Source organism: Rhodococcus sp. 66b, from assembly GCF_002076325.1.
GTDB classification, from domain to species: Bacteria; Actinomycetota; Actinomycetes; order Mycobacteriales; family Mycobacteriaceae; genus Rhodococcus_F; species Rhodococcus_F erythropolis.
The window spans coordinates 115344-230686 of record NZ_MUZB01000008.1 but is presented as its reverse complement, the minus strand read 5'-3'; the positions used below and the strand labels follow the sequence as shown (position 1 = coordinate 230686).

At 62.4% G+C, this 115343-nt stretch carries 111 protein-coding genes, 3 tRNA genes, 1 other RNA gene, 3 pseudogenes and 1 riboswitch (2 of these 119 cut by a window edge); of the genes and pseudogenes, 52 read left to right on the top strand and 66 right to left on the bottom strand.

The window, feature by feature from the left end; all coding sequences use genetic code 11:
- The 5 genes from sucB to B0E55_RS17205 form a co-directional block, all read left to right on the top strand.
- On the top strand, positions 1 to 1228 hold the 3' portion of the coding sequence (gene sucB / locus B0E55_RS17225; RefSeq protein WP_080910124.1) for a 2-oxoglutarate dehydrogenase, E2 component, dihydrolipoamide succinyltransferase. 551 nt of this gene lie to the left of the window's left edge; only the last 1228 of its 1779 coding nucleotides appear in the window; its start codon lies off the left edge, out of view; its stop codon occupies positions 1226 to 1228.
- Between the two features lie 120 nt (positions 1229 to 1348).
- Positions 1349 to 2236, top strand: a complete 888-nt coding sequence (locus B0E55_RS17220) for a TIGR01777 family oxidoreductase (protein WP_080910094.1) — start codon at positions 1349 to 1351, stop codon at positions 2234 to 2236.
- 29 nt (positions 2237 to 2265) lie between these two features.
- A complete protein-coding gene (gene lipB, locus B0E55_RS17215; protein ID WP_021344606.1) occupies positions 2266 to 3027 on the top strand; it encodes a lipoyl(octanoyl) transferase LipB in 762 nt (253 codons plus the stop codon).
- Between the two features lie 51 nt (positions 3028 to 3078).
- Positions 3079 to 4089 (top strand): lipoyl synthase, encoded by a 1011-nt coding sequence (gene lipA, locus B0E55_RS17210; RefSeq protein ID WP_003941610.1) that lies wholly within the window; start codon positions 3079 to 3081, stop codon positions 4087 to 4089.
- A 76-nt stretch (positions 4090 to 4165) separates the two neighbouring features.
- Positions 4166 to 4921, top strand: a complete 756-nt coding sequence (locus tag B0E55_RS17205) for a DUF4191 domain-containing protein (protein ID WP_003941625.1) — start codon at positions 4166 to 4168, stop codon at positions 4919 to 4921.
- Between the two features lie 73 nt (positions 4922 to 4994).
- On the opposite strand, the gene B0E55_RS17200 is transcribed toward B0E55_RS17205, so the two are convergent.
- Positions 4995 to 5468 carry an RDD family protein gene (locus tag B0E55_RS17200; protein WP_019748923.1) on the bottom strand — a complete coding sequence of 158 codons (474 nt, stop codon included), beginning with the start codon at positions 5466 to 5468 and terminating at the stop codon, positions 4995 to 4997.
- A 213-nt stretch (positions 5469 to 5681) separates the two neighbouring features.
- On the opposite strand from B0E55_RS17200, the gene glnA reads away from it, so the two are divergent.
- Positions 5682 to 7118 carry a type I glutamate--ammonia ligase gene (gene glnA / locus B0E55_RS17195; protein ID WP_003941609.1) on the top strand — a complete coding sequence of 479 codons (1437 nt, stop codon included), beginning with the start codon at positions 5682 to 5684 and terminating at the stop codon, positions 7116 to 7118.
- 144 nt (positions 7119 to 7262) lie between these two features.
- Here the strand turns inward: glnA and B0E55_RS17190 are convergent, their stop codons facing one another.
- Positions 7263 to 7880, bottom strand: coding sequence for a YdeI/OmpD-associated family protein (locus B0E55_RS17190; RefSeq protein WP_080910093.1), 618 nt, complete (start codon positions 7878 to 7880; stop codon positions 7263 to 7265).
- Positions 7881 to 8002: 122 nt separating this feature from the next.
- The gene (locus B0E55_RS17185) at positions 8003 to 8968 is read right to left on the bottom strand and encodes a helix-turn-helix transcriptional regulator (RefSeq protein ID WP_080910092.1); all 966 of its coding nucleotides are present in this window, start codon (positions 8966 to 8968) and stop codon (positions 8003 to 8005) included.
- Positions 8969 to 9078: 110 nt separating this feature from the next.
- Between B0E55_RS17185 and B0E55_RS17180 the strand changes: the two genes are divergently transcribed.
- On the top strand, positions 9079 to 10020 hold the full coding sequence (locus B0E55_RS17180; protein ID WP_051296033.1) for an alpha/beta fold hydrolase: 942 nt from the start codon (positions 9079 to 9081) through the stop codon (positions 10018 to 10020).
- An 86-nt stretch (positions 10021 to 10106) separates the two neighbouring features.
- Here the strand turns inward: B0E55_RS17180 and B0E55_RS17175 are convergent.
- The 3 genes and pseudogenes from B0E55_RS17175 to B0E55_RS17160 all read right to left on the bottom strand — a co-directional run.
- Positions 10107 to 10389: pseudogene (locus B0E55_RS17175) on the bottom strand (ATP-binding protein); the annotation flags it as partial.
- A 769-nt stretch (positions 10390 to 11158) separates the two neighbouring features.
- Positions 11159 to 11617 (bottom strand): DUF5994 family protein, encoded by a 459-nt coding sequence (locus B0E55_RS17165; protein ID WP_003941615.1) that lies wholly within the window; start codon positions 11615 to 11617, stop codon positions 11159 to 11161.
- Positions 11618 to 11713: 96 nt separating this feature from the next.
- The gene (locus B0E55_RS17160) at positions 11714 to 12022 is read right to left on the bottom strand and encodes a F420-dependent protein (protein WP_080910091.1); all 309 of its coding nucleotides are present in this window, start codon (positions 12020 to 12022) and stop codon (positions 11714 to 11716) included.
- Positions 12023 to 12205: 183 nt separating this feature from the next.
- On the opposite strand from B0E55_RS17160, the gene B0E55_RS17155 reads away from it, so the two are divergent.
- The 5 genes from B0E55_RS17155 to B0E55_RS17135 all read left to right on the top strand — a co-directional run bounded on the left by B0E55_RS17155 (position 12206) and on the right by B0E55_RS17135 (position 15568).
- The gene (locus tag B0E55_RS17155) at positions 12206 to 13393 is read left to right on the top strand and encodes an inorganic phosphate transporter (protein ID WP_003941590.1); all 1188 of its coding nucleotides are present in this window, start codon (positions 12206 to 12208) and stop codon (positions 13391 to 13393) included.
- A 14-nt stretch (positions 13394 to 13407) separates the two neighbouring features.
- On the top strand, positions 13408 to 13689 hold the full coding sequence (locus B0E55_RS17150) for a hypothetical protein (RefSeq protein WP_003941641.1): 282 nt from the start codon (positions 13408 to 13410) through the stop codon (positions 13687 to 13689).
- A gap of 34 nt (positions 13690 to 13723) precedes the next feature.
- Positions 13724 to 14050 (top strand): DUF3349 domain-containing protein, encoded by a 327-nt coding sequence (locus tag B0E55_RS17145; RefSeq protein WP_020908123.1) that lies wholly within the window; start codon positions 13724 to 13726, stop codon positions 14048 to 14050.
- Between the two features lie 11 nt (positions 14051 to 14061).
- A complete protein-coding gene (locus tag B0E55_RS17140; RefSeq protein ID WP_021344618.1) occupies positions 14062 to 14373 on the top strand; it encodes a DUF3349 domain-containing protein in 312 nt (103 codons plus the stop codon).
- Between the two features lie 151 nt (positions 14374 to 14524).
- Entirely contained in the window at positions 14525 to 15568 is a 1044-nt protein-coding gene (locus tag B0E55_RS17135) for an alpha/beta hydrolase (protein ID WP_019748933.1), read from the top strand.
- A gap of 72 nt (positions 15569 to 15640) precedes the next feature.
- Here B0E55_RS17135 and B0E55_RS17130 read toward each other — a convergent pair whose 3' ends face one another.
- The gene (locus B0E55_RS17130) at positions 15641 to 16033 is read right to left on the bottom strand and encodes a VOC family protein (RefSeq protein ID WP_019748934.1); all 393 of its coding nucleotides are present in this window, start codon (positions 16031 to 16033) and stop codon (positions 15641 to 15643) included.
- Positions 16034 to 16089: 56 nt separating this feature from the next.
- Here B0E55_RS17130 and B0E55_RS17125 point away from each other — a divergent pair, with 56 nt between their 5' ends.
- On the top strand, positions 16090 to 16869 hold the full coding sequence (locus tag B0E55_RS17125; protein WP_202022306.1) for a helix-turn-helix domain-containing protein: 780 nt from the start codon (positions 16090 to 16092) through the stop codon (positions 16867 to 16869).
- 2 nt (positions 16870 to 16871) lie between these two features.
- Complete coding sequence (locus B0E55_RS17120; RefSeq protein WP_019748936.1) at positions 16872 to 17222, top strand: inorganic pyrophosphatase; 351 nt, start codon at positions 16872 to 16874, stop codon at positions 17220 to 17222.
- Here B0E55_RS17120 and B0E55_RS17115 read toward each other — a convergent pair.
- Genes B0E55_RS17115 through B0E55_RS17105 form a run of 3 tightly spaced genes read right to left on the bottom strand, consistent with a single transcriptional unit; the run spans position 17215 to position 20133 of the window.
- Positions 17215 to 18324 carry an LLM class flavin-dependent oxidoreductase gene (locus B0E55_RS17115; RefSeq protein WP_020908129.1) on the bottom strand — a complete coding sequence of 370 codons (1110 nt, stop codon included), beginning with the start codon at positions 18322 to 18324 and terminating at the stop codon, positions 17215 to 17217. The two genes, B0E55_RS17120 and B0E55_RS17115, sit on opposite strands and share 8 nt — an antisense overlap.
- Positions 18324 to 19169, bottom strand: a complete 846-nt coding sequence (gene thiM / locus B0E55_RS17110; protein WP_080910090.1) for a hydroxyethylthiazole kinase — start codon at positions 19167 to 19169, stop codon at positions 18324 to 18326. The genes B0E55_RS17115 and thiM overlap by 1 nt, the downstream gene beginning before the upstream one ends.
- Positions 19170 to 19212: 43 nt before the next feature.
- The gene (locus B0E55_RS17105) at positions 19213 to 20133 is read right to left on the bottom strand and encodes a sulfurtransferase (RefSeq protein ID WP_080910089.1); all 921 of its coding nucleotides are present in this window, start codon (positions 20131 to 20133) and stop codon (positions 19213 to 19215) included.
- A gap of 128 nt (positions 20134 to 20261) precedes the next feature.
- Here B0E55_RS17105 and B0E55_RS17100 point away from each other — a divergent pair, with 128 nt between their 5' ends.
- Complete coding sequence (locus tag B0E55_RS17100; protein ID WP_020969908.1) at positions 20262 to 20948, top strand: GntR family transcriptional regulator; 687 nt, start codon at positions 20262 to 20264, stop codon at positions 20946 to 20948.
- Positions 20949 to 20996: 48 nt separating this feature from the next.
- Here the strand turns inward: B0E55_RS17100 and B0E55_RS17095 are convergent, their stop codons facing one another.
- The 4 genes from B0E55_RS17095 to B0E55_RS17080 form a co-directional block, all read right to left on the bottom strand.
- Entirely contained in the window at positions 20997 to 21518 is a 522-nt protein-coding gene (locus B0E55_RS17095; RefSeq protein WP_080910122.1) for a hypothetical protein, read from the bottom strand.
- An 18-nt stretch (positions 21519 to 21536) separates the two neighbouring features.
- Complete coding sequence (locus B0E55_RS17090; RefSeq protein WP_020969910.1) at positions 21537 to 22568, bottom strand: cupin domain-containing protein; 1032 nt, start codon at positions 22566 to 22568, stop codon at positions 21537 to 21539.
- 43 nt (positions 22569 to 22611) lie between these two features.
- Complete coding sequence (locus B0E55_RS17085) at positions 22612 to 23433, bottom strand: alpha/beta fold hydrolase (protein WP_019748943.1); 822 nt, start codon at positions 23431 to 23433, stop codon at positions 22612 to 22614.
- 189 nt (positions 23434 to 23622) lie between these two features.
- Positions 23623 to 24750: an NDMA-dependent alcohol dehydrogenase gene (locus tag B0E55_RS17080; protein ID WP_020908136.1), complete on the bottom strand. Its 1128-nt coding sequence runs from the start codon at positions 24748 to 24750 to the stop codon at positions 23623 to 23625.
- A 166-nt stretch (positions 24751 to 24916) separates the two neighbouring features.
- Between B0E55_RS17080 and B0E55_RS17075 the strand changes: the two genes are divergently transcribed.
- Positions 24917 to 25777, top strand: a complete 861-nt coding sequence (locus B0E55_RS17075; RefSeq protein WP_080910088.1) for a fused MFS/spermidine synthase — start codon at positions 24917 to 24919, stop codon at positions 25775 to 25777.
- A gap of 9 nt (positions 25778 to 25786) precedes the next feature.
- On the opposite strand, the gene B0E55_RS17070 is transcribed toward B0E55_RS17075, so the two are convergent.
- From B0E55_RS17070 to B0E55_RS17060, 3 genes are all read right to left on the bottom strand, one after another.
- Positions 25787 to 28801, bottom strand: a complete 3015-nt coding sequence (locus tag B0E55_RS17070; protein ID WP_020969911.1) for a bifunctional [glutamine synthetase] adenylyltransferase/[glutamine synthetase]-adenylyl-L-tyrosine phosphorylase — start codon at positions 28799 to 28801, stop codon at positions 25787 to 25789.
- The gene (locus B0E55_RS17065; RefSeq protein WP_003941637.1) at positions 28798 to 30138 is read right to left on the bottom strand and encodes a glutamine synthetase family protein; all 1341 of its coding nucleotides are present in this window, start codon (positions 30136 to 30138) and stop codon (positions 28798 to 28800) included. The genes B0E55_RS17070 and B0E55_RS17065 overlap by 4 nt, the downstream gene beginning before the upstream one ends.
- 107 nt (positions 30139 to 30245) lie before the next feature.
- Positions 30246 to 31817 (bottom strand): alpha/beta hydrolase, encoded by a 1572-nt coding sequence (locus B0E55_RS17060; protein ID WP_030537557.1) that lies wholly within the window; start codon positions 31815 to 31817, stop codon positions 30246 to 30248.
- Between the two features lie 207 nt (positions 31818 to 32024).
- Between B0E55_RS17060 and panB the strand changes: the two genes are divergently transcribed.
- The 3 genes from panB to pip are packed head-to-tail and all read left to right on the top strand — an operon-like array spanning position 32025 to position 34351.
- On the top strand, positions 32025 to 32876 hold the full coding sequence (panB, locus tag B0E55_RS17055) for a 3-methyl-2-oxobutanoate hydroxymethyltransferase (RefSeq protein WP_003941624.1): 852 nt from the start codon (positions 32025 to 32027) through the stop codon (positions 32874 to 32876).
- Positions 32877 to 32927: 51 nt separating this feature from the next.
- Complete coding sequence (locus tag B0E55_RS17050; protein WP_020969914.1) at positions 32928 to 33368, top strand: hypothetical protein; 441 nt, start codon at positions 32928 to 32930, stop codon at positions 33366 to 33368.
- A complete protein-coding gene (gene pip, locus B0E55_RS17045) occupies positions 33368 to 34351 on the top strand; it encodes a prolyl aminopeptidase (protein ID WP_080910087.1) in 984 nt (327 codons plus the stop codon). Before B0E55_RS17050 ends, pip begins: the two co-directional genes overlap by 1 nt.
- Positions 34352 to 34355: 4 nt before the next feature.
- On the opposite strand, the gene B0E55_RS17040 is transcribed toward pip, so the two are convergent.
- The 3 genes from B0E55_RS17040 to rnpB form a co-directional block, all read right to left on the bottom strand.
- A complete protein-coding gene (locus tag B0E55_RS17040; RefSeq protein ID WP_060938885.1) occupies positions 34356 to 35765 on the bottom strand; it encodes an RNB domain-containing ribonuclease in 1410 nt (469 codons plus the stop codon).
- A gap of 77 nt (positions 35766 to 35842) precedes the next feature.
- Positions 35843 to 36028, bottom strand: coding sequence for a hypothetical protein (locus tag B0E55_RS17035; RefSeq protein WP_007735457.1), 186 nt, complete (start codon positions 36026 to 36028; stop codon positions 35843 to 35845).
- Between the two features lie 320 nt (positions 36029 to 36348).
- Positions 36349 to 36763: RNase P RNA component class A (gene rnpB, locus B0E55_RS17030), an RNA gene on the bottom strand.
- 54 nt (positions 36764 to 36817) lie between these two features.
- On the opposite strand from rnpB, the gene B0E55_RS17025 reads away from it, so the two are divergent.
- Positions 36818 to 37345, top strand: a complete 528-nt coding sequence (locus B0E55_RS17025) for a DUF1697 domain-containing protein (protein ID WP_047887979.1) — start codon at positions 36818 to 36820, stop codon at positions 37343 to 37345.
- Positions 37346 to 37373: 28 nt separating this feature from the next.
- The gene (locus B0E55_RS17020) at positions 37374 to 38609 is read left to right on the top strand and encodes an SLC13 family permease (protein ID WP_080910086.1); all 1236 of its coding nucleotides are present in this window, start codon (positions 37374 to 37376) and stop codon (positions 38607 to 38609) included.
- 29 nt (positions 38610 to 38638) lie between these two features.
- Here B0E55_RS17020 and B0E55_RS17015 read toward each other — a convergent pair whose 3' ends face one another.
- The 4 genes from B0E55_RS17015 to cobC form a co-directional block, all read right to left on the bottom strand.
- A complete protein-coding gene (locus B0E55_RS17015) occupies positions 38639 to 39763 on the bottom strand; it encodes a bifunctional RNase H/acid phosphatase (RefSeq protein ID WP_046378730.1) in 1125 nt (374 codons plus the stop codon).
- Entirely contained in the window at positions 39760 to 40497 is a 738-nt protein-coding gene (locus B0E55_RS17010) for a zinc ribbon domain-containing protein (RefSeq protein WP_020908144.1), read from the bottom strand. Before B0E55_RS17010 ends, B0E55_RS17015 begins: the two co-directional genes overlap by 4 nt.
- A 108-nt stretch (positions 40498 to 40605) precedes the next feature.
- The gene (locus tag B0E55_RS17005) at positions 40606 to 41739 is read right to left on the bottom strand and encodes a Nif3-like dinuclear metal center hexameric protein (protein WP_080910085.1); all 1134 of its coding nucleotides are present in this window, start codon (positions 41737 to 41739) and stop codon (positions 40606 to 40608) included.
- Positions 41736 to 42770: an Rv2231c family pyridoxal phosphate-dependent protein CobC gene (cobC, locus tag B0E55_RS17000; RefSeq protein ID WP_080910084.1), complete on the bottom strand. Its 1035-nt coding sequence runs from the start codon at positions 42768 to 42770 to the stop codon at positions 41736 to 41738. Before cobC ends, B0E55_RS17005 begins: the two co-directional genes overlap by 4 nt.
- A 56-nt stretch (positions 42771 to 42826) precedes the next feature.
- Here cobC and B0E55_RS16995 point away from each other — a divergent pair, with 56 nt between their 5' ends.
- The 3 genes from B0E55_RS16995 to B0E55_RS16985 are packed head-to-tail and all read left to right on the top strand — an operon-like array spanning position 42827 to position 44987.
- On the top strand, positions 42827 to 43522 hold the full coding sequence (locus tag B0E55_RS16995) for an HAD hydrolase-like protein (protein WP_019748958.1): 696 nt from the start codon (positions 42827 to 42829) through the stop codon (positions 43520 to 43522).
- The gene (locus B0E55_RS16990) at positions 43509 to 44000 is read left to right on the top strand and encodes a low molecular weight protein-tyrosine-phosphatase (RefSeq protein WP_021334191.1); all 492 of its coding nucleotides are present in this window, start codon (positions 43509 to 43511) and stop codon (positions 43998 to 44000) included. Before B0E55_RS16995 ends, B0E55_RS16990 begins: the two co-directional genes overlap by 14 nt.
- Positions 44001 to 44048: 48 nt before the next feature.
- Positions 44049 to 44987 (top strand): SURF1 family cytochrome oxidase biogenesis protein, encoded by a 939-nt coding sequence (locus B0E55_RS16985; RefSeq protein ID WP_080910083.1) that lies wholly within the window; start codon positions 44049 to 44051, stop codon positions 44985 to 44987.
- On the opposite strand, the gene B0E55_RS16980 is transcribed toward B0E55_RS16985, so the two are convergent.
- From B0E55_RS16980 to B0E55_RS32210, 6 genes are all read right to left on the bottom strand, one after another.
- The gene (locus tag B0E55_RS16980; RefSeq protein WP_080910082.1) at positions 44928 to 45947 is read right to left on the bottom strand and encodes a cobalamin biosynthesis protein; all 1020 of its coding nucleotides are present in this window, start codon (positions 45945 to 45947) and stop codon (positions 44928 to 44930) included. The two genes, B0E55_RS16985 and B0E55_RS16980, sit on opposite strands and share 60 nt — an antisense overlap.
- 65 nt (positions 45948 to 46012) lie before the next feature.
- Positions 46013 to 46237 (bottom strand): hypothetical protein, encoded by a 225-nt coding sequence (locus B0E55_RS16975; RefSeq protein ID WP_003941648.1) that lies wholly within the window; start codon positions 46235 to 46237, stop codon positions 46013 to 46015.
- 90 nt (positions 46238 to 46327) lie between these two features.
- Positions 46328 to 46402 (bottom strand) — tRNA-Val (locus B0E55_RS16970).
- 32 nt (positions 46403 to 46434) lie between these two features.
- Positions 46435 to 46899, bottom strand: coding sequence for a peroxiredoxin (locus B0E55_RS16965; RefSeq protein ID WP_019748962.1), 465 nt, complete (start codon positions 46897 to 46899; stop codon positions 46435 to 46437).
- A 35-nt stretch (positions 46900 to 46934) separates the two neighbouring features.
- A complete protein-coding gene (locus B0E55_RS16960) occupies positions 46935 to 47360 on the bottom strand; it encodes a DUF3052 domain-containing protein (protein WP_003941575.1) in 426 nt (141 codons plus the stop codon).
- A 177-nt stretch (positions 47361 to 47537) separates the two neighbouring features.
- Positions 47538 to 48098, bottom strand: a complete 561-nt coding sequence (locus B0E55_RS32210) for a hypothetical protein (RefSeq protein ID WP_020969928.1) — start codon at positions 48096 to 48098, stop codon at positions 47538 to 47540.
- 233 nt (positions 48099 to 48331) lie between these two features.
- Between B0E55_RS32210 and aceE the strand changes: the two genes are divergently transcribed.
- The 6 genes from aceE (at position 48332) to B0E55_RS16920 (ending at position 56811) form a co-directional block, all read left to right on the top strand.
- A complete protein-coding gene (gene aceE, locus B0E55_RS16945) occupies positions 48332 to 51187 on the top strand; it encodes a pyruvate dehydrogenase (acetyl-transferring), homodimeric type (RefSeq protein WP_007735476.1) in 2856 nt (951 codons plus the stop codon).
- Between the two features lie 99 nt (positions 51188 to 51286).
- On the top strand, positions 51287 to 52615 hold the full coding sequence (locus tag B0E55_RS16940) for a PucR family transcriptional regulator (RefSeq protein ID WP_019748966.1): 1329 nt from the start codon (positions 51287 to 51289) through the stop codon (positions 52613 to 52615).
- Between the two features lie 127 nt (positions 52616 to 52742).
- Complete coding sequence (locus tag B0E55_RS16935) at positions 52743 to 53651, top strand: ACP S-malonyltransferase (RefSeq protein WP_020908154.1); 909 nt, start codon at positions 52743 to 52745, stop codon at positions 53649 to 53651.
- Between the two features lie 84 nt (positions 53652 to 53735).
- Positions 53736 to 54011 (top strand): meromycolate extension acyl carrier protein AcpM, encoded by a 276-nt coding sequence (acpM, locus tag B0E55_RS16930; RefSeq protein WP_003941649.1) that lies wholly within the window; start codon positions 53736 to 53738, stop codon positions 54009 to 54011.
- A 7-nt stretch (positions 54012 to 54018) separates the two neighbouring features.
- Complete coding sequence (locus B0E55_RS16925) at positions 54019 to 55269, top strand: KasA/KasB family beta-ketoacyl-ACP synthase (RefSeq protein WP_003941591.1); 1251 nt, start codon at positions 54019 to 54021, stop codon at positions 55267 to 55269.
- A gap of 108 nt (positions 55270 to 55377) precedes the next feature.
- Positions 55378 to 56811, top strand: a complete 1434-nt coding sequence (locus B0E55_RS16920; RefSeq protein WP_003941597.1) for an acyl-CoA carboxylase subunit beta — start codon at positions 55378 to 55380, stop codon at positions 56809 to 56811.
- A 110-nt stretch (positions 56812 to 56921) separates the two neighbouring features.
- Here B0E55_RS16920 and B0E55_RS16915 read toward each other — a convergent pair whose 3' ends face one another.
- From B0E55_RS16915 to B0E55_RS16855, 13 genes and pseudogenes are all read right to left on the bottom strand, one after another.
- Positions 56922 to 57431 carry a DUF3145 domain-containing protein gene (locus tag B0E55_RS16915; protein WP_003941617.1) on the bottom strand — a complete coding sequence of 170 codons (510 nt, stop codon included), beginning with the start codon at positions 57429 to 57431 and terminating at the stop codon, positions 56922 to 56924.
- Between the two features lie 128 nt (positions 57432 to 57559).
- Positions 57560 to 58399 carry a serine hydrolase domain-containing protein gene (locus B0E55_RS16910; RefSeq protein ID WP_080910081.1) on the bottom strand — a complete coding sequence of 280 codons (840 nt, stop codon included), beginning with the start codon at positions 58397 to 58399 and terminating at the stop codon, positions 57560 to 57562.
- A gap of 36 nt (positions 58400 to 58435) precedes the next feature.
- Positions 58436 to 59563 carry an NDMA-dependent alcohol dehydrogenase gene (locus B0E55_RS16905; protein ID WP_080910080.1) on the bottom strand — a complete coding sequence of 376 codons (1128 nt, stop codon included), beginning with the start codon at positions 59561 to 59563 and terminating at the stop codon, positions 58436 to 58438.
- Between the two features lie 308 nt (positions 59564 to 59871).
- A pseudogene (locus B0E55_RS16900) lies at positions 59872 to 61175 on the bottom strand (DUF222 domain-containing protein).
- A 64-nt stretch (positions 61176 to 61239) separates the two neighbouring features.
- Complete coding sequence (locus B0E55_RS16895; protein WP_019748972.1) at positions 61240 to 61914, bottom strand: response regulator; 675 nt, start codon at positions 61912 to 61914, stop codon at positions 61240 to 61242.
- Positions 61911 to 63113: a sensor histidine kinase gene (locus B0E55_RS16890; RefSeq protein ID WP_019748973.1), complete on the bottom strand. Its 1203-nt coding sequence runs from the start codon at positions 63111 to 63113 to the stop codon at positions 61911 to 61913. Before B0E55_RS16890 ends, B0E55_RS16895 begins: the two co-directional genes overlap by 4 nt.
- A gap of 18 nt (positions 63114 to 63131) precedes the next feature.
- Positions 63132 to 65348 carry an MMPL family transporter gene (locus B0E55_RS16885; protein ID WP_080910079.1) on the bottom strand — a complete coding sequence of 739 codons (2217 nt, stop codon included), beginning with the start codon at positions 65346 to 65348 and terminating at the stop codon, positions 63132 to 63134.
- A gap of 95 nt (positions 65349 to 65443) precedes the next feature.
- Entirely contained in the window at positions 65444 to 66361 is a 918-nt protein-coding gene (locus tag B0E55_RS16880; protein WP_080910078.1) for a carbohydrate kinase family protein, read from the bottom strand.
- 95 nt (positions 66362 to 66456) lie between these two features.
- Positions 66457 to 67551 carry an ABC transporter ATP-binding protein gene (locus tag B0E55_RS16875; protein ID WP_019748976.1) on the bottom strand — a complete coding sequence of 365 codons (1095 nt, stop codon included), beginning with the start codon at positions 67549 to 67551 and terminating at the stop codon, positions 66457 to 66459.
- 27 nt (positions 67552 to 67578) lie between these two features.
- Positions 67579 to 68445, bottom strand: a complete 867-nt coding sequence (locus B0E55_RS16870) for a carbohydrate ABC transporter permease (protein WP_020969937.1) — start codon at positions 68443 to 68445, stop codon at positions 67579 to 67581.
- Entirely contained in the window at positions 68445 to 69395 is a 951-nt protein-coding gene (locus B0E55_RS16865; RefSeq protein WP_019748978.1) for a carbohydrate ABC transporter permease, read from the bottom strand. The genes B0E55_RS16870 and B0E55_RS16865 overlap by 1 nt, the downstream gene beginning before the upstream one ends.
- Positions 69392 to 70746: pseudogene (locus tag B0E55_RS16860) on the bottom strand (ABC transporter substrate-binding protein). Before B0E55_RS16860 ends, B0E55_RS16865 begins: the two are co-directional and overlap by 4 nt.
- 63 nt (positions 70747 to 70809) lie before the next feature.
- Positions 70810 to 71808 (bottom strand): sugar-binding transcriptional regulator, encoded by a 999-nt coding sequence (locus B0E55_RS16855; protein WP_021334180.1) that lies wholly within the window; start codon positions 71806 to 71808, stop codon positions 70810 to 70812.
- Positions 71809 to 71947: 139 nt separating this feature from the next.
- Here B0E55_RS16855 and B0E55_RS16850 point away from each other — a divergent pair, with 139 nt between their 5' ends.
- On the top strand, positions 71948 to 72958 hold the full coding sequence (locus B0E55_RS16850) for an NAD(P)-dependent alcohol dehydrogenase (protein ID WP_080910121.1): 1011 nt from the start codon (positions 71948 to 71950) through the stop codon (positions 72956 to 72958).
- Positions 72959 to 72965: 7 nt separating this feature from the next.
- The gene (locus B0E55_RS16845) at positions 72966 to 74438 is read left to right on the top strand and encodes a mannitol dehydrogenase family protein (protein ID WP_080910077.1); all 1473 of its coding nucleotides are present in this window, start codon (positions 72966 to 72968) and stop codon (positions 74436 to 74438) included.
- Here the strand turns inward: B0E55_RS16845 and B0E55_RS16840 are convergent, their stop codons facing one another.
- A complete protein-coding gene (locus B0E55_RS16840) occupies positions 74439 to 74957 on the bottom strand; it encodes a DinB family protein (RefSeq protein ID WP_080910120.1) in 519 nt (172 codons plus the stop codon).
- Positions 74958 to 75200: 243 nt separating this feature from the next.
- Here B0E55_RS16840 and B0E55_RS32205 point away from each other — a divergent pair, with 243 nt between their 5' ends.
- Positions 75201 to 75542 (top strand): hypothetical protein, encoded by a 342-nt coding sequence (locus B0E55_RS32205; RefSeq protein WP_241896078.1) that lies wholly within the window; start codon positions 75201 to 75203, stop codon positions 75540 to 75542.
- 1165 nt (positions 75543 to 76707) lie between these two features.
- Here the strand turns inward: B0E55_RS32205 and B0E55_RS31695 are convergent.
- The gene (locus B0E55_RS31695) at positions 76708 to 77424 is read right to left on the bottom strand and encodes an SGNH/GDSL hydrolase family protein (protein WP_157902083.1); all 717 of its coding nucleotides are present in this window, start codon (positions 77422 to 77424) and stop codon (positions 76708 to 76710) included.
- Positions 77425 to 77790: 366 nt separating this feature from the next.
- Between B0E55_RS31695 and B0E55_RS31690 the strand changes: the two genes are divergently transcribed.
- Positions 77791 to 78282 (top strand): hypothetical protein, encoded by a 492-nt coding sequence (locus B0E55_RS31690; RefSeq protein WP_020969946.1) that lies wholly within the window; start codon positions 77791 to 77793, stop codon positions 78280 to 78282.
- Positions 78279 to 79241, top strand: coding sequence for an HTTM domain-containing protein (locus B0E55_RS16810; RefSeq protein WP_080910074.1), 963 nt, complete (start codon positions 78279 to 78281; stop codon positions 79239 to 79241). Before B0E55_RS31690 ends, B0E55_RS16810 begins: the two co-directional genes overlap by 4 nt.
- Before the next feature lie 827 nt (positions 79242 to 80068).
- On the opposite strand, the gene B0E55_RS16800 is transcribed toward B0E55_RS16810, so the two are convergent.
- Positions 80069 to 80142: transfer RNA gene (locus B0E55_RS16800), tRNA-Ile, on the bottom strand.
- A 177-nt stretch (positions 80143 to 80319) separates the two neighbouring features.
- Between B0E55_RS16800 and B0E55_RS32200 the strand changes: the two genes are divergently transcribed.
- Together B0E55_RS32200 and B0E55_RS32560 are read left to right on the top strand one after the other, a co-directional pair.
- Positions 80320 to 80517, top strand: a complete 198-nt coding sequence (locus B0E55_RS32200; RefSeq protein ID WP_003941659.1) for a hypothetical protein — start codon at positions 80320 to 80322, stop codon at positions 80515 to 80517.
- A 181-nt stretch (positions 80518 to 80698) separates the two neighbouring features.
- On the top strand, positions 80699 to 80935 hold the full coding sequence (locus B0E55_RS32560) for an HAD-IA family hydrolase (RefSeq protein ID WP_241896077.1): 237 nt from the start codon (positions 80699 to 80701) through the stop codon (positions 80933 to 80935).
- Between the two features lie 56 nt (positions 80936 to 80991).
- Here the strand turns inward: B0E55_RS32560 and B0E55_RS16785 are convergent.
- Positions 80992 to 81064 (bottom strand) — tRNA-Asn (locus tag B0E55_RS16785).
- Between the two features lie 136 nt (positions 81065 to 81200).
- Between B0E55_RS16785 and B0E55_RS16780 the strand changes: the two genes are divergently transcribed.
- Positions 81201 to 81452 carry a hypothetical protein gene (locus tag B0E55_RS16780; protein ID WP_046378744.1) on the top strand — a complete coding sequence of 84 codons (252 nt, stop codon included), beginning with the start codon at positions 81201 to 81203 and terminating at the stop codon, positions 81450 to 81452.
- Between the two features lies 1 nt (position 81453).
- Here the strand turns inward: B0E55_RS16780 and dnaG are convergent, their stop codons facing one another.
- Positions 81454 to 83373 carry a DNA primase gene (gene dnaG / locus B0E55_RS16775; protein WP_003941578.1) on the bottom strand — a complete coding sequence of 640 codons (1920 nt, stop codon included), beginning with the start codon at positions 83371 to 83373 and terminating at the stop codon, positions 81454 to 81456.
- Between the two features lie 72 nt (positions 83374 to 83445).
- Here dnaG and B0E55_RS16770 point away from each other — a divergent pair, with 72 nt between their 5' ends.
- A complete protein-coding gene (locus B0E55_RS16770) occupies positions 83446 to 84996 on the top strand; it encodes a serine/threonine-protein kinase (protein ID WP_080910072.1) in 1551 nt (516 codons plus the stop codon).
- Positions 84997 to 85009: 13 nt separating this feature from the next.
- On the opposite strand, the gene B0E55_RS16765 is transcribed toward B0E55_RS16770, so the two are convergent.
- Complete coding sequence (locus B0E55_RS16765) at positions 85010 to 86308, bottom strand: deoxyguanosinetriphosphate triphosphohydrolase (RefSeq protein WP_019748992.1); 1299 nt, start codon at positions 86306 to 86308, stop codon at positions 85010 to 85012.
- Between the two features lie 5 nt (positions 86309 to 86313).
- Positions 86314 to 87003, bottom strand: coding sequence for a YdcF family protein (locus B0E55_RS16760; protein ID WP_007731109.1), 690 nt, complete (start codon positions 87001 to 87003; stop codon positions 86314 to 86316).
- A gap of 69 nt (positions 87004 to 87072) precedes the next feature.
- On the opposite strand from B0E55_RS16760, the gene B0E55_RS16755 reads away from it, so the two are divergent.
- A complete protein-coding gene (locus B0E55_RS16755; protein ID WP_021344666.1) occupies positions 87073 to 89139 on the top strand; it encodes a TPM domain-containing protein in 2067 nt (688 codons plus the stop codon).
- A 99-nt stretch (positions 89140 to 89238) separates the two neighbouring features.
- Positions 89239 to 89976 (top strand): polyprenol monophosphomannose synthase, encoded by a 738-nt coding sequence (locus B0E55_RS16750; protein ID WP_003944487.1) that lies wholly within the window; start codon positions 89239 to 89241, stop codon positions 89974 to 89976.
- Here the strand turns inward: B0E55_RS16750 and B0E55_RS16745 are convergent.
- The gene (locus B0E55_RS16745) at positions 89951 to 90757 is read right to left on the bottom strand and encodes a helix-turn-helix domain-containing protein (RefSeq protein ID WP_019748994.1); all 807 of its coding nucleotides are present in this window, start codon (positions 90755 to 90757) and stop codon (positions 89951 to 89953) included. The genes B0E55_RS16750 and B0E55_RS16745 overlap by 26 nt on opposite strands.
- Before the next feature lie 137 nt (positions 90758 to 90894).
- Here B0E55_RS16745 and B0E55_RS16740 point away from each other — a divergent pair, with 137 nt between their 5' ends.
- Positions 90895 to 91260 (top strand): nuclear transport factor 2 family protein, encoded by a 366-nt coding sequence (locus tag B0E55_RS16740; RefSeq protein WP_080910117.1) that lies wholly within the window; start codon positions 90895 to 90897, stop codon positions 91258 to 91260.
- A 48-nt stretch (positions 91261 to 91308) separates the two neighbouring features.
- Entirely contained in the window at positions 91309 to 91770 is a 462-nt protein-coding gene (locus B0E55_RS16735; protein WP_080910071.1) for a MepB family protein, read from the top strand.
- Here B0E55_RS16735 and B0E55_RS16730 read toward each other — a convergent pair.
- Both B0E55_RS16730 and B0E55_RS16725 read right to left on the bottom strand, forming a co-directional pair.
- Positions 91745 to 92326: a dihydrofolate reductase family protein gene (locus tag B0E55_RS16730; protein ID WP_080910070.1), complete on the bottom strand. Its 582-nt coding sequence runs from the start codon at positions 92324 to 92326 to the stop codon at positions 91745 to 91747. The genes B0E55_RS16735 and B0E55_RS16730 overlap by 26 nt on opposite strands.
- A 92-nt stretch (positions 92327 to 92418) precedes the next feature.
- Entirely contained in the window at positions 92419 to 93810 is a 1392-nt protein-coding gene (locus B0E55_RS16725) for a glycine--tRNA ligase (protein WP_003944491.1), read from the bottom strand.
- Between the two features lie 198 nt (positions 93811 to 94008).
- Between B0E55_RS16725 and B0E55_RS16720 the strand changes: the two genes are divergently transcribed.
- Both B0E55_RS16720 and B0E55_RS16715 read left to right on the top strand, forming a co-directional pair.
- Positions 94009 to 94392, top strand: coding sequence for an ArsR/SmtB family transcription factor (locus tag B0E55_RS16720; RefSeq protein WP_003944457.1), 384 nt, complete (start codon positions 94009 to 94011; stop codon positions 94390 to 94392).
- A gap of 11 nt (positions 94393 to 94403) precedes the next feature.
- The gene (locus B0E55_RS16715) at positions 94404 to 94835 is read left to right on the top strand and encodes a Fur family transcriptional regulator (protein WP_020908177.1); all 432 of its coding nucleotides are present in this window, start codon (positions 94404 to 94406) and stop codon (positions 94833 to 94835) included.
- Between the two features lie 12 nt (positions 94836 to 94847).
- Here the strand turns inward: B0E55_RS16715 and B0E55_RS16710 are convergent, their stop codons facing one another.
- From B0E55_RS16710 to recO, 3 genes are read right to left on the bottom strand one after another with little or no spacing between them, the layout of a single operon-like run.
- A complete protein-coding gene (locus tag B0E55_RS16710) occupies positions 94848 to 95270 on the bottom strand; it encodes a YbjN domain-containing protein (protein WP_019749000.1) in 423 nt (140 codons plus the stop codon).
- A complete protein-coding gene (locus B0E55_RS16705; protein ID WP_019749001.1) occupies positions 95267 to 96085 on the bottom strand; it encodes an isoprenyl transferase in 819 nt (272 codons plus the stop codon). The genes B0E55_RS16710 and B0E55_RS16705 overlap by 4 nt, the downstream gene beginning before the upstream one ends.
- A complete protein-coding gene (gene recO, locus B0E55_RS16700; protein ID WP_019749002.1) occupies positions 96042 to 96857 on the bottom strand; it encodes a DNA repair protein RecO in 816 nt (271 codons plus the stop codon). The genes B0E55_RS16705 and recO overlap by 44 nt, the downstream gene beginning before the upstream one ends.
- A 96-nt stretch (positions 96858 to 96953) precedes the next feature.
- Between recO and B0E55_RS16695 the strand changes: the two genes are divergently transcribed.
- A complete protein-coding gene (locus B0E55_RS16695; RefSeq protein WP_007731095.1) occupies positions 96954 to 97703 on the top strand; it encodes a TetR/AcrR family transcriptional regulator in 750 nt (249 codons plus the stop codon).
- Here B0E55_RS16695 and B0E55_RS16690 read toward each other — a convergent pair.
- Both B0E55_RS16690 and B0E55_RS16685 read right to left on the bottom strand, forming a co-directional pair.
- Positions 97700 to 98689 (bottom strand): AurF N-oxygenase family protein, encoded by a 990-nt coding sequence (locus B0E55_RS16690; protein WP_019749004.1) that lies wholly within the window; start codon positions 98687 to 98689, stop codon positions 97700 to 97702. The genes B0E55_RS16695 and B0E55_RS16690 overlap by 4 nt on opposite strands.
- A 104-nt stretch (positions 98690 to 98793) precedes the next feature.
- On the bottom strand, positions 98794 to 99234 hold the full coding sequence (locus B0E55_RS16685; protein WP_060939209.1) for a DoxX family protein: 441 nt from the start codon (positions 99232 to 99234) through the stop codon (positions 98794 to 98796).
- A 138-nt stretch (positions 99235 to 99372) separates the two neighbouring features.
- Positions 99373 to 99466: riboswitch (TPP riboswitch) on the top strand.
- A 17-nt stretch (positions 99467 to 99483) separates the two neighbouring features.
- Between B0E55_RS16685 and B0E55_RS16680 the strand changes: the two genes are divergently transcribed.
- On the top strand, positions 99484 to 100248 hold the full coding sequence (locus B0E55_RS16680) for a 3-oxoacyl-ACP reductase (RefSeq protein ID WP_419789806.1): 765 nt from the start codon (positions 99484 to 99486) through the stop codon (positions 100246 to 100248).
- A complete protein-coding gene (locus B0E55_RS16675) occupies positions 100248 to 101528 on the top strand; it encodes an LLM class flavin-dependent oxidoreductase (protein WP_080910069.1) in 1281 nt (426 codons plus the stop codon). Before B0E55_RS16680 ends, B0E55_RS16675 begins: the two co-directional genes overlap by 1 nt.
- On the opposite strand, the gene dinB is transcribed toward B0E55_RS16675, so the two are convergent.
- Entirely contained in the window at positions 101525 to 102823 is a 1299-nt protein-coding gene (gene dinB / locus B0E55_RS16670; RefSeq protein WP_080910068.1) for a DNA polymerase IV, read from the bottom strand. The genes B0E55_RS16675 and dinB overlap by 4 nt on opposite strands.
- A 121-nt stretch (positions 102824 to 102944) precedes the next feature.
- On the opposite strand from dinB, the gene B0E55_RS16665 reads away from it, so the two are divergent.
- Together B0E55_RS16665 and B0E55_RS16660 are read left to right on the top strand one after the other, a co-directional pair.
- Positions 102945 to 103406: a MarR family winged helix-turn-helix transcriptional regulator gene (locus B0E55_RS16665; protein WP_080910067.1), complete on the top strand. Its 462-nt coding sequence runs from the start codon at positions 102945 to 102947 to the stop codon at positions 103404 to 103406.
- Positions 103403 to 104383, top strand: coding sequence for a zinc-binding alcohol dehydrogenase family protein (locus B0E55_RS16660; protein WP_080910066.1), 981 nt, complete (start codon positions 103403 to 103405; stop codon positions 104381 to 104383). The genes B0E55_RS16665 and B0E55_RS16660 overlap by 4 nt, the downstream gene beginning before the upstream one ends.
- Positions 104384 to 104406: 23 nt before the next feature.
- Here B0E55_RS16660 and B0E55_RS16655 read toward each other — a convergent pair whose 3' ends face one another.
- Genes B0E55_RS16655 through kdpF form a run of 6 tightly spaced genes read right to left on the bottom strand, consistent with a single transcriptional unit; the run spans position 104407 to position 112174 of the window.
- Positions 104407 to 105087 carry a response regulator gene (locus tag B0E55_RS16655; protein ID WP_069146814.1) on the bottom strand — a complete coding sequence of 227 codons (681 nt, stop codon included), beginning with the start codon at positions 105085 to 105087 and terminating at the stop codon, positions 104407 to 104409.
- The gene (locus B0E55_RS16650) at positions 105084 to 107624 is read right to left on the bottom strand and encodes a sensor histidine kinase (protein WP_020908184.1); all 2541 of its coding nucleotides are present in this window, start codon (positions 107622 to 107624) and stop codon (positions 105084 to 105086) included. Before B0E55_RS16650 ends, B0E55_RS16655 begins: the two co-directional genes overlap by 4 nt.
- Before the next feature lie 7 nt (positions 107625 to 107631).
- Positions 107632 to 108282, bottom strand: a complete 651-nt coding sequence (locus B0E55_RS16645; protein ID WP_019749013.1) for a potassium-transporting ATPase subunit C — start codon at positions 108280 to 108282, stop codon at positions 107632 to 107634.
- Positions 108283 to 108288: 6 nt separating this feature from the next.
- Positions 108289 to 110394 carry a potassium-transporting ATPase subunit KdpB gene (gene kdpB, locus B0E55_RS16640; protein WP_080910065.1) on the bottom strand — a complete coding sequence of 702 codons (2106 nt, stop codon included), beginning with the start codon at positions 110392 to 110394 and terminating at the stop codon, positions 108289 to 108291.
- The gene (gene kdpA, locus B0E55_RS16635) at positions 110391 to 112076 is read right to left on the bottom strand and encodes a potassium-transporting ATPase subunit KdpA (RefSeq protein ID WP_020969964.1); all 1686 of its coding nucleotides are present in this window, start codon (positions 112074 to 112076) and stop codon (positions 110391 to 110393) included. Before kdpA ends, kdpB begins: the two co-directional genes overlap by 4 nt.
- Positions 112076 to 112174, bottom strand: a complete 99-nt coding sequence (kdpF, locus tag B0E55_RS16630; protein ID WP_007731078.1) for a K(+)-transporting ATPase subunit F — start codon at positions 112172 to 112174, stop codon at positions 112076 to 112078. The genes kdpA and kdpF overlap by 1 nt, the downstream gene beginning before the upstream one ends.
- 329 nt (positions 112175 to 112503) lie before the next feature.
- On the opposite strand from kdpF, the gene B0E55_RS16625 reads away from it, so the two are divergent.
- Positions 112504 to 113922, top strand: coding sequence for an amidase (locus B0E55_RS16625; protein WP_042450174.1), 1419 nt, complete (start codon positions 112504 to 112506; stop codon positions 113920 to 113922).
- 4 nt (positions 113923 to 113926) lie between these two features.
- Positions 113927 to 114481, top strand: a complete 555-nt coding sequence (locus B0E55_RS16620) for a TetR/AcrR family transcriptional regulator (protein ID WP_019749017.1) — start codon at positions 113927 to 113929, stop codon at positions 114479 to 114481.
- A 49-nt stretch (positions 114482 to 114530) separates the two neighbouring features.
- Here B0E55_RS16620 and era read toward each other — a convergent pair whose 3' ends face one another.
- Positions 114531 to 115343, bottom strand: the 3' portion of a protein-coding gene (era, locus tag B0E55_RS16615; RefSeq protein ID WP_019749018.1) for a GTPase Era. 105 nt of this gene lie beyond the right edge of the window; 813 of the gene's 918 nt are visible here — the last part of the coding sequence; the start codon falls outside the window, past its right edge; the stop codon is at positions 114531 to 114533.

The following is a 115343-nucleotide window of genomic DNA, read 5'->3' as shown; positions in this document are numbered from 1 at the left end:
AATCCTGCTCGAGATCAATGCGCAGGAAGACGACACCGTCGAGATCGGTGGCCAGCTGGCCGTCGTCGGATCCGGCGCACCCGCCGCGGCTCCGGCACCCAAGGCCGCTCCCGCAGCACCGGCCGCTCCGCCGGCACCCAAGGCTGAAGCACCGAAGGCTGAGGCACCCAAGGCCGAGGCACCCAAGGCCGAGGCACCCAAGCCTGCTGCCGCACCAGCCGCACCCGCTCCGAAGCCTGCTGCAGCTCCCGCACCGGCGGCCGCACCCGCAGCTTCCGGCGACAGCAGCCCGTACGTCACCCCGCTCGTGCGCAAGCTCGCCACGGACAACGGCGTCGACCTCGCGACCGTCACCGGCACCGGCGTCGGCGGCCGCATCCGCAAGCAGGATGTGCTCGCCGCTGCGGAGGCCAAGAAGGCTCCCGCCGCCGCTGCTCCTGCTGCAGCACCCGCGGCCGCACCGGCCGCCACCGCAGCCGCAGGCGTCCGACCGGAACTGGCACACCTGCGCGGAACCACGCAGAAGGCCAACCGTATTCGGCAGATCACGGCCACCAAGACGCGTGAGTCGCTGCAGAACACCGCTCAGCTCACGCAGACCTTCGAGGTGGACGTCACCAAGATCGTCGCCCTGCGGACCCGCGCCAAGGCCGGCTTCATCGAGCGCGAAGGCGTCAACCTGACGTTCCTTCCGTTCTTCGCCAAGGCAGTCGTCGAGGCGCTGAAGTCGCACCCGAACATCAACGCCAGCTACGACGAGGCTGCCAAGCAGATCACCTACTACGACGCTGAGCACCTCGGCATCGCAGTGGACACCGATCAGGGCTTGCTCTCCCCCGTCATCCACAACGCCGGCGATCTCGGCCTTGCCGGTTTGGCTCGCGCCATCGCCGACATCGCGAAGCGTGCACGCTCGGGTGGCCTGAAGCCGGACGAGCTCTCGGGTGGAACCTTCACCATCACCAACATCGGCAGCCAGGGCGCGCTGTTCGACACCCCGATCCTGGTACCGCCGCAGGCGGCCATGCTCGGAACCGGCGCGATCGTCAAGCGCCCGATGGTGGTCACCGACGAGAACGGCAACGAGTCCATCGGCGTTCGCTCGATGATCTACTTGCCGCTGACCTACGATCACCGTCTGGTCGACGGCGCCGACGCCGGCCGATTCCTCACCACTGTGAAGCAGCGGTTGGAAGAAGCCTCGTTCGAAGCTGATCTGGGCCTGTAAGCAACTGCTCGGCCGGCCGGGGCGTCATCTCCATCAGGAGGTGGCGCCCCGGCTTTTTCAGTACGGTCGGATATACACGGTCGGATATCGAAGCAGGCTGAATCGAAGGAGGCTTTCCGAATGCGAGTAGTCATCGCCGGCTCGTCCGGTTTGATCGGAACGGCCTTGGTGTCATCGTTGCGCTCCGACAACCACGACGTCGTACGTCTCGTGCGACGCTCGACCGCTGGACCCGACGAATCGCGTTGGGACCCGGACCAGGACCGTCTGGACCTCTCCGTCCTACAGGGCGCTGACGCCGTCGTGAACCTCTGCGGCGTCGGCATCGGCGACAAACGGTGGTCGGGTTCCTACAAGCAGGCGATCCGTGACAGCCGCATCGTCGCGACCGATGTCCTGGCCGAAGCTGTCGCAAGTCAGAAGGTTCCCGTACTCGCCAACGCGAGCGCCGTCGGCTACTACGGTGACACCGGCGACAAGATCGTCGACGAGGATTCGCCGGCAGGCACCGACTTTCTCGCCACGACGTGTCGCGATTGGGAAGTTGCCACCGAGCCCGCACGCAAGGCGGGAGCCCGCGTGGTCAATCTGCGCTCGGGCGTCGTGATTTCACCCCACGGCGGCATGCTCGGTCGGCTTCGGCGCATTTATTCGTTCGGTCTCGGCGGGCGACTGGGCAACGGTCGCCAGTACTTTCCGTGGATCTCACTCGAGGACGAGTGCGACGCGATCAAGTTCGCGCTCACGAATTCCGAACTCTCCGGTCCCGTCAACCTGACCGGTCCGGCCCCTGTCACCAACGCCCAGTTCAACGACGCCATGTCCCGTGCGGTCCACCGACCGGCTCCCTGGATCGTTCCCGGGTTCGCACTCGAAGCGTTGATCGGAGAATTCGCCAAGAGTGGCATCCTCGGTGGCCAGCGCGCCATTCCCGCGGCCTTGGAAAAGGCGGGATTCTCCTTCCGCCACAACACGATCGGCGAAGCGCTGGCGGCCGCACTCGGATGATTCCGAAGTCGGGCGTAATCTCTACGTCCATGAGCAGCGCTGACGTTTCCGCCCGGTTCTCGAAACTGCCGATCACCGTCGAGCAACTCGGTTTGACTGACTACAACGCCGCGTGGGACCGCCAGCGTGAGCTCGCGGCAGCGCGGGCAGACGACATCGGAACGGACACGCTACTGCTCCTCGAACACCCGCCGGTGTACACGGCAGGTCGACGCACGGAACCCGAAGACCGTCCCGTCGACGGCACACCTGTCATCGACGTCGACCGCGGTGGGAAGATCACCTGGCACGGCCCCGGCCAGCTGGTCGGATATCCGATCGTGAAACTGGCCGAGCCGATCGACGTGGTGCGGTATGTCCGACGCATCGAGGAAGCACTGATCACGGTGTGCACGGACCTCGGGCTGAATTGCGGGCGCATCGACGGCCGCTCCGGCGTCTGGCTGCCCGCCGAACTCGCAAACGGGCAATGGAAGCCCGAGCGCAAGGTTTCTGCCATCGGCGTGCGCGTCCAACGTGGCGTGGCACTGCACGGCTTCTCCCTGAACTGCAATTCGGTCCTGACCGGATTCGACAACATCATTCCCTGCGGCATCCGTGACGCCGGGGTGACGACGCTGTCGCATGAACTCGGTCGCGACGTAACCGTGGACGAAGTCACTCCCGCTGTGACCGAGGCAGTGATCGCTGCTCTCGACGGAACCATGCCCGTCACCGAACGGAACGTCGAGCGCGTCACCTTCGAAAGCGCCTCGCCTACTCCGACTTTTACTACCGTTCAGTACAGCTGACGGGCTCGCCCGAACCCCGTTGCAGTAATCACCGGGCGTAGGATCACTGTCGTGACTATCGCCCCAGAAGGACGTAAGCTGCTCCGTCTCGAGATCCGAAACGCGGAGACGCCCATCGAACGCAAACCCAACTGGATCAAGACCCGCGCAAAGATGGGCCCCGAGTACACGGAACTCAAGGGCCTGGTCAAGCGCGAAGGTTTGCACACCGTCTGCGAGGAAGCGGGCTGCCCCAACATCTACGAGTGCTGGGAAGACCGCGAAGCCACGTTCCTGATCGGCGGCGAGCAGTGCACACGCCGCTGCGACTTCTGCCAGATCGACACCGGCAAGCCCGAAGCCCTCGACCGCGACGAGCCCCGTCGCGTCGCGGAAAGCGTTCAGGCCATGGGGCTTCGGTACTCCACGATCACCGGCGTCGCCCGCGACGACCTCCCCGACGGAGGCGCCTGGCTCTACGCCGAGACCGTCCGCAAGATCCACGAACTCAACCCGGGCACCGGCGTCGAGAACCTGGTTCCGGACTTCAACGGCAAGCCGGAACTGCTCGACGAGGTCTTCGCCTCACGCCCCGAGGTACTCGCACACAACCTCGAGACCGTCCCCCGCATCTTCAAGCGGATCCGTCCGGCATTCCGGTACCAGCGAAGCCTCGACGTCATCACCGCAGCACGCGACTACGGACTGGTCACCAAGTCCAACCTGATCCTCGGTATGGGCGAAACCCCTGAAGAGGTCACCGAGGCGATGGCAGATCTGCACGCCGCCGGTTGCGACATCCTCACCATCACCCAGTACCTGCGACCCTCGCCCCGGCACCACCCCGTCGAGCGGTGGGTCAAGCCCGAGGAGTTCGTCGCACACTCCAAGGCTGCAGAAGAGATGGGCTTCGCCGGCGTCATGGCCGGTCCGTTGGTTCGCTCGTCGTACCGCGCCGGCCGCCTGTATGCGCAGGCCATGGCACATCACGGCCGTGAACTTCCCGAGGCGCAGCGTCACCTGACCGAGGGCGGAGACGCTTCCCAGGAAGCCAGCTCACTCATGGCGCGCCTGAATCGCTGATCCACTTTTTGCTGTGCGCCTTTATTAACCGCGGGCGGTTAGTAAAGGCGCACAGCAATGGACGTATCCTGGGTACATGGCGAACGGCAGCAAATCCGGTAAGGGCAAACCCACCAAAGAGGCAAAGGCTGCAGCGAAGGCTGCCCGCAAGCAGGCTTCCAAGGAACGTAGAACTCAGCTCTGGCAGGCATTCCAGATGCAGCGCAAGGACGACAAGCTCCTCCTGCCGCTGATGATCGGCACCCTCGTCGGTGCTGCTCTGGTCTTCTTCCTGGTCGGTCTCATCTGGGGCCTTCAGTGGTTCCTGCTGCCGATCGGCATCGTTCTCGGTCTCCTCGGCGCCTTCATCATCTTCGGTCGCCGCGTCCAGAAATCGGTGTACAAGAAGGCTGAAGGCCAGGCCGGTGCCGCTGCGTGGGCGCTCGACAACATGCAGGGCGCGTGGCGCGTCACGAATGCCGTCGCCGGCACCACCCAGCTCGATGCCGTTCACCGCGTCGTCGGACGGCCGGGTGTCATCCTCGTCGCCGAGGGTTCGCCGCAACGCGTCAAGGGCCTCCTCGCGCAGGAGAAGAAGAAGACTGCCCGCCTCATCGGCGACACCCCGATCTACGACATCATCATCGGCAACGACGAGGGCCAGGTTCCGCTCTCGCAGCTCCAGCGCTACTTGAACAAGTTGCCCCGCAACATCGACACCAAGCGCATGGACAACATCGAAGGTCGCCTCGCTGCGCTCAGCGCACGCGGCGGCGGAGCAGCGCTTCCCAAGGGCCCGATGCCCGGAGGCGCGAAGATGAAGGGAATGCAGCGAACCATTCGTCGTCGCTGACACTCCCCCCACAGCAAAACGAAAGACCCGGGCCCATACGGACCCGGGTCTTTCTTCGTTCGAGAAGTTTGTGTCAGCGCGACTTCACGAGCAAAGTGCCGGTCGCGCGGTCCTGCATACCGCGACCGTCGATGTCGGTGATGGTCGCGGGAATGACGAACACCAGCAGCGCCTGACGCCCCAACGCGCGCACGAAGCCCACACGGATCGGGCCTTCGATTCGCGCAACCTGAAGTCCGAGGACGAACTGCCCCGGGGTGAAGTTGAACAGCGCCACGGTGACGACACCGACGGCGAACCACACCATCAGTGTGACAGTCGAGGTCATACCGTCGAAGAAGTCTCCGGTGATGAGCGAGGCCACTCCCACGGCCATGACCCAATCCACCAACAGTGCGGCGATACGACGGCCCGAACCGACCAGCGAACCCGGCCCCTCCTGAGGGAAACCGAGGAACTCGCCACGGTACGACTGCTCACGGCCGTCCGTGCTCTTCGGCAAAGCTGCTTGCGGCCCAGAGAGCCAAGTTCCGGTGATACGTGCCATGCTGTCCAGGATAGGCGTCGCAGCACCGTAGTCCAGATTTGCCGGGTTTTAACTGTGTGGCCGGTCACATGGACTTCGGAAATCCCCAGGATGCTGCGACGCGTAACACTGCCGAAACAAAGGGTTGACGAGCGGGCAACACCAGCTCCCTACCGTCTGCCTCGACGGATTCAACCGACATCACTTGGCTGAAGCGACTTAAGGAGCACAAGCGTGGCGTTCACCACGGCCGAAGAGGTCATCAAGTACATCGCGGACGAGAACATCGAGTACGTCGACATTCGGTTCAGCGACCTGCCCGGCGTCCAGCAGCACTTCTCGATCCCGGCGTCTGCTTTCAACCAGGACGTGTTCGAGGACGGCCTCGCATTCGACGGATCTTCGGTCCGCGGATTCCAGTCGATCCACGAGTCCGACATGATGTTGCTTCCCGACGTCACCACGGCGCAGATCGACCCCTTCCGCAAGGCGAAGACCCTCAACATCAACTTCTTCGTGCACGACCCGTTCACCCGTGAGTCCTACAGCCGCGACCCGCGCAACGTTGCCCGCAAGGCCGAGGAGTACTTGGTCAGCACCGGCATCGCGGACACCGCATTCTTCGGCGCCGAGGCCGAGTTCTACATCTTCGACTCGGTTCGCTACGACTCCGGCATGAACTCCGCTTTCTACGAGCTGGATTCCATCTCCGGTTCCTGGAACACCGGCGCAGAGACCAACGCCGACGGCTCCCCGAACCTCGGCTACAAGGTTCGCGCCAAGGGCGGCTACTTCCCCGTCGCTCCGTACGACCACTACGTGGACCTGCGCGACGAAATCTCCACCAACCTGACCAACGCGGGCTTCGAGCTCGAGCGCGGCCACCACGAGGTCGGCACCGGCGGACAGCAGGAGATCAACTACAAGTTCAACACGCTGCTCGCAGCTGCTGACGACCTGCAGCTGTTCAAGTACATCGTCAAGAACACCTGCTGGCAGCACGGCAAGTCCGCGACCTTCATGCCGAAGCCGCTCTTCGGTGACAACGGCTCGGGCATGCACGTCCACCAGTCCCTGTGGAAGGACGGCAAGCCCCTCTTCCACGACGAGTCCGGCTACGCGGGCCTCTCGGACATGGCTCGCCACTACATCGGCGGCATCCTGCACCACGCTCCGTCGCTGTTGGCCTTCACCAACCCGACGATCAACTCGTACCACCGTCTGGTGCCGGGCTACGAAGCCCCCATCAACCTCGTGTACAGCCAGCGCAACCGCTCGGCAGCTGTCCGTATCCCGATCACGGGCAACAACCCGAAAGCAAAGCGTCTCGAGTTCCGCGCACCCGACTCCTCGGGTAACCCGTACCTCAACTTCGCTGCACAGATGATGGCCGGCCTGGACGGCATCAAGAACAAGATCGAGCCGATGGCTCCGGTCGACAAGGACCTCTACGAGCTTCCCCCGGAGGAGGCTCGCAACATCCCGCAGGCTCCGACCAGCCTCGAGACGGTCATCAACCGCCTCGAAGCCGATCACGAGTACCTGACCGAGGGTGGCGTCTTCACCACCGACCTGATCGAGACCTGGATCTCGCTCAAGCGCGAGCAGGAAATCGCTCCGGTCAACCTGCGTCCGCACCCGTACGAGTTCGAGCTCTACTACGACGTGTGATCCGCATCCTGACGTAAGTCAGACCTGCGAGTACCGAGTCCACCCGTCCCGCTTCTGCGGGGCGGGTGGACTTGTTTCGGTCCGAGGGAAACCCCTCGGACAGATGATGACCGGCCTTCATACCGGACGCGGTCGAATCGCGGATCAGCCGCGAGCACGTTCGCCGATGGCCGCATTGTTGACGATATGGGCGATTCGACCTGCCCGTGTTGCGTCTCGAGCGGCACAGACTATCCACCACAGCATCTGTTTGCGGGCGCTGGGCGGAAAACTGTCCCAGTTGCTTCGAGCTTGCGGGTCCAGGTCCAGCGCCGCCTGCAAGTCAGATGGTTCCTCGAGGTCTTCGACTTGGTCGAGAATCGTCCACCAACCAGTGGATTTCGCGGCAGCAATTGCACCGCGACCAGCAGCGGTCATAAGGCCACGCGCTTCCATATCAGCTGCGCGTTCGCGGTTGAGACGGGTCCAGGAACTCTTGCGTCTACGAGGCGTGAACAGTTGCAAATTGCGCTCTTCGTCGAGGATGGTGTTGGTGGAATCGATCCAACCAAAGCAGATGGCTTCCTCAACGGCCTGAGGGTAGGGGCAGCGTGGTCGGCTGGTGGTGGTGCGCCAGGAGCACAACCACACACCTCGGCCTGACGTGTGATTGTCCGTCAACCAAGTTCGCCACTGTTCCCGAGTCTCGGCGTGGATGATCGGGTAGTCGAACTTCCACGTCGGGGGGTGGATGGAAGCCGGCGATGATTTCGAATTGGTCACTTACTCTCCAAGCTCACAGGGGAACGGATACGTGTCTCGATAGACGAGGGGCCTGCGCGGGGAACACGTCCCCGCGGCAACCTGGACATGAATGGTTCTGTCGCACAATCCTCTTCTGACTGTCATGGTGGCGAGACCCTGAGGTGAAGGGCGAGCCGACTGACGGTGTCGGCAAGCTCGGTTGGTTCGATGACGACCACTGGGGCGGTGAGCGCAATGCGCGCAACCGTCATGGCGAGCCTGCCGAGATCTTCGCTGCGGATCTCGACAAGGCAGCGGTCCGCTGCCACCTCGATCGGTGTGTGGTCAATCCATCTGAGTACGCCGTCGAGGTCGGCGAACGTGGCTTCGATGGCGAGTTTTGCATCGTGGTGACGGGGTGGCGAGCCGACTGATCTCGCGACGAAGGCTGCCGCGTCACCGCCCGGGATCTCGCGTGGCGTGAAATGACTGCCTGCCGGCCAGGGCTCCGAGAGCCGGTCCAGTCGAAATGTTCGCCAATCCGCACGATGGTGGTCCCATGCTACGAGGTACCAACGACGTCCCGCCGTGACAAGGCGGTGCGGCTCGACGAGCCGTCTGCTGCTCTCGCCGTCACCTCGCCGGTAGTCGAAACGAACGTGCTCGTGGTCGCGACATGCCGCAGCGAGCACACTGAGTGCTTCGGGGTCGACGATGTCGTCATCTGCCCGCCGCATGGAACTGACGCTCGAATGCAGTGCCGACACACGTCGGCGTAGTCGATGGGGCAGGAGTGCTTCGATCTTGGTCAGCGCGCGCAGCGATGTTTCTTCGATGCCTCCGATGGCGGCCTCGGCGGCGTAGCGCAGTCCGACGGCTACCGCCACGGACTCGTCATCGTCGAGGATCAGGGGCGGCACGTGTGCCCCCGTTGCAAGTCGGTAGCCCCCGTACTTTCCGGACGTGGAATCGACCGGATAACCGAGGTCGCGTAGGCGATCGATGTCGCGGCGCACCGTCCGCTGCGTGACATCGAGTCGTGCGGCAAGTTCGGCACAGTGCCAGAAGCGATGGGTCTGAAGGAGCGAGAGCAATTGCAGTGCTCGGCCTGTGGGATCGTTCCGCATTTCTTCAGATTGCCAGCGATCTAGGACTTTATGTGTCCACGATGCTCCCTAACGTCGGAGCAACCGGTCGATCCAGACACGAGATCGGTACTCAACTCAAAGGAGCATCCGTGAATCCATCCGACTTCCCCAGGCCCGTCCTCATCCAAGTCAACGGCGTGGAACTCGAAGTCTTCGAGGCAGGGCGACACAATGCCGGGAAACCCATCGTGTTGTGTCACGGATGGCCAGAGCACGCCTATTCCTGGCGATACCAGGTGCCCGCCCTTGTCGAGGCGGGCTACCACGTCATCGTCCCCAACCAACGCGGCTACGGCAATTCATCACGTCCGACCGAAGTGACGGACTATGACATTGAACATTTGGCGGGTGATCTCATCGCACTTCTCGATCACTACGGCTACGAAGATGCCACCTTTGTCGGTCACGATTGGGGTGCCTTTGTCGTGTGGGGCCTGACCCTGTTGCACCCGGACCGGGTAAACAAAGTGATCAACCTGAGCCTGCCCTACCAGGATCGCGGAGAGCAGCCCTGGATTGAGTTCATGGAAGCCGTGCTCGGCGGTGATTTCTACTTCGTCCATTTCAATCGACAGCCGGGCGTCGCGGACGCGGTGTTCGAAGACAACACCTTCCGGTTCCTCCGCAACCTGTACCGGAAGAACGAACCCCTCAGGGAGCCTCAGCCGGGTATGGCACTGATCGATCTCGCCAGAGCAGAGACACCACTCGGTGAGCCTCTGATGAGCGATAGCGAATTGGCCGTTTTCGTCTCCGCCTTCGAATCGACAGGATTCACGGGCAGTGTGAACTGGTACAGGAACCTTGACCGCAACTGGCATTTGCTGGCGGAGGTGGACCCGATTATCCAACAGCCCGCACTTATGATCTACGGCGACCGTGACGCGATCGCGAGAGCTGAGAACCTGACAGAGTTCGTGCCCAATGTGGAAGTAGTCAATCTCGACTGCGGTCACTGGATCCAGCAAGAAAGACCCGAAGAGACCAACCAAGCGATCTTGAACTGGCTGGAGCGGCAGGATGCCACATAGTTTCAAGGCTAGGTGCGGGTCTCAGTGAAAATGTCAGTCTCATTCAAGTCCGATAGGGCGTGATCCGGACCCACCTTGTGTGTGTATCAAGCGGATTGCTGAGCTCGGATGTGGACGAGTCGGTAAGAGTCGGTGGCGGTTTCGATGATGTTGCCGCCGCAAGGTGAGCCGATCCACGATGGCGGCGCAAGGTCGTGGGTCGGTGAACGTTGTCGTCCAGCCGGAGAACGACGCGTTGGAGGCGATGGCGACGGAGTTCTTTTCCTCCCGTTCGGTCAACACCTGAAAAAGCAGCTCGGCGCCTCGTTTGTCGAGTTCCATGTAACCGAGTTCGTCGATGCCGAGCAGATCCACTCGGCCGTAGCGGGCGGTCCCGACCACCCACTGCCAGTTGGCCCAGGCCCAACCAGTTCCGGCATGGCCTGGATGGACGTTGTCGCCTGCTGCATCGACAAGAGCCTCTCGCCACATTTTCAAATCGCCTCTGATCCAACAAGTTAACGGGTTCCGGAAACGCGTCTACCTCTCCGGCTCCACTTTCGAGAATCAACGAGAGCGTCGGAAAACAAGCCATGCACTCAACCCGGCGATGGGCACAAGCCAAATCCCGAAAAAGAAGGCGACTGCTCGCCACACACCAATTCGCCGGGACACGGAAACCACATCGGCCGTTCCGACAAGGCACACGGAAATCCATATCAAGGCGAGAGTGAATCCGCCGACGTACAGAAGAACGAACGCCCCAAATCCGTCCATACAGTCCATTCCACTGTCGGCGCAGTCCTGAAGCCCCGCCGCACCGAGTAGAGAAATGTTCACAGTGGCGATGCTACGGACCAGGGCGTCCCGAACTTCCGAACGACCCGGCGGATTCGGCGATGCGAACGCCGGTCAGCCCGTACAAAGTAGAAGCCCCACCCCCGTGGGGAGGGCGGGGCTTCATTCGATCCGGCGCTCACGCACAGTGGGAGGGTGGTGGACATGCCGGACCGACGACACGGCAGGGAGTCAAGCTGCCGCGCCCAAGCGCTGACCTGAAGGAATGCGCCTGAGATTGTGGTTACGAGAACCATCAAACCAGACAAACTGGACGCATGTTCAGGAATCGAAAGATTCGACCCCGCACGTCAGAAAGATCTCACTGCACCCGATAGGTTTCGCTACGGCCAGGATCAACCAACCGCCGCATGATCTCGTACGCACGGTCCGGATCCGTGTACGGCGGAATCATCATCAGAACGAGTTGACGACCATAGATGTCGTCGAGATACATCAAATCGTGAGGCTGGCCAGGGTACGGACCCCGCACTTCCAGTCCGTCGACCTCGTCGATACGACGCTGCGCGCTGCTGATCGTGTTCCAGTCGAACGCAACCCGCGCGATCGGCCCCAACCTCAGCGAAAGTGCGGATATCAGATCGTGAAGCTCCGCCGTGACGTTGGTGGTCCATGGGAACCACGCGCCGTCTACCGATGCCTTGACGGCGCCTTGACCACGAAGCAGGAACCGCGGAGTCCGCGTCGGCGACGGGAAAGGTTGCCCGACATGGCGCTGCGGCGCTTCCATTGCATAGTCGAGAGTGCTGATGTGCGCCATGACGAGGCTCCTTAACGGAGGATTCGTGGAACCGTCAGGCAGAGGCGCCCGGTCGTGGGTTCCATACTTTCAGGCTACTCCGCTGCGCAATCCCGACTACGCATCGACGGAAATGATCACGCCGTTGTCGCCGTACGGGAACGGACCATTACCGATGTGACCGAGGGTGTTGAAGGATTTCGAAATAGGCACCATCACACCGTATTTCGCTTTCACTTTGCTGCGGATCTCGTCGAATTCAGGTCCGCCGCTCACCAAGTGAGCGGTCCCTGCAACCGGCGAAGAGCCGTCGGCAACCTTTCCGTGGTTGTTGCACGGCACGACGGTGACGCGTGGGTTGTTCCGCAGCCGCTTGGCCTTACCCGATTTCGAGGAAGTCCAGAACCCGATACGTCCGTCCGGCAATTGGCGTATGCCTCCACAAACTCCACGACCATGCACACGAATGAATTTTCTATGCCTCACGCGTTTCGAAACGGACAATTATCCGGACGAAGATGAACAACAGGTGCCGAGTGATGGAAATGTCGCGGAACCACCACGTCTCAGGTCGATTTGTGGCCCGCAGGTGTTGGAACATGACTTCTCGTGAATGCGGAACTCATCGTTCTCCTCGTCGTCGTCGTAACCGCTCTGGGGTTCGACTTCACCAACGGTTTTCATGACACTGGCAACGCTATGGCCACGTCGATTGCAACCGGCGCCCTCAAGCCCAAGGTGGCAGTCGCTCTGTCTGCTTCCTTGAACCTGGTCGGAGCTTTCCTCTCGGTAGAGGTTGCTGCCACCGTGGCCAAGGGCGTGGTGAACCTCGGAAATGTGGGTGGCCAAGCGCTGCTCACCATCGTCTTCGCCGGCCTTGTCGGCGGCATCATCTGGAACCTGGCAACGTGGTTGCTCGGCATCCCCTCGAGTTCCTCACACGCACTGTTCGGCGGCCTGATCGGCGCCGCCATCGCGTCCCTCGGAATGAGCGGTGTCGCCTGGAGCGGCGTGCTCAGCAAGGTTGTCATCCCCGCAGTTCTCGCTCCCGTCGTAGCCGGCTTGGTTGCAGCGGCCGGAACCTGGCTCATCTACCGCATCACCTCCAACGTCGGTGAGGAAACCAAGGACAAGGGTTTCCGACTCGGCCAGATCGGTTCGGCTTCACTCGTTTCCCTCGCCCACGGCACCAACGACGCTCAGAAGACAATGGGCGTCATCTTCCTCGCCTTGGTCGCCCATGGAACCATCTCCGCCGACGCGGACATGCCGTTCTGGGTCAAGCTCACCTGCGCACTCGCGATCGCTGCCGGAACCTACCTCGGCGGGTGGCGAGTCATCCGCACACTCGGCAAGGGCCTGGTCGAGATCGCCGCGCCGCAGGGCATGGCGGCCGAAGCATCTTCTGCTGCCATCATTCTCACCTCCAGCCACCTCGGTCTTCCACTCTCGACCACCCATGTGGCGACGGGTTCCATCATGGGAACCGGTCTGGGACGCAAGGGCGCCGAGGTTCGTTGGGGCGTCGCCGGACGTATGGCGGTCGCCTGGTTGATCACTCTCCCGTCCGCTGCGATCGTCGGCGCTCTGTGCTGGGGACTGGCCAACATCGTCGGCGGCCTGCCCGGTGTCCTGGTCGTCTTCGCTGTGCTCATCGCCCTGGCCGGTTGGATGTACCTGCGCTCCCGCAAGGAGCCCATCGATCCGAGCAATGTCAACGCCGAGTGGGACGGCGGCCTGGTGCCTGCAGAGGTCCCCGGTCCGGACGCCCGCGTCACCACCGACGTCAAAGCCTGAAAGAGGGAATCGACATGGATATCTTGAAAAACACCGTCGACTCGCTCTGGCAGGTCGTGCTTGTCGGCCTCCTGCTTGGCGCCGGACTTCCGGCGATCTTCGCAATCGGCCTGAAGTCCCTCGACGCCGGGCAACGTGGCAGTGGCGGCGGGAGCACTGCCGTCGCGGCTCGCAGTCCGTTGGCCGTGGCAGGCGCAGTGGTGTGCTTCGCGGTAGTGCTCATCGCAATCGTCACCGGAATCCTCTTCATCATGCAGGGCTTCCTCAGCCACACATTCGGCATCGAGATCTTCTGATCCCTTGCGCCCTCACGAGCGGAAAGACATCACCGTGACTGCACCGACTCCATCCCTTCCTCAGTCCATTCTGGAATGGCTTCGCGCCGGCTACCCCGAAGGCATACCGCCCAAGGACCGCATTCCGCTGGTCGCATTGCTACGACGCAAGCTCTCGGACGCGCAAATTCGAGACATTGCCATCGGCGCTGCACTCGCAGAACTGAGCGACGTCAACAGCGACCAGGTGATCTCTAGCGACGAGATCAGCGCTCAGATCGCCGATCTCACGAGCCAGACTCCCTCGGACGAGGACATCGCGCGCGTTGCCTCCGTCCTGGCCGCCGCCGGGTGGCCCCTCGCTGATCTCGACAACGACTGAAGCTCGATTCGTTGAGTCTTCCACCACTTCTGGCTTCGATACTCGGCTGGCTCCGTGCCGGGTATCCGAACGGCGTGCCGGAGCAGGACTACGTCCCTTTGATGGCCCTGCTCCGGCGACAGCTGTCCGACGACGAGATCGCCGTTCTTGCCGACGATCTCGTCGCCGACTTTCCGGTTCCAGTCGATCCGATCGACATCGGCGTCCTCATCACCAAGGTCACCGACGATATTCCGCACGAATCGGACGTCGCCCGGGTACGTGAACACCTGATTCGTGGAGGGTGGCAAATCGACGCGCAACCTCCGGTCGACGACGCATGACGGCACTACCTGAATCAGACCAGTTTGATAACGAAACAGTAACGGAGCCGTCGACGTCAATACAGACCACTTAGTGTCATCAGGAATTCCGTGCCTCGGGGGGCTCGGTCGGATTTCGGTGTGCAAGCACCTTTTGGGGCGGGAGTAATACATGCACGAGGCTCACACAGATTTGGCGAAGAACCCAGATATTTCGAACCCGGATATTTCGAGAAACCGCATTTCGAAACGAATCAAGCGTCGGATCCTCGGCCTCGCCGCGACAGCACTCGCACTCCCCCTGACCGCAGGCCTGATCAGCGGATCAGTAGCGACCGCAGCGCCCGCGCGCACCGCCCCGGCCGGTGGATACGAGGAAGTGTTCGTCGACTCCTCGATGGGGCCGATCAAGGTTCAGATCCAGTGGGCTTCGCGCGGCGGCAACGCGGCGCTCTATCTTCTCGACGGTCTACGAGCACGCGACGACCGAAACGCATGGAGTTTCGAGACCAACGCTCTCGAGCAGTATCGCGGCGACAACGTCACCCTGGTCATGCCGGTCGGCGGGCAGTCCAGCTTTTACTCGGACTGGTATGCGAACAGCAATTTGAATCGCCAGCCGGTCACGTACAAATGGGAAACCTTCCTCACCCAGGAACTTCCCGCATATCTGGAATCGCGCGGCGTCTCCCGAACCAACAACGGTGTGCTCGGATTGTCCATGGGTGGCAGCGCGGCACTGACGCTCGCCGCCTATCACCGCGATCAGTTCAAGTTCGCCGGATCGCTCTCGGGATACCTCAACATCTCAGCTCCCGGCATGCGTGAAGCAATCCGCGTGGCCATGGTCAGCGCAGGGTCCTTCAATGTCGATGCCATGTGGGGACCGCCATGGAACCCCGCTTGGCTCCGCAACGACCCCTTCGTGTTTGCACCCGAGCTGGCTGGGCTCTCTCTGTACATCTCCGCCGCGAGCGGCCTACCCGGGCAGTTCGATCAACCGCGTCGTCCCGTCGACTTCGTGAATACCGGTAGCGCCATCGGCCTCGAAGCCCTTGCCCTGATGAACTCACGGGCATTCCAGCTGCGCATGAACTCCCTGGGAATTCCGGCAACGTACAGCTTCCCGGCCAACGGCACTCACTCGTGGCCGTACTGGGGCGCGGAACTGTGGAAGGCCCGAGGCCAGATCCTCGACACCCTCAACGCTTGGTGAACTGACAACGACTCGATCACCGACAATCGCAGGCCCCGACCGAATTTCGGTCGGGGCCTGCGTCGTTCGAAATCAGAGCGCGGCAAAGAGATCCACGGTATTGCCATCGGGATCGAGAAGAACGGCGTAGCGCTGGCCCCACACGGCATCAAATGGCTCTTTGTGTCCGGGGAAGTCGGCTGTGATGCGCTGATACGCCTCGTCGACTGCAGCGGGTGTCCCGAAATCGAAGGCCAAAGCGACGGGGTGTCGACCTTCCCCGACAACGAAGTCAGGATCGAAGCTCGCGATGGTGGACAGCGCGTCCCAGGCCAGCCGAAGCCCACTGTCGAAAGTGAACTCCACGTGTGGAGCGTCAGCGGGTGTTTCCGGAATGTCGAGCCCGAGGGTTCGGTAGAACGCGAGGGAACGCGCGAGATCGTTGGTGACGATTCCGACGAGATCGAGTCTCGGAGAGACGGACACGGTATTTCTCCTGTTTCGGGTCGAGAAGTGCTCGGCGAGTGTGTGACGATGATCTGATGACCGGCACTGACACCCTCGCTCTTGACGGTAGTCGGACGGTAGCGTCGAGTCTTGAACAAAACGGCCACACCTATGTCGAGACTCGGATCACCGGTTCGGCCGGCCTCTTCAGTTGCGCGTGGAAAAGCACTACCGACCCCCATGCGCCCACAGAAGCAAAGCGGATTCTTCCCGATCTCTGCGCAGACTTCATCGTCGACAGCACCGGAAAGTCGTGGCTCGTCGGACCCGCAACCGGTGCCGATCTGGTTTCGGTCGCCGCCGGTACAACCATGTGGGGCATCCGGATCAATCCGCCGGCTCTGCGGAGCCTGCTCGGCACAGCGGCCGACGCGGTGCAGGATTCGAAGATCGCCTTCGACGACATCCTCACTTCCAGACAAGCGCGGGTACTTGCCGACGCCCTTAGCCACGAGGCAGTCGACGCTCACCTACTGGGCCAGTTGTGGCGCGGACTGGAACCCGACCACGGAATCGAGCGTGGTTACTCCGCGCTCATCTCCTCCCCTTCGACTCCGATACGAGAGATCGCCGCAGACCTCGGTGTTTCCGAACGTCATTTTCGACGCTCGATCACGTCGTCGATCGGGCTGTCCCCCAAAATGATTCAGAAAGTGCAACGTATCCAGGACGTGTTGACTCTCAGCCGCGATGCAAATCTCACGCTGTCGTCGCTGGCCGGTCGCGCCGGCTACGCCGACCAAGCCCACCTCGCACGCGATACGCGAGCGCTGACAGGCCTGACACCGACTCAGCTACTGCGCGAGCACCGATAACGATGAGCGAAGACCTGTTCTCCGCCCTCGATCACCTGGCTGCCACGTCAACTGTCGTGATCGATCGCCCCCGAGGGTCGGCACACCCGCGTTACCCCGCTGCGATTTATCCGCTCGATTACGGCTATCTCGACGGGACCGTCAGCGCGGACGGCGACGGGATCGATCTGTTCCGAGGCTCTGCCGTCGGCAACGGCGTTGTTGCCATGGCCGTTATTGCCGACATCGACAAGAAGGACGTGGAAGTCAAGATCCTTCTCGACTGCACTGCCGATGAAATCGGCACTGCCGCAGCATTTCTCCGCGACACTTTGGGTCTCGGTACCACTGTCTTGCGGCGCGAAGTCAGCTGAGTTCGTCGAATCGCGGAACAAGATGCTCCGCAACCCACTTCGCTTCCTCGATCAGCGGCCAACCTGCCAGGATCAGTGCAGTCAAACCGGTTCGGCCGCGAAGCGTGCGTACCGAGTCCGTGATCGAATCCGGATCGCCGACGTAGTACACCGCCGATGACCCGGTGCCGAAGATGTCGAGAGGCGACCACGCTGTGATACCCGCGTACAGCCCGTCACCGACGTACAACTCCTCCGGTTCCGGAAGTCGGCCGGAAGCAATCTTGTCCGCCCAGCCCTGCCGCTGTGCGTCGCGAGCGGTGAAAGTCTTGAGGTCTTGCTTCCCCTGAGTACGACGACGCACTGCGTTGTCCAAGACATGAGCGATCTGCTCGACGCCCGTCTTCTCGAACAACGAACGGAACCGGTCGTGCGCCTGCGCCTTGGTGGGGCGAACGATCACCCCGGTCAGCGCACCGAAGTCGGTGAACTCGCGCCCGGCTGCCTCCGCCGCCGCCCGTGCGGCAGAGAATTTGTCTTCGATGAACGAAGTCTCGCGCAACATCGCCAGATAGGTGTCGAGCACCTTGCCTGAATTCGCCAGGCCTGCAGGCGAATCACCGGTACCCCACAGCGGAACCTGATGCCCAGCGGGCGCATCGATACGCAGTGGTGTGTTGGGAAAGTTCGACTCCGTGCCTTCGGCGTAGATGCGGCGGAAGTCCGCCCAGTACTGCTCCCCCAACTCGTAACGCTCGTCGTGGGGCACGTTCATGTCGTACTTGGTCAGGATGTTTTCGCGTCCGTTGACCGAGTTGATCAACAGTCGGCCACCGCTGAAGGCGTCGAAAGTCAATGCCTTCTCCGCCAGCAGTCGCGCCGGCGTCATGTTCGCGTAGACGGCGACAAGGAACTTCATGCGCGTGGTGTGCGCTGCCGCCCACGTCGCCGAAATGAACGGATCGTTCGGCCAGGTGGCAACAAGCGCACCTTCGAATCCGCCGTCGTCGATGGTCTTCGCGAGCTCGATCTGCCTGGCCCCGTCTACGGGGAACAGCCCACCGGGGCTCCACGGGTAGTCCCCGTCGGCCTGGGTGAGATACCAAAATGTCTTGACGCCCATCAGTTCTGCACTCCAGCCGGCAGGTCGAACGATTCGATTCGGGCACGTGAGCGGATGGTGTCCGCATTCACGGTGTAGAGCGCGTCGAGGTACGCGACCGCGAAAGAACCAGGACCTGAGGCATTTTCCTCGGCGATCTCCGATGCCACGGCAACGTGCGTATGCGCGGCAACCAATCCGTCCAGCGCGGTCGGCGTAACGGCGAGGTAGGCAGCGACCAGGCCTCCCAGAGAGCAACCGGTACTGGTCACGCGCGGCAACAGAGCGCTGCCACCGGAGACTCGGATGCCCCGAACGTCGCCGCCACCATCGCGGCCGACGATGCAGTCGACCGGGCCTGATGCCGACACGGCATCCGCATGCTTCAGAAGTGACAGAGCGGCGGGCACTGCGTCGGCGGAGTCGGAGGCACTGTCGACGCCGCGGGTGTCACCGCCGAGTCCGGCCAGAGCGATGATCTCCGATGCGTTCCCGCGGATGGCGCTGGGGTGAAAGCGCAGCAGATCCACAGCGATACCGCTCCGCCAGGGTAGTCCGCCGACACCGACTGGATCCAAAACCCATGGCGTACCGGCAGTTCGGGCCGCTTCTGCTGCAATCAGGAAGGCTTCGGCTGTCCCGTCGTCCGGCGTTCCGAGGTTGACGAGCACTCCCCCGGCGACGGCAGCGAACCCACCCGCTTCATGAACGTTGTCGATGTGAGCGTTGCTTGCGCCGGCAGCGAGCAGAACATTGGTCAAGAAGTTCGCCGAAACGATGTTCGTCAGCGACTGGACGAGCGGTACCTGATCGCGGAGTGCGTCGATCGCCGACGCGACGGTTTCGACAGAGACAGTGTCAGACATGAGAATTCCTTCAGGACGGGAGGTATTTGGGGACTGCGGCGATTCAGGACCGCGGACATCGCACATCCGGATTCGCGCCACCGGGCTCACTGCCGACAACCATCGGCAAAACCGGATCTGCAGTCCATTCCTCTAACGAACCGTCGTAGACTTTGACGTCCGCGTAGCCGCTGCGGATCAGCGCAAGTGCGGTCAAACACGCCGAAACTCCGCCACCGCAATAGATCACGACAGGGCCGGTGGCGGTTGGTAGAACGTCGGCCGATTTCGACAAGACTTTCTCGACCGGAAGCATCCGGGAGTCGGAGTCGAGAAGACTCTTCGCGGACAGATTCACGCTTGACGGAATGTGTCCGCGTCGCGAGTATCGCGTCTTCTCGGTTCCCTCGTACTGCTCAGGCGCGAGAGCGCACACCAGCGTTCCGGCTTCGCCTCCGCTGGACAGCGACGCAACGCGAGGTAAATCGACCCACAGACCCAGATCCGTCACGCTCCAACGCGTCGACGCCGACGTGTGGGTTTCGTCGTCGCCGCTCGCGAGCGCGAAGCCGCGTCGAGTCCATTCGGCGAGGCCACCGTCGAGAACTCTTGCTTCGATGCCGGCGTTGCGAAACACCCACCAGAGCCGTGATGCCCAGGTGGTCGAACCCTGGTCGTAGATCACGATTGTCGCACCCGGTTCGATACCACTGGATTGGAGATCGGAAATCAACTGCTCAGTTGACGGGCGTGTGAAATGCAGCGCCGCTTCCCTTTCGGAAAAGACGTCCATGAGGTCGACGTGTCGGGAACCCGGGATGTGCGAGGAAACCCAGCCGTCGTACCCGGACTCCGGGCGATAGTCGCCGTCGAATCGCGCGGGAGGAAAATGAACCGTCGCGTCGAGCACAGCGACGCCTCCCTCACGCAGGATCGCGTCGAGTTCAGCAGCGCTCACCAGCGGCGACGCGGTCTCTCCAGCCACTTCGGACCCTCTCCCTCGGAAACGAACAAGCACGAACCTAAATGAGTACTAGCGTATACGCAAGTACTCACTCGTCGTCGATGGCATAATCGAACGCGCTCTACTTGCATGCACAGGAATGGGGACACATGGATCTCGACGCCGATACGAGCACCACCGATCTGCTGGTGCCGGAGGCTGCGCTCGGCCGGTCCGATCAGACCTCGCGGCAGTACCTGCGCCTGCGAGCCGACATCCTGGCAGGCAAGTTCCCCCAGGGAGCTCCGCTGCACGAGACTCAATTGTGCGAATCGTACGGCGCATCCCGCACCCCGATCCGGGAAGCACTCAACTGGCTCGCACACGACGGACTACTCGAACGAGCCGCTCGCGGTTTTCGTGTCCGTTCCGGCACACCCGAGGACGTCATCGAGATCTACGCGGCGCGGGTAGCCCTCGAATCGGAAGCGGCAGGCGCCGCGGCACTACGCCACAGCGATCTCGACCTTGCTCGCCTGGACGGATTACACGAGTTCTGCTGCACTGCAACCGAAGGCACCGAGGTGCGTTCCGGGAACTTCAAGTTTCACGAGGCCCTGTGGCAAGCCGCCCACAATTCCACGATCACCTCACTGCTGATCCGCCTCACCACCCAATTGCGAATCTACGACAGCGGCCCGCCGTCGAACTACGGCGAACCGGACCTGCTCAATTCGGAACATCAAGAGATCCTGAACGCCATCCGCGCCAGGGACGAATCGTCCGCGCGTGGCCACATGCGCAACCATCTCGAGCGCAGTCGCGACCAGCGGATAAGGATGTTCGCCAGCCGCTGACTCCAGACAGCCCAGAGTTCTGCACACCGACGCCTATGCCGCCGTCAGTCAGGCGGGGAGCGTGCCGATCTCGACGTCGTACACGCTCTCGGCCGGGCTCGACATCACTCGGTCCGCCATCTCCTGCTTGAGCACTGCCAGGCGTGACTCGTCTTCGGCTGTCCGGTCAGTCTTGCGGGAGAGAGTGATCAACTCGTCGACGACAAATCCCTCCCGAACAGTCAGCGTGGCGCTCGCGCCGCGATAGCCGACCCGAAAGACATACAGTGCGAGCGTATTTCCTCGTTCAGGCCGGGCCAGGGAACTGTCGACGGTGTACCGCTCTTCGGTCACTGCGCGCGTGACCAACTCGAACGCGTCGCGCACTCCTGGTCCGCCGTGTGCAGTGGTGACGACCAACTCGCGACGCTCGACAGAGCCTTCCCCGCCGAGCACACCGAGTGCGCGCTCGAGGACTTTGTAGGCATGCGCCACGCCTCCCGGTGCCTGCGGCCCGTGATAGTGCAGAGCATCTTCGTACGTGAAGTCGAGCGTCGTACCGTGATCGGTCACGATCAGGGAGTCGGTCATGGTGGGCATCCTTGCCGGTCAGTGCTGGCGGTCGATCGGATTGTTACGCGAGACGATGAGCGGATCGACCGGCGTGAAAGGAAATTGCGGCAGATCGCGTTCCGGAACACCGAACGAGGCCGAGAGAACTCCGCGCGAGAACGCGGAAGCCGTTGCACGGTAGCCTATGTCGCCCGGTGTCGGCTGGTCGAAGAAGATGAGGAAGTTGATGTCCTCGTCACCTAGAACCTCGATGTGATGGGGATAGGCACGCGGAACGAAATACACCTGACCGGGCTCCAGTAGGTAGGTGTCGAGCGAACCGTCCGGATCGAGGACCGTCATCCGCCCGTGACCACGATGCACGTATCCCATTTCGGCAGTGACGGGATGCCAGTGTGGCTCACGCATTCCACTCTCGCGAATAGTCAACGAGTACATCGAAAGATCCTCCAGCGCCGCCCAATACTGCTTGCGTGCCACTTTCGCCTGTCCGTACGGGTATGCGAGAGGCGCGATCTGGCCGTCGAGATCGAAGAGATGCGCGTTGGGAAAGCCGGCGGTATCGGGAACGACGGCGGCGCCGTCCCGCCGAACTATCTGGGACGCATCGGCCCTACCGAAGACGTCGAAGGCTGACGCGGCGAGGTCGTAGGTATTGCCGAGCACCGCGTTCGACATTGCGCTGACGCTACTCTGCAACGAAAAGTGCTGCGGGAGTGAATTACGCAGGGCAGCGATGATCTCCGCCTCCTCCTCTCCGACATTCTCGATGTGATAAATCGCGCCGGATTCGACGTGATACATCTGCCCCGTTCGCACCACAAAACTGGCGAACTCGTCGGCATTGCCCAACATCGAGACGAGCACGGTTCCGCTGGTGACGTAGGCGATCTGGTTCGCGTTGACGTTCCATTGTGGTTCGCGGATCGCGCCGGGGCCGAGAACAATTCGTTTGATCGACAGACCGGACAGGATCGGCAACGAACTCGTGTCGAGTTGCGAGATCGATCCGAGTTCGTTCTCGAAGACACTGGGACCATCGCGCAGCGAGGCAACGTGTGTGGACATGGCCTTTGATCCTTTCGACTCTTATCCTTCCGAATCGCTGACGTCAGTCCTCGATGAAGGCAAGAATGTCCCGGTCCAGGGTCTGCTGATACGAGCCGTAAATTCCGTGCGGTGCGCCCGGATATACCTTCAGCGTGCCCTTCTTCACCAGCTTGATCGCCTTCTCCGCCGCTGCGCCGATCGGCACGATCTGATCGTCGTCGCCCTGAGCGATGAGGAACGGAACGTCGATGGCTTCGAGATCGGAGGTCTGATCGGTCTCCGAGAATGCCTTGACGCAGTCGTAGGCCGCGGCGAGGTTGACCAACATCCCCTGTCGCCAGAAGTCGTCCTTCGCCCCTTGCGAGACGTCGGCCCCTTCGCGGTTCGCGCCGTAGAAGCTCTCGCTGAGATCCTTGTAGAACTGCGATCGATCTCGCAGAACTCCCTCACGAATGCCGTCGAACACCTCGATCGGTGTGCCTTCGGGGTTGCCGTCCGACTTGACCATGATCGGCGGAACGGCGCCGGCGGTGATCACCTTGTCCACGCGCCCCTTGCCGTGCTGCGCCGCGTAGCGGACCACTTCCCCGCCGCCGGTCGAATGGCCCACCACGATCAGGTCTTTCAGGTCGAGCGTGTCGATCAGCTCAGCCAGGTCCTTGGCATATGTATCCATGTCGTTGCCGGTGTACGTCTTCGACGAGCGACCGTGCCCTCGACGATCGTGCGCGATGGTCCGGTATCCGGCGTCGGCGAACAGCTTCATCTCGACCTGCCACGCGTCAGAACTCAGCGGCCACCCGTGGCTGAGGACGATCGGCCGGCCGACCCCGTGCTCGGTGTAGTAGATCTCGGTTCCGTCGGAAGTGGTGATGTAGGGCATGTTCTGCTCTTCTCTGTCGAGTCGTGGACTGAGGTCCGGACGCGGTGCCCGGTTTCCTCACTCTGCGAGTGCCCACTACGGGGGCAGTCGACTCATCGATCGACAGAAATCTGCATGGGGGCAGAAGACTCCGGCCCGACACTACGAAGTGTGGTGTCGGGCCGGACCCTTCAGGCAGAGGGGGAACGATCAGTAATCGTCCTCCGTGTAGACGATCATTCCGCGCAGGTTCTTTCCCTCGAGCATGTCGGCGTAACCCTCGTTGATCTCCTCGAGCTTGTAGGTCTTGGTCACCAACTCGTCGAGTTTGAGTGCGCCGCTTCGGTAGTGATCGAGCAACTTGGGAATCTGGGACCGTGGTCCTACCCCGCCGAAGATGGCTCCCTGCAAACGCTTCTGTAGAAGGGTCAGCTCGAAGAGGCTGAGCGTCACCTGCGAATCCGCGTAGTGCCCCATTCCGACGACCACGACCTGCCCGCCCTTGCCCGTCGCGCTGAGCGCGGGCTGAATGATGTCGCCGTGAATCTCGCCCACGGTGATCACGGTGACGTCGGCCATCTTGCCCCAGGTGATCTCGCCGATCACCGGTAGCGCTTCCTCGAGGGAGGCAAACGTGTGTGTGGCGCCGAATTCCTTTGCCTTGTCACGCTTGAACTCGACGGGATCGATCGCGATCACAAATCGTGCTCCGGCTGACGCCGCACCCTGCACCGAGTTGATTCCGACGCCGCCGACGCCGACGACCACCACCGTGTCACCGACCTTGGCTCCACCGATCGCGGTGGCCGATCCCCAACCGGTGGCAACACCGCAGCCGAGCAAGGCCGCCTTGTCGAGCGGGATGTCCTTCTCGATCTTGATCACCGACGCCTCGTTGACGGTCACGTACGGCGAAAATGTTCCGAGCAGGCACATCTGGATGACCGGCTCGTCGTTGAGGGTGACGCGGTACGTCTTGTCGGAGATCGCCTGCCCGGTCAACAGGCCGGCTCCCTCGTCGCAGATGTTCTGCAGACCCTTCGCGCAAGACGGACAACGTCCGCACGCCGGGATGAAGGCGAGAACCACGTGGTCGCCTTCTTCGACGCTCGCGACACCCGGGCCGACCTTCGTCACCACTCCGGCGCCTTCGTGCCCGCCCAAGGCCGGGTAGAAGGGCAGCGGGCTGGCGCCCGTACGCAAATGTTCGTCCGAATGGCACAGCCCCGATGCGGCGAGTCGGACCTGTACCTCACCCGAGACCGGGTCCCCCAGCTCGACCTCTTCGATCTCCCATGCCTGACCTGGCGCCTTGACTACCGCTGCCTTGACCTTCACCTGCACTCCTCGAAATTCTTCGTGATGCACGGACGACGAAAGAACGCGCCGGCATTTGTGTCGCCGATCACACTCCACCTACGAGTGTGCCTGAAACTACTCGAGAATACCGCCGGTCCGTGCGCCTTTTTGGTACTCGGCGTTACCGGAAACGCGCACGGCTAGTATCAACACAGTGGCCAAGGGAACTCGCAAGACAAGAACTCGCAGCGGTACTCCCGAGCGAGGCGAGTCCGGTCCCGTCGCCGGTACTTTTCCGATCGATACCGGGACGTGCGAACTTGTCCGCGACCAGTACTCCGACGACAGCTGGATCATCCAGATCAACGGAGTGCCCAGTTCCCACGTGAACGTCGCAGATCCGACGGTGCTCGATTTCGAGTACATGCGGTGGATCGCGCATCTGGTCGATTCCGAACGTGACAAGACCGAGCGTCTGCGGGTTCTGCATCTCGGCGGCGGAGCCTGCTCAATGGCCAGGTACTTCGCCGCCACCTACCCCGACGCGCGTCAGGTGGTTGTCGAAATCGACGGCGCCCTGGCCGAACTGGTGCGCGATTGGTTCGACCTACCGCGCGCACCGCTGCTGCGCATTCGTGTCGGTGAAGCCCGCGCCGTCACCGAAACTCTCACCGAGTCCACCCGAGACGTCGTGATTCGAGATGTCTTTGCCGGCAACACAACTCCGACTCCGCTGACAACAGCGCAATTCACCACCCACGTACGACGCGTGCTGGCACCGGGCGGTATCTACATCGTCAACTGCGGCGACACCCCGGATCTTCAGGGCGCGCGCAGTGAAGCCGCAACGATCGGTGCGCAGTTCGAACACATGGCGATCATCGCCGATCCCGCGATGCTCAAGGGCCGTCGCTACGGCAACATGATCATCGCGGGCAGCGACGTACCGATCGGCGGGCAACCCGCGCTCGCGCGCGAACTACTCGGCGGAGGCGTTCCCGCCCACGTTTGGCAGGACGCCGAAGTCCGCAAGTTCGCCGCGAACGCGCCGGTTCGGCAGGCCTGAGCGAAAACGCTACTCCCCGCCGAAGACCCTCTCCACCACAGCTTTTGCCCGTCGTGTGATGCGCAGGTAGTTGTCGAGGAATTCCCCTGCGTCGTCGCCGTATCCGGCAACCTGCGCCACCGCCGCGAGAACACGGCCCGGGCCGGGAAGCTGATCCGTCGGCTTGCCCCGCACAAGAACGAGGCAGTTGCGTGCCTTCGTCGCGGTGATCCAGGCGTCACGCAGCAGTTCGACGTCACCTTCACTGAGCAGTTCCGCGGCGCCGATGGCGTCGAGAGTCTCGAGCGTCGACGTGTTGTGCAGCGACTCGATCTTGTCGGCGTGGCGCAGCTGCAGCAATTGCACAGTCCACTCGATGTCGGCCAAGCCACCGCGACCCAGTTTGGTGTGCGTGGCCGGATCGGCTCCGCGCGGGAGCCTTTCGGAATCGACGCGCGCCTTGATGCGCCGGATCTCGCGCACCGCCGCGTCACTGACGCCGCCTTCGGGGTAGCGCGTCTTGTCGATCATGTGCAGGAACCGCAGTCCCAGTTCAGGATCACCGGCAACCGGGTGCGCACGAAGCAGCGCTTGAATCTCCCACGCCTGAGCCCACTTCGCGTAGTACGCGTCGTACGACTCGAGCGTGCGAACCATCGGTCCGTTACGACCTTCCGGACGCAATCCGGTGTCGACTTCGAGCGGAGGATCCGTGCTCGGTGCCCCGAGAAGCTTGCGCACCTTGTCGGCAATGCTGTTGGCCCACTTGACCGCAACGGTCTCGTCGACGCCCTCGCGGGGTTCGCACACGAACAGCACGTCCGCATCGGATCCATAGCCGAGTTCGCCGCCGCCGAGTCGGCCCATGCCGATGACGGAGAAACTGGCCGGCGCCTCGGTCCCGAGTTCGGTGACGCTGGCCTTGATCACCGCGGAGAGCGATGCATTGAGCACTGCGGCCCACACCGAGGACAGCGCCTTGCAGACGGCGGGAACATCGAGCATGCCGAGGATGTCGGCCGACGCGATGCGCGCAAGTTCGTGTCGCCGCAGCGAGCGGGCCGCGGCAACAGCACGATTGGGATCACTGTGTCGGCCGGAGGCGGTGAGTATTCCGCGAGCGACGTCCTCGGGCTTCGGCTCGACAAGGCGCGGTCCACTCGGCGAATCCGCGAACAAGCGAATCACGTCGGGAGCCTTGATGAGCAGGTCGGGTAGGTACGCCGACGAGCCCAGCACGGTCATCAGACGCTCGGCCACCGCAGCCTCGTCGCGGAGCAGGCGCAGGAACCACGTCTGGTCGACGAGCGCGTCCGAGAGCCTGCGGTAAGCGAGCAGACCTGCATCGGGATCCGGTGTGTCCGCGAGTGATTCGAGCAGAGTCGGCAACAGGAGCGCTTGAATGCGACCCTTGCGTGAAGCGCCACTCGTCAGTGCAGTCAGATGCCCGAGAGCATGCTCGGGTGCCGTGTAACCCAGAGCGGCCAACTGCCGAACCGCGGCTTCTGGCCCCAGGACCAGTGCTTCCTTGTCCATCCGCGCCACCGATTCGAGAAGCGGGCGGTAGAACAACTTGGCGTGCAGGCGGCGAATCCGATGCGAATTCCGCTTGATCTCGGCGCGCAGGACTCCCAGGGAATCCAGACGACCGTCTGGCCGCATGTGCGCGGCGCGGGCCAGCCAACGCAGCGCTTCCTCGTCGTCCGGCGGCGGCAGGGTGTGTGTGCGCTTGAGCTTCTGCAACTGCAGACGGTGCTCGAGCAGACGCAGGAATTCGTACGACGCAGTCAGGTTGGCGGCGTCGTCGCGGCCGACGTATCCACCCGCCGCCAATGCGGTCAGTGCATCGACCGTGCTCTGGACATGCAACGAACTGTCGGCGCGCCCGTGCACCAATTGCAGGAGTTGGACGGCAAATTCGACGTCGCGCAAACTTCCGCGGCCGAGTTTGAGTTCACGCTCACGCAGTTCGGGGGGAACCATTTCCTCGACGCGTCGACGCATGGCCTGGACTTCGGGGACGAAGTCCTCGCGCTCGGAGGCGATCCACACCATCGGGCTCATCGCCTCGGAGTACTGGCGACCGAGCTCCATGTCGCCGGTCATCGGACGAGCCTTGAGCAGTGCCTGGAACTCCCAGGTCTTGGCCCAGCGCTTGTAGTACGTGATGTGGGATTCGAGGGAGCGAACCAGTTCTCCGCGCTTGCCTTCGGGGCGCAGCGCAGCATCGACCTCGAAGAATGCGGAAGTACCGATACGCATCATCTCGCCGGCAACGCGGCTGGCCGTCGCATCGGCCGGTTCGGCGACGAACACGACGTCCACGTCGGAGACGTAGTTCAGCTCGCGCGCACCACATTTGCCCATGGCGATCACGGCGAGCCGGATCGGACAACTTCCCTCGGGGCACACCGTTGCGATAGCCACCGCCAGTGCGGCGGTCAGGGCAGCGTCCGCGAGATCGGAAAGCTGGTGACCCACAGTCTGATACGGCACTACTGGTTCGTTCTCGACGGTCGCCGCAAGATCAGCCGCAGCCAGCAGCATCAGCTGGTCCTTGTAGCTCTTACGCAGAGCAACAACAGCTTCCGGCCCGGTCAGGGTGGCGCGGTAGGTCAGCGAGCCTTCGGTAGCGCCCTCGTCGAGGGTGGCGCCCACGGCCTCGAGCAACGCTGCGGTGGCCTCGTCCTTGGTCGGCAGAGCGGTTCCGTCGAGCAGTTTCCAGCCGATCGGATCCGCGGCCAGGTGATCGCCGAAGGCCGACGACGCACCCACGAGCGCGAACAAGCGGCCTCGCAGGTTTTTGTCCTTGCGCAATGCCTGATCGAGTTCGCGCCACCCGTCGTCGAGCCCGTCCTTGATCCGCACAAGGGTGCGCAGAGCGAGGTCGGCATTCGCGGCACGCGAAAGCGACCACAAGAGTTCGATGCTCTCGGCGTCGACCCAACCGAGCTGACGCAACTCGTCGGCAGCGGTGGGCTCGACCAGCCCGAGTCGACCCGGTCCTGGAACTGCTGATCTCGCAGCGGGCGGTTTCACCGTCACAGACCGAGGTAGGTCTTGAGCTCGAACGGCGTCACGTGGCTGCGGTATTCCTCCCACTCACGACGCTTGTTGCGCAGGAAGAAATCGAAGACGTGTTCGCCGAGTGCTTCGGCCACCAGTTCCGACTTCTCCATCTCGCGCAGAGCGCTGTCCAAGTTGCTCGGCAGTTCCTTGTAGCCCATGGCGCGGCGCTCGGCGGAGGTCAACGACCACACGTCGTCTTCTGCCTCGGGCGGCAAGGTGTAGCCCTTCTCGATGCCGCGAAGACCGGCAGCAAGCAGGACCGCGAAAGTCAGGTACGGGTTGCAGGCCGAGTCTGGGCTTCGGATCTCGACGCGGCGCGAGGACGCCTTGTTGGGCGTGTACATCGGGACGCGAATGAGAGCCGATCGGTTGGACGGGCCCCACGACGCAGCAGTGGGTGCCTCTCCCCCGTGGACGAGTCGCTTGTACGAGTTGACCCACTGGTTCGTGACCGCACTGATCTCGTTGGCGTGCTCGAGGATGCCGGCGATGAACGCCTTGCCGGTCTCGGAGAGCTGCATCGGATCGTCAGGATTGTGGAAGGCGTTCGTGTCGCCCTCGAACAGGCTCATGTGGGTGTGCATCGCGGAGCCGGCCTGATCACTGAACGGCTTGGGCATGAAGCTCGCCCGGACGCCTTCACCGATCGCGACCTCCTTCACGACGTATCGGAACGTCATGACGTTGTCGGCCATCGAGAGCGCGTCGGCGTAGCGCAGATCGATCTCCTGCTGACCCGGCGCGGCCTCGTGGTGGCTGAACTCGACCGAGATGCCCATCGACTCGAGTGCGTCGATGGCGTGGCGGCGGAAATTCGGAGCCGAATCGTGCACGGCCTGGTCGAAGTATCCGCCCGAGTCGGCCGGGATCGGCGGAGTGCCGTCGATCGGGCCGTTCTCCAGAAGGAAGAACTCGATTTCCGGGTGGACGTAGCAGCTGAAGCCCAAGTCGCTGGCCTTGCTCAACTGGCGACGCAGTACGTGGCGCGGATCGGCCCACGACGGCGAACCGTCGGGCATCGTGATGTCGCAGAACATGCGCGCGGAATGTTGCGCACCGTCCTTGTGGGCCCACGGCAGGATCTGGAATGTCGAGGCGTCGGGCCGAGCGACGGTGTCGGCTTCGGAGACTCGTGAGAATCCCTCGATGGCGGAACCGTCGAATCCGATTCCCTCCTCGAAGGCGCCTTCGAGTTCGGCGGGGGCGATCGCCACCGATTTGAGGTACCCGAGAACATCGGTGAACCACAAGCGGACAAACCGAATGTCGCGCTCTTCCAGGGTACGAAGCACGAATTCTTTTTGGCGATCCATGCACGCGAGACTAAGCAAGCCACGTTAAATCTGTGTTACATCAGTGGTCCCGGTTAACAGAGTGATTGGTCACCATCGAATAGGCGCAGCGTACGGCGTCGCGCCGGTTAACATGTCAGACCCTCTTCCGGTGCCTTCAAGTAAACGAAGTAGTCGACGACGGCATCGTCGACGCAGGAGTTTCCGTCCAGAACCACCGTGTGTTGGGTTCCGTCGAACGTGATCAGGGCAGCGCCCAACTGCTTGGCGAGATCCACTCCGGCCTGATACGGCGTTGCCGGATCCTGCGTCGTGGAGACGACGACCAACTGAGGCAGGCCGGCATCGGCGAGCGCCTGGGGGTCGAGCGCGTGGGGGCTGCCGGTAGCCGGAACGGGCCAGAACGCGCACAGGTCGAGCGGCGCTTGACCCGTCCCGCGGCCGTCGTCGAGGAACGGCGCCGCCTCGCGGTACCGAGTGTCGGATTCGCCGGCCTCGGCGCGGTCGGTGGTTGCCGGATCGTCCACGCAGCGAATGGCGTTGAACGCGTCGTTGATGTTGGAGTAGCTGCCGTCGTCCTCACGGCCTTCGTACATGTCGGCGAGATTGAGCAGCGAGTCGCCGCGTCCGTCGGCCAGACTCGACAGACCCCCACGCAGCGGCGTCCACAACTGTGGCGAATACAGAGCCTGCTGCACGCCCGTGATCGCGTCTGAATAACTCAGCCCGCGCGGATCGGTGGTCTGTGCCGGCTTCTCGATCAACGGATCGACGAGTGCCTGAAAGCGTGCCTGCGCCTGCGCCGGATCATCACCCAGCGGGCAATCCGTTCGCGAGACACAGTCGGCGACAAAGGCGTCGAACGCGCCTTGGAAGCCCTGCCCCTGCAAGACCACTTCGTCGACCGGATCCTGCTCGGGGTCGAGCGCGCCGTCGAGGACCATCGCTCGGACGTTCTGCGGAAAGGTTTCCGCGTACGTGGATCCGAGCCGGGTCCCGTACGAGAACCCGAGGTAGTTCATCTTCGGATCGCCGAGAACGCCCCGAATGACGTCCATATCTCGCACCACCTCGTAGGTACCGACATGAGCGAGGAACTCCGTACCGGTCCGCTCAGCGCACTTGGCGGCGTAGTCCTTGCTGTCCGCCTCGGCGAGAGCGATGCCCTCCGGTGTCATGTCGACGTTGACCTCCGCACGCTCCGCGTCGGTCTCCTCCGGCGTCAAACACCGTACCTGCGGGGTCGATGCCCCGATCCCCCGCGGATCGAAGCCGATCATGTCGAAACGTTCCTGCAGTTCGGTGCCCGAACCCGATGTCGCCATCGACAGCCCGGACCCACCCGGCCCGCCGGGGTTCAGCAACAGTGAGCCGATGCGGTCGCCGGTTGCCTTCGAACGCGAGATCACCACCTTCGCGGTGTCGCCGTTCGGATTCGCGTAGTCGACGGGAACGCTCACCTCGGCGCAGTCGACCCCACGCCCCAGCGGCGCAGTTCCTTCTTCGACAAATTGGTCGCACGAACCCCAGTCGAGCGTCTGCTCGTAGAATTTCTCGAGGCCGGACGGCACCGCGGACGCGGCAGAACCAGCAGGTTCCACTGATTCGGGCGTGCCTTCCGAACTGGTGCAACCGACAACCAACACGAGCACTGCTGCGCTTCCGGCGAGGGCACCGGAGAGGCGAACGAACTTCGACATGCCATTGATGGTGCCAGGAAACCTCGGTAGCCAGCGGTTCGCCTCGGTTCGGCACCTAACTGACAGGCACGCGGTGATGTGACCCATTGCACCCCGTCAACTATTCGTGTCGGCGATGTCCGGTGGCAGACTGAACACGTCATCACCCACACCCGGGGACCCGAAGGCGATCAACGCTCAGGGCCTCGAGGCCAGAAAGGGACAACGATGTCCGAAACACCTCTCTATGGTTCTGTACCCACTGCAAGCTCTACCGATGCACCGAAGCGTAAGACGCGCATTCACCACCTCGCCGAGATGAAGCAGAACGGCGAACGCTGGTCGATGCTCACCGCTTACGACTACTCCACGGCACGCATCTTCGAAGACGCAGGCATCCCGGTGCTGCTCGTCGGCGACTCTGCCGCCAACGTCGTCTACGGCTACGACACCACCGTGCCGATCACCGTCGACGAACTGCTCCCGCTCGTGCGTGGCGTGGTTCGCGGCGCCCCGCACGCACTCGTCGTCGCAGACCTCCCCTTCGGCACCTACGAGGGTTCCGCCGAGCAGGCCCTTGCGACTGCGACACGGTTCATGAAGGAAGGCCTCGCGCACGCCGTCAAACTCGAGGGCGGCGAGCGGATGAGCAAGCAGATCGCGGCTATCACCTCGGCCGGCATCCCCGTCATGGCTCACGTCGGATTCACCCCGCAGAGCGTGAACTCGCTCGGCGGATTCCGCGTCCAGGGTCGCGGCGACGCGGCCGAGCAGCTTGTGGCGGACGCCATTGCAGTCCAGGAAGCCGGGGCGTTCTCCGTCGTCATGGAAATGGTTCCGGCCGAGATTGCGGGCCAGGTCAGCCGCAAACTCACCATCCCCACCGTCGGCATCGGGGCCGGTTCCGAATGCGACGCTCAGGTACTCGTCTGGCAGGACATGGCGGGTTACACGAGCGGTAAGACAGCCAAGTTCGTCAAGCGTTTCGGTAACGTCGGTGACGAACTGCGTTCCGCAGCCGCCGCCTATGCATCAGAAGTTCGCACTGGCGCTTTCCCGGCCGCAGAACACAGTTTCTGATCCGAGACCGGCGAACGCCGCCTGTCTCTCAACCAGCCAGGGGTGCGTTCAATGATCGGTAACCGTCGAAGTTCTACTGCCGCAGCTGTAGTCGGCGCGGCAGCTCTCGTCACGGTGCTGAGCGGATGCGCGGGAGGGTCCACCAACTCTCCCGCGCCCAGCAGCACTACGCCCGCGAGTTCCACCAAGACGGCGCCGGCAACAACCTCCGCGTCCGGTTCGACGTTCACCGACGCTCAGGTCCAGCAGTTGTGCTCGGATATGGAAGGGCAGCTGCAGAACTGGCGGACCGTCACCCCGACGCTCGGCAAGGGCGGACTGAACACGATCGTCATCACGTGGGCGACGCAGAACGGCATCAACCTGCTCGATCTCGCCCAGAACCGCGAAAGCATCGACGCGGCAACCTCTGCCGCGTGCCCCGACGTCCGGGGCGGCGCGATTTCCGCACTCGAGATCCCCGATCTCGCCTCCGGACTGGTGGGCTTCTGATGAGCGAAACGTCAGCACAGCAGTCGGCTCTGCGGAGTCTCTATCCCCCGATCGAACCCTTTGTCACCGGCTTCCTCGACGTCGGTGACGGCCAAAGCATGTACTGGGAAGTCAGCGGAAATCCGGACGGCAAGCCGGTGGTGTTCCTGCACGGTGGCCCCGGTGGCGGTGCACAACCGGCGGTACGCCAGTTCTTCGATCCGGCCGCATACCGCATCGTTCTACTCGACCAGCGCGGCTGCGGGCGATCCACCCCGCACGTTGCCGACGGCGCCGACCTGTCGGTGAACACCACGGACAAGCTGCTGGCCGACATCGAAGCCCTGCGCGAACATCTCTCGATCGACAAGTGGATGGTATTCGGGGGGTCCTGGGGTTCCACGCTTTCCATCGCCTACGCCGAAACGTTTCCCACGCGCGTCACGGAACTGGTTCTGCGCGGGATCTTTCTCCTGCGTCGTAGCGAGATCGACTGGTACTACAACGGCGGCGCGGGAAACATCTTTCCGGAGCGCTGGGACAAATTCCTCGAACCGGTACCCGAGGCGCAGCGCGGCGAAGACCTCGTCGCGGTCTATCACCAACTGCTCCATTCCGAAGACCCCGACGTCGCGGCCCGGGCAGCAATCGCCTGGTCGGCTTGGGAAGGATCGACGAGCTACCTGTACCCCCAGGCGGACAAGATCGAACAGAACTCCGAGACCAGGTTCGCCTTGGCCTTCGCTCGTATCGAGAACCACTACTTCGTCAACGGCGGATTCTTCGACGAGGGTCAGCTCCTACGCAAAAGCTCCGCCCTGCACGGCATTCCGGGGACGATCGTCCAGGGCCGCTACGACGTCGTCTGCCCCGCCACCAGCGCCTGGGCGCTGCACAAGGCGTGGCCCGAATCCAAGCTCGTGATCGTCGACGACGCGGGACACTCCGCGATGGAGCCCGGCATCGCACATCACTTGGTGGAAGCCACCGATTCGTACCGGTAGCGCCCTACGCCGGGAACGTGAATTCCACCGTCCGTTTGACCGTGTCGACGGCGGTGAGTCGCACCTTTGCGCGCTCACCGTCATCGGGCGTTCCGACACATTTCGCAATCACTGCGACCGACGGGACAAACACTTCCGCCGAGCGCTTTCCGTCCTTGGCGCGCATCACCACCGCGTCGAAGACCTCGCCGACCCGGCCGTCGAGCAGCGTGGACTCGGTGAGATCGATGCACGCGCGGTCGACCTTGTTCGCCAGTGAGTCGGACCCACTCATGATGTCGGGCAACTCGGGAAGGGCGGTGCGCACCCATTCCGGTACCGGCGTACCAGCTGTGATCGCCAGACACACCTCGGTGCTGAAGCGATCGGACAGCCGGCGCAGTGGAGCCGTCACATGAGCGTAGGGCGCTCCGATCCCCGCATGCACCGTCAACTCCGGTAGCTGGCCGTCGAAGGCCGCGTAGTCTGCGCCGCGCAGCAACGACGGCGCAACCGACATCAGCGCCATCGTCGACGGCTCGTTGGAATCGAGTCCGGCAAGAATCTGCCCGACGCTTCGACCCTCCGGCCACGTGATACCCAGCGCCACTGCAGTTCTCCGCAGGGTGCGAACCGCGGACTCCTCGGCCGGCGGCAGCGTGCGAAGCAGCCCGATACCTGCGTCGATCATCATGCGGCCGGCACACATCCCGGTCAGCAGCGACACTTCTGCGTTCCAGTCGTCCGCTTCGGTGCGTGGCTCGAGCTCGATCCGCCAGCGAGCCGAGGACTCGTCCTCTGGCTGATCCCGAACCACTGACTGCTCGGGCAGTTTCAGCTCGATGGCGCCCCTGGCAACCGCCGAGGCACTGCGCAATCGTCCGAATTCCGGTAGTGCGGCGATCGACGGATGCAAGGTGCCCGCGTCGGCGTCACGTTGCACGGTCGAATAATCCAGACGCGCCACCGATTTCACCAGAGCGCGTCTCACCTGCCATGACGTGGGCTCGGCCTGGGCGTCCAACTCGATACGCCACAGTGCGGCGGGGCGAACCACGTCCGGCAGCAGACTCGCCGATCCCTCCGACAACGCCCGAGGATGCAGCGGAACGGAACCGTCCGGGAGATAGAAGGTTTGACCACGCTTGCGGGTTTCGATGTCGAGCGCACCGCCCGGCGTCACCACCGCCGCGACGTCGGCGATCGCGTAGTGCACGACGTACCCGGTCGAGGTCTTCTCGATGTGCACTGCCTGGTCGAGGTCCATCGATCCGGGAGGGTCGATGGTCACGAAGGCGATACCCGTTTCGTCGACACGCCCGGCACCGAAACGATCCACGGCATTCTCGGCCTCGGCCTGCGCCGCGGCCGAGAATGCTCCTGGCAAGTCGAACTCCGCCCGAACCACTCCGAAGTCGATTCCCTGCACCATCATTCGACTTGCGGGCACGCATCCTCCATGATCGGTTCGGGCCGGTGTAGCAGCTGCACCGGTCCCAGTTGTTCCAAGTCTCAATTGTTCCAGTCTTCGTCTGCCCGATCGGCAGCTTTGTTGCGTTCGGCAGCGATCTTCAATGCATGCTCGGCAGAGTCCCGATCAGGGTACGGCCCCATCCTCGTCAACGAGGACGCGCCCTTTCCCTGCGTGACGGAACCGTCGGACACGTCGAAGTACCAGAGTCGATCTTCATCAGTCATATCCACAGTGTGACATCAGAGTGAGATAGAAGCTTGTAGATCGCTGTGAGACTGATATTCTTTCTACTTGGCCTGGCAGGTGAGAACCGGACATTCGAACGGTGAGTTCTGCTTGAATGCCCAACACAAGCTACGAACAGAAAATGGAGTGCGCATGTCCGCAATTCTTTACGATTACCTCCTCCCGCTCATGGGCCATGACGCGGCAACGTACTGGGCTACGCTGCTGGTCATCAAGCCTGTCTGACAGCTTTTCGAACAAAAGAAGACCCCCACCGATCCGGTGGGGGTCTTCTTTTTCTCACTGTGCAGATCGCGGGCGGACGAGTCGGCGTGTAAGCCGGATCCTGTCCTGCGGCACCGAAGTGCCGAGTGGCGACCATCCATCTGGGCACACCGTCGCCGGGTGCCTCGAGCGGTTCACCCGCAGGCTCGGGCGAGCAGCCCTCGAACACCTGCGCAGCCGCACCGCGAGCGATGCGACCTTCAACCTTGCTCCGGGCGGGGTTTACCTAGCCACCCCGGTCACCCGAGGTGCTGGTGCGCTCTTACCGCACCGTTTCACCCTTACCTGCCTCGAAAGGCAGGCGGTCTGTTTTCTGTGGCACTGTCCCGCGAGTTGCCTCGGGTTGCCGTTAACAACCGCCCTGCTCTGTGGAGTCCGGACTTTCCTCGGCCCCAGGCCTGTGCGTGGTACACGCTGGTTCCAGAAGCCGCGGCCGCCCGGCCAACTCGTCCGCCCCCGTATGCTACCGGGCGCCTGTCGGTGGCCGGCACTATGGTCACCTTATGACTCGGTACGTGGCCCTGCTACGCGGTATCAACGTGGGCGGCATCAACATCAAGATGGCGGACCTCGCGAGAGTCTTCGGCGACCTCGGATTCCAAGGCGTGAAAACCGTCCTGGCCTCGGGCAACGTTCTGTTCGACAGTCCGAGCACCGACATCCCGTCGCTGAAGAAACAGATCGAATCCGCCCTCGCCCGCGAGTTCGGCTACGAGGCTTGGGTATTCGTCCTCGACATTCCGACACTGCAAGCGATCGTGGACAACTACCCGTTCGACCGAGAACGCGAGGGTTGGCATGCTTACGCGATGGTTGCCTCCGAGCCGGAAATCCTCGAGGAATTGAGTGCTGCGGCAGCGCAACTCGATGCCTCGGTCGAACGCGTGGTGGCCGGCGACGGAGTCCTGTACTGGGAGGTCGAGAAGGGGCAGACCGTCAAGAGCGCGTTCGGCCGGAACACCGGAAAACCGAAGTTCAAGGCGTTCACCACAACCCGAAACCTGAACACGCTCTACAAACTGCTCAAATGACGCTTGCCCCGACACGGAGCACCAGCGCGTGACTCTTCTACCGATCCTGCTCGTCGCCGTCGTCCTCGTCTTCGCGATAGTGCGTCCACGTGGGCTTCCCGAGATCGTCATCGCCGGGCCGGCAGCTGTCGTCGTTCTCCTGACCGGTGTCGTCACTCTCGACGAAGCCCGCGAAGAACTGACGAGCATGGCACCCACCGTCGTCTTCCTGGTTGCCGTGCTGGTTCTCGCTCATGCCGCGGACGCTCTCGGCGTCTTTCGCTGGGTCAGCCAGATCCTGCAGCAAAAATCCCTCGCCGATCCGCACCGGTTGCTGATTTACGTATTCGGCGCGGCTGCCCTGACCACGGCGGTCCTGAGCCTCGACGCCACCGTCGTACTTCTGACACCCGCAGTGATCGCGGCCGCACGATCCATCGGAGCAAGTCCGCGGCCCCATTCGTATGCCAGTGCGCACCTGTCGAACTCGGCGTCGACGCTTCTGCCGGTGTCGAACCTGACCAACCTCATCGCTTTTGCTGCAACAGGTTTGACGTTCTTGCACTTCACCGCGTTGATGGCGTTGCCGTGGGTCGTGACGATCGCTGTCGAATATCTGATCTTCCGACTGTTCTTCCGATCCGAACTCGTCCGCTCGGAAAACACAGAGCCACCGGCAAGTAAAACTTCCTCGCCTGCGCCGAGTCTGCCGCTGGCGGTGATCGGACTGACGCTGGTCGGTTTCGCGGTTTCGGGTTTCTTCGGGATCGAACCCGCCTGGATCGCTGTGGTGGGTGCGAGTGTTCTGGGAGCGATCGCTCTGGCTCGGCACCGTACGACCGCCTCCAAGATGCTCTACGCTGCCGACCTCTGGTTCTGCGCGTTCGTCCTGGTTCTCGGGATCATCGTCGCCGGAGTCGCGAACGGGCCGGTGGGAGAATGGATTGCGCAGATCCTGCCAGGCGACACCAGCTACGGATCACTGCTATTCGTCGCCGTGGTCGCTGCGCTCGCGTCCAACCTCGTCAATAACCTGCCGGCAACCTTGCTGATGATCGCGGCGCTCGGGACGGGAGCACCTCCAGGCCTGGTGCTCGCGATGTTGATCGGCGTCAACCTCGGGCCCAACCTCACCTACGTGGGCTCTCTCGCGACAATGCTCTGGCGACGAGTTGCCACCAGCGCGGGCGCACCGCCCACGCTGGCGACGTTCACTCTGCTCGGGGTCATCACGACGCCACTGACGCTGCTCGCCGCCGTGAGTGCCCTGTGGCTGGTGATCTGATCAGAGGCTGATCAGCCGTCGGGGCTCTTTCAGCGAAGATGTGACGTGTCGTTGACCAGCCGGACCGAGGCTCCCCCGTCTGGATAGAACTCGGTGATACTCAGCGACGCCAGATCCAGATGCAACCGGTACAGCAAGGACGGCCCGGCATCGAGGGCCAGCTGCACCAACGTCTTGATCGGGGTGACGTGAGAAACGACCAACAGCGTCGCGCCGCCGTAGGTCGAGATCAGGTCGTCACGCGCGGCGACGACTCGTTCTCGTACCTCGTCGAAACTCTCGCCGCCGGGTGGGCGCACCGAAGTGTCCGAGAGCCATTCGCGATGCAGGTCCGGATCGCGCTCGGCTGCCTCGCGGAAGGTGAGTCCGTCCCAGTCGCCGAAATCGGTTTCGATCAAACCTTTGTGCTCGACGACGGGAAGACCGAGCACGCGGGCCGATGCCTCTGCCGTCTCACGGGTTCTGCCGAGGGGTGAGCAGACGATGGCGTCGATACCGCCGCGGTTCCCGAAGCGTGCAGCCGCGCCGCCGGCCTGCGCGCGGCCCAATTCCGTGAGCTCAGGATTGCCGCGTCCGGAGTAGCGGCGATCGACCGACATCGCTGTCTGTCCGTGACGTAGCAACAACATTCGTGTCGGCTTGCCGGTGGTGGCGATCCATCCCGGAGAGCCGGCGATCTGCGGTTCCGACGTCTCTTCTGACGGCGCGGCGGGTGCAGCTGGTGCGGGGGTCGCGGTTTCGATGCCGGCAGCAGCGTCCATCGCCTCGTTGGCAAGACGATCGGCATGAGAATTCTCGCCGCGCGGAATCCACGTGTAGGTCACTCGCGAGAACTGCGTCGCCAACTCGGCTGCGCGTCGCTGCAGCGGAATCATGTCCGGGTGCTTGACCTTCCAGCGCCCGGACATCTGCTCGACGACCAGCTTGGAGTCCATACGGACGTCGACCGTCGACGCTCCGAGTTCACCGGCAGCGGTCAACCCTGCGATCAGTCCGCGGTACTCGGCGACGTTGTTGGTCGCTATTCCGATGCTTTCCTTGCGTTCGGCCAACACCGAGCGGGTGGAGTCGAAGACCACGGCACCGTAGCCGGCCGGGCCGGGGTTGCCGCGCGATCCACCGTCGGCCTCGACGATGACCTGCGTGGGAGTCACAGACCGGACTCCTTGGTACGCACCATGATTGCATTGCACTCTGGGCAACGAACGACGACGTCGGCCGGTGTCGCGGCGATTCGGGAGATCTCGCCGCGGTCGATCTCGATCCGGCAAGCGCCGCATCGGCGTGCCTGCAGAAGCGCCGCGCCCGGTCCGCCCAGGGTGCGCTGCTTCTCGTAGACAGCAAGGAAATCGGCTGGGAATTCACCGACAAGTCGTTCACGATCGGCGGCGCAACGCTCTTGCGCCTTGTCCAGATCGGCGACGGCGTCGTCGCGGCGACGCTTGGCGTCGATCAGCTCTTCTTCGGCCTGGGACAGCTGGGCACCGGCGTGATCGTGATCGGCCTGCAACGCCTCACGCTGCTCCATCACTTCGAGCAACTCGTCCTCGAGGAGCCCCTGACGCCTGACCAGGCTGCCGAGTTCGTGTTCGAGTTCGGTGAGCTGCTTCGCCCCGACCGACCCACTCTGCAACAGAGTGCGGTCACGATCCTCGCGCTGACGAACCGCGTCGACCTCGCCTTCGAGCTTGCGGATGTCGCGATCGATGTCGTCGATCTGGATTTCGACGGCTACGGACGCATCTTTACGGCTGATTCGCTCGGCCTCGAGACGTTCGACTTCCTTCTGCTCGGGAAGCGCTCCGCGTCGGTGGGTGATCCGAGTGAGCTCAGCATCCACCCCGGCGAGGTCGAGAAGCTTGGATTGCACCTGTGGTTCGACGTTCACGCTGTATAACTCCTGCTGTAAGTCCGATGTCGGCAGTGCTCGCGAAGGACGGCTCTCGAAGAACTGCTCTTGAATTGTTCGTGCAACCGTACCTTGCAGAGCGCTGCACTAATGCGCACTCAAACACCACGGATCGGTGCGAATTGTCGAAACCCGGCTTTCCCACCCCGGATTGTCGGCAAACGCGGCGTCGAGCACCGATTTCGCCTGCGCACACCACGGGTATTCACTAGCCCAATGGGCGACGTCGACCAGTGCCGGGCCACCGGCACGAAGATGCTCGTCCGCGGGATGATGCCGCAGGTCCGCAGTGACGTAGACGTCGGCGCCCAGCGCCGCCACCACGTCCAGATACGAGTCGCCGGAACCGCCGCACACCGCCACGGTACGAACGGTCGCGTCCGGATCTCCGGCAGCGCGAACACCCCACTCGGTCGAGGGCAGTGAGCGCGCCACTCGCGCCGTGAACTCTCGCAATGTTTCGGGGTGCTCGAGCTCACCCACCCGCCCCAGACCGAGCGAACTGGGGAACGCTGCGAGTTCGAAGACATCGAAGGCTGGTTCCTCGTACGGGTGGGCGGCACGCAATGCGCCCAGCACCGCACTTCGCTTTCCGCGTGGGGCAATCACTTCCACACGATCCTCGCGAACCTGCTCCACAGCGCCGACAGTCCCGATCGTCGGATTCGCACCGTCGGCTGGCAAGAACTGACCCGTACCGGTGACCGTCCAACTGCACTGGCTGTAGTCGCCGATCCGCCCAGCCCCGGCCTCGAAAAGTGCATCCTGCACGGCCGATGCATTCTCCACCGGAACCATGACGACCCACTTGTCGAGCGGCTGCGTCGGCTTGGGTTCGATCGGGCGCAGCACGGTCAGGCCCAGAGCCTGCGCCAACGCGTCGGACACTCCAGGGTCGGCGGAGTCCGCATTGGTGTGCGCCGAGAACAGTGCGCACCCCGCCTTGATGAGCTTGTGGACCAACGCACCTTTGGGTGTGTGAGCACCGACGGTGTCCACCCCACGCAGCAGAAGTGGGTGGTGAACGACCAGAAGGTCGGCACCGGAGGCGATGGCGTCGTCGACCACTGCCTCGGTCGGATCCACCGCGAAAACCACTCTCGTCACCGCGTCCGCAGGATCGCCGCAGACCAGACCGACCGAATCCCACGATTCCGCCAGGGCGGGCGGATAAGCAGATTCCAGCACGGCTATGACGTCCACAAGAATTGGGCCGCTCACAAGATCTCCTTCATCGCTTCGATCAGTACCGAGACCTGCTCGGCTGGACGGACGGCAACGCGCAACTGATCGGGCCCGAGTCCGGGAAAGGTGTCGCACCGGCGCACGGCGATACCGCGGGCACGCAGGTGCTCTCGCATCGAGGCGCCGTCGCGGACGTCGATGAGCACGAACGGCCCCGCAGCGGGTTCGTGCACGGCAATCCCGATCTCGGTCAGTCGCCGGGACATGTCTTGGCGGTCTGCGGCAATCGCTTCGGCTTTGATCCTCGACCGCTCGACCGCGAACGGTTCGCAGCACGCCGTGATGGCCGCGATCTGCAGACTGCCCAATGGCCAGTGGGCTCGGCCCTGAGCCAGTCGAGCGAGAAGATCCGGAGAGCCGATCGCGTACCCACACCGCAATCCCGCCAGTGCCCACGTCTTGGTCAGGCTCCGAAGCACCAGTACATCCGCCGACTCGACACCTGCGATGCTCTCCGCTTCGCCGGGGATCGCGTCGCCGAATGCCTCGTCCACCACCAGGATCCGGCCCGGCCGACGCAATGCCAACACATCGGCCTTGGGGTGAAGAACGGACGTCGGATTGGTCGGATTGCCCAGAACGACAAGGTCCGCGGATTCTGGTACCTGCGCGGCCCGAAGCTCGAAAGGCGGCTCCAGAATCACCTGCGTCACCGGTACACCGGCCTCTCGCAGCGCCAGTTCCGGCTCGGTGAAGGACGGATGGATCAGCGCTGCCGACCGAGAGCCCAGGCGCGGCAGCATCGCGAATCCCTCGGCACCGCCCGAGAGCAACAACACCTCTTCGGGCCGGCGCCCGTGCCGCTGCGCGACGGTTTCGCGGGCTTTCAGTTCCGCTGCAGCCGACGGGTACGAACCGAGCGTGGACAGTCCTGCGGCCAGCCGATCCCGCAACCACTTCGGTGGGCCGGAGCCTTGAACGTTGACGGCAAAATCGAGTAACCCGGGCTCCGCTTCGACATCTCCGTGATGTCGCAAGCTCTCCAGGTCAACCGTTCCGGTACTCACCCGGTCAGCCTACGGTCGAGCACCGTGCGCGGACATCACCCCTGCCGTCCGGGACAATGAGTGCCGTGACGACACCACCCCTCGACCGTTTTCCTGTAGTTCTGTTCGATCTGGACGGAACCATCACCGATTCCGCTCCCGGCATTCACGGCGGCTTCCGACATGCGTTGGCAACTGTCGGCCATCCGGAGCCGACGGAAGCGATGTTGGCATCGGTGATCGGCCCGCCGATGGTCGATACCTTCAGGTCACTCGGCATGGCCCCGGCGGACGTGGATCGGGCGATCGCCGCGTACATCGAGCGTTACGACGCGACCGGGTGGCAGGAGAACTCGGTGTACGAGGGTATGGACGTCGTCCTGGGTAAGGCTCGCGCGAGCGGCACCCGACTGGCCGTCGCCACCTCGAAGTCGGAGCGATTCGCCATTCGCATTCTCGAGCATTTCGGCCTGGCCGAGCACTTCGAGTTCATCGGCGGCGCAAGTGACGACGGAACTCGTCGGGCGAAACCCGATGTGATCGCGCACTCGCTGACCTCACTCGGGATCACTCCCGTCCTCGCCGCCGACGGCGGAACCCCCGACGTGCTCATGATCGGCGATCGTGATCACGACGTGCTCGGCGCCGCGAAGTACGGCATCCCCACCGTCGTCGTCGAATGGGGCTACGGTTCCGCCGAGGAAGCGCGACAAGCGTTTCGCTCCGTATCGTCGGCATCCGAACTGGGAGGACTTCTCGATGGCCGCCTCTGAACCACTCCACGTGACTGAACCACTCCACGTGACGTTTGTGTGCACCGGCAATATCTGCCGGTCACCGATGGCCGAAAAGATCTTGCTCGCGCATCTGGGCCGTGAAGGCCTCGCCGACCGCGTGCGTGTCAGCAGCGCCGGTACCGAGGGGTTTCACACCGGTAGCGAGGCCGACGAGCGGACCAACGTCGTGCTCCGAGCGGCCGGATATCCGACGGGCCACAGCGCCGCGCAGGTCAATGCAGATCATCTCGCCGCCGATCTTGTCGTCGCCCTCGACACCGGGCACGAACGTGAGCTTGCTCATCTCGGCGTGCCCACCGAGCGTCGGCGCCTACTGCGATCGTTCGACCCCGAGGCGGACGGAGAATCGGTTCCGGACCCGTACTACGGGGATCAGGAGGACTTCGAACTGGTTCGAGACCAGATCGAAGCGGCCATTCCCGACATACTCGACTGGATCCGCGAGCGAGCCTGAACCCGGAGCAAAATTCACTCCCGTTCGGGCAACGGATACCGTGGACGTGTGCGAAGACTGAAATTCCTGTTGCGGCCCGGTTGGTTGGTACTGGCAGCTGTGGTCGGGCTCTTCGCCTACCTGTGCTTCACCGTGCTCGCTCCGTGGCAGCTCGGCAAGAACACGAAGACCGAGCACCGCAATGATCTGATCTCGAACTCGATCAACGCGGAGACCGTGCCGATCGGTGATGTCATCGCCGATTCGACGATCGCACCGGACGACGAATGGCGAAACATCACCGCGGCCGGTACCTATCTGCCCGACGCGGATATCCTCGTCCGACTGCAGTCCATCGAGGGCGCGCCGTCGTACGAGATCCTGACGCCTTTCCGCCTGGACGACGGCCGCACGATCCTCGTCAATCGCGGATACGTTCGGCCGATCAACGGCGCCGAGGCACCGCCCATCGCTGCGCCGCCGACCGACCCGGTCACTCTCAACGGCCGTGTGCGCCTGTCGGAAGGCACTGCACCCGGCCGAGTACCGATGTTCGAGGACGGCGCGAAGCAGGTCTACTCCATCGACGCACGTCCGATCGGCGAGTTCATCGGAACGGACCTGATCGACGCGTACATCCAACTCGAACCCGACCAGCCCGGCGGTCTCGGCACGATCCCGCTCCCCCAACTCGACGCGGGCCCCTACCTCTCGTACGGGTTCCAATGGCTGGCGTTCGGCATCATGGCGCCGCTCGGACTGGCTTACTTCATTCGCGCCGAGTGGCGCGAACGTCGCAAGGAAAAAGCAGCTCAAGCAGCTGTGGACGGTTTCGCAGCCGACGACGCCGCTGCCGAGACGACCCCGGAAGCGGCAGTGTCCGCGCCTGCCGCACCCCCCGCCGAACCGGCTCGTACCTTCAGCCGTCGCAAGAAGCCGGAGCCGGAATCAGTGCCGCTGACGGCACAGGAAGCCAAACTTGCCGATCGATACGGCAATACCCGCTGAAATACCCGCTGACACCACAGCTGCACTGATCTGCACCGCCGACGAAAGCCTCGCCGCGCGGCGCAGATCGTTCGGCGTAGGCACAGGCCCGCGGCCGAGGACGGGACGCATCTCCACCCCGTGCGCATACTCGGTCCGACCACCCAACGAAATGCCCAACGCCCCTGCCGCCGACGCTTCCGCGACGCCCGCATTGGGGCTTGGATGAGCCGCTGCGTCGCGTTTCCACGCTGCCAGTGATTCCTGAACCGAGCCGCCCACCACCGGTGCACACGCAGCCGTCAGCGCACCTGTCAGCCGAGCGGGGACGATGTTGACCAGGTCGTCGAACCTCGCCGCAGCCCACCCGAATCTGAGGTACTTCTCGGAGCGGTAGCCGATCATCGCGTCGAGTGTGTTGGCAGCGCGGTAGACGAACAGGCCTGGCACGCCCGCAATTGCACCCCAGAACACTGCGCCGACGGTTGCATCCGAGGTGTTCTCGGCAACCGACTCCAGTGCTGCACGCGTGAGGCCCTCCTCGCCCAGCACCGAGGGATCGCGTCCGCAGAGTGAAGGAAGTAGCTCACGCGCTGTCGTCAGGTCGCCGTCGACCTGTGACGCCTCCAATCGAGCGGCCATGTCGATGCCGGTGCGTGCAAGCGACGTTCCGCCGAGCACGGCCCAGGTAGCTATCGCAGTCGTACCCGTGACGGCCACCCAACCGGCCCGGCGCGACGCTGCTTCGGCTGTGAGGCCAAGTCCTGCGGTGCCGGCCAAGAGCACGGCAACATGAAGTGTTCCGGCCGCGCGCGAGTCCCGGTAGGACATCTTCTGCAGCGCGATAGCCGCGGTTCCGAAGCCGGCAACCGGATGGAACCGCCCCGGATCGGCGAATGCCCGATCCGCAACGAAGCCGAGGAGAAGCCCGGCAGCTCGCGCATTGAATCGAGATTGGGACGAACGAACCGAAATCTGCACGAGCGTAGTTGTAGCAGCGACGCTCGTTCTCTGGCCAACCGTCACATGTCTGCCCGAGCCGATCTCTACCCGTCCCAGTCGATCGTCAGGTAGATCAAGCGGTGCATTCGGTTGATTTCCCAGACTCGGGCAATCCCGGTCGCCAGTGCGTCGCTTTGGGAACGAACCCGGATCGTCTGCCCCGGGAACAACGCAACACTGAGACTGGGCATCTCGGCGATATGTATGTGCGGACGGGTGGGATGCACGCGCGTCGGGTCGACGGCTACTTCGATCACAGAACTGGACATGCGTCCAGAATGGCGTATTGCGGACAATTCGTTGCCGAAAATGAAAAAACCCCGATCTGCGTCGACAAGCAGATCGGGGTTTGAATTCTTTGGTGGGCGCGGAGGGTTTCGAACCCCCGACCGCTGGTGTGTAAAACCAGAGCTCTACCACTGAGCTACACGCCCGAACTCCCGGTGAGACCCTCACCGGGAGTGCTCTAAGACTCTAGCGCGGCAAGCGCGTTTGCCCAAAGTCCGTGGTCACGGGCTTCTCCGGGGCCGTTCATCTCGGCAAAACGAATGACTCCGTCTTTGTCGATGACAAAGGTGCCACGATTCGCGAAGCCCAACTTGTCGTTGAACACCTCGTACTTCTGAGCGACTTCACCGTGCGGCCAGAAGTCCGACAGCAAGGGAAATGTGTATCCCTGCTCAGCCGACCAGATCTTGTGAGTCGGCGAAGCACCGACAGAAATCGCGAGAATGGCAGTGTCGTCGTTCTCGAACTTCGGAAGCTCGTCACGGACCTTGCAGAGTTCCCCCTGACAAGTCCCGGTGAAGGCCAACGGATAGAAGACCAGCAGAACATTCTTCTTGCCGCGGAAATCTGCTAGCGAGACTTCCTGGTTGTTCTGGTCCTTCAAGGTGAAATCCGGTGCCTGCGCACCAACTTCGAGAGGCATGTGCAATTCCTTGGGAAAGTGCGGAAAGGGCCGGGTCAGCGCTTGTTGGCCGGACGAGCCTTCGGCTGAACCAGTCGACTTCCCGACCAGTCACCGAGGTTGGCTGCCGATGTCTGCGTCAAGCCGGCAGTCGGCGCCGATTCGGCGATCTCGCTGGGCTCGACATGTCCGTCGAGACCGGTCTTGGGAGTGAGAACCCACACGAAGCCTTCGTCGGCGAGGGGCCCGATGGCATCCATCAAGGCATCCACCAGGTCACCGTCCTCGTCGCGCCACCACAGCAGCACGACGTCGATGACCTCGTCGGAATCCTCGTCGAGCATTTCCCCGCCGATGGTTTCCTCAACCGCGGCACGAATGCCGTCGTCGGTATCCTCATCCCAGCCCAGTTCCTGCACCACCATGTCAGTGGTAATCCCGAGTTTCTGAGCGTAGTTCTGGGCATCCGCCGCGGCGACCACGGTGGGGTCCTCCTTTTGTTGATGGTGTGTGGCGACCCCGCACACCTACCGTTTGACGATCAATTAGGGAAAGCGAACATGGTCTGAGGCGTTAGCGCAAGCCGACCACGCCGAAAACTTTCACCAAAGATCGTCTTCTGACACACGGCGAACCTTACGCCTGCGGATTACCGCAGGTCACAGGGATCCACATTCATCGAAGATCGACTTGCGAATCGAATTGCTCGTATCGCTGATCGAATTGATTTCATCCGCCGAATGATCACTCTCGATCACGACTGCAGATGAACGTAGGTTCGCGGCCAATTCGTCGAACAGTCCGGAAAGTTGCGCCGGAAGTTCACTCGCGACCGAGTCGAACCACGAGGCGGTGTCCCTGGCCGACGAAGCAGCAGCGCTTGCTTCGGCTCTCAGGTCGGTCTCACCATGATTTCCGGCGTCGACGTAGGCATTGAACGCGACCACGTCGTTTTTCGATCGAGAGACCGCTTCCTCACAGATCGCGAAAGCTGCCTCTGCCGCATCTGCCGCCGCTTTCGACGAGGACGCGGCGGCCATCGAAATACTCACCTCGGATTGGTATGCAGCCACGTGCGCTTCATTGGGTACTGCCGATCCGGTCACCGCCGCCGAACATCCCACGATCACCGACAGTCCCACTGCGATCGATCCGACCGAGACCCACGCCCCGACCCTGCCGTAATTGATTTCTTTGTTTATTTTTTCCCACCCCTTCATACGTTCCGATCGATCCCCCAAGCCTGTGACTACGGGGAACCATCACACCCCTGCGTCACGCCGAAAAACGCTACCCGAGAGTAACCAGAGGCGAGGTGTGCCGGACCGACCGGGATGGTGAAAGATGAGGTACGCGCCATATTCACGATGGAAGTGCGTCGGACCTAACAAGGCCTCGATCACCTATGTAAGGACGCCCCACCACGCGTCCCCAAACCAATGAGGAGCACACGTTGTCTGACCTGATCCAGGGTCCCGCGTCCGGGCAGAACGCCGATTCCGGCGCCGCCGGCGAGTCGGGTTCGCCCGCGTCGAACACGCCGGGGGGAACCGACGGTCGCGTTCGCGTCATTCGCGAAGGTGTTGCGTCGTACCTGCCGGACATCGATCCGGACGAGACCACCGAATGGCTCGAATCATTCGACGGACTTCTGGATCGATCCGGACCCACGCGTGCCCGCTACCTCATGCTCCGCATGCTCGAACGCGCCGGTGAGAAGCACGTCGCACTCCCCGCGCTCACCTCGACCGACTACGTCAACACGATTCCGACCGAAAACGAGCCGTGGTTCCCCGGCGACGAAGAGGTCGAGCGCCGCTATCGCGCCTGGATCCGTTGGAACGCCGCGATCATGGTCCACCGCGCGCAGCGACCGGGCGTCGGCGTCGGCGGTCACATCTCCACCTACGCATCCTCGGCAGCCTTGTACGAGGTCGGCTTCAACCACTTCTTCCGCGGCAAGGACCACCCGGGCGGTGGCGACCACATCTTCATCCAGGGTCACGCCTCCCCCGGCATCTACGCACGCGCCTTCCTCGAGGGCCGCATCCCCGCGGAACAGCTCGACGGATTCCGCCAGGAGAAGTCCCACGCCGACTTCGGCGGCGCACTGCCGTCCTACCCGCACCCCCGGCTGCTTCCCGACTTCTGGGAGTTCCCGACGGTCTCGATGGGCCTCGGCCCGATGAACGCCATCTACCAGGCCCGGTTCAACCACTACCTCAACGACCGCGGTATCAAGGACACCACCGATCAGCACGTGTGGGCGTTCCTCGGCGACGGCGAAATGGACGAGCCCGAATCACGCGGCCTCGCTCACGTCGCGGCAACCGAAGGCCTCGACAACCTCACGTTCGTCGTGAACTGCAACCTCCAGCGCCTCGACGGCCCGGTCCGCGGCAACGGAAAGATCATCCAGGAACTGGAATCGTTCTTCCGCGGTGCCGGCTGGAACGTCATCAAGGTCGTCTGGGGCCGCGAGTGGGATGCGCTGCTGCACGCCGATCGCGACGGCGCACTCGTCAACCTGATGAACGTGACGCCGGACGGTGACTACCAGACGTACAAGGCCAACGACGGCGCGTTCGTACGCGATCACTTCTTCGGACGTGACCCCCGCACCAAGGAACTGGTCAAGGACCTCACAGACCAGGAAATCTGGAACCTCAAGCGCGGTGGCCACGACTACCGCAAGGTCCACGCCGCCTACGCAGCGGCCATGGCGCACAAGGGCCAGCCGACGGTCATCCTGGCGCACACCATCAAGGGCTACACCCTCGGCAAGCACTTCGAGGGCCGCAACGCCACACACCAGATGAAGAAGCTGACGCTGGACGATCTCAAGGCGTTCCGCGACATGCAGCACATCCCGATCTCGGATGCCGAGCTCGAGAAGGATCCGTACCTGCCTCCGTACTACCACCCGGGCGCGGACGCTCCCGAGATCAAGTACATGCTCGACCGTCGTAAAGCACTCGGCGGGTTCCTGCCTTCCCGCAACACCGACGCTGCTCCGCTCAAGCTCCCCGAGGACAAGACGTACGACGTCATCCGCAAGGGCTCGGGCAAGCAGGAAGTCGCCACCACCATGGCGATCGTGCGCATCCTCAAGGAACTGTTGCGCGACAAGGAGATCGGCAAGCGGATCGTGCCGATCATTCCGGACGAGGCCCGTACGTTCGGTATGGACTCGTGGTTCCCGTCGCTGAAGATCTACAACCGCAACGGACAGCTCTACACCTCCGTCGACGCCGAACTCATGCTCGCCTACAAGGAGAGCCCGATCGGCCAGATCCTGCACGAGGGCATCAACGAGGCCGGTTCGACGGCATCGTTCACCGCAGTCGGCACGTCCTACGCCACCCACGGTGAACCGATGATTCCGCTGTACATCTTCTACTCGATGTTCGGTTTCCAGCGCACCGGCGACGGCCTGTGGGCGGCTGCCGACCAGATGGCTCGGGGATTTGTTCTCGGCGCCACCGCCGGTCGTACAACTCTGACCGGTGAAGGTCTCCAGCACGCCGACGGACACTCGCTGCTCCTGGCATCCACCAACCCCGCCGCTGTCACCTACGACGCCGCGTTCTCGTACGAGTTGGCGCACATCGTCAAGGACGGCTTGCGCCGCATGTACGGCGGCACCGAGGGCGTCGACGGTTTCGGTGGCGAGAACATCTTCTACTACCTGACCATCTACAACGAGCCGTACGTTCAGCCGGCCGAGCCCGAAGGTCTCGACGTCGAGGGCTTGCTCAAGGGCATCTACCTCTACAAGACGTCCGAAGCAGCCGGCCCGAAGGCACAGATCCTCGTATCCGGTGTCGCGATGCCGGAGGGTCTGCGTGCGCAGAAGCTGCTCGCCGACGAATGGGGCGTCTCGGCCGACGTCTGGTCGGTCACGTCCTGGGGTGAGCTGCGCCGCGAAGGCGTCGAATGCGAACGTCAGGCGCTGCTCAATCCGTCCGAGGATGCTCCGGTTCCCTTCGTCACCACGGCGTTGTCGTCGGCCCAAGGCCCTGTCGTCGCGGCTTCGGACTGGATGCGGGCGGTCTCGGATCAGATCCGTCAGTGGGTTCCCGGCGACTACACCACGCTCGGCACGGACGGGTTCGGGTTCTCCGATACCCGCACTGCAGCGCGTCGCTACTTCAACGTCGATGCCGAGTCCATCGTCGTTGCCGTGCTGATCGGCTTGGCGAAGGAAGGATCGATCGAGCGGTCGAAGGCCGTCGAAGCAGCGAGCCGATACCGCATCGACGACGTGAATGCTGCTCCCGAGCAGACCGGGGACACCGGTAGCGCCTAAGTCGTAGGGCAACAGTCCCAGCGATCGAAAACAGACCTACGCCCATCGCCGAGGGTGTCATCTCGACATCCGCTGCGGCGATGGGCGTAGGTTTTTCTCATGCCCGAACCTGATCCCGAGAAACCCGAAGAGGGCGTACGCCGCACTCGACCACAGTCGTCCGGGTTGCAGGCTGTACTCGCCCGCCGTCGTCAGGTTCGCGATCCACTTCCAGAAGCCTTGCTCCGCCGCGTCAAACAGTTCTCCGGTCGACTCTCCACCGAGGCCGTGACCGTGATGGAGGAGCAGCTTCCGTTCTTCGACAGTCTCGACGCTTCGCAACGTGCCGACGTTCAACTCTTGGTGCAGACGTCGGTGGTGAATTTCCTGGAATGGCTGCGGCAACTCGACTCGGAGATCAGCTTCGGATACGAGTCTTTCCCGGTCATCCCTCAGGATCTTGCTCGACAGCTCACGTTGCGCCAGACCGTCGACATGGTCCGGGTGGCGATGGAGTTCTTCGAGAAATGGCTGCCGGCTCTCGCCCGCAACGATCAGCAGCTGATCGCGCTGACGGAAGCCGTCCTGCGCTACGGGCGTGAACTCGGTTTCGCAGCAGCGACGGTGTACGCAAGCGCCGCCGAGTCGCGCGGTGCCCTGGACACGCGACTGGAAGCGCTCGTCGTCGACGCCGTCGTGCAGGGAGACACCGGCTCGGACATGCTCTCCCGCGCAGCCACCTTGAACTGGGACGCCACGGCTCCGGCCACCGTCATCGTCGGGTCTCCCCCGCCGGACGAGCGGGTCTCGGTTGCCGGCACCGTCCACGCCACTGCCGCCGCGCACGGGCGCGCTGTTCTCGCCGTGGTGCAGGGTCCGCGACTGGTGATGATCGTCAGCGGCGAGCTGAGCAGTAAGACGGAAGGCAGCCAATTCCTTCAAGACCTGCTCATGAGTTTCGCCGACGAACCGGTGGTGATCGGCCCGACAACGCCCTCGTTGAGCGCAGCACACTTCAGTGCGTCCGAAGCTCTCGCGGGAATCAAGGCCGTCGCCGGGTGGCGCGGCGCACCTCGTCCCGTTTTCGCGACTGAACTGCTCCCGGAACGGGCACTACTCGGAGACGACGCTGCCGTAAAGGCTCTTCGCGATTTCCTGGTCGCACCTTTAGCGGAATCCGGCACAGTCTTGACCGATACTTTAGACAGTTATCTCGACTGTGGAGGTGCGGTTGAGACTTGTGCACGTCTTCTGTTTGTTCATCCAAATACCGTTCGGTACCGCTTGAAGCGAATCGCGGAAGTTACCGGCCGGGATCCTACGAATCCACGCGACGCATACGTACTACGGATCGCCGCTACCGTGGGCCGATTGACACAAATCGATCTCAAATCGAACAATTCGGTTACTTCAGTCACATCTTTAACATCCGGACAAACAAACCTGTAACCCCCGAGCGTCCAATTTCGATGGCCGGGCGCGACGTGGGATTTTGTGGGAACCCTACAAAACACTTCGCCAGAGTTCATCGCGACCGACATCTCGCAGGTCACTCGCGGCGGTGTTCTCTTAATAAGTGATTTCGTTGCTCGCCCCGGGACAGGGCTCTCAGACACCCGGCATGCTCAGCCCATGGCTGGCACTGCCCGGAGCGCAAGACCGCCTCGAAGTGTGGTCGAAGGCAGCCGGCCTTGACCTCGTCCGACTCGGCACGACCGCGACTGCAGAAGAAATCACCGACACCTCGGTAACCCAGCCCCTCGTCGTTGCCGCTGCTCTGCTGGCGTACGAGGAAATCGAATCACGTGGGCTCCTCGGCGCCGACGTCATCGCTGCCGGCCATTCAGTGGGTGAACTTGCCGCTGCTGCGGTCGCCGGTGTTATTTCCGCTGACGACGCGGTCGCACTTGCCGCCCTCCGCGGCGCCGAGATGGCCAAGGCTTGCGCGCTCGAGCCCACCGGCATGTCAGCCGTTCTCGGTGGCGACGAAGCCGAAGTGCTCGCACGACTCGAAGAACTCGGGTTGGAAGCGGCCAACCGCAATGCGGCCGGCCAGATCGTGGCTGCCGGACTGCTCACCGCGCTCGAAGAACTCGCAGCAAACGCACCCGAAAAGGCCCGAGTCCGCGCACTGCCCGTCGCCGGCGCTTTCCACACCCGATTCATGGCACCTGCACAGGATGCCGTCGCAGCTGCTGCCGCCAAGATCACCCCGTCCGATCCGACGCGCACGCTGCTTTCCAACTCGGATGGCGCCCCAGTCTCCTCGGGCGCCGACGCCCTCACCAAACTTGCCGCGCAGGTAACCCGCCCCGTTCGTTGGGACCTCTGCTCCGCGTCGTTGCGGACAGCAGAAGTCAGCGCGATCGTGGAACTCCCGCCGGCCGGAACCCTCGTCGGAATTGCCAAGCGCGAAATGCGTGGCACACCGACGGTGGCCCTCAAGAACCCGGAGGATATCTCCGCACTGTCCGAGCTGACCTAGCTCGGACGCCCACCCGGCCGATCAGCCCGAACGGCGGCCGGACGTTTCACCCCACCTCAATCGATCAAGAAGGGAGCCACACCAGTGGCCCACACTCAGGAAGAAATCATCGCGGAACTCGGCCAGATCGTGGAGGAGGTCACCGGTATCGAGCCTTCCGAGGTCACCGTTGACAAGTCCTTCGTGGACGACCTCGATATCGACTCCCTGTCCATGGTCGAGATCGCTGTTCAGACCGAAGACAAGTACGGCGTGAAGGTCCCCGACGAGGATCTCGCAGGCCTGCGCACCGTCGGCGACATCGTCGCGTACATCCAGAAGCTCGAAGCCGAAGGCGCCGAAGCCAAGAACGCAGAGTGAGCCGACCGTGACTTCCGCTTCTACCCGCAAAGGGAAATTCCCCGACATCGTCGTCACGAGCCTCGCGACGTCGACCTCGGTGGCTGGTGATGTGGATGGCACGTGGAAGGCGCTACTCGCCGGCGAAAGCGGCATCGGAATCCTCGATGACCCGTTCATCGACGAGTTCGACCTTCCCATTCGCATCGGCGGGCACCTGAAGGTTTCACCAGACGAGGGCTTGTCCCGCGTCGAAATTCGACGGATGAGCTGGGTGGAACGCCTTGCCCTCACGTTGAGTCGCACGGTCTGGAGCAACGCCGGCAGCCCCGAAGTCGATCAGGACCGCCTCGCGGTTGTCATCGGCACCGGACTCGGCGGCGGCGACACGCTCATCGACGCCGTCGACAAACTCCGTGGCGGCGGATACCGCAAGGTGTCCCCGTTCTCGGTGCAGATGGTCATGCCCAACGGACCGGCCGCAACGGTCGGGCTCGAACTCGGGGCCCGCGGCGGCGTCATCACCCCGGTGTCGGCATGTTCGTCAGGTTCCGAGGCAATTGCTCACGCTCACCGCATGCTTGTCATGGGTGACGCGGACATGGTTGTGGCTGGTGGAGTCGAGAGCTTCATCGACGCGGTTCCGATCGCGAGCTTCGCCATGATGCGTGCAATGAGCACCAACAACGACAATCCGGCCGCAGCTTCACGTCCTTTCGACAAGGACCGTGACGGATTTGTCTTCGGCGAAGCCGGCGCACTGATGATCCTCGAAACCGAGGAACACGCAAAGGCACGCGGGGCCACCATTCATGCCCGCCTGCTCGGTTCCGGAATCACTTCGGACGGGTACCACATCGTGGCACCGCATCCGGAAGGCCTGGGCGCGGCGCGAGCCATGACCCGAGCAATCGAGATGGCCGGACTGACGAAATCCGACATCAAGCACATCAACGCCCACGCCACTGCGACGCCGATCGGTGACATCGCAGAGGCAAAGGCAATCAACGCAGCGGTCGGCAATCACGCTGCGGTGTACGGCCCGAAATCCGCGCTGGGACACTCGATCGGCGCTGTCGGCGCCCTCGAATCAGTCCTCACGGTTCTGGCGGTGCGTGACGGGATCATCCCGCCCACGCTCAATGTTGACAGCCAGGATCCAGAAATCGATCTCGATGTCGTCAAGGGTGAACCCCGAACCGGCTCTTTCGATTTCGCACTGAACAACTCGTTCGGTTTCGGTGGGCACAATGTCGCGCTCGCCTTCGGTCGGGCCTAGCCCGAACCGCGGTTTGCACCTGTCCGCGGGTGTCGTTGCAACACAACGTCACCCGCGGACAACACCGACCTTTCGTTCCACCCAAGGCTCGTACTGAAGGAGGACGCGATGACCATCCTGGCCCCCGTGACAAAGTCCGAATCATCGACAGACCCGCGCGATCCTCTTGCGCGCCTGGAAAATCTGTTCGACCCCGGCACAACAGTGCCGCTCCACGCCCGTGACAAGTCCGGCGTGCTCGCTGCGTCCGGAAACATCGACGGCGTCCGCACCATCGCATACTGCTCCGATGCCACCGTCATGGGCGGCGCAATGGGCGTCGACGGTTGCAAACACCTCGTCAAAGCCATCGATACCGCCATCGAGGAAGAGTCCCCCATCGTGGGTCTCTGGCACTCCGGTGGCGCGCGTCTGGCTGAAGGCGTCGAAGCACTCCACGCAGTCGGACTGGTCTTCGAGGCCATGGTCCGTGCGTCGGGTCTCATACCTCAAATTTCCGTCGTGCTCGGCTTTGCCGCTGGTGGAGCCGCGTACGGTCCAGCCCTCACCGATGTCGTGATCATGGCGCCGGAAGGCCGAGTGTTCGTCACCGGCCCAGACGTAGTTCGCAGTGTCACCGGTGAACAGGTCGACATGGTGTCACTCGGCGGTCCGGACACACACACCAAGAAGTCGGGTGTCGCGCACATCGCCGCACACGACGAGGCCGACGCATTGCACCGCGCACGACGCCTGGTCTCGATGATGTGCGAGCAGGGCGAATTCGATCAGCGGGCAGCGGAACTCGGCGACAGCGATCTGCGCGCCATGATGCCTGCGTCCGCAAAACGTGCATACGACGTTCGTCCCATCGTTCACGAAATGCTCGACAACGTCGAAGGCGAGTCGAGCTTCGAAGAACTGCAAGGCAATTACGCGCGGAGCATCGTCACCGGTTTCGGCCGGATGGCCGGACGCACGGTTGGCGTCATCGCGAACAACCCACTGCGACTCGGGGGGTGCCTGAACTCCGAAAGTGCAGAGAAGGCCGCTCGATTCGTGCGACTGTGCAACGCATTCGGCGTGCCGCTCGTAGTCGTCGTCGATGTTCCCGGGTATCTGCCTGGCGTGTCGATGGAGTGGGAAGGCGTGGTTCGGCGCGGCGCGAAGTTACTTCACGCCTTCGCCGAGGCGACTGTCCCCCGCGTCACCGTTGTCACTCGAAAGATCTACGGCGGCGCATACATCGCAATGAACTCGCGAGCACTGGGAGCCACGGCCGTTTTCGCTTGGCCCAACTCCGAAGTGGCCGTGATGGGCGCGAAGGCTGCTGTCGGCATCCTGCACAAGCGGGCTCTCGCTGCGGCACCGGACGACGAGCGTGAAGCATTGCACGACCGTCTCGCTGCCGAACACGAGGCGATCGCAGGCGGCGTCGACCGCGCTGTCGAAATCGGCGTCGTCGACGAGGAAATCGACCCGGCGAAGACTCGCAGCATCGTCACCGCTGCGCTCGCGTCTGCACCATCTGTCCGTGCGCGCCACAAGAACATTCCGCTCTGACAACCCTGGACAGCAAGGTGGGCCTCGCCGATACGGCGGGGCCCACCTTTGTCATTCAAGTCTTTGTCGTTCAATCCGCGAGAGCACTCAGGGTTCAGGATGGACCTCGGTCAGCTGACACGCCTTCGCAGCCATGTCACTTCGGCACCTTCGCCTGAACTCCGGAAGGGTTCGAGTTCCTCGTCCCACGGTGCGCCTATCGCCCGATCGATCTCCGCGGCGATGTCTCCACCGGAATTCATGATGGACCGCAGTTTCATCTCCCCAACGACGACATCACCGTTCGCACTGGTGGATCCGCGCCACAAGCCCAGACCGGGCACATGGCTGTACCGTTCGCCGTCGACGCCGTGGCTCGGGTCCTCGGTGACCTCGAAGCGCAACATCGGCCACGCCCGTAGCGAATCGACCAGGCGGGCACAGGTTCCGACGGGACCTGTCCAGTCCGTCGTCGCACGCAGAAGTCCGTCGTAGGCAGGCTGTGAGGTCCATCTGAGCTTGGCAGGGCTGTCCAACGTGGCGGACAAAGCCCAATCCACGTGCGGGCACAGCGCCGCGGGCGACGAGTGGATGTAAACCACACCAGTCGTCACGTCCGCGAATTGATTCATTTCGCGCACTCGAGCCTCCTGCTTCGACGAGGGACGTCTTCCCCAACGACCTCTGTCGAGTTCGTGCAGCACGCTCGATTGAACAGTGTGCCTTGTGTTACCCGTGTTGCGCCAGTGGAAGGAGAGAAATTTGTGCTCTATCGCGAAACTTCACCGATCACGCCATCTGACAATTCAGTCCACAAAGGCTTGGCCCAATCACCGAAGTCGCGATCGGTAAGCACGACGCACGCAGTATCGATCGTGGGATCGACCCACAGGAAGGTCCCGGACTGGCCGAAATGACCGAAGGTTGCGGCCGAGTTCGCGAGACCTGTCCAATGCGGACGCTTGTCGCCGCGAATTTCGAATCCGAGTCCCCAGTCGTTGGGGCGCTGAGAGCCGTAACCCGGAAGAATTCCGTTGAGCCCCGGGAACTGCACGGTTGTCGCCTCTGCAAAAGTCTGCGTCGAGATCAGGGTCGGCGAGAGCAGTTCAGCCGCGAACTTGGCCAAGTCGTCTGCCGATGCCTGTGCACCGTGACCGGCAGGACCGACAAGAGCCGCGCTGATCATCCCCAACGGCGCGAACACCGCCTCGGCAAGATAGTCGGCAAACTCGATCTCGGTCTCCCGGGAAACCAACTCGGCAAGCACCTCGAATCCCGCACTCGAGTAGATCCGCTTTGACCCCACCGGCGCCTGAACAACACGTTCGGCGAATGCCAACCCGGAAGCATGTGCGAGGAGATGACGAACGGTCGACCCCTCAGGCCCGGCCGGCCCATCCAACTCGACCGCCCCTTCCTCCACCGCCACCAGAATCGCGTAGGCGCACAACAGTTTTGTCACCGAAGCCAGGGGGAAAACATGCGACTGGTCGCCGCTGAAACCACGAATGCGGTCGCCCTCACCCGGATTATTCCCGGAGAGGACGACCGCTGCCGCATTGTCGACCGGCCACTGCTGGATTACGTCGAGACTGTGAGTACTGGGCACCCGATCAGACTACTGGCACAAGAGTTGCGCTTTCGATCACCAGTCAGCTTCGGTGTAGCGGATGACGCCGCGGATGTTCTTGCCATCCAACATGTCCTGGTACCCGTCGTTCACGCCTTCGAGCGTGTAGGTCCGAGTGACCATGTCGTCGAGGTTCAGCTTGCCTGCCTTGTACATCGAGAGGAGGTTAGGCACGTCCTGGCGAGCGTTGCCACCGCCGAAAATGTTGCCCTGAAGGTCCTTCTGAAGCATCGACATCAGGAACAGGTTCAGCTTCACATCCATGTCCGTCAGGTGCCCCATTGCAGTGACAACACAACGACCAGCCTTTGCCGTCAGAATCATGGCTTCTTCGACGTACTCACCCTTCATTTCGCCGACGGTGATGATCGTCTTCTGCGCCATGCGTCCGTACGTGGCGTCGATGATCGGCTGAATGGCAGCGGCAGCGCTTTCGAAAGCGTGCGTTGCGCCGAACTTCAGAGCCTGCTCACGCTTCCACGGCACGGGGTCGATGGCAAAGATGTACCGAGCGCCCGATGCAACCGCACCCTGTAGCGCACTGATACCGACGCCGCCGACGCCCATGATCACAACGTCTTCGCCGGGCTTCACATCGGCGATGTGGGTTGCCGATCCCCAACCGGTCGGGACGCCGCAACCGACGAGTGCGGCAACCTCGAACGGAATGTCCTTGTCGATCTTCACCACTGACGACTGGTTCACGACCATGTAGGGCGAGAACGTCCCTAGCAGGCACATCGGGATCACGTTTTCGCCGCGAGCCTGGATCCGGTACGTGCCGTCGCTGATGGCTTGGCCGCTGAGGAGGCCCATCCCGAGGTCACAAAGATTCTGATGCCCGGCCGAACACGCCGGACAGGTTCCACAAGCCGGAATGAAGGACAGAACGACGTGGTCGCCGACCTCCAGTCCCTTGACCTCAGGGCCGAGCTTGGTGATGACGCCCGAACCCTCGTGCCCGCCCATGACCGGGAACGACGGCATCGGGGTCGCGCCGGTGACGATGTGGTGATCGGAGTGGCACATTCCGGCCGCTTCCATGCGAATTTGAACTTCGCCGGCTACCGGCTCGCCGATCTCGATCTCCTCGACGGACCACTTCTCATTGAGGCCCCACAGGATTGCACCCTTGGTCTTCACGTCACTTCACCCTTTCATTCGCACACCCGCATCTATCTCTGTGACCATAGCCACAAATCCGCGAAATTGGAACGTGTTCTAACGAAAGATTTTGCACTGCAGGTCAGACGTCCAAATGACCTGGCACAACCGGCTTGGCGACGACGAAAGAATGACCCACTGAGTGGGACAGGCCACACGGGCGCCCGAAGGTAGAGCCGCCCCGAAAGCACGCACTCATTCGACTCCACCTCCCACCAATCGGTCGGACACAGAGCAGGGTCCGAGACAGGCCTGGCCATGTTCTGGTGCGTGTGAGGTTTAACCCCTCAGGTTTTGAAGGTGGTGTTCGCTGGTCGCGGGTGCTGCCGCGGGTCGATCGAGGGCGGTGGGATGAACCACGGTTTGTTGTCGACGCCGATGCGGATCACCCATTTCCCGACGAACCCGTTTTACGGTGCATCAGCCGGTGATGCGAACGACACAGCAGGACAAGGTTGCTCATCACAGTCGGGCCCCCGCTCGCCCAGTGCCGAATATGGTGCGCATCCGTCCACGCCGGTACACATGTGCAGCCCGGGAACGCGCAACCTCTGTCGCGGGCGATCAACGCCACTCGCTGCTCCGCGGACACCAACCGTTTCCCGGGTTTCGCATCGAGCGGCGCCCCGTGATCATCGAGCAGAACAGTCGAGAGGAAACAATCGCACCCGAGGAGTCTGGTCTGCGAGACCGACAGCGGACCGAGCCACGGCATGTGCCCGACATCGAGATCCGACACAGCCACTCCACCACCATCGGGCGAGGGTGCGGCGGCGCAGTCCCGGTGCTCCGCCAGATCACGGGCGTTGATGTGCACGTTCACGTGCGGACGCTGACCACCATCGGTACCGGTCTTGGCGCAGTCCAGATACCGCCGGATCAGTTCCGTGAACCCATCCGCGGTCCGCTTCGCCGCCGACCGAGCATCCGGGGTTCCATCCGGAGTGGGGGTGGGCATCGTCAGATTCGACAACGCCGACAGCAACATTTCGCCGGTGAGAGCGTCGAAATCCCCGCGCACCACCACCCGACCGTTCAATGTCGACGCGATCCGGAGCTCGTTACGATCCACATCCTCGGCGGGTGGAATGTCATCGGACTCGAACACTCGCTCCAAGGTCGCGATGACGTTCCGGACCTTCGTCGTCGTGGCCTCCACACCGGAAGCAGCAGCCAACAACAAATCGATACAGCGAGGCAACGCGGCGTCCGGCATGCCCTTCGGCGGGGATTCACAGAACGCCACGATCAACACCGCATGATCGAACGAGCAATCCCCGCCATCGAACCGGGCCGCCACCGCCGGAAACGGCCGAAGCGCCGCACCCAACGCGGCGATCTTCTTCCCATCCCGAACCTGCAGCATCGTGTTCGCCGCCAACCAGCAACCCACCCCGCGGCTCGCAATCACCTGATCATCCGGCCGCAACGACAACTCGTCCACCACCGCCACACGAACAGCCTCGAGACGAAGAATCTCCGCACTCGCCTCGATAGCAGCGGTACGTAACTCCGCAGCAGACAACCGCCACAGTCGTCCGCGCAACCCCACCGCAGAACCAGACACCACATCCGACAACAGAACACTCATTGAATCCCCCGATCCCCTCCCCAAACAATACTCGAACACCCGTTCGAGTCAAGAGTTTCTCGAGTCAATCCACCGAGCGTCCCGGAATCACCACACCGCATTGATAGGCGAGAACCACCAGTTGCGCGCGGTCGCGGACATCCAGTTTCGTCATCGCCCGGTTCACATGGGTTTTTGCCGTGACCGCGCTGATCACCAATTCCGCGGCGATTTCGTCGTTGGACATCCCGAGGGCAACGAGGGTGACCACTTCGAGTTCGCGTGGTGTCAATTGACCGAAAATCCCGGAAGTCGAGTCGGCCCGCGACGGAGTGGAAAGGAATCGAGAAATCAACGCGCTGGTCGCAATCGGCGACAACAAAGAGTTCCCACCTGCGACCGTCCGAACAGCATCAAGTAGATCCTCAGCTCGGATTCCTTTGCCGATGAAGCCGCTCGCTCCCGCCCGGATCGCCTGTGCCACATGCTCATCCACTTCGAAGGTCGTCAGGATCAGTACGTGTACGTCGGACAAATCCGGATGATCGGCGATCATGGCGGTCGCTTCGACTCCGCTGGTGCCCGGCATGCGAATGTCCATCAGTACAACGTCGGGTCGGTGCTCGAGCGCCGCCTGGAATGCCTGCTCTCCGTCTGCCGCCTCGGCGACCACCTCCATGTCGTCTTCCGAACCGATCAGCAGCGCAAGCGTTTGACGGAATAGCGCCTGATCGTCTGCCACTACCACCCGAATACTCACGACTCCTCACGCTCCGAACCGCTGGAGACCGAGACCAGCGGTAGTTGGGCGTCCACACGAAATCCCCCGTCCGCGCGGAATCCTGCTGAGACCTCGCCTCCCATTGCCTGTGCCCTCTCCTTCATTCCCAGCAGTCCGTACCCGGGCGGTGACGTCGAAGGCACTGCCGTTCCGGAGTTTTCGACCGACAGCACCAGAACCTCGGCTTCGTACGACAACGACACGGTGACGGCCCCTGGCAACGCATGCTTGCTCGCATTCACGAGTGCTTCCTGGATAATTCGGTACGCCGTGAGGTCTACTGCTGGCCCGAGAGGGCGTAGCGAACCCACTGCGCGCACTTCGATTTCCATTCCCGCACTGACGAATTGATCCACCAGTGCCGGTAGATCCGAAAGCCCCGGAGCCGGTTTCATCGAGCGATCACCGTCCTGAGCGTCACGGAGAACTCCGACCGTGGCCCGAATTTCATCGAGTGCCGCCTTGGACGTTTCCTCCACTCCGCGAAGTGCAGTCGTCGCCTTCTCGGGGTCTTTCCCGATCAAGTGCGACGCGACCCCGACTTGCAGGTTGACCAAGGCAATGTGGTGCGCGACAACGTCGTGCAGGTCTCGCGCAATCCGCATCCTTTCTTCGACGACGCGGTGTCGGGCCTCGTCCTCGCGCATTCTTTCCGCTTGCACCGCGCGCGCCTCGACGGACTCCAGATAGGCGCGGCGAGAACGGACCTCGGCGCCGGCGAAACTTGCCATCAGCAACCACGCCAACAACCCCAGTGCCTCCTGCAGGAGATTGTTCCCCACTCCCAGGAAGATTGTGACGAGCATCAGCGAGCTGACTGTGCTCGCCGCTGCGAAGAAGGTCCTCCGGCGGTCACTCGTGCTGGCAACGTAGTAGAGGCACACCATCGCCGCGGAACCTGTGCCGGCATTCGGCGGCGCTGACAGTGCAATCATCAATACGCCGAGGAGTACTGCCACCGCCAGCGCCGAGAACGGGTAGCGCCTTCGGAATACGATGGTCGCCGCTGCGATCGCTGTTACAAGGACTCCCACAACTGTTACTTCGCGGGTGTCATTGCCATCGAGCGCGATGCGGTGCGCCGTCCACGTGGCAAGGAGCACGAGGATCGTCAGTGCCAGGTCGATGGTGCGCGGGTGTTCCGCACACCATCGACCCCACGTCGATGTCGAAGTCATCGATCTACCGTATCCGGGTCATACCGACAACTTGTCGCTCGTGGGTTCACTGGATTCCTTCGAATCTGCGAGCAGCGCAGTCAACTGCTCCCCCTCGACATCGACGTTCGGGACCAACCGGTCCAGCCATGAGGGGAACCACCATGCCTTCGGGCCCAACAGGGACATGACGGCCGGTACGACGGTCATACGAATCACGAAGGCGTCGAACAGAACCGCGAACGAGAGTCCGAGTCCGATCTGCATGATGAAGGCGTCGCCGCCGAAGATGAAGCCCGCGAAAACGGCGATCATGATCAGCGCCGCGGCCGTGACGACTCGCGCGCCCTGGTCGAAGCCCTTCACGACTGCTTCGTCCGGTCCGTCACCGTGGACGAACGCTTCACGCATTCTGGTCACGAGGAACACCTGGTAGTCCATCGCCAACCCGAAGACGATGCCGATCATGAAGATGGGCAACATCGCCACAACTGATCCGGTTTGGCCTTCGATTCCGAGAATGCCGGCGAACCAACCCCACTGGAAGATCGCGACCAGCACACCGAACGTCGCGCCGATCGAGAGCAGAAATCCGAGAGTTGCCTTGAGCGGTACCAAGATCGAGCGGAACACCAGCATCAAAAGAATGAAGGCGAGGCCGACGACCAATGCGAGGTAGGGAACGAGGGCATCAGCCAAGCGGTCCGAGACGTCGATCGTCAACGCTGTCTGACCGGTGACCGACATCGTGGCCCCGGTCTCGTCGGTCAGTGATCCGGCGACCTCACGTATATCTGCGACGAGCGCCTTTGTTGCCTCGGTTTCCGGGCCACTCGAGGGGACCACCGTGATGACTGCTGTATCGCCGGCCTGATTGAGTGCTGGCGGCGTCACTGCCGCTACGTCGGGCAGAGCACCGAGCTTTTCCTGGGCGCCGCTCAATGCCGCTGCCGGATCTGCGGCGTCGGCAACGTCGACGACCACCATGAGCGGACCGCTGAACCCGGCACCGAACCCCTCGGATAGTCGGTCGGTAGCCCTGGCGGCAGTTGTGTCGGGCACTGGTGGGCTCGCCAAACTCAGGTTGATTCCGAAGGTGGGGATCGCCAGCAATCCCAACCCGAGGACTGACGCGAGCAAAACCGGAACTCGACGCCGGATCACGAACTTGGCCCATCGCGAGCCCGCCCCCTCCGACTGTTTCCGGTGTGTCAGTTCACCGCCGGACGCCAGCAGTCGACGATCAGACCGACTCAGGACGCGCGACCCTGCAAATCCGAGTGTGGCGGGCAGCAGCGTCAGTGAAATCACCACTGCAACAGCAACTGCGAATGCTGCAGCCAGACCCATGCTTGTCAGGAACGGGATGTTCACGACGAACAGTCCGGCCAGTGCGATGAGGACGGTCAACCCCGCGAACACTACGGCCGAACCCGCAGTCCCCGCTGCGCGGCCCGCAGCAATTTCCGGATCATGTCCGTCACGTAGTTCGGAGCGGTAGCGCGAGACGATGAACAGCGAATAGTCGATCGCCACGGCGAGCCCCAGCATCATTGCCAGGACGGTTGTGCTCGAACCCAATTCGATGAAACCAGTTGCGATGGTGATCGTGCAGATCGCGATGCCGATGCCGATCAACGCGCTGATCAAAGGAAGCCCCGCCGCAACCAAGGAACCGAAGGTGACGGTCAGCACCACCGCGGCGATCGCGACTCCGATCACCTCTCCCATCGATTCGGCGCTGCTTTCCATCAGCACGTTGCCGGCAACATCGACTGCCAGCCCTGAATCCGAGGCGTCGTGGACAGCGGACTCGAGCAGTTCTTTCGAACTGTCCGGCAAGTCCATCGAGTCGGCTGTATAGGAGACCTGCATGTATCCGATCGTCCCAGTCGGCGACACTCCGCCGGATGCATACGGATCCGATACCGCTGCAACCTCGGGGTCCTTCCCGAGCGCAGAGACCAATTCACTGACGGATTGTCGAATGGCCGGATCGGCGAGCGTCGTGCCCGCCGGAGATTCGAAGACTATGCGAGCACTGGCTCCGCCGGTGGACGATTCCGGGAACCGTTCAGCCAGAAGGTCCTGTGCCGCTTGCGATTCTGTGCCCGGGATCGACAATGTGTTGACGGTCGGACCGGACAGCGTTGCTGCGCCTACTCCGCCCGCCACCAGCAGGACGACCCAGAAGCCCACCATTGCCCAGCGACGACGAAACGCGAGTCGCGAGAGTTTGTACAGGAATATCGACATGCGTATCACTGTGCCGATACACGACCCCGTCGCACATCGTGCACAGGTAGGCAGTTCGACGTACTGCGCTCGCAGTAGGGCGGTGGTCCCCAGTGCTAGACGGGCAGGCCCAACTCCCTTGACCACGGCGGATCCGCCCCTGGTCGTGACACGGTGACGGCTGCCGCGCGTGCGGCAAAGGTCAACGCGGCCGACCAATCTGCCTCGGAGAACCCGCGCACAACGGCGACGTCGAGTGCGTCGTGACGATCAAGGTAGGCCAGCAGGGCTCCGTGAACGGTATCGCCCGCACCGATCGTGTCCGCGACGTCGACTGCGGGCGCCGGCACCGAAACATCGAGTTCCTTGGTGATCAACCGCAACCCGTCACCACCACGGGTGAGCAGTACGGCGCCGACGCCTTCGTCGAGCCACTCGGCGCCGTCGACCGAACCCAACCACTTGGCGTCGTCGTCGCTCACTTTGAGAATATCGATGGCGGGCAACCACGAACGAAATCGTCGTCGATATGCTTCCGGGTCCGAGATCACCGCCGGACGAATGTTGGGGTCCACCATGGTGAGTCGACCGCGGGCGTGCGCTTCGTGCAGCATGGCTTCGTAAGCGGAGGCCCCGGGCTCGAGCACCAGCGACAGCGTTCCGAACGAGAATGCCCGGGCAGAGGGAAGTTTCGGCAGCGCGAACTGTCGATCCGCCGTTCCCTCGAGGTAGAAGGAATACCGCGCACCTCCGTCCGCTGCAAGGTTCACGACGGCCAGAGTTGTCGGCTCGGACCCACGTTCGACTCCGGTCGTGTCGACATTCGACGCGGCCAGCGAGTCGAACATCCGATCTCCGAACGCGTCGGTGGACAAGCGAGAGACGAATCCCACGTCGGATCCGAGTCGACCCACCGCGATCGCAACGTTGAACGGTCCACCGCCCAACTTGGGTGAGAAGTTCTCCCCCACCGGAACCAGATCAACCAGTCCCTCACCACACACCACGACGGATCGTTCGCGTGTATCACTCATCGGTAGACCCTAACCTTCTCACCAGTCGAAGATGGATGTGACCTGCTCGGCACGAACGAGTTCGGGTGCCGAGCAGGTCACGATTGTGGTGGGATTCAGCTACCCACGCGCTCACCCGTAGTCGGGTCGAAGAGGTGAACAGGACCGTCCACCCGCTCGAAGCCCAGCGTCTGGCCGTACTGCAGCTTCGATCGCCCGCCGGTGCGTGCAACGAGCGAGATCGGGTCGGCTTCGGTACCAGGCACGTGTGCGTAGATGTACGACTCGTTGCCCAGTTCCTCTACCAGGTCGATCTGAGCTGCGATTCCGTCTCCGGCAGCAACCACCTGGAATTGCTCGGGCCGAATTCCCACTGTGACCGAAGCCAGACCGGCCGCGGCGATTGCCGCCATCTGCTCGCGGTCCAGCGGAACCTCGACGTCGCCGAAACGCACCCCACCCGAACTGACCGGCGCCGTTACCAAGTTCATACCGGGAGATCCGATGAAGCCTGCAACAAACGCATTGGCCGGCCGATCGTAAAGTTCGGTCGGAGAAGCGAATTGTTGCAACTTGCCGCCCTTGAGCACTGCCACGCGATCACCCATCGTCATCGCTTCCACCTGATCGTGCGTGACGTAGACGGTGGTGGTTCCGAGACGACGCTGCAACGCCGCGATCTGCGTGCGGGTCTGGACGCGTAGCTTTGCGTCGAGGTTGGAGAGCGGCTCGTCCATGCAGAACACTTGCGGTTCACGAACGATTGCTCGGCCCATGGCAACTCGCTGCCGTTGACCGCCGGAAAGCTTGGCCGGTTTGCGGTCGAGGTATTCCGTCAGGTCAAGCAGTTTGGCCGCTTCGGCAACTTTCTTCTTACGCTCCTCGACGGGCACACCGCGCATCTTCAACGCGAACCCCATGTTTTCGCCGACGGTTTTATTGGGGTACAGCGCGTAATTCTGGAAGACCATTGCGATGTCGCGATCCTTCGACGGGACATCGGTCATGTCCTTGCCGTTGATGGTGATCGCACCGGAATCGATGTCCTCGAGCCCTGCCAACATGCGCAGGGCCGTGGACTTTCCGGAACCTGACGGACCGACGAGCACGATGAACTCCCCGTCCTTGATGTCAAGATCGAGTGAATCTACAGCGAGGGTCCCGGCACCTTCGTAGATGCAAGACGCTTTCTGGTACGAGATTTCAGCCATGACGAACTCCTGAGAGGGTGAGGAGAATTATTTGATTGCACCGAAGGACAGGCCGCGCACCAGTTTGTTCTGGGCGAACCAACCGGCCAGGATGACGGGCAATGCCGCCATGGTCGCTGCCGCGGAGAGCCGAGCCCAGTAGAGGCCCTCGCCGGTGATGAAGCCGACCAGGAAGACCGGAATCGTCTGCGCTTGAACAGCTGTCAGGTTGACTGCGAAGAAGAATTCGTTCCACGAGAAGATCACGCAGATCAGCGCAGTCGCAGCAATTCCGGGCGAGATCAGCGGGAGGATCACCTCTCGGACCGAGGTCCACAAGCTCGCGCCGTCCATGCTGGCGGCTTCGAGAAGCTCGCCGGGGACTTCGAGAAAGAACGAACGCATCATCCACACTGCGATCGGCAGATTCATCGATGTGTACAAGATGACCAGCGCCCAGATGTTGTCGAGCAATCCGATGTCGTTGACGATCACGTACAGCGGCACGATTGCGGCGACGACTGGGAGCATCTTGGTACTGATGAAGAAGAACAGCACATCCTGCGTCTTCTTCACCGGGCGAAGAGACAATGCAAACGCAGCCGGAACACCCAGTAGCAGAACAAGAATCGTCGACATTCCTGTGGCAAATGCCGAGTTCGCCAGCGTTGTACCCAGACCGGAATCGAGGACGGCACGGAACTGTTCGAGGGTGGGAGTGAAGAACAGCTTCGGCGGGTCCGTGTAGGCGTCTGCCTCGGTCTTGAACGCGGTCAGGACCATCCAGAAGACCGGGAAGAAGAATCCGAGAGCGGCGATCCACGCCACGACCGACCACGGACTGAACTTACTGCTCTTCTTTTTCTTCACTACGGGCTTGTCGGTCGTCGCGCTTGTGGTCTCTACGGCAGTCATCACGCCGCCTCCTCGTTGCCGGTGAAGCTCTTGAAGATCAATCGGAGCGCAAGTGTCGACACGATGATGGTCGCGATCACTGTCACGACACCCATCGCCGCAGCTTGACCTACGTCGAAGCCGAGGAACGCGCGCTGGTAGATGTAGAACGGCAGATTCGAACTGGCCACGCCGGGCCCGCCCGACGTCATCATGTACACCGCGTCAAAGGTGTTCACGAGGTAGATCGCACCCAGAACTGCACCGAGTTCGATGAAACGGCGCAGGTGCGGCAGTGTCAGTTCGCGGAACATCGCAAACGGCTTGGCTCCGTCCACCCGTGCGGCTTCGAGGATGTCTCGGGGCATGGACTGCAAGCCGGCCAGAATGAGCAGCATCATGAAAGGCGTCCACTGCCAGATCAGATTGATCATGACGGCGGCGAGCGGAAACTTGCTGACCCAGTCGACCTGGCCGACACCGAAAGGCTGGAGGACAAAGTTCACGATACCGAACACCGGGTCGAACATTGTTGTCTTCCAGAGCAATGCGCCAGCGACGGGGGTGATGAGAAATGGCGTGATCAGCAGTGTCCGCACGATCCCGCGACCGAGGAAGGCTCTGTCGAGTAGGAGTGCCAACGCGAGTCCGAGGATCACCGAAACGATGACCGTACCCACGATCATGATGACCGTGTTGACCGCGACTTCCCGAAACTGACTGTCCTTGAAAACCTCGATGTAGTTGTCGAACCCGTTGAAGTGCCGCGATCCCGGCCGGACAAGGTTCCACGACTGCGTCGAGTAGTAGAGGGTGAACAGAAACGGAATCTGGGTGACGACGATCGAGAAGATCAACGCCGGCAACAGGGGACCTCTACGACGCCAACCCTCGGCGCGGGAGATCTTCTTTTCGACACGGACCGGTGGCGCGTCGTCCACCGTAGTTCTGGGCTCGGCAACCGTAGTCATCGGTTCTCCTGATAGGTCTTGCCGACCACCTCGGCATACTGCTGGGATTGTTCGAGTGCTTCTTTCACGCTCTTCTGACCCGCGATGGCAGCACTGATCTGCTGGCTGACGCGAGTGCCCAGGTCCTGAAACTCAGGGATGGTGAGGAACTGGACGCCGGTGTACGGAACCGGTTGCACTGTCGGGTTCTTCGGATCTGCATTGTTGATCGATTCGAGGGTGATCGGACCGAATGCCTGTGCGGCCTCTTGATATTCCGGAATCTCGTAGGTCGATAGGCGACTTCCCGGAGGAACTCTCGACCAGCCGAGTTCGGTTCCGACCTTCTGGATGTAGTCCTTGTTCGTCATCCAGGAAATGAACTTCCAGGCGTCATCTTTGTTCTTTGCCGACTCCGGGATTCCGAGCGCCCAGGTGTAGAGCCAACCAGGATCGGACTTCTCGACCTTCGGGGCCTTCGCATATCCGATGTTGCCGACTACCTTCGACGACGCAGGGTCCTCGAGAACCGACACAGCCGACGTCGCGTCGTACCACATCGCCGTGTTGCCTTGCGCGAATTGTGTTGCACATTCACCGAATCCGCTTGTGGCAGGGCCCGGCTGACCGTGCTCCTTGACCGTGTCCACGTAGAACTGAACCGCATCCTCGACCTGCGGACTGGTCAGCTGCGCATTCCAATTCTCGTCGTACCAGCGTCCACCGAAGGTGTTGATCACGGTGTTCAGCGGCGCGCGAGTACCTCACCCCAGCCAGGCTTTCCACGCAAACAGATTCCCGCCATCTTGGCATCCGGGTTGTCGAACTGCGCTGCCCAACCTGCAACTTCTTGCCACGTCGGGTCTTCGGGAACTGTTATCCCCGCCTGATCGAACAGATCCTTGCGGTACATCAGGAACGACGACTCCCCGTAGAACGGGACCGCGTACATACTGTCCTCGTATGACAGAGAAGTCTTGATCGACGGTATGAAGTCGTCCTCGTCATAACCGGGCGTCTTGTCTGCATACTCGGACAGGTTCGTGAGCCAACCGTTGGCGGCCCACTGAGGTGTCTCGTAGTTGCTGATCATCACGACGTCGAACTCACCGCCGCCGGTTGCCGTCGACGCTGTGATCTTGGCACGCGCCTGGTTCTCGGAAAGGCTGACGAATTTGAGGTCGATGCCAGGGTTCTCGGCTTCGAAAGCCGGCGCCAGTTTGATGGCGTCCTGCATCTGCGAGTTCGACACCATCGCGATGGTGACTGTTCGTTCGCCGGAACCACCGAGCGCACCAGCGCCCGCACATCCCGACACCAGGAGGCAGAGCGCCGCCGCGGCAGCGCCCCACACTCGTCTTCCTGTTTTCACGGATTACCTTCCTTCACACTTGCGTGTCAGTCGCGCGCTCGGACAGCGAAACTCGTGAGATCGCTAGCCTTCGAGCAGCCACTGGGCGCACTCGACGTCGGTGACGAGTACGTTTGCCAAACCTCCGCGCAATGCGCCCAGAACGGCCTGGCGTTTGTGTGTTCCCCCCGAAATCAGAATCGTCTGATCGCAGGATTTCACTGCGTCGAGCGATACGGAGACCGTTCGCTCAGGCAGTGGCCCCTCCACTGGATTGCCGTCGATCGTGTAGAAACGGCCGCCGATTTCACCGACAGCGCCTCGACTTTCCAACTCGTCCAGCATGGTCGAGTCGACGAAGCTACCGGCAAACAAGGTCGTGGCAGTCGAGACGGCACCAACTCCGAAAACCATGATGTCGGAATCAGTTCCGGCTTGCAGCGCCTTCGAGATGACCGAGTCGTTTCGCATCGACTCCACAGTCGCCGGGTCGGCATATAGCGGAGCATTGAGGCGAATAGGATTGGCCTGCAACTGTTGTGCACATCGGCCGATGGTGAAGTCGACACCGGTTTGGTAGTCGGTCACCGTCATGGAGCCGTCAAGTTGTACCACAGCCGAGCACTTCGCCGCCTTGTCTGGCAAAGATCCTGCTACCGCAACGGTTTCCGGACCCCAGGTAAACCCGAGAACGCTCGACGGCTGCAGACGACGAACCAGAACTTCCGCTGCTCGTCGGCCGAGCGCGTCGAAGTCCGGATCGTCCGAGTCCGAATTTGCTTCGGGCACAATCAAAACTTCGGCCAACCCGAAGTGCTTCTCCAGTTTCGATTCCAACTCCGTGTTCACCGAACCTTCGAGCTCCGGCGGCACCATAATCTCGACCCTGACCAAACCTTGCGTCCGCGCCCTGGCCAACAGCCGCCCGGCCGTAGGCCGCGAGACGCCCAACTTCGCTGCAATCTCCGCCTGAGTAGCGCCTTCGAGGTGATACATGGTCGCTGCCCGCAAGGCGAGCCGCACATCCTCGGAAGCCGGCAACTTCGACGACTTGAGTCCTGCGGGCTGAGCCGACTGGTTCACACGGTCTCCTTGTGTATCAGGTTCAAAGTTTCTTGATCGTGAGCAGATGCTCACTAGATGTTCTTATGCTCATTAAGCTAACATCTACGTTGTGACCCACACAACAGTTTCCGGAGAATCCGTCGATCTACCTGCGACAATTCGGGCAAATGTCCTCGTTGAGACCGGAAAGATGCAGATGGTCGAGAGACCACGACCGTCCCCGAAGACGGGTGAAGTCCTCGTTCGCATCCATGCAGTGGGCGTGTGCGGGTCGGACGCGCACTACTTTCACGAAGGTCGCATCGGCCCTTACGTAGTCAACTCACCGCTCGTTCTCGGACACGAAGCATCTGGACGCATCGCCGCAGTCGGTGACGGCGTCGACCCAAGACGCATCGGGCAGCGCGTCTCCATCGAGCCTCAGAAGCCCGATCCGACAAGTCCCGAATCCAAGGCAGGCAGATACAACCTCTGCCCTCATATGGAATTCTTCGCGACGCCGCCGATCGACGGTGCGCTGACCGACTACGTCACGATCGGTGCCGACTTCGCCTATCCCATCGCAGATTCCGTGTCCTACGAGGCAGCTGCGCTGTTCGAGCCACTCTCCGTAGGGATCGCCTCAGCCCAGAAAGCGGGAATCACTGCCGGCTCTCGTGTGTTGATCGCCGGCGCCGGCCCGGTAGGAATCGTGACGACGCAGGTGGCCAAGGCATTCGGCGCGACGGAAGTCATCGTCTCGGACATCGATGCGGCCCGGCGTGATGTGGCACTGAAATTCGGCGCAACAACCGTCGTTGATCCTCGTGAAAGCGACGTACGCTCGCTGGCCGTCGATGCGTTCATCGACGCCTCGGGTGCCACGGCCGCAGTGATCGACGGGATTCACGCAGTTCGGCCCGCTGGGACCGTCGTTCTGGTCGGAATGGGTGCCGACGAGATACCGTTGCCGGTCCCGATCATTCAGAATCGCGAACTGATGCTCACCGGAGTGTTCCGATACGCCAACACGTGGCCGATCGCCGCCGCACTGGTCGCTGCCGGGCGCGTCGACCTGGATTCGATGGTCACAGCACGCTTTTCACTCGAACAATCGCAAGAGGCCCTGGTGGCCGATCGCATTCCCGGCAGCATCAAAGCCGTAGTCATCGTCGCCGAAGGAGACTAGAACTTTCATGGAACTCAATACGAAGACCTTGCTCGACTTCGATGCTGCACTCGAAGTGCCGACCTACGACCGGAGCAAAGTCACTACCGGCATAGTGCATTTCGGTGTCGGAGGCTTTCACCGTGCACACCAGGCCCTGTACATCGATACCCTCCTGCGACGAGGTGAAGCCTTCGACTGGGGAATCTGCGGAGTGGGAGTGATGCCGTCGGACAAGCGAATGAAAGACGCACTCCGCGCGCAGGACGGCCTCTACACGCTGGCGCTCAAGCATGCTGACGGAACCCTCCAGGGCCGGGTCATCGGGTCGATCGTCGAGTACTTGTTCGCGCCCGACGATCCGGAGGCGGTGATCGAAAAGATGGCATCCGAATCGACGAAAATCGTATCTCTCACCATCACCGAGGGCGGATACAACATCTCGCACACTACGGGCGAGTTCGACGCGTCCCATCCCGATGTGATGCACGATCTCGAGCCGGGAACACTCCCCCGCACCACCTTCGGTCTGATTTGTGCGGCCCTCGCACTCCGTCGCGACCGGGGCCTCGCTCCCTTCACGATCATGAGTTGCGACAACATCGAAGGCAACGGATCGGTCGCCAGGACGGCAGTCGGAGCGTTCGCCGCCCTGAAGGATCCCGAACTTGCGGAGTGGATCGACGAGAACGGCGCCTTCCCCAACTCCATGGTCGACCGGATCACACCCGTCACGACAGCCGAGGTGACCACCGAGATCGCCGAGACGTTTGGCGTGGACGATCAGTGGCCGGTCGCAGCTGAGCCGTTCACCGCGTGGTTCCTCGAGGACGAGTTCACCTCAGGCAGGCCACCTCTGGAGAATGCCGGCGTCAATCTCGTGCCGGATGTTCGCCCGTACGAACTGATGAAACTGCGCCTTCTTAATGCCAGCCATCAAGGCATCGCGTACTTCGGCTACCTTGCCGGATACCGCCTGGTCCACGAGGCATGCCAGGACGAACTCTTGTCAGGGTTCCTGCTCGACTACATGAATCTGGAAGCGACGCCGACCCTTGATCCGGTACCCGGCGTCGACCTCGATCAGTACAAGAAGACCCTCATCGAACGATTCTCGAACCCCCAGGTCCGCGACACGATTGCGCGTCTGTGCGCCGAGTCGTCCGATCGAATTCCCAAGTGGCTGTTGCCCGTCATCCGGACCCAACTCGACACCGGTGGGTCGATCAACCTGTCCACCGCAATTGTCGCCAGCTGGGCCCGCTACGCCGAGGGCACAGACGAGAACGGAGATCCCATCACCGTCGTCGATCAGCTGTCGGACGCTCTGGTGCCGCTCGCCCAGAAACAGTCGAGCGACCCGTTGGCCTTCATCGGGTACCGCCAAGTGTTCGGCGATCTCGTGGACGATCGCCGATTTGTCGCAAGCTTCCGAAAGACCCTCGACTCGTTGCACTCCGTCGGAGCCAGAAGAACCCTCGAGGAGGTGCGCGGGCTCTGACTACGCCGAGACGTCGTGCAGGTGATGGATCGGATCGTGAATGAAGTAGGCCGCCAACGATTCGACGGTGAACGCCGATCCGTCACTGCGGAGACCCCGTCGTTGGCGGCTACCCTCTGGCACGGTTTCGAAGGCATTCGCGACCTCCGCGGCGGCGTCGGACAATTCCGATGCCACCGTTGCCGGATCTTGGTCGTTGTACCGCTCGGCCTCAGCTGTTGCGTCTTGATCCCAGTTCTCGAATCGCGGATCGTCGAATTCGAGCATCTGTTCCAACCGCACCTTGAAGATCCTGAACACGTCGCGTACGTGGGCGGAATACTCCAGCGCTGACCATGTTTCGCTGTCCGGTCGCTCCGTCACATTCTCGCGCTCCAGTACCTCGGCCCACGAGACGGCATTGCTACGCACAAGATCTGGAACATCCGCGAACGCAACAGCGGACGAATCAAACCCGCACTCGGCGCATGGGCGTTCGAGGACCCAGGTCCAGTTCTTTGTATCCGGGGTGATCGGCATGGATCGAGAATAGTCCGCCAGGGCGGGGTCAGTCTGCTTCGATCGGCCGATGAAGCGAATCGTGCTCGGTATTTCGGTTACCTTCGTGCTGACACTCTCCGCGTGTGGCGCGGAAGTGGGCGCACCCAAGCCGCGCAACAGCAAGAGCAGGCGGTGGTCGTCAATTCACTTCATTCGAGTGCCCGGGGCGAATGTTGATCCGTATTTCCATCATCGTTTGCGGCATCTGGTTTGATTCGTAACATGCGCTCTTCGCTCGCCTTGTCCACTCTCGCTGCCGGCTTGTTGATTGTGGGCTGCGGGTCGCAGACAGTGCAGCAACCCGACACCGCAACGACAACAACCGAAACGGGCGGAACGTGGGTCCGAAGGCTCGAAGTACCAGACTCCGTCGAAAAGATCTGCCAGTCGATACTCGGATTGGCCGAAGAATTGGGACGTACTCCTAGCGATTCCGCGTCACCGATCGATCGAGTCCGCGAATACATGAGCGGACCATACCGCGACTGGAGGGGATTCGACGCTGAGGGGCGTCAGCGCATCGAGGAGGCATTCGAGAAGGCAGAATCAGGATCCTGCGGTTGAGCAACACTGGACGTCTGGTTCGCCCCTCGCACAAAGGAATTCCGGACAACGACGTATCAACGCCATTCCGTTGGTGACAAATTTTCGTTCGTCTGCGACGGCCGGTCACTTGAAATTCCCCAGAGCTTTCAGTTCAACGTCAAAGATCCTGTGACGCGACTCTGGCCGAGGCTTCAACTGGTCTCGTCGTTCCTTCAGGTGAAGGGCGCCGAGTCGACATGTACGCCTTCCGAACGCAGCAAATGCTTGGCCGCACAAATCAACAAGGAGAGGGATTCGTACGAGAGTCCCTCGGTCGCACGCATCAGCCTGTCAGGCGCCGGAATCGACCGGTCGCCCGGGGAACCCTCGGATCTCCGCACAGAAAGCACGGTCGAGAGTTCTCGTTGATTCACCACCTGACCTGTGCTGTTCGCTCGCTCGAACATGGCATTCAGCCGCTGGACGAGTTCCTCACCTTCAGCTGATCGAATAGTGTTGCCGAACAGCCTGTTTCCATGATCGGCTATGACACCAGCCGCGATCGAGTTCTTGATTGTCACAGTACGTTCTCCGTTACGTTGGTCTGTCAGGTTGATCAGGGGTGCGACCGGGAGCAACTCGCAGAGCCTTTATCTGTGCCGCCCAACGGCGTCGCGCATCGACAGCAGACCAATCTCCCCCGGCGCCCATCGGCTTCCGGTAGCGCGACCTCGAAGCCGCTGTTCATTTGCGACTTATCGTTACATATTAACATCAACTGTAACTCTTCGACAAGCACTTTGTTCCGATTGCCCGGTTTGATCACGGGTGGCGCAGAACATCAAGGGTGGCCAACTTGTCGACATGATCTACGCCATCCCTGCCATCTCCGTTCAGGCTGCAGTGATGGTCGAGCCACCGGCAAGGCACGAGAACGACATTCCGCCGACGAGCTCCCAGCGTAGATATCGCCGCGCGTGCATCACCTGCGGCGAACTGCGATGCACAAAAGCCGCAACGCGGATAGGGGCGGCGACACAGCCCGCGAGAGCCTTCTTACCCGAACTTTTCCATCACCGTGCGAGGCAGCCGGCCAGCCAAGACTGCGCCCAAAGTCCTCGCTACTGATGACCTAAGTCCGACAATACTTTTCACGAAAAAGAGGACCCCGCACCTGCGGGGTCCTCTTCGCTTTCCTTCAGAGCTAGAGACCGAGCGAGTGAAGGTGCTCGCTGATCTTCTCGAACATGAGCCTTTGACCTGCCGGCGTGGGATGCATGCCGTCTTCCTTGAGTAACGTCGGGTCCGACAGCCAGTTCTCGGCGAGCGCATCAATGAAAGGCAGCTTGTACTGCTCAGCGGCGGAACGGATTCGATCGTTGACATTGACAGCGGTCTCGGATGGAGGCCGGTTGTCCATGATGGGGCCGATGACGACAACCTTGGCGTGAGGAAGCCGATCTCGTAGCTGCGCATACAACTCCCGAGTCGCATCTCGCACCTCGAGCGGGTACGAAACATCGTTCCGACCGCCGGCGATGATGACGACCTCGGGATTCACCGCAACGACCTGATCAATTTTCGCACCGAACGGTAGCTTGCCTTTTTCCTCGTTTCCCTGGACGTAGCCGGTGCCACCGCTCGCAAAATCTGCCAGGTACCAGCGACGATCGAAGGCGAGCAGCGCCGGCCAATGATCTCCCGTCGTGTTCGGAATCGAGTACGAGTCCCCCAAAATTGCGACCGTGTCGAAGTCGTCGGTAGGGGCATTCAGCGCCGGCGCCGAACTGTCAGTCTGCGATACAGAGGCAGTTGCCCGACTGTCTCGGGATTGCTCGTACGCAAATCCTACGATCACCGCTACGACGGTGAAAACCATGGCACCGATGACGGCGACAGTTCGCTTGTTGGGTTTGGTCACCCCGTAAACATACGGGGTCGAATCATGTTGCCTCTGAGCGAGTGTCAAGCATCTGTCGTTCCGCTTGAATCGGCCATCGACGAAGGAGTGAAATCCCGCTCTCACAGCAGACTGGGGCCAAGCTTGCTGGAAGTTAAGGCGCGGCAAAGCATTCAGGGCCCACTGTCCCCCATTCGACGGACCAAAGTCCATTTTCAAATCAACACTGCGACAAGCGGCAATCGCGCAGCTATATTTCGTCGACACTTCAACTACTTTCGGCACATCTGCACGGACGCGCGACAACACCCAGTCCCCTCGCTCGGCAATCCCCTCTATTTTTCTCATTCGAAGAAACCGGCACCAGGTGCCAGGAAGAACGTCGACATGCCGGAAACAGAAGCAAAGCGCAGCAATCGGCGACTGATCGCGATCGCAGCACTCGCAGTCGTACTCCTCGTGCAAGGCGCCTACTCGTTCGGTGTCCGCCCTGAGCCGTACCCGACAATTCGCATGCCCAGCTTCGGTGGCGTGCCCAATGCAGACGGCGAGTTCAGTGGAAGTGGCTTGGATATCACTCTCCATTACACCGACGGATCCACGATCAGTCCCAACCCAGTGGATCTCGCCGGCGATATTCGCTACTCATCCGCGAGAGCATCACTCGATTATGCGTTCCGCCCCAGCGGGGCAGGCGACCGAAACACCCGAACCGCGGACCCTGAATTGGTCGAATGGCTCCGAAACCGCAGCGTCGAAGTCGGAAGTGGTGCCATCCCGGACAGTATCGAGTTCTGCTGGCGCAAAACAATTATCGACATCACCGACGGAACCGATGCGTCAACTGACCCGTGCGAAACGACAAGGGTTGATCTATGAGTGCCCGTGCGGGAACTCTGTTGTTCCTGCGCGACCACATCGATCAGTTGTGCGAGGCGTACCGCGGGGATGCGAGGTTCCTCGCTGTCATTCGAATTCTCTTCGCGCTATATGTGATCGCGTTTCCCATCGACTACACGTGGGCGGGCGAGGTTCCCTCGATTCTGTTTCATCCGCAATCCGGTCCGTTCTCCCTGCTGTCGTCACCACCCTCCGAGAACTTCCTCGTCGGACTCGAAGTCGCCCGATTCATCCTGGCGATCGCCATCTTGGTCGGATATCGAACGACGGCCGCGTCCATCGCAATGACCCTCACGCTCATGACTGGCAGCGGGTTGGTCAATTCCTTCGGCAAGGTCGACCACTTCATTCTTTTCGAAATCTTGCCGGTGGCCATGGCAGCCGCTGGATGGGGCGCCGCATGGTCCCTCGACGCACGACGTTCACGCACACAACGCAAAGCACTTCAAACCCGCGGACTGCCCATGCTCATCTGGGCAGTGACGGTCGCCTACGCCCTGTTTACAGCGGCACTACCCAAAGCTGCGTCCGGCTGGCTGAACCCCGAATTGCAGGCAACCCGGGGCTACGTTGCACGAGACGTCGCTGACCCCACCAAGCTCGGTCCGCTGACCCACGAACTATTCGACATCCATTCGGAGTGGCTATGGAAGGCACTCGACTACGCCACTGTCTTCGCTGAAGGCTGGTTGATCGTTGCCGTGCTCTTCCCTGTCTTGTTCAGAATCGGGATCGTCGTCTTACTCGGGTTTCACCTTGGGGTTTATCTCGCGTTGGGCATCGAGTTCGACAGCTATATCTTCGTGTATCTGCCGTTCCTGTCGGCGCCTGCTGTATGGGTCACCAAGCGAGTCCTGGGCAGAAGGCCCGATATCGGTAGAACGTCGGCGCCGGAAACTCCACGTCAAGTATCTCCGGCCAGTTCGGACGCACCGTAAATCTAATATCCGGGAGCGGACCTTTCCGTCACAGTTCGTGAGTGCCCCAATCACAGGTAGGCGATCCCCAGACTCCCTCAACCTGGGGATCAAACAAACCTACTGTCTCCCAATGAAATTCCGAGAACTTCTACATTCACTGACATTCGGTTCGCAGACGGGCGCCCCAATCGCCAATTCGGCGCCGCCATTCGGACCCCACATCGCGTGTTGGGGGCAGTCGAGCCGCGGGGGGTCGGCTCGACTGCCTGCACTTACACCAGGCGAAGATGGTTTCTTGCCAGCTATCTGCTAAACCAGCGTGCGTCGACGCTCAGGGGGTCACTGGAACGCATCGTCGTCACCTGTGGGCCGGGCTCGCGCCGGCAGGTACAGACAATTGTTCAGTGACCCCTGAGTTCGATCGTCGAAATCACCTCCGATCGCCGTGCGTAGGTACATCTAGAGCGTGACACTTCGGCTGGTTGAGCACATACGCTGAAATACCTGGAAAGGTACCTACTTTTCCTTCGTCTTCCGAGTGGTCGCCATCTCGGTCACGTCCAGAAGCGTTGCACATCCGACACTGTCGGGAAATTGGTCATCTGTATCCGAGACTTTCACCTCATCTGCGATCGACGATCATGATGCGACGATTCGTTGTGTGACCACGAACGCTCGACTCAGACGCAACCGCAGGCGCATTGCCAGGCGATTCAATCCCAACAACGTGTGGGCAACTGTCCTGGTGATTGCACTTTGCGCACTAGTCGCCTTGGCGATCGTCTGCAGCATGATCTTCGACAAAAGTCATTGGGGCTGACCCGCGGGCTCACGGCACCTGAACGTGGGGCGGGCGGGGCTCGAACCCGCGACCAATGGATTATGAGTCCACGGCTCTAACCGACTGAGCTACCGCCCCATCCGGATGCGATGCATCGCGGCGAATCCGAATGTTACCGGCACATCCGACGCGGATCACAATCGGGCAGGCGGTGACGCGTTGCACTCTTTCGAGTCGAGTCTTCCAAGGTTGGTCGGCGCAGGAGCGATGAGCCGATACCGTGGGAGTGCACACCCCACGGAACAGGATCACCACATGAAGCTTGCACTGACCGAATTCAAGAACTCGAAGGCCACGATCCGGATCATCATGTCCGACGGCGCGAAGCTGAACGGCACCGTCACCGATTTCACCGAAGACACTCTCGTCCTCAATTCTCCGAATGGTGTCTATTACATCAACCCCAGCCACATCATCCGGCTGTTCGAGCCGTCGGATCGCGCAGCGAAGTAAGCGCACCCGTCAAACAGTTCGACGGTTCCACCGAAAGCCCGACGCAGACACTTGCGTCGGGCTTTGGTGTATCTGTCGCCAATATCTACACGTCGCGTTCACGGGTGCAGCGGCCATCGGCGTCACTGAAAACGACAATGGACCTGTCCTGTTGGCCGCCATCGAAAGTGTTGTAACTCCAGTGGCAATCGACGAGCATGTTTTCTCCTGCATGCTCGGAGCTACCAAACCCGACCCTGCGGCCTTCCTGGCTGCGCTGGAGTTTCTCGATGCGCGTCCACAGCAGACCTTCTTCGTCGACGACAACCCGGTGAACGTCCTCAGCGCTCGACGGCTGGGAATTCTCGCAGAACAAGCAAACAAAGCGGCAGACGTCGGATCGGCACTTCGATCGGTGGGTCTGCTGCAAACGCACTAGCGGCGACGAATACAAGAAAGCCCCCCACCAGATTTCTCAGGTGAGGGGCTTTGCTGCTCCCCCGGCTGGACTCGAACCAGCAACCGTCCGATTAACAGTCGGAAGCTCTGCCAATTGAGCTACAGGGGATTGTCTTGCTCGCTTCGCCCGTTCCGGCGTTGCCTGAGAAACTGTAGCGAATCCTCCACCGAAGTACCAAATCGCCTGCCCAGCGAGTCATCAGGCAGGATGGAGTCAGGACGATCGGTGCTGGAGGGAAGCAGGAATGATGCGTTTGTTGATCGGTGTTGCAGCTGGGTACGTCCTGGGAACCAAAGCGGGCCGCGCACGATACGAGCAGATCAGCCGGGCCGCGAAGGCGGTGGCCACTAGTCCGGCCACCAAGAAGGTGTTGGACGCGTCACGGCAGAAGCTGGCCGACTCACTGAGTACTCAGCCCAAGCTCGAGCCGATGAAGCCGATCAACGAGGAGACCACGATTCTGGTCCCCCACGACCAGTTGAAGAAAAGCCGCTAGGTCAGACGCTTTGGTCGCCGACAGCCTGCTCACGCAGCTGTCGGCGATACTGCTCCAGGGCCACGAGGTCTCCGAACAGTGAGTTGTACTCCTCGGGGGCCGCAGCAGGTGAAACGCGCTGAAGCTTGGATTTGAGGTCGGCAACCTGCTCGCCCACCCACGCTTCCTGCAGTCGTGCGAGCACTCCGTTGATGTAGCGCGGAACCGTGTCTTCGTCGCACGGCATCGGTTCGACGGCCAGCTCAGATACAACCGAGGCCACCGTCATGTCCTCGACGCCCTTGGTGACGACTTCGATCCACTCGGCCCCACCGAGCCCCTTGCTCGTTCCACCGGCGTCAGCCATTGCCTGTCTGATGACAACGTAGGCGGGGTGGGTGAATGTCTCGGGAGGCAACGAGTCGAAGACACTGCCGGCGATGCCAGGGTGCTGCAATGCGGCCTTGAGGACAGCTCGCTGCGTCGAGAGCGCCGGATCGTTGGGCCGGGGCCTGGAGATTCCGATCGGCAGCGCAAGCGCATCGGCGGCAGGTGCCTCGACAACCTGACGACGCTTGGGCGCCGGTGAAGATCCGCGCGTCGACGCCCGTTTGCGAGCTTCGTCACGCACGCGTCGTCGAACCGACGGAAGATCGTCCCAACCGACCCATCCGCACAACAGATTCGCGTAGCTGTCGCGCAGAGTTGATTCCTTGATCTGCGCAACGACGGGGACGGTACGACGCAGTGCCTCGACGCGACCTTCAGCGGTCTCCAGATCGTGTTCGGTGAGGATGGACTTCACCACGAACTCGAACATCGGAGTGCGCCGTGCCACGAGGTCGCGAACGGCGGCGTCACCAGACTTCAGACGCAGATCGCACGGGTCCATTCCGTCGGGCGCGACGGCGACGAACGTCTGCCCGGCCATCTTCTGATCACCCTCGAACGCCTTCATCGCAGCGGCCTGCCCTGCGGCATCACCGTCGAAGGTGTAGATGATCTCACCGCGAAAGTAGCTGTCGTCCATCAGGAGTCGGCGGAGCATCGCGAGGTGCTCCTCACCGAAGGCGGTTCCACACGAAGCGACGGCGGTCTTGACGCCGGCCAAGTGCATCGCCATGACGTCGGTGTAGCCCTCGACGACTACCGCCTGGTGCCCCTTGGCGATGTCGCGCTTGGCGAGGTCCAAGCCGAACAGGACCTGAGACTTCTTGTAGAGGATCGTTTCCGGCGTGTTGACGTACTTACCCGGCATGGTGTCGTCGTCGAAAAGCTTGCGGGCACCGAAGCCGATGACGTCACCGGCGACGCTGCGGATCGGCCACAGAAGACGGCGATGGAACCGGTCGATCGGACCTCGTCGCCCCTCTTTGGACAGCCCGGCTGCTTCGAGTTCCTTGAATTCGAAGCCCTTGGACATCAAGTGTTTTGTGAGAGTGTCCCAACCTTCGGGCGCGTATCCACACCCGAACTGCAGTGCCGCTGCACCGTCGAAGTTTCTCTCGGTGAGGTAGTCGCGCGCCGCCTGGGCATCGGGTTCGCGCAGACGAGCAGCGTAGAACTCCTGAGCCGCCGCGTTTGCCGCGATCAAGCGTGCACGAGTGCCGCGATCGCGCTGAACGGAAGGCCCACCACCCTCGTACGAAATCGTGTAGCTGAGCCGATCCGCCAACTGCTCGACAGCCTCGACAAAGCTGATGTGATCCATCTTCTGCAGGAACGAGTACACGTCCCCGCCCTCACCGCAGCCGAAGCAGTGGTAGAGGCCGTGGTTGGGTCGCACGTGGAACGACGGCGACTTCTCGTCGTGAAAGGGACACAGACCTTTGATCGAATCGCCACCGGCACGCTTGAGTGAAACGTATTCACCGACGATGTCCTCGATGCGAGTGCGTTCGCGAATGGCCGCGATGTCTCTGTCAGAAATTCGGCCCGCCACGTACATCAGTCTAGGCGGTCCCCCGGCACCTCCTGACAACGATATGTTGATGGCCGACTCTGCACCGCAGCGATGGGACCGACGATGACTGAAAACGCCTCGAGCTCGCACGAAGGGCGATCAGGAACCCGATTCGGCGTGTACGAGTTGCGTCGCCTCCTCGGCCGAGGCGGAATGGGTGAAGTGTACGAGGCGTACGACACCTCGAAGGATCGCCTGGTCGCACTCAAGTTGCTCCATCGCGAACTTGCGGCCGACCCGTCATTCCAAGCTCGTTTCCGCCGAGAATCTCGCACCACCGCCGCCTTGAACGAACCGCACGTGATCCCGGTACACGACTGGGGCGAGATCGACGGAGTCCTCTTCATCGACATGCGTTTGGTCGAAGGTCATACGTTGCGCGCCGAGTTGGCCGAATTCGGCCGACTCACGCCTATACGAGCCGTCGACATCGTCTCGCAGATAGCGTCAGCGCTGGACGCAGCGCACGCGCGCGGACTCATCCATCGCGACGTCAAACCAGACAACATCATTCTCACGAACAACGGCTTCGCCTACCTCGTCGACTTCGGAATCGCATACTCACAGACGGACACGAAGATCACCACCGAGGGAAGCGCAGTCGGTTCGTATGCATACATGGCGCCGGAGCGGTTCGGAATCGAAACGCCGACGGCCGCAGCGGATGTCTATTCCCTGGCTTGTGTCCTCTACCAATCACTCACCGGAACAACACCTTTCAACACCACAAGCATCGAGCATCTGGTCAATTCGCACCTGAACGCTCCGCCGCCACGCCCCACACTGACGGTTCCATCGCTCCCGCAAGGTTTTGACGCCATCGTGGCTCGCGGCATGGCAAAGGATTCCGCACACCGCTATCCGACTACGGGAGCGCTCGCACTCCAAGCGCGGCAGGCCCTCTCGACGACCCACACCCCCGGTGCCGCCGGCGGATTGCACCCCACGATCGTCGGGCCGCCCATCTACACCACGGCGAATCCCGCTCACGGGAACTACACGCACATCGCGACAAAGACCAAGCGAAACCGAGCCCCGATCGCGATCGGTGCGGCTGGAGTTGCACTCGTTCTGGCCGCAGGAGGCACGGCGGCCTGGGTAATGCTGGGGAACTCGGGACCCGAATCACCCACCACTGCAGCAGCTTCCATCGCCACGTCGGCACCGGCACCCACTCAGGAGCCGGCCAGAACGCCCAAGCTCGAGCCGCTACCCACCGCCGGACTGCAGGCGACCACGACCACCCGGGCGTCGAACCCGTCCGCGAGAAATGGCGACCTCAGGGTCAGCAAGCCGATCACCGTCCCCTCGTGCAAAGGAACCGGAATCGTGGTGTTGGCCAATGCCACCGATCCGGCAACGTACGCCAGCGAGATCCAGAACTACCTCGACGCGTTCCCCGGCTCGAAATACCTACGCACAGACCAGTCCTGCCCGTCACTGCGTCAAGTCTCCGATTCGGGGACGGCGATCTACACGGTGTATCGCGAATCCGGGAACACCGAGTCGAAGATCTGCAAGGACGTTCGCGCAGCAGGCGGCGACGCTTACGGCAAGTGGCTCGATACCACTACCGACCCGTCGACGCGGATGACCTGCTGAAGGCGTAAGCGGCTCAGCCCCAGCTGGCCTGCGCGCCCAGGCTCGCTTTGTCCACCCGTTCCAGCCGACTCTCCGTGTACGACGCGATCTGATCCACCACTACCCGGACCCGAGCACCGTCGTCCGCGGCGCGTTCCCACGCGGGCAGCAGGATCGGATCGAGCCCGGCCGGCGCAGTCGCCAGCAGCCATTCCGCGACGCGATGAACACGATCACGCTGCCGATCCTGACGCGCCTTGTGTCCGGCGTCGGACATCACGTAGTACAGCGCCACGGTCTTGAGCAACGCCACCTCGGATGCGACGGCCTCGGGTATGTCGAGGTCGGCTTGATACCGCGAGAGGGGTCGGTCACCGTGTGTCAGCCGGGTGCTGGCGATCGCTGCGGTGGCGAAGCGACCCACCAATTCACTCGTGAGATTCTTCAACGCGACGGAACTTCCGAGTGTTCCGTCGAAACTTCCGACCCCGCGTACGACGGGGAGTTCGGACAACCGTTGAGCGGCGTCGATCAGATCGTCGACTACCAATCCCCGAAACTCGGAGGCCCCCAGTTCTGCCAGTGCGCGCTGCTCGGACGGATCGGCAAGCGAGCGCAGGTCGATACGGCCTGCGATCACCCCGTCCTCCACGTCGTGCACGGAATACGCGATGTCGTCGGCCCAGTCCATGACCTGAGCTTCCAGGCATTGCCGACGCTCGGGCGCCCCCTCTCGAACCCAGGCGAGCACCTCTGCGTCGTCGTCGTATGCCCCGAACTTCGCGCCGGGCTGCGGCCGTGTCCAGGGGTACTTGATGGCTGCGTCGAGTGATGCCCTGGTGAGATTGAGGCCGGCACTCAGACCGTCGGGGCGCAGGATCTTGGGTTCGAGGCTGGTCAATATCCGCAGATTCTGCGCGTTGCCCTCGAAACCTCCGCAGTCCTTGGCGACTTCGTCCAGGGCCTTCTCGCCGTTGTGACCGTACGGCGGGTGCCCGATGTCGTGCGCGAGACCGGCGAGGTCCACCAGGTCCGGATCGCAACCGAGTCCGTCGGCGATCCCTCGCCCGATCTGTGCGACCTCCATCGAGTGCGTCAACCGCGTGCGAGGTGTGTCACCGTCGCGCGGGCCGACAACCTGGGTCTTGTCGGCCAAGCGCCGCAAAGCCGCGGAGTGTTGGACACGCGCCCGATCTCGCGAGAAGTCCGAACGATGCTGCGCCGCTGCGATCTGCGAACCCGGCAACCCCGCACGCTTCGGCGCCTCGACGACACGACGTTCGAGGTCGTGTTCGGAGTATGTGCCGCCTCCGTAGGTGGTGTGAGCTGTCATGGTCTCTATTGCCCTGCCGTGTAGGGGAAGTCTGCCGAGAAGTGCGTGAGCTGATACCAGAGCAGCGCGCCGGTTTCGCGAGCGATTCCGTGCAACTGGGATTCGCGGGTGAAGACAGCCGGGCCCTGACGAGTAGGTGCGGTCCACGCCTGGAGTCCTGTGTCGCGGGCCATCGTCCGCGTTCGCAAGGAGTGCCACGGGTCACTGACCAGGACAGCGGAATTGATTCCCTGCGAGGACATCTCGGCGCTCACCGCGTCGATACTGAGAAGTGTGTCCGAACCGGTCTCCACAGCAGTGATCGCACTCGACGGAATTCCGCGATCGGTCAGATACATCTTTCCCGACGCCGCTTCGGTGTACTCGTCACCTTCTTGTTTACCGCCGACAGTGATGATCTGCGGCGCCACTCCGCGCTTGTACAGCTTGTACGCCTGCTCGAGTCGGGCCTCGAAGACGGACGACGGAGTGCCGGAATACTGAGCCGCGCCCAGAACGACTATCGCGTCGGCCGGCCGCGTGTCGTCGATGCGCGCCACCTGCCACACCCGGAACGCAGTACCCCCGACCAGAACCACGGCCATCAACACGGCACCGGCGATCAGTCGGCGCGTCCAGCGAGCCAATCCTGCCCCGAAGCCGCCCGCCCGTGAGGGTGATGGGTCGTGGGGGCGGTTACCGAAAGCAGGTTTCACTCCCGCAATTCTGCCAGTTCGCGGCGATCACCTCCGATGCCGACGCGCCACAACGGATAGATTTGCGTCATGGCCCTCGCACCACACTTCGCGCAGTTGTCCTCGGTAGAGCAGAGTCGGACAATCACCCGACCCGTTCGCCGTCGGGGAAGCGCCGCCGCCGTCGCTGCGATTTTCGCTTTGCTGGCGCTCGTCTTCAGTCCTGCGCTCGCCTCGGCAGACGCCCCGATGGTGTTGCCGAATCACATCACCGACACCTCCGGGGTTCTCGACGCCGGGCAACGCAGCGACATACAAGCTGCGATCGATCAACTCAGCGAGGACCACCAGATCGATCTGTGGGTTGCGTTCGTCCCCGATTTCAACAACCTGGGTGGCCAGGCGTGGGCACAGCAGACAGCCACGAAGTCGACGCTGAGTACCAAGTCCGTCCTGCTTGCAGTTGCCACGGCGGAGCGTGCTTACTACCTCGACGTCCCCGCTGAGCTGAGCAACATCACGGATTCCGACATCGAATCGATCAATTCCGACGCGGTGGAACCGGCTCTCGCCGAGGATGATTGGACCGGCGCGGCAATTGCCGCAGCTGGAGCACTCGGCGACGCGAACAACACGAGCGGCGGAATGGGAGTCGGAACACTCCTCATCGCGGGCGGCGCTGTGGTGGTCGGGACGGGCGGCGTGGTCCTGTACTCACGTAAGCGCAAGAACGACAAGAACAAGGCAAGCGTCGAAGCCGCGAAGAACATCTCCCCCGACGACATCGCCAGCCTCAACGCACTCCCGCTGCCGACGCTCGACGAACGCGCGAAGGAGATCCTCGTCGAGACGGACAACGCGATCGCCGGCAGCCAGGAGGAGCTCGATCTGGCCCGCAGCGAGTTCGGAGATTCCGCCGTCGCACCCTTCTCGGCAGCATTCGACAAGGCCAAGGCCACCCTCGCCGAAGCCTTCGCGATCAGGCAGCGACTCGACGACGCCATCCCGGAAACTCCCGATCAACGCCGACAGATGCTGATCGACATCATTTCCTCGTGCGGTCGAGCCGACCAAGAACTCGAAGCTCGCGTCGAGGAGTTCGACGGGCTTCGCGACCTTCTCATCAACGCCCCCGCACGTCTCGATGCGTTGACGCAGAGTGTTGTTTCTCTCAGCGTGCGCTTGCCCGAATCCGAGGCGATTCTGACCAAATTGAAGGATCAGTTCCCCGCGCCGACGCTGGCATCTGTCGTGAACAACGTCACGATGGCCAGCGAACGCCTGACGCTCGCCGAGAAGTCGATCGAGGAAGGCCGCGATGCCACCGCGCTGCCGGCTGGTAAGCAAGGCGCTGCCGTCACCGCGATTCGCACTGCCGAAGCGGCTCTCGATCAGGCACGCAAACTACTCGACGGCGTCGATCACGCCGCCGACGACATCCGAAACGCCATCGCGACACTTCCGTCCGCGATGGACGACGTCCAGCAGGGCATCACTGCTGCGGACGCTTACCTGGCGCAGGGCGGGCAGAAGTTGGCGGACGCGAAGGCCGCGGCCCAGGCAGCGTTGGCGAATGCTCAGACGTCGAAGGACAGCGATCCGCTGACAGCCTTCAACCAGATCGTCGCGGCCGACGCCCAACTCGACGCACTGCTTGCCGACGCTCAGGAGCAGAAGCAGCAGCTCGAACGTGCACAGCAGCGCCTCGCCCAGGACATTCTGGCCGCACAGGCTCAGGTGACCGCTGCAGGCGACTTCCTCGGAACCAGGCGCGGCGCGATCGGGGCGGAGGCGCGCACTCGCTACGCGGAGGCTCAGCGGCACCTGCAGGCGGCCCAGCAATTGCAGGCTTCGGATCCGTCGAAGGCACTGCAACACGCCCAGGCCGCTACAACCTTGGCGACGCACTCACTTCGCGCCGCGCAGAACGACGTCAACACCTGGGAAGCAAACCAACGACCCCGCGGTGGCGGCGGCGATGCGACGGGAGCGATCCTCGGCGGCATCCTGATCAACAGCATTCTGCGAGGTGGCGGCGGGCCCCGCTCGTACGGCGGACCGAGCAGCAGCGGACGCTCCGGTCGCGGTGGCGGCGGCGGTGGTTTCGGCGGTGGTGGCGGCGGCCGAACCAGTCGAGGCGGCGGCGGCCGGTTCTGACGGATCCCGTCGAGGTAGTAAAATCCCTACTTTGTTCACGACCGCACTCGTCGTACGCTTCATCCGGCAAGTCGGGATCACAGATCATACGAAGGTGTTATGGAAAGCGTCGCCCCGCAGATAACCGTCGTTGTACCTACATACAACGAGCGTGAGAACCTGCCAAAGCTCGTCGATCGCCTCGCCGCGTTGAAGATCCCGAACCTGCACGTCCTCGTGGTGGATGACAACTCCCCCGATGGCACGGGCGAGGTTGCGGACAAGTTGGGTATCGATGGACCCATCCCGGTCGGAGTGCTTCACCGCACGGTCAAGGACGGACTCGGCCGTGCTTACGTCGCGGGCATGAGCCGGGCTCTGGCGGAGAACGCCGACATCGTCATTCAGATGGACGCGGATCTCTCCCATCCGTCCGAAGCGATCCCCGCCATGATCGAGATCCTCACCACGACCGATGCGGCAGTCGTTCTCGGCTCCCGTTACGTCGAGGGTGGCGCAGTTGCCGGCGACTGGCCGTGGCATCGCAAGGCTTTGTCCGCCTGGGCGAACTTCTACGTCAACGCTATTCTGCGACTGCACGTCAAGGATGCAACTGCAGGCTTCAAGGCGTGGCATGCAAAGACCTTGCGCGACATCGACGTCGAATCGGTGCAGAGCAACGGCTACGCGTTCCAGGTCGAGATGAACTACCGAGTTGTTCAGCGCGGCATGAAGATCGCCGAAACGCCAATCCGCTTCGAGGAACGCACCGAAGGTGTCTCCAAGATGAGCCTCTCGGTTCAGTTGGAGTCCGCTCTGGTGCCGTGGAAGCTCAAGTTCGGCAAGAAGTCTCTCTGACCTGCGCGGCTGATCGAAAATAATCGGCGGTCTGCGTGTCCGACGGGTAGAACGACTCAATCGCGATCTCTGCAAGCGTGACGTCGCGCGGCGTACCGAACACGGTGGTGGTGCTGAACATCGCCAATTCGGTATCGCCCGCGCGTACGCGCAACGGAACCAGCAGGGAATTCGCGCGGTCGTCGTGCCAGTCTCCGCCGCTCGGATAGGTGCGCAACTCGTCGAGCAACGACGCCAACTGCGCATCCGCACTGACCTCCACTTCCCGCGCCAACCTGGCGAGCAGGTGGGTCCGCCACTGCGCGAGGTTCACGATCCGCGGCGCCATGCCCTCGGGATGCAAGCTCAAACGCAATACGTTCACCGGTGGTTCCAGGAGGAATTCAGCGGCCCCCTCGGTCAGGATTCTCACGGCCTGGTTCCCGGCGATCATCTCCCATTGCTGATCGACCACCACGGCCGGATAAGGGTCATGCGCGTCGATGATGCGATCGATGGCCTCGCTCACCGCTGACATCGGCGCTTCCGCCAACGATTTTTGCGAGTACTCCGGCGAGTGGCCACTTGCCAGCAGAAGCGTATTCTGTTGCCGTAGAGGAACATCCAGGCATTCGGACAGGTGAAGGATCATGTCCCGGCTGGGTTTGGAGCGGCCGGTTTCGATGAAGCTCAGGTGCCTGGTCGACACTCCTGCCGCTGCCGAGAGGCCCAACTGAGTGAGCCTTCGCCGCTCCCGCCACCGCTTGAGTTCGGTGCCAACGTCCATCGTCTCGAAGGTCATTCTTTCAAGTTAGCGACCCGAGGTAGCCGAGACCATGACCTCGGAGGTAATCGACCCGAAGCAGTTTCGGAGGAACAGTGGTCTCAGCCGGCGAGACCGCCGGATGTTCACCACCGGAACTGATCAAGGGAGCGACCATGAGCGCCTTCGACGCAATCGCCGACGCCTATATCGACATGTGGAACGAAACAGATACCACCGCCCGTAGAGCACGGATCGAGCAATTGTTCGCACCCGGCGGCCGCTACACCGATCCGCTCGCGGACGTCACCGGACACGATCAGATCGACGCGATGATCAACGCTGTGCAGCAACAGTTTCCGGGCATGCACTTCACCCTCATCGGACCCGTGGACGCGCACCACCGACAGGCTCGATTCGGTTGGGCTCTCGGCCCGGCGGGGGCCGAGTCACTGATCGACGGGTTCGACGTACTCGAACGCGACGACGACGGCCGGGTGACGCTTGTCCTCGGGTTTCTCGACAAGGTACCTACGGCCTGAAGTGCGTCTACCACCGACAGCCTTCGCCACGAAGGCTGTCGGTGGTCCGTGGCATCATCGGTGCCGATGAACGCCGACGGATTTACCTGGTCCACACCGATTCCCGAGTCCGAGGGTGCTGAGTACGGCGCTCACACGCTGACCGTCAACGGCCTTCCCTCCGTCTATCGATCCGCCAAGACGACGCCGACCAAGCTCGGTCAGTTCGTCACGCTGTGGCGCCGTTCCGAGGCCGGGCCCATCCGCCCATTCGACACCAGCGACGGCGTCGCGCTGTTTGTGGTGAAGGTCTACGACGAAGAACATCTGGGTCACTTCGTCTTTCCCACCGAAACCCTCGTCGAACACGACATCGTGTCGACGAACTTCTCGGGCGGCAAGCGCGCTATCCGGGTCTATCCGCCCTGGGTCACGCCGACCAGTGTGCAAGCCGTCAGAACCCAGCGTTGGCAGAAGCAGCATTTCGGCGAGTTCCCTGATGTATTCAACTCACCTGATACGTCGCGATGATGACGCCTGTTGTCGTAGGAACACTTTCGGTGAGGGTGAACTGAGCGAGCGCAGCACCGTCGGGGAACAATCTGCGCCCGGTTCCGAGAACCAGCGGATGAATCAGCAGAGTGTAGGTGTCGACGAGACGCCGTTCGGCCAATGACGTGATCAAGTCGCCACTGCCCAGAATCACCAGATCCGGGCCATCGCTTTCCTTCAGCGCGGCGACCGCGTCGGCGGCATCGCCTTTCAACACAGTCGAGTTCTTCCACGGCAGCGGTTCACCCAAAGTCCTTGACGCTACGTACTTCTGCGTGTTGTCGAGCACCTCGGTAAACGGATTGTCCGTCTGAAACGGCCAGTACGAGGCGAAGTTCTCATAGGTTCGGCGTCCGAAGAGCAACTCTGCTTTCTTCGCCATCCCCTCCCCCATTTTCTGTGCCATGACGGAATCGTTGAAGGGTGCCGCCCATCCACCGTGCTCGAATCCGCCACGACGATCTTCGTCCGGCCCGCCAGGTGCCTGCATGACACCGTCGAGAGTCACGCTGTTGGTCACGCTGAGTTTTCTCATAACTTCGATCCTGCGCCTGAAGATCCACCATGGAAAGAGAAAACGGGCGGTCCTTCTCGAATGAGAAGAACCGCCCGTCAGCTTCGAACGAATCAGGAACCGATCAGCCGCGCAGCCAGGTAGCTTTCCACCTGATCGAGGGCGACGCGTTCCTGCGCCATGGAGTCACGCTCACGCACCGTCACAGCCTGATCTTCGAGAGTGTCGAAGTCGACCGTGATGCAGAACGGTGTGCCGATCTCGTCCTGGCGACGGTAACGACGCCCGATGGCACCGGCGTCGTCGAACTCGACGTTCCAGTTCTGACGCAACTGCGCCGCAAGATCTTTTGCCTTCGGCGTCAGATCCGCATTGCGCGAGAGCGGCAGCACTGCGGCCTTGACGGGAGCGAGTCGACGATCCAGTCGCAGCACCGTGCGCTTGTCGACGCCGCCCTTGGAGTTGGGTGCCTCGTCCTCGGTGTACGCGTCGACCAGGAAGGCCATCAGCGAACGCGTGAGACCTGCCGCCGGCTCGATGACGTACGGCGTGTACCGCTCGCCCGTCGTCTGGTCGTAGTAGTTCAGCTCGGTGCCCGAGTGCTTGGAGTGCGTCGAGAGATCGAAGTCGGTACGGTTCGCGATACCTTCGAGCTCGCCCCATTCGCTGCCCTGGAAGTGGAAGCGGTACTCGATGTCGGTCGTGCCCTTCGAGTAGTGCGAAAGCTTTTCCGGCGCATGCTCGTACAGCCGCAGGTTGTCCTTGTTGATGCCGAGGCCGGTGTACCAGTCCAGGCGGTAGTCGATCCAGTACTGATGCCACTGCTCGTCCTCGCCCGGCTTGACGAAGAATTCCATCTCCATCTGCTCGAACTCGCGGGTGCGGAAGATGAAGTTGCCCGGGGTGATCTCGTTACGGAAGCTCTTGCCGATCTGACCGATGCCGAACGGCGGCTTCTTACGCGAGGTGGTCAGCACGTTGGCGAAGTTCACGAAGATGCCCTGTGCGGTCTCGGGGCGCAGGTAGTGCATGCCCTCTTCGCTCTCGACAGGGCCGAGGTACGTCTTGAGCATCATGTTGAAGTCGCGCGGCTCGGTCCACTGGCCGACGGTGCCGCAATCGGGGCAACCGATGACATCCATCGAGACGTCGTCCGGGTTGTCGAGCTTCTTCTTCTCCGCGTACGCCTCCTGCAGGTGATCCTGACGGTGACGCTTGTGACAGTTGAGGCACTCGACGAGCGGGTCGTTGAAGACACCGACGTGACCGGATGCGACCCACACCTCGCGGGGCAGGATCACCGAGGAGTCGAGGCCGACGACGTCCTCGCGGCTGGTGACCATGTTGCGCCACCACTGACGCTTGATGTTCTCCTTGAGCTCGACACCCAATGGGCCGTAGTCCCATGCGGACTTGGTACCGCCGTAGATCTCACCGCACGGGTAGACCAGGCCTCGCCGCTTGGCGAGATTGACAACGGCTTCGATCTTGGACTTGGGTGCCACTCGATTGCTCTCCATCTGGGTAATAGATGCATGATTTTCGTGCGCTTTTCGCACCATCAGCCTATCTGGCGGCTGCCACGCACTTCCGTCCAAGGTTGACATGCATACTTGTGCATATCAAAATGAAAGTGATTTGCAATAATGTGGTGAGATGGCTATGCCCGGACATCATGATCTACCCCTCGAAGGAGCCTCGCTGTGAGCATTGCGGATACCGGCGATCTCCACAAAAGCCATGATCATTCCGACCTCGGACACACGCACGACCCGTTCGAAGCCGCACCCCCCGCGCCCGTGCCGCCCAAGGAAACTTTGGCGGCCGCCGGCGAAATTCTGCGGGCGCTGGCTGCACCCGTTCGCATCGCGATCGTGCTTCAGCTCCACGAGTCGGAGCGCTGCGTTCACGAACTCGTCGGCGCTCTCGGTGTCACTCAGCCACTCATCAGCCAGCATTTGCGCGTTCTCAAAGCAGCGGGCGTCGTCCGCGGCGAACGCAACGGACGAGAAGTTCTCTATCGACTCGTCGACGATCACCTCGCACACATCGTCGTCGACGCTGTCGCCCACGCCGAAGAAGGATGAGATTCCACCGCATGAACACCCCGGGCAGTACGACCTCGAAACGTGGACCGGCCACCGTCGGCGTTCGTTCCACGAAACAGCGCAGCGCCATCTCCGCCCTGCTCGACGACATCGACGAATTCAAGTCGGCACAGGAACTGCACGACGAACTGCGCAAGCGCGGTGAAGGGATCGGCCTGACCACCGTCTACCGCACGCTGCAGGCACTGTCCGACGCCGGAACCATCGACGTCCTGCGCACCGACACAGGTGAGTCCGTCTACCGACGCTGCTCCTCCGGACACCACCATCACCTGGTGTGCCGCAACTGCGGATTCACCGTCGAGGTCGAGGGCCCGACGGTCGAGCAGTGGTCACAGACCATCGCCGAGGACAACGGATTCACCGAAGTGAGTCACACCGTCGAGATCTTCGGCACCTGCCGCGACTGCGCCGCCAGCTGACAGCTGACAGCGTCAGGGAATCAAACCCTGACGCGCGGTATCGGCGCCGGTCAGCGCGAGTAGCAACATCGTGGTCAGTGCCTCGTCGTCCAGTCCGGCCGCCGGGAACGTGTATCGCAGGATCACGTCCGCCAGACTGCCGTGGCCGAATACCGCGATCGAACCGAATTGGATGGTCCGGTTCCGCTCGGCCACCTTGCGATGCAGTGCCGCGCTGACCGGTCGGTCCCACGCGAGGACACACGTCATGGACAGCACGTCCAGCCCCTCGGACAAATTCATCGCCTGGATCGAGCACAGCGCGCCGGAGTACTGGAAACCAAGCGAGCCGTCCGCAGCCACATCGACCGTCACGAAATGCGCCAGCGAGGCGGCCGCGCGTTCTTGTAGGCGGGCTGCTTCGTCGGTGGTGTCGGTCATGTTCTCCCCTGTCATTTGACGCCACCGAATCTACGGTCGCGTGAGGCGTATTCGACGCAGGCGGCCCAGAGATCGCGGCGGTCGAAATCGGGAAACAGCTTCTCCTGGTACACCATTTCGGCGTAGGCGGATTGCCAGATCAAGAAATTGGACGTCCGCTGTTCCCCCGACGGACGCAGGAAGAGATCGACGTCGGGCATGTCGGGTTCGTCGAGGTACTTGGCAACCGTCGCCTCGGTGATCTTGTCCGGATTGATCTCACCGGCCGCGACACGCTTCGCGATTTCCTTTACCGCATCGGCAATTTCGGCCCGCCCGCCGTAATTCACACACATGGTCAAGTTCATGACTGTGTTGTTCTTGGTCAGTTCTTCGGCGATCTCGAGTTCCTTGATCACACTGGCCCACAGGCGCGGCTTACGACCGGCCCAGCGAACACGCACACCCATTTCGTTCATCTCGTCGCGTCGGCGGCGGATGACGTCACGGTTGAAGCCCATCAGGAATCGAACCTCGTCGGGACTGCGCTTCCAGTTCTCGGTGGAGAATGCGTAGGCGGAGAGCCACTCGACACCCATCTCGATGCACCCGCACACGGTATCCATCAGGACAGCTTCACCGCGTTCGTGCCCGGCGGTTCGCGGCAGACCGCGCTCCTGCGCCCACCGTCCGTTGCCGTCCATCACCAACGCGACGTGGCGCGGGATGAGTTCGGTTTGCAGGATCGGCGGGGTCGCCCCGGACGGATGTGGGTCCGGTGGCCGGATCACCCGTTCAGCAGCAGGATCAAGCGGAGTTCGCGGTTCGCGTCGTCGAATCACGGGTTCCATCCTGCCTCACGGACAAGTCGACCTCGACGGCTGCATGCGGCCTCGAACGCTCGATCAGCGGCAACGTCCGCAATTGACGCTCGAGATGCCACTGCAGGTGTGCCGCGACCAGTCCGCTGGCTTGCGTCCGCAGCGTCGCGGGCGCCGAATCGGTGCCCTCCCACTCCCCTCGGAGCAGGGCTTCCATCAAGTCGAGCACTCCGGGCGACGGCGTCGCAGCACCCGCCGGGCGGCAGTAGGTACAGACGGCTCCGCCTGCGGCGACATGAAATGCACGGTGCGGTCCCGGAGCGCTGCAGCGGGCGCACTCTTCGAGGGCAGGCGCCCAACCCGCATAGCCCATGGCTCGCAACAAGAACGCGTCGAGCACGAACTCGACCGGCCGCGCTTGCTCGGCGATCGCACGCAGTGCTCCCACCGTCAATCGCTGGAGCTGCGGGGCCGGCGCGCGTTCCTCGCCGGCCAACCGCTCGGCAGTCTCGAGTACGGCGCAGGCCGTGGTGTACCGGCTGTAGTCGTCGACGATGTCAGTGGCGAAGGCATCGACCGTCTGCACCTGAGTGATGATGTCGAGATTCTTGCCCGGAAGTAGTTGCACGTCGATGTGAGCAAACGGTTCGAGTCTGGCACCGAATTTGGAGGTGGTCCGGCGGACACCTTTGGCCACGGCACGTACCAACCCGAACTGACGGGTGAGCAACGTGACGATGTGGTCGGCTTCGCCCAGTTTGTGCAGGCGCAGCACCACCGCCGTGTCTCGATACAACCTCACTCGACCAGTGTCCCACGTTGTACCGACGACCGATCCCGATGCCGCGCCCGATGACAAGTCGGAAATACGGCGGGTCCGTCCGGATAGACTGGCCCGATGCCGAGCGACGCAATTGCGCAACCTGTCACTGCAGAGTTGACCGGTCGCGAAGCGCGGTGGGAGCGACACAACTCCGAGCGTCAGAAACGGATACTCACCTCGGCTGTCGAACTGATCGAAGAGCGCGCGGCAGGTGCCGAGGTGTCCGTCCAGCAGATCGCCGACCGTGCCGGCCTCGCCAAGTCGGTGGTGTACCGACAATTCAGCGGCCGAGACGACCTCGATCGACGAGTCCGAGCGTTTGTGCTCGGCCAATTTGCGGCGGCCCTGGATGCGTCGATGAGCATTTCGGTAGGCACTCTCGACCAGATCCTGACCCGAACCATCAGCGCCGTCGCCGAGTGGATCACCGAGCATCCGCGGATTCACGAGTTCATGGGTACCGGCCCCACCGACTACGACGACGAGAGCATCGACGCGATCAGCAGCTTGAAGGCGACAATCGCCGACTCGGCCCGCACCACTATCACCGAAGTCGGTCGATCCGTGGGGATCGACTCCTCACCCTTCGATTCACTACCGTTCGCAGTGGTGACAATGGTCGAGGGCACGCTCACCCACTGGGTCCGAAGCACCGATCCGAAACCGAGCCGCGAAGAGATCGTCGCCGACCTCGCGAAATACACCTGGTACATGTTCGACGGCGTTGCCCGCTCGAGCGGGCTACAGATCGATCCCCATGTCGAATTGTCCACGCTCATAGCCGAGCTGGTGTCCTCCGACGGAGGAACTTCGCGGCCGGACTAGATCCGGGTCTTGTCGGAACGCTTCGGCTCGCCGCGGTAGCGGGCGTAGTCGCCGTCGATGCGCAGCTTTCGCCACGCACGCTTCGACACCGGATTCATCAATCCGAGTTCGTCTGCCAGGGCTCGCATTTCACCGAAGTAGTTACCCAGGATGCGGCGTGAATGTGGGCTCCCCCAGAAGGCGCTCTTCATCACCTCGTCCGGGATTCCGAATTCTTCGGCGAATTCCTTTGGCGGTGACATTATTTCGCCCGCAAGCCAACGCATCGTGCCGGGGAAGGCGACCGATGTGATGGCTCGACTCGTACGACTGAGTCTGGGGACGTGATTGCGCAGGAACTCGTGAGCAAACGAGATGTGTCTCGCTTCTTCGGCGATGTGAATCTCCATGGTGCGGAGCATCGCCGGCGGCGTGTCCTTACCCTCGCGGATGAGATCCTTCTGGAAGTGGTCGATCGGTTCTTCACCAGCCAGAATGCCGATGAAGAAGATGACCGGGAACTTTGCTCCCAGCACTCCGATGATCGGCGACAGCCGCCGGAACATCGGACGCATACCCGGCACGTCGATGTCCATACGATTGACGAGCTCTTGGAACATCTGGATGTGATTGCACTCTTCGGTCATCTCGTGCAGGCAGTACCGGAACTCAGGCGACTGGTTGGGTAGCGCCATGATGTATTGCAGCATTCCCCGGATCAAGATGCTCTCGAATGCCGAACCCACCTTGGTCACATTCGCCTGACGCCACATTCCCATGGCGATTCGACGCTCCAACGACTGATCCTGGTACCACTGCGTCGCTCCGAGCGGATCCGACACGGATGAGAGCACCCACCTCGGATCATGCGGATCGATCGCGAACTCTGGTGAATCCCAGTCGATGTCGAGATAGGGATCGAAACTGCGGGCAACTGAGCCCTCGGACAAAGTCTGCAGTACCTGGCGGTACGGCTTTTCGACTTCGATCGACGCTGACCGAGCCATCGGTGTCTCCTCACGGCCAGTCCGTCGATTGCAGTCGACGGACTTGAATGAGGTCAAACATAATGGGACACCGCGTCCCACGCAACCCCTTCGGGGGCCTGATTTCAGGCCCGCCGCACCGGGATGATCTCGCGAACCTTCTCGTCTCGGAGATACAGACCCGCCCACATGACGATTCCGGTGTAGACGGCAAACAATGTCGTGCTCAGCAGAGGCTGTTCCGCTCGAAGGTTGGTCAACACGGCTCCGCCCAGGTAACCGGTGAGCAGAATCGCGCCGAGTATCGACGTTCGCGGAATCACGTACAGCGCAAGGCAGATCAGTTGCACCACCCCGGCCGTCAATGCCAGCGAGTCCGGCAACCCAAGTTCGGCGGAGGCATCCTTGACGGTCTGAAGGTTGAGAATGTGGATGATGCCGTCGAAGAGCATGAAAACGACGAACAGCCCACTCAGGACAAATCCGACCTTGCGAGCCGTGGCCGAAGGTGTCGTCGTCGTGGCGTTACCGGAAACAGTTTCGTTGTGGACGGGCTGGGTGGTCATCGGAATCTCCTGGGGCGAAGGCGAGCGGCCGGTTGCCACTTCGCTTGCAATTACGACTCCCGAGCGATCGAAAACTCATCGCGCCGGCCGTTACTACACACCCGGCGTTCGGGACGATTCACCTCACGTGGTCTGATGGACAGTGACACGGGGTGCCGAAGAAGTCGGCTGAGATCAGACCCGATGAACCTGACCAGTTAGCACTGGCGGAGGGATGTCGACATGACCGAACAGCAATTTCAGCGCGCATTGAACCTCGACGAGCAGATCGTTCTGATCACCGGTGGCGCCCGCGGGCTCGGCGCCGCACTGAGCCGAGCATTCTCCCGCTCGGGCGCCCGCGTAATCGTGAACTACAACAAGAGCCGCGATGCCGCCGAGGCCCTGGTCGCCGAACTGGGTGAGGATCGCACCTTCGCAGTCCAGGCGGACGTGACGGACCGCAGTTCCGTCGACCAGTTGTTCTCCGCTGCACGCGAGAGATTCGACGCACCGATCTCGACCGTGGTCGACAATGCACTGGTCGACTTCTCGTTCAACGGCGATGCCCGGCCGAACGCGGACACGATCACCTGGGCCGACTTCGACTCTCAACTACGCGGAGCTGTTGCCGGAACACTCAATACCACCCAGGCAGCGCTACCAGGCATGCGCGAATTCGGCTTCGGCCGAATCATCACTGTCGGAACCAATCTGGTCCAGAATCCGGTAGTTCCTTACCACGACTACACCGCTGCCAAGGCCGCACTGTTGGCACTGACACGGACGCTGTCTGCCGACCTCGGTCCGGACGGGATCACAGTCAACATGGTCTCCGGCGGCTTGCTCCGCACCACCGATGCGAGTGCCGCGACACCGGAAGCCGTGTTCGACATGATCGCGGCAAGCACTCCCCTGCGCCGAGTCACGACGCCGGACGAATTTGCCGACGCTGCACTCTTTTTCGCCTCCCCATGGTCGCGGGCCGTGACCGGCCAGAATCTGGTTGTCGACGGCGGACTCGTCAAGAACTGATGGGCGCACAGCTACGGATAGGTGCTTTCCTGCTCGGTTGCGGGCATCACAGTGCGGCGTGGCGACACCGCGACTCACCGGTCGAAAGTCTCGGCGACATCACGTATTACGAGTCGCTCGCCCAGATCGCCGAACGCGGCAAGCTGGACGCCGTTTTCTTCGCTGACGGTCACAGTGTTCGAGAACCCGAGTCTGGTGCGTCGTGGTTTCTCGAACCGATCACCGCGTTGACAGCCATGGCACGAGCGACGGCGAACGTCGGCCTGGTCACCACCATCTCCACGACCTTTTACACGCCATTCCACGCGGCACGACTTTTGGCATCGCTCGACCACATCAGCGGCGGACGGGCCGGATGGAACGTCGTGACCTCGATGTTCGACCAGGAGGCGCGCAACCACGGACTCGAGGCGATGCCCGATCACGCATCCCGATATGAACGAGCCGACGAATTTGTCGAAGTGGCCCTCGCATTGTGGGATTCGTGGTCGGAAGACGCGCTGATCCTCGACCGGGCGGGACGTTTTGCCGCCGCAGGCAAGATTTCTCGCATCGATCACGACGGCAAGCATTTTCGTGTCGACGGCCCGTTGACGGTTCCTCGATCCCCGCAGGGCAGACCGGTTTTGTTTCAGGCCGGGGCGTCCGAGCAGGGTCGCGATCTGGCTGCGCAGCGCGCCGAGGCGATCTATTCAGTTGCCTACGACCTACCCAGCGCGCAGAGCTACTACGCGGACGTGAAGTCGAGAATCGAGCGTGCCGGCCGGGATTCGAACTCGGTCGCCGTCATGCCGGGGCTGGTCACCTACGTCGGAAGTAGTGTCGCCGAGGCGCGGGCCAAGAAGGCCGAACTTGATCGCCTGCTGCCCACCGAACAGTCGATACGCCAACTCTCGTTGTTCACCGGACAGGATTGCGAGGACTGGGATCTCGACGGGCCCGTGCCCCCGTTGCCTCCACTCGAAGCATTCAGCGGGCCGCAAGGACGCTACGCAACTATTCTGCGGATCGTCGAGAAGGACGCACCGACTGTGCGGGAACTCCTCGGAACGCTCGCTGCGGGTGGTGGCCACGCAACGATGATCGGCACACCGGAGTCGATTGCCGACGAGATGGAATCCTGGTTGAACGGCCGCGGTGCCGACGGTTTCAATCTGATGCCGCCGACCTATCCGCAGGGCCTGGAAGATTTTGTCGATCACGTGATTCCAGTGCTGCAGGCGCGTGGGTTGTTCCGACGCGAATACGAGGGAGCGACTCTGAGAGAAAACCTCACCTAGTCCGGCAGTAGCGGCACCGACAGGTCCGGATCGCGTCCCAGGAGCACTCCCCTCGTGAGAGCCGCCGAGCCGAACTTCTTCCGGACGCTGTCCATCGCCGAGTCGAGGGCGGCAGTGTCCGGACCCGCGAATCCTGGACCGTCGAAGGGCAATTCGAGTTGTTCGGCGCCGTCCCGATCCAGGTTGGAGACAGCGACACCGATCAACGTGATGCCCTTGTCCGCGATCATCGGTATCGCTTCGTCCAGCAGCACCATCGAGGCGTTCAGCAATTCCGCTGTGTCGGCGGTGGACCGGCGCAGCGTGTGAGATCGAGTTGCCCGCGTGAAATCCGCGAAGCGAAGCCGGAGCGTGACCGTGCGCCCCGTCCGCTGCGCCGAACGCATGCGTCGACTGACACGATCGACAAGGGACATCAACGACGCATCGAGTTCTGCGCGGGAATGGGATCCTCGACCAAGCGCGTGCTGAGCACCCATCGAACTGCGGCCACGATAGGCGCGGACGGGGCGCGGATCTCGATTGTGCGAGAGCGCGTAGAGATGGCGACCGGCGCCGCCCCCGAGAATCGAGACGATCGAGGATTCGTCGTGCCGAGCGATGTCACCCACCGTCACGATGTCGAAGTTTCGCAACTTCTGGGCCGTGATCTTGCCGACGCCCCACAGCTTCTCGACCGGCAACGGATGCAGGAATTCGGTCTCGCCCTCCGGCGGCACTCGCAGCAATCCGTCGGGTTTCGCGAATGCACTCGCGACCTTGGCCAGAAACTTGGTGCGTGCGATCCCGACCGTGATCGGTAGTCCGACCTGCTCAGCCACATCGCGTCTGAGGTTGGCCCCGATCTGCAGCGGGTTTCCCACGATTTTGGCGAGCCCGCCGACCTCGAGAAAGGCCTCGTCTATGGAGATTCCTTCGACCAGCGGCGACGTGTCGTGAAAGACGTCGAACACGTCTTTGCTCGCCTGCGAGTACGCCGACATTCGCGGGGGAACGACGATCGCCTGGGGACACAGTGATCGAGCCTGACCACCACTCATCGCAGTTCGAACGCCGAATGCCTTGGCCTCGTAGCTTGCCGCCAGGACCACTCCACCACCGACGATGACCGGCCTGCCCGCCAGAGTCGGGTCGTCACGTTGCTCGACCGATGCGTAGAACGAATCGAGGTCCGCATGGAGGATCGTTGCGTCACCCGTAGGTCGACTACCCCCAGAATGATTACCGCCAGAACGAGCACCGCCAGGGTGATTACCTGGCGTTTCTCGATCCAGCGGTTCATGCGACACGAACATATGTTCCCATGCGCCACCGACACAACGAAAGGCCGCAAATAGATTCCATGGAATTAATCACGAATCGGGCGTACGGTGAAAGAATGATTCCACGGAATGCATATCGGTTCGGGGTCTGCTCATGACGGGGTCGGACCTGAGCGGTCACTTCAACAACCTCGTCCGCTTCGAAACCGAACTGTGGACGGCCGTCGACCAGCGACTCCGAATCGAGCACGACCTGCCACTGAGTCGATTCGAGCCGATGCAGATCATCGACAGGCTAGGTTCCTGTCGGGTCTTCGACATTGCCGAAGCGCTCGCGATCACCGTCGGTGGCACGAGCAAATTAGTGGATCGGATCGAGTCCTCGGGGCACTGCCGTCGACAATCCAATCCCGCCGACAAACGATCCTCACTCATCGCGTTGACCCCCGACGGCATCGGCCTGTTGCAGCGGGCGAAGGCCACGTTCGACGACGAACTGGCACGCCGCCTCGGTTCCGTGCTGACGCCCGAGGCTCTCGATCGGTTCGGCGCCACACTGGCCACGCTGCGCGAAGCCAACCGCCGACTGACACTCATCACCAAGGAGAAAGCATGACCGACACAATGCGCGCAATCGTGCTCGACGCCCCCGGCCCGCCAGAAGCATTGACGATCAAGGAGATTCCCATACCGGCGCCTACCACCGGCCGGGTACTGGTCCGCGTGAAGGCCTTCGGCCTCAATCGATCCGAACTGCACACCAGGCTCGGCCTCGCCGAAGGCGTGACGTTCCCGAGGGTGCTGGGCATCGAGGCCGTCGGCGAAGTGGTGAACTGCCCCGGCGGGGAGTTGACCGAAGGGCAGCAGGTCGCCGCCATGATGGGCGGGATGGGTCGGGTCTTCGACGGCGGATATGCCGAGTACACGTGCGTTCCCGTCAGCCAGGTCGTTCCCTTCTCCAGCAACCTGGACTGGTCGACAGTGGGAGCTGTTCCCGAGATGCTGCAGACGTCGTACGGCTCTCTGACGGTGGGACTGGATGCGAAATCCGGTCAATCCCTACTGATTCGAGGCGGAACCTCCTCGGTCGGCATGGCAACCGCAGTCCTGGCGAAGCAGTGGGGGCTCACGGTCCTTGCGACCACCCGCGATGCGAGCAAGACGTCATCGTTGACCGCGATCGGGGTCGACCACGTTGTCCTCGACGACGGTGCCGTGGCAGGCCAGGTGCGAGACATTTTCCCGGACGGTGTTGATCTGGCTCTCGAATTAGTCGGAACACCAACACTTCCCGACACGTTGCGCGCCACTCGCGTTCACGGGACCGTGTGTTTCACGGGCATGTTGTCCAACGAGTGGACAGTCAAGGACTTCTATCCGATCGACTACATTCCACGCGGAGTGCGATTGACCTCGTACGGCGGGGACGCGTCCGACCTGCCTGCCGACGTACTGCAAGACTTCCTCTCCGCTGTCGCGTCAGGCGAGGCGGTGGTACCGATCGACGAGGTGTTCGCGTTCGAGGACATCGCGCAAGCACATGCCAAGATGGAAGCCGGTACGGCTCGTGGCAAATTGGTGGTGATGATCTGACCTGGTTTCTCACACCTGGTTTCTCACACCACGAATCGATAACCCATCCCCGCCTCGGTGATCAGATGCTTGGGGCTGGCCGGGTCGTCCTCGAGCTTGCGACGAAGTTGAGCCAGGTAGACACGCAGATAGTGAGTCTCGGTGTCGTAGGCCGGTCCCCACACCTCCCGAAGCAATTCCTTCTGCCCGACCAGCTTTCCGCGGTTGCGCACAAGCATCTCGAGCATGCCCCACTCGGTCGGAGTCAGGTGCACCTGTTCACCGCGCCGACTCACCGTTTTGGCAGCCAAGTCCACCGTGAACGACGCGGTCTCGACCGACGGTTCCGAGGTATCGGCCGCCGAGGTTCCACGCCTCGCCGCTGCGCGCACGCGGGCCAGAAACTCGTCCATCCCGAAGGGCTTGGTGACGTAATCGTCGGCACCGGCATCGAGGGCCTCGACTTTGTCCGCGGAGTCGGTGCGCGCCGACAGCACGATGACCGGCGCCGTGCACCAGCCACGCAGGCCTGCAAGTACTTCGGTGCCGTCCATGTCCGGCAGTCCGAGATCGAGAATCACCACGTCCGGCGGCCGTTCCGCTGCAGCGCGCAGGGCCCCTGCTCCGGTGGACGCCGTCACCACGTCATATCCACGCACAGTGAGGTTGATGCGTAGTGCCCGCAAGATCTGCGGTTCGTCGTCGACAACCAGTATCCGGCTCATGACTCGCTTCCATTCGTTCCTGCACCGGCCAGTTCGACCATCATCGTCAACCCACCGCCCGGAGTGTCGGTGGCACTGACCGTTCCGCCCATCGCGTCGACAAATCCGCGCACCACGGACAGCCCGAGGCCCACTCCGCCGGTGTTGTCGCGATCTCCCATCCGCTGGAACGGCTCGAACATCGATTCGGCTTCACCACGGGGTACACCGGGGCCGGTATCTGCGACGGTGATGACGGTGCGGTCTCCGACGCGTGCTGCTCCCACTCGCACCGGTGTTGTGCCGCCGTACCGCAATGCGTTGTCGACGAGGTTGGCGATCACTCTCTCGAGCAAACCCTGATCGGCCTGCACGGCAACAGTACCCACGTCGACGATCACACTGTGGGACCGGGAGTCCGACCGGCCGCCGATGCCTAATCCAAGCAACGCCCGGTGAACAACTTCGTCGAGGTACACCGCCCGCAACGTCGGCTTGACCACTCCCGCAGCCAGTCTGGACGAATCAAGAAGGTTGCCGACCAGCGCGGTCAACTGATCCGCAGACTCCTCGATGGTGGCCAGTAGTTCTGCCGTGTCCTCAGGTGAGAACTCGATGTCGTCGCTGCGCAAGCTCGACACAGCAGCCTTCACGCCGGCAAGCGGTGTCCGAAGGTCATGGCTCACAGCCGAAAGCAATGCTCGGCGCAGTTGATCAGCCTCGGTCAATGCAGCCGCCTTGCTCGCTTCGACCGTGAGCTTGTCCTGACGGATCATGCCGACCGCCTGGTGCGCGACAACGGTCAACACCCGACGATCACGCGCACTCAACTCCGGCCCCGACAGCATCAGTGCGTATTCGCCGTCGTTTACCTCGCATACGGAATCCGCGTCAGCTTCACGTGCCGGCGGTTCTGCACCCACGGCCGCGACTACGCCATCCTCATGATGCACCACCGAAACCCCACGTTGACGGTAGATTTCGCGAGCTTTCTCGAGCAGCGTGGACAGGTCAGCACCGCGGAGAACCGACCCCGCAAACAGTGTCAGAAGTTCCGCTTCCTCCGAAGCACGCTTCGCTTCCCGAGCCTTTTTGGCGGCAGCGTCCACCAGAACGGCCACTGCCACAGCCACTATCAGCAGCACCACCGTCGTGATGAAGTTGTCGGGTTCGGCGATCGTGAAGCTGTATCTGGGGTCGGTGAAGAAGTAATTGAGCAGCAGTCCCGATAACAGAGCAGACAGCATTGCCGGCCCGACACCACCGAGCAGCGCGACCAGAACCACCACCACGAAGAACAACGCATTTTCGCCCTGCACGCCGGAGATCCGGTCGATCAGACCCATGAGTCCGGCTGCAGCCGTCGGAACCACCACTGCCGCAATCCACGACAGCAAGCGGTACTCGGATCGGCCGAACAACGAGATCCGCCGACGGACGGTCGTTTCCTCATGGGTGACCATGTGAACGTCGATGCCGCCGGACTGCTGAACCACCGCGGCGCCGATCCCCTCGTCGAGGATGCGCGCCAGCCGAGAACGTCGAGACGTTCCCAGAACCAACTGTGTGGCGTTCTCCTCGCGGGCGAATTCGAGAAGCGTCGACGGTACGTCGTCACCGACAACGGTGTGAAGCGTGGCGCCGACCCCGACGGCCAACGCGCGCACCTTGCCCATTTCCGGGGCCGAGACGCCGGTGAGTCCGTCACCGCGTACGACGTGGACCACCATCAGTTCGGCACTCGATTTCGACGCGATACGGGATGCGCGTCGTACCAGCGTTTCCGACTCCGGTCCCCCGGTCACGGCAACGACGACACGCTCGCGCGCCTCCCAGGTATCGGTGATCTTGTTCTCGGCCCGGTACTTCGCCAGGGCGGCGTCCACCTGATCGGCCACCCACAGCAGAGCCAGTTCGCGTAGCGCCGTGAGGTTTCCGCGTCTGAAGTAGTTACCCAATGCCGCATCGACACGCTCCGGCGAATACACGTTGCCGTGAGAAAGTCTGCGGCGCAGCGCCTCCGGAGTGATGTCGACCAGCTCGACCTGCGCCGCACTACGCACTATCGCGTCCGGAACCGTCTCCTGCTGAACCACGCCGGTGATGTGCGCGACAACGTCGTTGAGGCTTTCGAGGTGTTGCACGTTGACCGTGGACAGGACGTCGATCCCGGCTTCGAGCAGTTCCTGCACGTCCTGCCAGCGCTTGTGATTCTTACTCCCCGGCGTGTTGGTGTGTGCCAACTCGTCCACGAGGACGAGGGCCGGCCGCCGAGCCAACACGGCCTCGACGTCCAGTTCCGGCATCCGTGTTCCGCGATAGTCCACCAGCTTCGGCGGAATGATCTCGAGGTCACCGATCTGCGCCGCCGTGCGGGCGCGGCCGTGTGTCTCCACAACGGCCGCGACCACGTCACAGCCACGATCTCGACGTCGATGAGCCTCACCGAGCATCGCGAAGGTCTTTCCGACGCCGGGGGCAGCGCCGAGGTAGATACGCAATTCACCACGTTTGCGTGCCCTACCGAAAGATTGACCGACCTTCTCCGAAGAACTCACGTGACAATCATCCACCAGTCGTCGGCGCAGCACACGTAGGTGCCGTCAATCCGAGTGCCAGGTTCAATTCCAGGACGTTGACTCGCTCGGCTCCGAGAAATCCGAGTTGCCGACCGTCGGTGTGCTCAGCCACCAAGTCCCGCACCTGGTCTTCCGAGATGCCGTTGTTCGCCGCCACCCTCGCGACCTGCAGCTCGGCGTACGCCGGACTGATGTGGGGATCGATACCCGAGCCCGAACCGGTGACTGCGTCGACGGGAACCGATGCCGGGTCGACGCCCTCACGTGCCGCGATGGCTGCCCGGCGCTCGATGATGAATCCGGCCAGAATCTCGCTGCTCGGCCCCTGGTTGGACGGCAGTGCCGCAGCGGGATCACCGGTGGCAAAAGGATCCTCGTCCGAAACGGATCCGACAACGCGGTTGTGGAAGAACGGGTCCTGCTGCCCTTCGGCAACCTGCGGATCAACACCCACCCAGGCACTGCCGACCACGCAACCGGCGGCATCAGTGACCGGTGAGCCTTCGGCAGATCCGGAGCTGATCCGGCTGACCCCCCACACCGCGGCGGGATAGATCACACCGAGAACGACCGTGAGTGCAAGTAATACGAGCAAACCCGCCCATACCTGTTTGGCAAAACCGATAGTGAAACGCATGTCAGGTCACCCAATTCCAGGAATCAAACGCACGACGAGATCGATCAACCAGATACCGACGAACGGTGTGATCACACCGCCGAGACCGTAGACGAGCAGGTTACGTCCGAGCAACTGCGATGCTGTCGACGGTCGGTATCGAACACCCTTGAGCGCCAACGGAATCAACCCGATGATCACCAAGGCGTTGAAGATCACGGCTGAGACGATCGCCGATTCGGGGGTGGCGAGCCGCATGATGTTCAACGCGTCCAGCGGCGGGTAGATGCCGCTGAACAATGCCGGCAGGATTGCGAAGTATTTCGCCAGGTCGTTCGCCAACGAGAATGTGGTCAAGGCGCCGCGGGTGATCAGCAATTGCTTGCCGATTTCCACTACCTCGATCAACTTGGTGGGATCGGAATCGAGATCGACCATGTTCCCGGCCTCTTTGGCTGCCGAGGTTCCCGTGTTCATCGCGACCCCGACATCCGCCTGGGCAAGGGCGGGCGCATCATTGGTCCCGTCACCGGTCATCGCGACGAGACGTCCGCCTTCCTGCTCCTTCCGGATCAGGGCCAGTTTGTCTTCCGGGGTGGCCTCCGCCATGAAGTCGTCGACGCCCGCCTCATCGGCAATCGCCTTCGCAGTCAACGGATTGTCGCCGGTGATCATGATCGTGCGAATACCCATCGCCCGGAGTTCGGCGAACCTGTCAGCCATTCCCGGCTTGACGACGTCGGACAACGCGATCACGCCGAGGATCGAGGTGCTCTCACCGTGCTTGACGGCAACTACCAGTGGTGTTCCGCCGGCTTGGGCGATGTCGTTCACGGTATCGGTCACCGCGGTCTCTGCATGTCCACCGCCACTGACGACCCAGTGCATCACCGCATCTGCTGCACCCTTTCGGATTTGGCGTCCGGAGTGGTCGAGTCCGCTCATCCGCGTTTGTGCCGTGAAGGGAACGAACTCGGCGCGTTCCTCGTCGAGCGTCGGTTCGGCCGCGAGAGAGAACTCTGCTGCGCACAACTCGACGATGCTCCGTCCCTCGGGAGTTCCGTCAGCCAGGCTCGACAAGCGCGCTGCCGCAGCAAGATCGTCGGCGGATACGCCGGGTGCCGGGTGGAGCGCGGTCGCCCGGCGGTTGCCGAAGGTGATGGTTCCGGTCTTGTCCATCAACAGGGTGTCGATGTCGCCCGCAGCTTCCACGGCACGCCCCGACATCGCGAGAACGTTGCGCTGGACGAGGCGATCCATGCCCGCGATACCGATTGCCGAGAGCAGCGCTCCGATGGTCGTCGGGATCAGGCAGACGAGGAGTGCGATCAGCTTGATCGGATCCTGCTCGTGCCCCGCGTACAAGCCCATCGGGCCGATGGCTACGACGGCGAGGAGGAAGATGACCGTCAACGACGCGAGCAGGATGTTGAGCGCAATCTCGTTGGGTGTCTTCTGACGCGAGGCGCCTTCGACGAGCGCGATCATCCGGTCCACGAACGAACTGCCCGGTGCTGCGGTGATTTCCACGACGATCCGGTCGGAGAGAACCGTCGTACCACCGGTGACGGCGCAGCGGTCGCCACCGGATTCACGGACTACCGGGGCGGATTCACCGGTGATCGCCGATTCATCCACGGAGGCAATACCTTCGACCACGTCGCCGTCGCCGGGGATGACCTCGCCGGCAACCACGATCACCCGGTCGCCGACCACCAGTTCGGTGCCGGAAACCGATTCGATCGCGCCGCTCATCGTGATCCGATGTGCTGTGGTGTCCTGCTTGACCTTGCGCAGGCTGGCCGCCTGAGCCTTGCCTCGCCCTTCGGCCACGGATTCGGCGAGGTTCGCGAAGATCACCGTGAACCAGAGCCACAGGGTGATCACCCAGGAGAACACCGAGGGATCGGCGATCGCCATGACGGTGGTGATGACGGAACCGACGAACACCACGAACATGACCGGGTTACGCGCCAAGTGGCGTGGATCGAGTTTGCGTACGGCCCCCGGCAACGCGGTGATCATCTGCCGCGGGTTGAATACGCCTGCGTGTACTTGACGGGACTGCCCTGGATCAACCTTGTCGGCAGCGTCTTGCGCTACCACGGGTTTCTCACTGATACGCACGGTCATTGAAGAGCCTCCGCTAGCGGGCCCAGCGCGAGGGCCGGGAAGAATGTAAGTGCAGCAACAAGAACGACGGTTCCGGTCAACAGGCCGGTGAACATCGGACCGGATGTGGGGAGGGTGCCGGCCGTCGGCGCCACCTTCTTCTGAGAGGCCAGCGCACCGGCCAGAGCGAGAACGAAGATGATGGGCAGGAATCGGCCCAGAAGCATGCAGATTCCGAGAGACGACTGGAACCAGTCGCTGGTGACGGTCAGACCGCCGAACGCGCTGCCGTTGTTGTTCGAGGCGGAAGCGAAAGCGTAGAGCACCTCGCTGAACCCGTGGATCGATCCCGGCGTGCCCGGATCTCCCCCGTTGCCTTGATAACCGGTGGTCGAACCGAGGATCACGGTGATGGCGGTACCGATCAGGACCAGTGCGGGCATGACCAGGATCGACAGCGCTGCAAGGGTTATCTCGCGTCGACCCAACTTCTTGCCGAGGTATTCGGGCGTGCGACCGACCAACAGTCCGCCGACGAACACTGCGATCAGCGCCAGCACAAGAATCCCGTAGAGGCCGGTTCCGACTCCGCCCGGCGCGATTTCGCCGAGCAACATGTTGAGCAGGACCGCGCCGCCGCCGAGGGGCGACATGCTGTCGTGGGCCGAGTTCACCGCACCCGTCGACGTTCCCGTGGTCGCCACCGCGAACAATGCCGATCCGGGGATTCCGAAGCGAACTTCCTTGCCCTCCATCATCGAACCAGCTGCTGTGGCGGCAACACCGCGTGCGCCGGATTCGGCAGCGAGCGTCACCGCGAGCAGTCCGCTCCACAGGATTCCCATCACTGCGAGCAGGGTGAGGCCTTGCCTACGATCACCGACGAGAGTTCCGAATGTTCGTGTGAGGCAGACCGGAATCAACAGGATCGCCAGAATCTCGACGATATTGCTCAGCGGGGTGGGGTTCTCGAACGGGTGCGCCGAGTTGGCAGCCAAGATCCCGCCGCCGTTCGTGCCGAGTTCCTTGATCGCTTCCTGGGACGCGACGGGAGCTAGTGCATTGGTCACCGCATTGCCGTCGAGGCCGGTGGAGGCGAAACCGCTGTGGAACGACTGGATCACTCCCTGGCTCAACAGGATCAGGGCGATCACGAAGGAGAACGGGAGGAGGATGCGCAGAGAACCACGCGTCAGATCGACCCAGAAGTTGCCGATTTCGCCGCCCCGGGCAACCCGAATGAAGCCACGAACCAATGCGATGGCCACCGCCATCCCGACTGCGGCAGAGACGAAGTTCTGCACCGCCAGGCCGACGGGCTGAACGAAGTTGCTCATCGTCGTTTCCGGCGTGTACGACTGCCAGTTCGTGTTCGCCACAAAAGAAATCGCGGTGTTGAAGGCAACGGCAGGGCTGACGCCGGACAGTCCGTCACTCAGCGGTAGTACACCCTGAATCCGTTGGAGAAAGTACAAGAACAATGCGCTCGCCAACGAGAATCCGAGAACGCTTGCGGCGTAGCCGTACCACGTCTGCTCGGCCCGCGAGTCGATCCGGCCGACGCGGTAGATCACACTCTCGACCCGCAGATCTCGCGTCGACGTGTAAACGCGTGCCATGTAGTCGCCCACCGGAACGTAGGCAATTGCCAGAACGGCGAGGACAAAAGCGATCTGCAGGCCGGCAGCAAGAGCGGGCGACATCAGAACCTCTCAGGATCTACGAGTGCAACGAGCAGATAAATGACCAATGCCGCGGCGACGGCGATCAGAACCACGCTGACCACACCGGCAACCGTCATTTGGGAGCGCTCGCCTGTAGGGCGCGCAGCACCAGCGCGCACACGAGAAAACCACCGAGAATCAGAGCAACGTAGGCCAGATCGGCCATGAGCTTCCCTCTTCGAAATCTTTTGCCGTGCTGCTGTGCATCGCAGCCATGACGCTCGGTCGCCCTCGACCGGATGCGCTCTCTCAGCTTCGACCTCCAGAGAGGCCGATTCCGCGTCTCTGACGATCCACTTACGCACTGACCTGGCGTCTTGACGCGATCTTGACGCGGAACCCAGGTTCGCTAATACTGAAACAAGTTACTGTTCGTTCGAACGAACAGTTTTGCGAAGGGAACCTGATGACTTCTCGAACCGACCACGATCTCGCCCCCGGCCTTGTCGACCAGGTTGCAAGTCTGGCTTCGGGTGCTACCTCGTCCGTCGCGGCCACGGAGGCAACGCTGAGCCGGATCGAGGCCACTCAGCCTCACCTCAATGCGTTCAAGATCGTGCGGCGCGAGAAGGCACTCGAGGAAGCTGCCGAGGCCGACAGGCGGCTCGCACTCGGCGAGCGCCTACCTCTTCTCGGCGTGCCGATCGCAGTGAAGGACGACGTCGACATCACCGGCGAACCCACCGCCTTCGGTTGCCCTGGCGATTTCCCGGCCAAGACCGAGGACTCGGAGATGGTTCGACGCCTCCGCGACGCCGGCGCAGTGATCGTGGGCAAGACCAACAGCCCGGAACTGGGCCAGTGGCCGCTCACGAGCGGCTCAGCCTTCGGCTACACGCGCAATCCGTGGTCGCGTCACCATACTCCAGGCGGATCGTCGGGCGGCACCGCCGCGGCCGTCGCTGCCGGATTGGTCAGCGCCGGAATCGGTTCCGATGGAGCCGGTTCCATCCGAATCCCCGCGGCCTGGACCAACCTCGTCGGAATCAAGCCGCAGCGCGGGCGCATCTCCACCTGGCCCGACGCCGAAGCCTTCTACGGCCTGACGGTCAACGGCCCGCTCGCTCGCACCGTCGCCGACGCGGCACTGTTGCTCGACGTCGCTGCCGGCAACCATGACGGCGATCTCCACAAGCCGACACCTGTCACCGTCAGCGACGCGGTGGGACGCGACCCCGGAAAACTGAAAATCGCTCTTTCCCTTCGTAATCCGTTCACCGCCACTCCTGTGAAGCTGGACCCGGAAGTGCGCCTGGCGGTTCATTCGATCGCCGACACGCTGCGGGAACTCGGACACCACGTCGTCGTCGACGATCCCGCATACGGCCTGATCTTCGGCCTGAACTTTCTGCCCCGCTCACTCGTCGGGGTCCACGACTGGCTCGGACGCGTTCCCGACCCGACACTGGTCGATGCCAGAACACGCGGAAATGCACAGAACGGCAAGCTACTTCGTGGTGCGCCACTGCGCGCGGCCCGCGCGGCCGAACCGCGGATGCGAAAGCGGATCGGAGCGATCTTCGACACCTACGACGTCGTCCTGGCACCCACGACGGCAACTCCACCGATCATGGCGACCGCGATCGACGGCATCGGTGGCTGGGACACCGACAAGGTCATGACCGGCGCCTGCCCGTACGCGTGGCCGTGGAACGTCCTCGGCTGGCCCTCGGTCAACGTGCCGGCCGGATTCAGCAAGGCCGGCCTGCCCATCGGTGCGCAGTTGATGGGCAACGAGAACACCGAACCTCTGTTGGTCTCCCTCGCTTCACAATTGGAATCGGTCCTGCGTTGGGATCAGATCCGCCCCGAGCCGTGGTGGTGACCCGATGAGTAACCGGGACGTTCGCGAGCGAATACTCGATGCCGTTCTGCACGTCGTCGGTACCGACGGCATCCCGGGTGTGAGCAACCGGCGCATCGCCGCGCAGGCCGGCGTCTCACTCGGATCGATCACGTATCACTTCGCGAGCCAGTCGGACATGCTCCGCGCTGCTCTGTCTCGTTTCGTGACAGACGAGACGACGCGCCTGCGCGCCTTGGCCGAGGAGTACCGCGACAAAGGTCTCAGCGTCGAGGATGCCGCGGCAATAGCTGAGAAGGTGACGCGAGATCTTTCGTTCTCGGCCGAGCGGATCGCGCCGTTCGAGATGTACATCGCCGCCGGCCGCGACCACGAACTCCATGAAGTGGCGGTCGAATGCTTTGCCGCCTACGACGATTTGACCGTCACGATTCTGACGGCACTCGGCGTACCGGATCCCGAATCGATTGCATCGACGCTCGTTGCCGTCATCACTGGACTCCAACTCCGACGCCTGGCCACCGGCGTCGACGAGCAGGACATCGGCGCGGCGATCCTCAGGGTCCTACGGCCCCTGTGAGTGGTTAGGCAGTCCCTGGACTCCCTAACCGCTCACGGGGCCGGAGGCCCTAGAAGCCCAACCGGCCGAGCTGCTTCGGGTCGCGCTGCCAGTCCTTGGCGACCTTGACGTGCAACTCCAGGAAGATCCGCACACCGAGCAGCTTCTCGATCTGCAGGCGCGCACTGGTACCGACTTCCCGCAGACGCGCTCCGCCCTTACCGATGACGATGCCCTTCTGGCTGGGCCGCTCGACGTAGAGCAACGCGTGGACGTCCAGCATCTCGCCCTGCTTCTCGGTGCGTCCTTCGCGCGGGATGACCTCCTCGATCACCACGGCCAGGGAGTGCGGCAATTCCTCACCGAGACCCTCGAGCGCAGCCTCACGGATGAGTTCGGCCATGAGCACCTCTTCGGGCTCGTCCGTCAATTCACCGTCCGGGTAGAAGGCCGGGCCCTCGTCCATCAGACCGGCGAGGACGTCGACCAGGATCTCGACCTGTTCGCCCGACTTCGCGGACACCGGAACGACCTCGGATTCGGGACCGAGCAAGGTGGACAGCGCAAGCAACTGCTTTCCGACGGCGTCGCGGCTGACCTTGTCGATCTTGGTGACGATGCCGACCAGCTTGGTCTTGGGCGCCATCTGACGGATCTGCTGCACGATCCAGCGGTCTCCGGGCCCGATGGCCTCGTCGGCCGGGATGCACAGGCAGATGACGTCGACCTCGGAGTACGTGTCACGAACCAGGTCGTTGAGGCGCTGCCCGAGCAATGTGCGCGGCTTGTGCAGTCCAGGGGTGTCCACCAGGATCAGCTGCGCATGCTCGCGGTGAACGATGCCTCGAATCGTGTGGCGCGTCGTCTGCGGGCGCGAGGACGT

Bases quoted from the DNA above. Each gene is read 5' to 3' on its own strand.
- B0E55_RS17220 (WP_080910094.1), top strand. From the start codon at position 1,349: ATGCGAGTAGTCATCGCCGGCTCGTCCGGTTTGATCGGAACGGCCTTG.
- lipB (WP_021344606.1), top strand. From the start codon at position 2,266: ATGAGCAGCGCTGACGTTTCCGCCCGGTTCTCGAAACTGCCGATCACC.
- B0E55_RS17205 (WP_003941625.1), top strand. From the start codon at position 4,166: ATGGCGAACGGCAGCAAATCCGGTAAGGGCAAACCCACCAAAGAGGCA.
- B0E55_RS17200 (WP_019748923.1), bottom strand. From the start codon at position 5,468: ATGGCACGTATCACCGGAACTTGGCTCTCTGGGCCGCAAGCAGCTTTG.
- B0E55_RS17185 (WP_080910092.1), bottom strand. From the start codon at position 8,968: ATGCGGAACGATCCCACAGGCCGAGCACTGCAATTGCTCTCGCTCCTT.
- B0E55_RS17165 (WP_003941615.1), bottom strand. From the start codon at position 11,617: ATGGCGCACATCAGCACTCTCGACTATGCAATGGAAGCGCCGCAGCGC.
- B0E55_RS17150 (WP_003941641.1), top strand. From the start codon at position 13,408: ATGGATATCTTGAAAAACACCGTCGACTCGCTCTGGCAGGTCGTGCTT.
- B0E55_RS17135 (WP_019748933.1), top strand. From the start codon at position 14,525: ATGCACGAGGCTCACACAGATTTGGCGAAGAACCCAGATATTTCGAAC.
- B0E55_RS17125 (WP_202022306.1), top strand. From the start codon at position 16,090: ATGACCGGCACTGACACCCTCGCTCTTGACGGTAGTCGGACGGTAGCG.
- B0E55_RS17120 (WP_019748936.1), top strand. From the start codon at position 16,872: ATGAGCGAAGACCTGTTCTCCGCCCTCGATCACCTGGCTGCCACGTCA.
- B0E55_RS17115 (WP_020908129.1), bottom strand. From the start codon at position 18,324: ATGGGCGTCAAGACATTTTGGTATCTCACCCAGGCCGACGGGGACTAC.
- thiM (WP_080910090.1), bottom strand. From the start codon at position 19,169: ATGTCTGACACTGTCTCTGTCGAAACCGTCGCGTCGGCGATCGACGCA.
- B0E55_RS17100 (WP_020969908.1), top strand. From the start codon at position 20,262: ATGGATCTCGACGCCGATACGAGCACCACCGATCTGCTGGTGCCGGAG.
- B0E55_RS17095 (WP_080910122.1), bottom strand. From the start codon at position 21,518: ATGACCGACTCCCTGATCGTGACCGATCACGGTACGACGCTCGACTTC.
- B0E55_RS17090 (WP_020969910.1), bottom strand. From the start codon at position 22,568: ATGTCCACACACGTTGCCTCGCTGCGCGATGGTCCCAGTGTCTTCGAG.
- B0E55_RS17085 (WP_019748943.1), bottom strand. From the start codon at position 23,433: ATGCCCTACATCACCACTTCCGACGGAACCGAGATCTACTACACCGAG.
- B0E55_RS17065 (WP_003941637.1), bottom strand. From the start codon at position 30,138: ATGGATCGCCAAAAAGAATTCGTGCTTCGTACCCTGGAAGAGCGCGAC.
- B0E55_RS17060 (WP_030537557.1), bottom strand. From the start codon at position 31,817: ATGTCGAAGTTCGTTCGCCTCTCCGGTGCCCTCGCCGGAAGCGCAGCA.
- panB (WP_003941624.1), top strand. From the start codon at position 32,025: ATGTCCGAAACACCTCTCTATGGTTCTGTACCCACTGCAAGCTCTACC.
- B0E55_RS17050 (WP_020969914.1), top strand. From the start codon at position 32,928: ATGATCGGTAACCGTCGAAGTTCTACTGCCGCAGCTGTAGTCGGCGCG.
- pip (WP_080910087.1), top strand. From the start codon at position 33,368: ATGAGCGAAACGTCAGCACAGCAGTCGGCTCTGCGGAGTCTCTATCCC.
- B0E55_RS17040 (WP_060938885.1), bottom strand. From the start codon at position 35,765: ATGATGGTGCAGGGAATCGACTTCGGAGTGGTTCGGGCGGAGTTCGAC.
- B0E55_RS17035 (WP_007735457.1), bottom strand. From the start codon at position 36,028: ATGACTGATGAAGATCGACTCTGGTACTTCGACGTGTCCGACGGTTCC.
- B0E55_RS17025 (WP_047887979.1), top strand. From the start codon at position 36,818: ATGACTCGGTACGTGGCCCTGCTACGCGGTATCAACGTGGGCGGCATC.
- B0E55_RS16995 (WP_019748958.1), top strand. From the start codon at position 42,827: ATGAGTGCCGTGACGACACCACCCCTCGACCGTTTTCCTGTAGTTCTG.
- B0E55_RS16990 (WP_021334191.1), top strand. From the start codon at position 43,509: ATGGCCGCCTCTGAACCACTCCACGTGACTGAACCACTCCACGTGACG.
- B0E55_RS16975 (WP_003941648.1), bottom strand. From the start codon at position 46,237: ATGTCCAGTTCTGTGATCGAAGTAGCCGTCGACCCGACGCGCGTGCAT.
- B0E55_RS16965 (WP_019748962.1), bottom strand. From the start codon at position 46,899: ATGCCTCTCGAAGTTGGTGCGCAGGCACCGGATTTCACCTTGAAGGAC.
- B0E55_RS32210 (WP_020969928.1), bottom strand. From the start codon at position 48,098: ATGAAGGGGTGGGAAAAAATAAACAAAGAAATCAATTACGGCAGGGTC.
- B0E55_RS16940 (WP_019748966.1), top strand. From the start codon at position 51,287: ATGCCCGAACCTGATCCCGAGAAACCCGAAGAGGGCGTACGCCGCACT.
- B0E55_RS16920 (WP_003941597.1), top strand. From the start codon at position 55,378: ATGACCATCCTGGCCCCCGTGACAAAGTCCGAATCATCGACAGACCCG.
- B0E55_RS16890 (WP_019748973.1), bottom strand. From the start codon at position 63,113: ATGACTTCGACATCGACGTGGGGTCGATGGTGTGCGGAACACCCGCGC.
- B0E55_RS16885 (WP_080910079.1), bottom strand. From the start codon at position 65,348: ATGTCGATATTCCTGTACAAACTCTCGCGACTCGCGTTTCGTCGTCGC.
- B0E55_RS16880 (WP_080910078.1), bottom strand. From the start codon at position 66,361: ATGAGTGATACACGCGAACGATCCGTCGTGGTGTGTGGTGAGGGACTG.
- B0E55_RS16875 (WP_019748976.1), bottom strand. From the start codon at position 67,551: ATGGCTGAAATCTCGTACCAGAAAGCGTCTTGCATCTACGAAGGTGCC.
- B0E55_RS16870 (WP_020969937.1), bottom strand. From the start codon at position 68,445: ATGACTGCCGTAGAGACCACAAGCGCGACGACCGACAAGCCCGTAGTG.
- B0E55_RS16865 (WP_019748978.1), bottom strand. From the start codon at position 69,395: ATGACTACGGTTGCCGAGCCCAGAACTACGGTGGACGACGCGCCACCG.
- B0E55_RS16845 (WP_080910077.1), top strand. From the start codon at position 72,966: ATGGAACTCAATACGAAGACCTTGCTCGACTTCGATGCTGCACTCGAA.
- B0E55_RS16840 (WP_080910120.1), bottom strand. From the start codon at position 74,957: ATGCCGATCACCCCGGATACAAAGAACTGGACCTGGGTCCTCGAACGC.
- B0E55_RS32205 (WP_241896078.1), top strand. From the start codon at position 75,201: ATGCGCTCTTCGCTCGCCTTGTCCACTCTCGCTGCCGGCTTGTTGATT.
- B0E55_RS31690 (WP_020969946.1), top strand. From the start codon at position 77,791: ATGCCGGAAACAGAAGCAAAGCGCAGCAATCGGCGACTGATCGCGATC.
- B0E55_RS16810 (WP_080910074.1), top strand. From the start codon at position 78,279: ATGAGTGCCCGTGCGGGAACTCTGTTGTTCCTGCGCGACCACATCGAT.
- B0E55_RS32200 (WP_003941659.1), top strand. From the start codon at position 80,320: ATGAAGCTTGCACTGACCGAATTCAAGAACTCGAAGGCCACGATCCGG.
- B0E55_RS16780 (WP_046378744.1), top strand. From the start codon at position 81,201: ATGATGCGTTTGTTGATCGGTGTTGCAGCTGGGTACGTCCTGGGAACC.
- B0E55_RS16770 (WP_080910072.1), top strand. From the start codon at position 83,446: ATGGGACCGACGATGACTGAAAACGCCTCGAGCTCGCACGAAGGGCGA.
- B0E55_RS16765 (WP_019748992.1), bottom strand. From the start codon at position 86,308: ATGACAGCTCACACCACCTACGGAGGCGGCACATACTCCGAACACGAC.
- B0E55_RS16755 (WP_021344666.1), top strand. From the start codon at position 87,073: ATGGCCCTCGCACCACACTTCGCGCAGTTGTCCTCGGTAGAGCAGAGT.
- B0E55_RS16750 (WP_003944487.1), top strand. From the start codon at position 89,239: ATGGAAAGCGTCGCCCCGCAGATAACCGTCGTTGTACCTACATACAAC.
- B0E55_RS16745 (WP_019748994.1), bottom strand. From the start codon at position 90,757: ATGACCTTCGAGACGATGGACGTTGGCACCGAACTCAAGCGGTGGCGG.
- B0E55_RS16740 (WP_080910117.1), top strand. From the start codon at position 90,895: ATGAGCGCCTTCGACGCAATCGCCGACGCCTATATCGACATGTGGAAC.
- B0E55_RS16730 (WP_080910070.1), bottom strand. From the start codon at position 92,326: ATGAGAAAACTCAGCGTGACCAACAGCGTGACTCTCGACGGTGTCATG.
- B0E55_RS16715 (WP_020908177.1), top strand. From the start codon at position 94,404: ATGAACACCCCGGGCAGTACGACCTCGAAACGTGGACCGGCCACCGTC.
- B0E55_RS16710 (WP_019749000.1), bottom strand. From the start codon at position 95,270: ATGACAGGGGAGAACATGACCGACACCACCGACGAAGCAGCCCGCCTA.
- B0E55_RS16705 (WP_019749001.1), bottom strand. From the start codon at position 96,085: ATGGAACCCGTGATTCGACGACGCGAACCGCGAACTCCGCTTGATCCT.
- B0E55_RS16695 (WP_007731095.1), top strand. From the start codon at position 96,954: ATGCCGAGCGACGCAATTGCGCAACCTGTCACTGCAGAGTTGACCGGT.
- B0E55_RS16690 (WP_019749004.1), bottom strand. From the start codon at position 98,689: ATGGCTCGGTCAGCGTCGATCGAAGTCGAAAAGCCGTACCGCCAGGTA.
- B0E55_RS16685 (WP_060939209.1), bottom strand. From the start codon at position 99,234: ATGACCACCCAGCCCGTCCACAACGAAACTGTTTCCGGTAACGCCACG.
- B0E55_RS16675 (WP_080910069.1), top strand. From the start codon at position 100,248: ATGGGCGCACAGCTACGGATAGGTGCTTTCCTGCTCGGTTGCGGGCAT.
- dinB (WP_080910068.1), bottom strand. From the start codon at position 102,823: ATGTTCGTGTCGCATGAACCGCTGGATCGAGAAACGCCAGGTAATCAC.
- B0E55_RS16665 (WP_080910067.1), top strand. From the start codon at position 102,945: ATGACGGGGTCGGACCTGAGCGGTCACTTCAACAACCTCGTCCGCTTC.
- B0E55_RS16660 (WP_080910066.1), top strand. From the start codon at position 103,403: ATGACCGACACAATGCGCGCAATCGTGCTCGACGCCCCCGGCCCGCCA.
- B0E55_RS16655 (WP_069146814.1), bottom strand. From the start codon at position 105,087: ATGAGCCGGATACTGGTTGTCGACGACGAACCGCAGATCTTGCGGGCA.
- B0E55_RS16645 (WP_019749013.1), bottom strand. From the start codon at position 108,282: ATGCGTTTCACTATCGGTTTTGCCAAACAGGTATGGGCGGGTTTGCTC.
- kdpB (WP_080910065.1), bottom strand. From the start codon at position 110,394: ATGACCGTGCGTATCAGTGAGAAACCCGTGGTAGCGCAAGACGCTGCC.
- kdpA (WP_020969964.1), bottom strand. From the start codon at position 112,076: ATGTCGCCCGCTCTTGCTGCCGGCCTGCAGATCGCTTTTGTCCTCGCC.
- kdpF (WP_007731078.1), bottom strand. From the start codon at position 112,174: ATGACGGTTGCCGGTGTGGTCAGCGTGGTTCTGATCGCCGTCGCCGCG.
- B0E55_RS16625 (WP_042450174.1), top strand. From the start codon at position 112,504: ATGACTTCTCGAACCGACCACGATCTCGCCCCCGGCCTTGTCGACCAG.
- B0E55_RS16620 (WP_019749017.1), top strand. From the start codon at position 113,927: ATGAGTAACCGGGACGTTCGCGAGCGAATACTCGATGCCGTTCTGCAC.